General features: G+C 59.5%; 84 protein-coding genes and 1 other RNA gene. 30 read left to right on the top strand and 55 right to left on the bottom strand.

The window, feature by feature from the left end; genetic code table 11:
- Window positions 1–517 precede the first annotated feature (517 nt).
- The 18 genes from lpxC to rsmI form a co-directional block, all read right to left on the bottom strand.
- The gene (gene lpxC, locus BMY73_RS16795) at window positions 518–1,429 is read right to left on the bottom strand and encodes a UDP-3-O-acyl-N-acetylglucosamine deacetylase (RefSeq protein WP_062384183.1); all 912 of its coding nucleotides are present in this window, start codon (window positions 1,427–1,429) and stop codon (window positions 518–520) included.
- A gap of 112 nt (window positions 1,430–1,541) precedes the next feature.
- Complete coding sequence (ftsZ, locus tag BMY73_RS16790) at window positions 1,542–2,732, bottom strand: cell division protein FtsZ (RefSeq protein WP_062384185.1); 1,191 nt, start codon at window positions 2,730–2,732, stop codon at window positions 1,542–1,544.
- 63 nt (window positions 2,733–2,795) lie between these two features.
- Window positions 2,796–4,055, bottom strand: coding sequence for a cell division protein FtsA (ftsA, locus tag BMY73_RS16785; RefSeq protein ID WP_062384188.1), 1,260 nt, complete (start codon window positions 4,053–4,055; stop codon window positions 2,796–2,798).
- 15 nt (window positions 4,056–4,070) lie between these two features.
- On the bottom strand, window positions 4,071–4,940 hold the full coding sequence (locus BMY73_RS16780; protein ID WP_062384191.1) for a cell division protein FtsQ/DivIB: 870 nt from the start codon (window positions 4,938–4,940) through the stop codon (window positions 4,071–4,073).
- A gap of 3 nt (window positions 4,941–4,943) precedes the next feature.
- A complete protein-coding gene (locus BMY73_RS16775) occupies window positions 4,944–5,903 on the bottom strand; it encodes a D-alanine--D-alanine ligase (RefSeq protein ID WP_092408463.1) in 960 nt (319 codons plus the stop codon).
- Window positions 5,900–7,360, bottom strand: a complete 1,461-nt coding sequence (gene murC, locus BMY73_RS16770) for a UDP-N-acetylmuramate--L-alanine ligase (protein ID WP_062384197.1) — start codon at window positions 7,358–7,360, stop codon at window positions 5,900–5,902. The genes BMY73_RS16775 and murC overlap by 4 nt, the downstream gene beginning before the upstream one ends.
- Window positions 7,353–8,426 (bottom strand): undecaprenyldiphospho-muramoylpentapeptide beta-N-acetylglucosaminyltransferase, encoded by a 1,074-nt coding sequence (gene murG / locus BMY73_RS16765; protein WP_092408461.1) that lies wholly within the window; start codon window positions 8,424–8,426, stop codon window positions 7,353–7,355. The genes murC and murG overlap by 8 nt, the downstream gene beginning before the upstream one ends.
- Window positions 8,413–9,630 carry a putative lipid II flippase FtsW gene (ftsW, locus tag BMY73_RS16760; protein WP_062384204.1) on the bottom strand — a complete coding sequence of 406 codons (1,218 nt, stop codon included), beginning with the start codon at window positions 9,628–9,630 and terminating at the stop codon, window positions 8,413–8,415. Before ftsW ends, murG begins: the two co-directional genes overlap by 14 nt.
- Window positions 9,627–10,973 carry a UDP-N-acetylmuramoyl-L-alanine--D-glutamate ligase gene (gene murD / locus BMY73_RS16755; protein ID WP_092408459.1) on the bottom strand — a complete coding sequence of 449 codons (1,347 nt, stop codon included), beginning with the start codon at window positions 10,971–10,973 and terminating at the stop codon, window positions 9,627–9,629. The genes ftsW and murD overlap by 4 nt, the downstream gene beginning before the upstream one ends.
- 6 nt (window positions 10,974–10,979) lie before the next feature.
- A complete protein-coding gene (gene mraY, locus BMY73_RS16750; protein WP_062384209.1) occupies window positions 10,980–12,062 on the bottom strand; it encodes a phospho-N-acetylmuramoyl-pentapeptide-transferase in 1,083 nt (360 codons plus the stop codon).
- Window positions 12,062–13,447 (bottom strand): UDP-N-acetylmuramoyl-tripeptide--D-alanyl-D-alanine ligase, encoded by a 1,386-nt coding sequence (gene murF, locus BMY73_RS16745; protein ID WP_092408457.1) that lies wholly within the window; start codon window positions 13,445–13,447, stop codon window positions 12,062–12,064. Before murF ends, mraY begins: the two co-directional genes overlap by 1 nt.
- Window positions 13,440–14,903 carry a UDP-N-acetylmuramoyl-L-alanyl-D-glutamate--2,6-diaminopimelate ligase gene (locus BMY73_RS16740; RefSeq protein ID WP_092408455.1) on the bottom strand — a complete coding sequence of 488 codons (1,464 nt, stop codon included), beginning with the start codon at window positions 14,901–14,903 and terminating at the stop codon, window positions 13,440–13,442. Before BMY73_RS16740 ends, murF begins: the two co-directional genes overlap by 8 nt.
- Window positions 14,903–16,651 carry a peptidoglycan D,D-transpeptidase FtsI family protein gene (locus tag BMY73_RS16735; protein WP_062384218.1) on the bottom strand — a complete coding sequence of 583 codons (1,749 nt, stop codon included), beginning with the start codon at window positions 16,649–16,651 and terminating at the stop codon, window positions 14,903–14,905. Before BMY73_RS16735 ends, BMY73_RS16740 begins: the two co-directional genes overlap by 1 nt.
- On the bottom strand, window positions 16,648–16,941 hold the full coding sequence (ftsL, locus tag BMY73_RS16730) for a cell division protein FtsL (RefSeq protein WP_092408453.1): 294 nt from the start codon (window positions 16,939–16,941) through the stop codon (window positions 16,648–16,650). The genes BMY73_RS16735 and ftsL overlap by 4 nt, the downstream gene beginning before the upstream one ends.
- Window positions 16,938–17,879, bottom strand: coding sequence for a 16S rRNA (cytosine(1402)-N(4))-methyltransferase RsmH (gene rsmH, locus BMY73_RS16725; RefSeq protein WP_092408451.1), 942 nt, complete (start codon window positions 17,877–17,879; stop codon window positions 16,938–16,940). The genes ftsL and rsmH overlap by 4 nt, the downstream gene beginning before the upstream one ends.
- Before the next feature lie 2 nt (window positions 17,880–17,881).
- Window positions 17,882–18,337: a division/cell wall cluster transcriptional repressor MraZ gene (mraZ, locus tag BMY73_RS16720; protein WP_092408449.1), complete on the bottom strand. Its 456-nt coding sequence runs from the start codon at window positions 18,335–18,337 to the stop codon at window positions 17,882–17,884.
- A gap of 306 nt (window positions 18,338–18,643) precedes the next feature.
- Window positions 18,644–19,001, bottom strand: an RNA gene (gene rnpB / locus BMY73_RS16715) — RNase P RNA component class A.
- 87 nt (window positions 19,002–19,088) lie between these two features.
- Window positions 19,089–19,994 carry a 16S rRNA (cytidine(1402)-2'-O)-methyltransferase gene (gene rsmI / locus BMY73_RS16710; RefSeq protein ID WP_092408447.1) on the bottom strand — a complete coding sequence of 302 codons (906 nt, stop codon included), beginning with the start codon at window positions 19,992–19,994 and terminating at the stop codon, window positions 19,089–19,091.
- 221 nt (window positions 19,995–20,215) lie between these two features.
- Between rsmI and BMY73_RS16705 the strand changes: the two genes are divergently transcribed.
- The 4 genes from BMY73_RS16705 to BMY73_RS16690 all read left to right on the top strand — a co-directional run bounded on the left by BMY73_RS16705 (window position 20,216) and on the right by BMY73_RS16690 (window position 23,730).
- Complete coding sequence (locus BMY73_RS16705) at window positions 20,216–22,030, top strand: penicillin-binding protein activator (RefSeq protein ID WP_092408445.1); 1,815 nt, start codon at window positions 20,216–20,218, stop codon at window positions 22,028–22,030.
- The gene (locus tag BMY73_RS16700; RefSeq protein ID WP_082060882.1) at window positions 22,027–22,401 is read left to right on the top strand and encodes a YraN family protein; all 375 of its coding nucleotides are present in this window, start codon (window positions 22,027–22,029) and stop codon (window positions 22,399–22,401) included. Before BMY73_RS16705 ends, BMY73_RS16700 begins: the two co-directional genes overlap by 4 nt.
- A gap of 160 nt (window positions 22,402–22,561) precedes the next feature.
- Window positions 22,562–23,155, top strand: a complete 594-nt coding sequence (locus tag BMY73_RS16695) for a phosphoheptose isomerase (protein ID WP_092408443.1) — start codon at window positions 22,562–22,564, stop codon at window positions 23,153–23,155.
- On the top strand, window positions 23,152–23,730 hold the full coding sequence (locus tag BMY73_RS16690; protein WP_062384235.1) for a BON domain-containing protein: 579 nt from the start codon (window positions 23,152–23,154) through the stop codon (window positions 23,728–23,730). Before BMY73_RS16695 ends, BMY73_RS16690 begins: the two co-directional genes overlap by 4 nt.
- 93 nt (window positions 23,731–23,823) lie before the next feature.
- Here BMY73_RS16690 and BMY73_RS16685 read toward each other — a convergent pair whose 3' ends face one another.
- The 7 genes from BMY73_RS16685 to rplM all read right to left on the bottom strand — a co-directional run bounded on the left by BMY73_RS16685 (window position 23,824) and on the right by rplM (window position 28,788).
- Window positions 23,824–24,237 carry a ClpXP protease specificity-enhancing factor gene (locus tag BMY73_RS16685; RefSeq protein ID WP_062384238.1) on the bottom strand — a complete coding sequence of 138 codons (414 nt, stop codon included), beginning with the start codon at window positions 24,235–24,237 and terminating at the stop codon, window positions 23,824–23,826.
- Window positions 24,238–24,255: 18 nt separating this feature from the next.
- Window positions 24,256–24,873 carry a glutathione S-transferase N-terminal domain-containing protein gene (locus BMY73_RS16680; protein WP_062384241.1) on the bottom strand — a complete coding sequence of 206 codons (618 nt, stop codon included), beginning with the start codon at window positions 24,871–24,873 and terminating at the stop codon, window positions 24,256–24,258.
- A gap of 229 nt (window positions 24,874–25,102) precedes the next feature.
- On the bottom strand, window positions 25,103–25,885 hold the full coding sequence (locus BMY73_RS16675; RefSeq protein ID WP_092408441.1) for a cytochrome c1: 783 nt from the start codon (window positions 25,883–25,885) through the stop codon (window positions 25,103–25,105).
- Complete coding sequence (locus tag BMY73_RS16670; protein WP_062384246.1) at window positions 25,885–27,096, bottom strand: cytochrome b; 1,212 nt, start codon at window positions 27,094–27,096, stop codon at window positions 25,885–25,887. The genes BMY73_RS16675 and BMY73_RS16670 overlap by 1 nt, the downstream gene beginning before the upstream one ends.
- Entirely contained in the window at window positions 27,096–27,689 is a 594-nt protein-coding gene (gene petA, locus BMY73_RS16665) for a ubiquinol-cytochrome c reductase iron-sulfur subunit (protein ID WP_092408439.1), read from the bottom strand. The genes BMY73_RS16670 and petA overlap by 1 nt, the downstream gene beginning before the upstream one ends.
- A 263-nt stretch (window positions 27,690–27,952) precedes the next feature.
- Window positions 27,953–28,345, bottom strand: a complete 393-nt coding sequence (gene rpsI, locus BMY73_RS16660) for a 30S ribosomal protein S9 (RefSeq protein WP_062384252.1) — start codon at window positions 28,343–28,345, stop codon at window positions 27,953–27,955.
- A gap of 14 nt (window positions 28,346–28,359) precedes the next feature.
- Complete coding sequence (gene rplM / locus BMY73_RS16655) at window positions 28,360–28,788, bottom strand: 50S ribosomal protein L13 (RefSeq protein ID WP_062384256.1); 429 nt, start codon at window positions 28,786–28,788, stop codon at window positions 28,360–28,362.
- A 240-nt stretch (window positions 28,789–29,028) separates the two neighbouring features.
- Here rplM and BMY73_RS16650 point away from each other — a divergent pair, with 240 nt between their 5' ends.
- On the top strand, window positions 29,029–30,066 hold the full coding sequence (locus BMY73_RS16650) for an NADP(H)-dependent aldo-keto reductase (protein ID WP_092408437.1): 1,038 nt from the start codon (window positions 29,029–29,031) through the stop codon (window positions 30,064–30,066).
- Window positions 30,067–30,237: 171 nt separating this feature from the next.
- Here the strand turns inward: BMY73_RS16650 and BMY73_RS16645 are convergent, their stop codons facing one another.
- The gene (locus BMY73_RS16645) at window positions 30,238–31,374 is read right to left on the bottom strand and encodes an acyl-CoA dehydrogenase family protein (RefSeq protein ID WP_092408435.1); all 1,137 of its coding nucleotides are present in this window, start codon (window positions 31,372–31,374) and stop codon (window positions 30,238–30,240) included.
- 244 nt (window positions 31,375–31,618) lie between these two features.
- On the opposite strand from BMY73_RS16645, the gene BMY73_RS16640 reads away from it, so the two are divergent.
- Complete coding sequence (locus BMY73_RS16640; RefSeq protein ID WP_175500199.1) at window positions 31,619–32,515, top strand: GlxA family transcriptional regulator; 897 nt, start codon at window positions 31,619–31,621, stop codon at window positions 32,513–32,515.
- A gap of 158 nt (window positions 32,516–32,673) precedes the next feature.
- Here the strand turns inward: BMY73_RS16640 and zapE are convergent, their stop codons facing one another.
- From zapE to BMY73_RS16625, 3 genes are all read right to left on the bottom strand, one after another.
- On the bottom strand, window positions 32,674–33,768 hold the full coding sequence (gene zapE, locus BMY73_RS16635; protein ID WP_092408433.1) for a cell division protein ZapE: 1,095 nt from the start codon (window positions 33,766–33,768) through the stop codon (window positions 32,674–32,676).
- A gap of 66 nt (window positions 33,769–33,834) precedes the next feature.
- On the bottom strand, window positions 33,835–35,184 hold the full coding sequence (locus tag BMY73_RS16630; protein ID WP_092408430.1) for a tryptophan--tRNA ligase: 1,350 nt from the start codon (window positions 35,182–35,184) through the stop codon (window positions 33,835–33,837).
- A gap of 27 nt (window positions 35,185–35,211) precedes the next feature.
- Window positions 35,212–35,841, bottom strand: a complete 630-nt coding sequence (locus BMY73_RS16625; protein ID WP_092408428.1) for an alpha/beta hydrolase — start codon at window positions 35,839–35,841, stop codon at window positions 35,212–35,214.
- A gap of 145 nt (window positions 35,842–35,986) precedes the next feature.
- On the opposite strand from BMY73_RS16625, the gene BMY73_RS16620 reads away from it, so the two are divergent.
- Window positions 35,987–36,424, top strand: coding sequence for a Z-ring associated ZapG family protein (locus tag BMY73_RS16620; protein WP_062384273.1), 438 nt, complete (start codon window positions 35,987–35,989; stop codon window positions 36,422–36,424).
- Window positions 36,425–36,850: 426 nt separating this feature from the next.
- On the opposite strand, the gene cysN is transcribed toward BMY73_RS16620, so the two are convergent.
- The 3 genes from cysN to BMY73_RS16605 all read right to left on the bottom strand — a co-directional run bounded on the left by cysN (window position 36,851) and on the right by BMY73_RS16605 (window position 40,697).
- Window positions 36,851–38,749 (bottom strand): sulfate adenylyltransferase subunit CysN, encoded by a 1,899-nt coding sequence (gene cysN, locus BMY73_RS16615; RefSeq protein WP_062384275.1) that lies wholly within the window; start codon window positions 38,747–38,749, stop codon window positions 36,851–36,853.
- Window positions 38,750–38,872: 123 nt separating this feature from the next.
- Entirely contained in the window at window positions 38,873–39,790 is a 918-nt protein-coding gene (gene cysD, locus BMY73_RS16610; RefSeq protein WP_062384278.1) for a sulfate adenylyltransferase subunit CysD, read from the bottom strand.
- A 148-nt stretch (window positions 39,791–39,938) separates the two neighbouring features.
- Window positions 39,939–40,697 (bottom strand): Nif3-like dinuclear metal center hexameric protein, encoded by a 759-nt coding sequence (locus BMY73_RS16605; RefSeq protein ID WP_092408426.1) that lies wholly within the window; start codon window positions 40,695–40,697, stop codon window positions 39,939–39,941.
- A 101-nt stretch (window positions 40,698–40,798) separates the two neighbouring features.
- Here BMY73_RS16605 and algW point away from each other — a divergent pair, with 101 nt between their 5' ends.
- Entirely contained in the window at window positions 40,799–41,959 is a 1,161-nt protein-coding gene (gene algW, locus BMY73_RS16600; RefSeq protein WP_062384283.1) for a Do family serine endopeptidase AlgW, read from the top strand.
- A gap of 199 nt (window positions 41,960–42,158) precedes the next feature.
- On the opposite strand, the gene hisC is transcribed toward algW, so the two are convergent.
- The 10 genes from hisC to BMY73_RS16550 form a co-directional block, all read right to left on the bottom strand.
- A complete protein-coding gene (hisC, locus tag BMY73_RS16595; RefSeq protein WP_092408424.1) occupies window positions 42,159–43,211 on the bottom strand; it encodes a histidinol-phosphate transaminase in 1,053 nt (350 codons plus the stop codon).
- 2 nt (window positions 43,212–43,213) lie between these two features.
- A complete protein-coding gene (gene hisD, locus BMY73_RS16590; protein ID WP_092408422.1) occupies window positions 43,214–44,542 on the bottom strand; it encodes a histidinol dehydrogenase in 1,329 nt (442 codons plus the stop codon).
- Between the two features lie 144 nt (window positions 44,543–44,686).
- On the bottom strand, window positions 44,687–45,322 hold the full coding sequence (hisG, locus tag BMY73_RS16585) for an ATP phosphoribosyltransferase (RefSeq protein ID WP_062384291.1): 636 nt from the start codon (window positions 45,320–45,322) through the stop codon (window positions 44,687–44,689).
- A 172-nt stretch (window positions 45,323–45,494) separates the two neighbouring features.
- A complete protein-coding gene (gene murA / locus BMY73_RS16580; protein ID WP_092408465.1) occupies window positions 45,495–46,760 on the bottom strand; it encodes a UDP-N-acetylglucosamine 1-carboxyvinyltransferase in 1,266 nt (421 codons plus the stop codon).
- A 23-nt stretch (window positions 46,761–46,783) separates the two neighbouring features.
- Window positions 46,784–47,023 (bottom strand): BolA family protein, encoded by a 240-nt coding sequence (locus BMY73_RS16575; protein ID WP_062384295.1) that lies wholly within the window; start codon window positions 47,021–47,023, stop codon window positions 46,784–46,786.
- 114 nt (window positions 47,024–47,137) lie between these two features.
- Complete coding sequence (locus tag BMY73_RS16570) at window positions 47,138–47,443, bottom strand: STAS domain-containing protein (protein ID WP_062384298.1); 306 nt, start codon at window positions 47,441–47,443, stop codon at window positions 47,138–47,140.
- Window positions 47,440–48,096: an MlaC/ttg2D family ABC transporter substrate-binding protein gene (locus tag BMY73_RS16565; RefSeq protein ID WP_062384301.1), complete on the bottom strand. Its 657-nt coding sequence runs from the start codon at window positions 48,094–48,096 to the stop codon at window positions 47,440–47,442. The genes BMY73_RS16570 and BMY73_RS16565 overlap by 4 nt, the downstream gene beginning before the upstream one ends.
- Before the next feature lie 11 nt (window positions 48,097–48,107).
- Window positions 48,108–48,575, bottom strand: a complete 468-nt coding sequence (gene mlaD / locus BMY73_RS16560) for an outer membrane lipid asymmetry maintenance protein MlaD (protein ID WP_062384303.1) — start codon at window positions 48,573–48,575, stop codon at window positions 48,108–48,110.
- Window positions 48,575–49,372 (bottom strand): lipid asymmetry maintenance ABC transporter permease subunit MlaE, encoded by a 798-nt coding sequence (gene mlaE, locus BMY73_RS16555; RefSeq protein ID WP_062384306.1) that lies wholly within the window; start codon window positions 49,370–49,372, stop codon window positions 48,575–48,577. Before mlaE ends, mlaD begins: the two co-directional genes overlap by 1 nt.
- Entirely contained in the window at window positions 49,372–50,181 is an 810-nt protein-coding gene (locus BMY73_RS16550; RefSeq protein ID WP_062384309.1) for an ATP-binding cassette domain-containing protein, read from the bottom strand. Before BMY73_RS16550 ends, mlaE begins: the two co-directional genes overlap by 1 nt.
- 328 nt (window positions 50,182–50,509) lie before the next feature.
- Between BMY73_RS16550 and BMY73_RS16545 the strand changes: the two genes are divergently transcribed.
- The 11 genes from BMY73_RS16545 (at window position 50,510) to BMY73_RS16495 (ending at window position 59,316) form a co-directional block, all read left to right on the top strand.
- A complete protein-coding gene (locus tag BMY73_RS16545) occupies window positions 50,510–51,484 on the top strand; it encodes a KpsF/GutQ family sugar-phosphate isomerase (RefSeq protein WP_062384312.1) in 975 nt (324 codons plus the stop codon).
- Window positions 51,485–52,018 carry a KdsC family phosphatase gene (locus BMY73_RS16540; RefSeq protein WP_092408420.1) on the top strand — a complete coding sequence of 178 codons (534 nt, stop codon included), beginning with the start codon at window positions 51,485–51,487 and terminating at the stop codon, window positions 52,016–52,018.
- 10 nt (window positions 52,019–52,028) lie between these two features.
- Complete coding sequence (gene lptC, locus BMY73_RS16535; protein ID WP_062384318.1) at window positions 52,029–52,601, top strand: LPS export ABC transporter periplasmic protein LptC; 573 nt, start codon at window positions 52,029–52,031, stop codon at window positions 52,599–52,601.
- Window positions 52,588–53,136: a lipopolysaccharide transport periplasmic protein LptA gene (gene lptA, locus BMY73_RS16530; RefSeq protein ID WP_062384321.1), complete on the top strand. Its 549-nt coding sequence runs from the start codon at window positions 52,588–52,590 to the stop codon at window positions 53,134–53,136. Before lptC ends, lptA begins: the two co-directional genes overlap by 14 nt.
- Window positions 53,136–53,861, top strand: a complete 726-nt coding sequence (gene lptB, locus BMY73_RS16525; RefSeq protein WP_062384324.1) for an LPS export ABC transporter ATP-binding protein — start codon at window positions 53,136–53,138, stop codon at window positions 53,859–53,861. Before lptA ends, lptB begins: the two co-directional genes overlap by 1 nt.
- Window positions 53,862–54,048: 187 nt before the next feature.
- Window positions 54,049–55,542, top strand: a complete 1,494-nt coding sequence (locus BMY73_RS16520) for an RNA polymerase factor sigma-54 (RefSeq protein WP_092408418.1) — start codon at window positions 54,049–54,051, stop codon at window positions 55,540–55,542.
- Between the two features lie 77 nt (window positions 55,543–55,619).
- Window positions 55,620–55,928, top strand: coding sequence for a ribosome hibernation-promoting factor, HPF/YfiA family (gene hpf / locus BMY73_RS16515; RefSeq protein WP_092408416.1), 309 nt, complete (start codon window positions 55,620–55,622; stop codon window positions 55,926–55,928).
- A gap of 12 nt (window positions 55,929–55,940) precedes the next feature.
- Window positions 55,941–56,405 carry a PTS IIA-like nitrogen regulatory protein PtsN gene (gene ptsN, locus BMY73_RS16510; RefSeq protein ID WP_062384332.1) on the top strand — a complete coding sequence of 155 codons (465 nt, stop codon included), beginning with the start codon at window positions 55,941–55,943 and terminating at the stop codon, window positions 56,403–56,405.
- 2 nt (window positions 56,406–56,407) lie between these two features.
- Complete coding sequence (gene rapZ / locus BMY73_RS16505) at window positions 56,408–57,265, top strand: RNase adapter RapZ (RefSeq protein WP_092408413.1); 858 nt, start codon at window positions 56,408–56,410, stop codon at window positions 57,263–57,265.
- Window positions 57,266–57,281: 16 nt separating this feature from the next.
- The gene (locus BMY73_RS16500) at window positions 57,282–57,554 is read left to right on the top strand and encodes an HPr family phosphocarrier protein (RefSeq protein ID WP_062384337.1); all 273 of its coding nucleotides are present in this window, start codon (window positions 57,282–57,284) and stop codon (window positions 57,552–57,554) included.
- A 244-nt stretch (window positions 57,555–57,798) separates the two neighbouring features.
- Window positions 57,799–59,316 (top strand): GGDEF domain-containing protein, encoded by a 1,518-nt coding sequence (locus BMY73_RS16495; RefSeq protein WP_256571193.1) that lies wholly within the window; start codon window positions 57,799–57,801, stop codon window positions 59,314–59,316.
- 67 nt (window positions 59,317–59,383) lie between these two features.
- On the opposite strand, the gene BMY73_RS16490 is transcribed toward BMY73_RS16495, so the two are convergent.
- Window positions 59,384–59,854: a PA2169 family four-helix-bundle protein gene (locus tag BMY73_RS16490; RefSeq protein ID WP_092408409.1), complete on the bottom strand. Its 471-nt coding sequence runs from the start codon at window positions 59,852–59,854 to the stop codon at window positions 59,384–59,386.
- 231 nt (window positions 59,855–60,085) lie between these two features.
- On the opposite strand from BMY73_RS16490, the gene BMY73_RS16485 reads away from it, so the two are divergent.
- Both BMY73_RS16485 and BMY73_RS16480 read left to right on the top strand, forming a co-directional pair.
- Window positions 60,086–60,349, top strand: a complete 264-nt coding sequence (locus BMY73_RS16485) for a DUF3820 family protein (protein WP_062384347.1) — start codon at window positions 60,086–60,088, stop codon at window positions 60,347–60,349.
- A 47-nt stretch (window positions 60,350–60,396) separates the two neighbouring features.
- Window positions 60,397–61,578, top strand: coding sequence for an aminotransferase class V-fold PLP-dependent enzyme (locus BMY73_RS16480; RefSeq protein ID WP_092408408.1), 1,182 nt, complete (start codon window positions 60,397–60,399; stop codon window positions 61,576–61,578).
- Between the two features lie 327 nt (window positions 61,579–61,905).
- On the opposite strand, the gene BMY73_RS16475 is transcribed toward BMY73_RS16480, so the two are convergent.
- The 3 genes from BMY73_RS16475 to zwf are packed head-to-tail and all read right to left on the bottom strand — an operon-like array spanning window position 61,906 to window position 64,773.
- On the bottom strand, window positions 61,906–62,580 hold the full coding sequence (locus tag BMY73_RS16475) for a bifunctional 4-hydroxy-2-oxoglutarate aldolase/2-dehydro-3-deoxy-phosphogluconate aldolase (protein WP_062384353.1): 675 nt from the start codon (window positions 62,578–62,580) through the stop codon (window positions 61,906–61,908).
- Between the two features lie 17 nt (window positions 62,581–62,597).
- Window positions 62,598–63,317: a 6-phosphogluconolactonase gene (gene pgl / locus BMY73_RS16470; RefSeq protein WP_062384356.1), complete on the bottom strand. Its 720-nt coding sequence runs from the start codon at window positions 63,315–63,317 to the stop codon at window positions 62,598–62,600.
- Window positions 63,304–64,773 (bottom strand): glucose-6-phosphate dehydrogenase, encoded by a 1,470-nt coding sequence (gene zwf, locus BMY73_RS16465; protein ID WP_062384359.1) that lies wholly within the window; start codon window positions 64,771–64,773, stop codon window positions 63,304–63,306. Before zwf ends, pgl begins: the two co-directional genes overlap by 14 nt.
- A 231-nt stretch (window positions 64,774–65,004) precedes the next feature.
- Here zwf and BMY73_RS16460 point away from each other — a divergent pair, with 231 nt between their 5' ends.
- Entirely contained in the window at window positions 65,005–65,874 is an 870-nt protein-coding gene (locus BMY73_RS16460) for a MurR/RpiR family transcriptional regulator (protein WP_062384360.1), read from the top strand.
- A 284-nt stretch (window positions 65,875–66,158) separates the two neighbouring features.
- Here BMY73_RS16460 and BMY73_RS16455 read toward each other — a convergent pair whose 3' ends face one another.
- The 9 genes from BMY73_RS16455 to edd form a co-directional block, all read right to left on the bottom strand.
- A complete protein-coding gene (locus BMY73_RS16455) occupies window positions 66,159–67,514 on the bottom strand; it encodes a carbohydrate porin (RefSeq protein ID WP_092408406.1) in 1,356 nt (451 codons plus the stop codon).
- 136 nt (window positions 67,515–67,650) lie between these two features.
- The gene (locus BMY73_RS16450) at window positions 67,651–68,811 is read right to left on the bottom strand and encodes an ABC transporter ATP-binding protein (protein ID WP_092408404.1); all 1,161 of its coding nucleotides are present in this window, start codon (window positions 68,809–68,811) and stop codon (window positions 67,651–67,653) included.
- Between the two features lie 2 nt (window positions 68,812–68,813).
- Window positions 68,814–69,659: a carbohydrate ABC transporter permease gene (locus BMY73_RS16445; protein WP_062384370.1), complete on the bottom strand. Its 846-nt coding sequence runs from the start codon at window positions 69,657–69,659 to the stop codon at window positions 68,814–68,816.
- Window positions 69,652–70,560: a carbohydrate ABC transporter permease gene (locus tag BMY73_RS16440; protein ID WP_062384373.1), complete on the bottom strand. Its 909-nt coding sequence runs from the start codon at window positions 70,558–70,560 to the stop codon at window positions 69,652–69,654. The genes BMY73_RS16445 and BMY73_RS16440 overlap by 8 nt, the downstream gene beginning before the upstream one ends.
- A gap of 150 nt (window positions 70,561–70,710) precedes the next feature.
- Complete coding sequence (locus tag BMY73_RS16435) at window positions 70,711–71,997, bottom strand: ABC transporter substrate-binding protein (protein ID WP_092408402.1); 1,287 nt, start codon at window positions 71,995–71,997, stop codon at window positions 70,711–70,713.
- A 249-nt stretch (window positions 71,998–72,246) separates the two neighbouring features.
- A complete protein-coding gene (locus BMY73_RS16430) occupies window positions 72,247–73,707 on the bottom strand; it encodes an ATP-binding protein (protein WP_062384378.1) in 1,461 nt (486 codons plus the stop codon).
- A gap of 6 nt (window positions 73,708–73,713) precedes the next feature.
- Complete coding sequence (locus tag BMY73_RS16425; RefSeq protein ID WP_062384381.1) at window positions 73,714–74,451, bottom strand: response regulator; 738 nt, start codon at window positions 74,449–74,451, stop codon at window positions 73,714–73,716.
- A 157-nt stretch (window positions 74,452–74,608) separates the two neighbouring features.
- Complete coding sequence (locus BMY73_RS16420) at window positions 74,609–75,562, bottom strand: glucokinase (protein WP_370588171.1); 954 nt, start codon at window positions 75,560–75,562, stop codon at window positions 74,609–74,611.
- A gap of 8 nt (window positions 75,563–75,570) precedes the next feature.
- Entirely contained in the window at window positions 75,571–77,397 is a 1,827-nt protein-coding gene (gene edd, locus BMY73_RS16415; protein ID WP_092408400.1) for a phosphogluconate dehydratase, read from the bottom strand.
- 237 nt (window positions 77,398–77,634) lie between these two features.
- On the opposite strand from edd, the gene gap reads away from it, so the two are divergent.
- The 8 genes from gap to BMY73_RS16375 all read left to right on the top strand — a co-directional run bounded on the left by gap (window position 77,635) and on the right by BMY73_RS16375 (window position 86,619).
- Complete coding sequence (gene gap / locus BMY73_RS16410) at window positions 77,635–78,636, top strand: type I glyceraldehyde-3-phosphate dehydrogenase (protein ID WP_062384389.1); 1,002 nt, start codon at window positions 77,635–77,637, stop codon at window positions 78,634–78,636.
- Window positions 78,637–78,869: 233 nt separating this feature from the next.
- Entirely contained in the window at window positions 78,870–79,385 is a 516-nt protein-coding gene (locus BMY73_RS16405) for an RNA polymerase sigma factor (RefSeq protein WP_092408398.1), read from the top strand.
- A 156-nt stretch (window positions 79,386–79,541) separates the two neighbouring features.
- On the top strand, window positions 79,542–80,447 hold the full coding sequence (locus BMY73_RS16400) for a FecR family protein (protein ID WP_092408396.1): 906 nt from the start codon (window positions 79,542–79,544) through the stop codon (window positions 80,445–80,447).
- 120 nt (window positions 80,448–80,567) lie between these two features.
- Entirely contained in the window at window positions 80,568–83,156 is a 2,589-nt protein-coding gene (locus BMY73_RS16395; RefSeq protein ID WP_092408394.1) for a TonB-dependent receptor, read from the top strand.
- Window positions 83,157–83,387: 231 nt separating this feature from the next.
- Entirely contained in the window at window positions 83,388–83,987 is a 600-nt protein-coding gene (locus BMY73_RS16390; protein ID WP_092408392.1) for a biliverdin-producing heme oxygenase, read from the top strand.
- Window positions 83,988–84,083: 96 nt separating this feature from the next.
- On the top strand, window positions 84,084–84,509 hold the full coding sequence (locus BMY73_RS16385) for a YbaN family protein (protein ID WP_062384403.1): 426 nt from the start codon (window positions 84,084–84,086) through the stop codon (window positions 84,507–84,509).
- 60 nt (window positions 84,510–84,569) lie between these two features.
- A complete protein-coding gene (locus tag BMY73_RS16380) occupies window positions 84,570–84,920 on the top strand; it encodes a DUF5064 family protein (RefSeq protein WP_092408390.1) in 351 nt (116 codons plus the stop codon).
- Window positions 84,921–85,110: 190 nt separating this feature from the next.
- Complete coding sequence (locus tag BMY73_RS16375; RefSeq protein WP_062384409.1) at window positions 85,111–86,619, top strand: sigma-54-dependent transcriptional regulator; 1,509 nt, start codon at window positions 85,111–85,113, stop codon at window positions 86,617–86,619.
- The last annotated feature ends 384 nt before the right edge of the window (window positions 86,620–87,003 follow it).

Genomic DNA, 87,003 nt, shown 5'->3' with positions numbered 1-87,003 from the left:
ATCTGCCGGGAACCGGCAGCAATACCTGTGCATGCGGGGTGTCAGGCACAATTGAGTCGCCTGATTTTGCTACCGCTGCGCGGTAGATCGCGGGACAAGCCACGCTCCTACAGGGACTGTGTCAGCCTGATAGATCTGCTTTTGATTTTGCTTTTCGACATCGATATTCCGGACACCGCAAATCGCGACTTGGGTGCAGGCCAAGCGCAGACGACGCGCAGTGGGCCGAGCGGCATGGATGCCGCGAGAGCGCTGCCAGGACATGGATGTCCGTTCAGCGCGGGCCCACGGAGCGTCGTCGGAGTGCGGGTACCCGACGCAGGAGGGCCAAGCCAGGAGCAGGGCCTTTTTGGTTACTTTTTCGGCTCTTGGAAAAAGTGACCCGCTGTAAGAGCGGAACCCTAAGTCGCCGTTACCAAAAAAACGGATATACACACCCTCTCAACGTAAAAAACAGAGTCCATAAAAAAGGCCACCCGAAGGTGGCCTTAAATATGAAACTGAGAAGAAGAGACTGTTACACCGCCGCAACAGGGCGCATGTACGAGATCGGTGCGGTACTGGCGTCTTCGAAGGTCACGACTTCATAGGCATCGCTTTGTGCAATCAAAGCACGCAGCAGACGATTGTTCAGGCCGTGTCCCGACTTGAAGCCCTGGTACTCGCCGATCAGGCTATTGCCCAGCAGATACAGGTCACCGATGGCATCCAGGATCTTGTGCTTGACGAATTCGTCCTCATAACGCAGGCCGTCTTCGTTCAGCACACCGTCCTTGTCCACGACGATTGCGTTTTCAACGCTGCCGCCCAGAGCAAGGTTGTGCTTGCGCAGATACTCGATGTCTTTCATGAAACCGAAAGTACGCGCACGGCTCACTTCTTTTACGAAGGAGGTGCTGGAAAAGTCGACACATGCGGTTTGCGTGCGATTCTTCAGGTACGGGTGGTCGAAATCTATCTCGAAGCCCACCTTGAAACCTTCGAACGGCACGAACTTCGCAAATTTGCCATCTTCTTCAACGCAGACTTCTTTCAAAATCCGGATGAATTTCTTCGGTGCGTCCTGTTCTTCCAGGCCAGCCGATTGAATCAGGAATACGAAGGGACCTGCGCTGCCGTCCATGATTGGAACTTCGGAGGCAGAGAGTTCAACGTAGGCGTTATCGATGCCAAGGCCAGCCATGGCCGACAGCAAGTGTTCAACCGTATCGACCTTCACATCACCGTTGAACAGCGTTGTGGAAAGCGTGGTGTCGCCAACATTCAACGCGTGCGCGTTGATCTGAACGACCGGCTCGAGGTCGGTACGGAAAAACACAATGCCAGCGTTCACAGGTGCAGGTTTGAGGGTCAGGTAAACCTTTTCCCCCGAGTGCAGGCCGATACCTGTGGCACGGATAATATTCTTCAGGGTGCGTTGTTTAATCATGGCATTGGCCGCTTCAGCGCATATCGCGAATTAGTATCAACAAAGGCTGGCGATGATAGCAGACCTCGCCTTTGCTGAACACCAATCACCCTTATACCCCTGATAGAACTCATCAATCAGCCTGACGACGCAGGAAAGCTGGAATATCCAGGTAATCCAGATCGTCTTGCGGATTCATTTTTGCCGCGGCTGTCGCGCCAGCGTGAGCCTGATTGCGCATCACGGTAGGACGGTCCAGATCGCGATAATTCACCGAAGGCTGCTCCTGACGGACTGCCTGCTGCTGCACGGGTGCGGCTTGAGCGGTCTGCATGGTGTTGTCGATGACCTTCACAGGTTTCTCGATTTTTGCGCCCAGGCCGGTGGCAACCACGGTGACGTGCAACTCGTCGCGCATGTCCGGATCGATAACGGTACCGACCTTGACCATCGCGTGCTCGGAGGCGAACGCTTCGATGATGCTACCCACGTCCGAGTACTCACCCAGGGACAGGTCAGGACCGGCAGTGATGTTGACCAGAATGCCGCGGGCACCCTGCAGGTTCACGTCTTCGAGCAGCGGGTTGCGAATCGCAGCTTCAGTGGCTTCACGCGCACGGTTAGGACCGCTTGCAGCACCGGTACCCATCATCGCCATGCCCATTTCGGACATCACGGTACGTACGTCAGCGAAGTCGACGTTGATCATGCCTGGACGCTTGATGATGTCGGAGATACCGCGAACGGCACCGGCCAGTACATCGTCAGCCTTGGCGAAAGCTGACAGCAGGCTGGCGTCTTTGCCCAGGATGGTCAGCAGCTTCTCGTTGGGGATGGTGATCAACGAGTCGACGCTTTCGGACAGCGCGCGGATGCCTTCGTCGGCGATCTGCATGCGCTTGCGACCTTCGAACGGGAACGGACGGGTGACCACCGCAACGGTCAGAATGCCCATTTCCTTCGCCACTTCGGCGATGATTGGCGCAGCACCGGTACCGGTACCGCCACCCATGCCGGTGGTGATGAAGACCATGTTGGTGCCCTGCAGAACTTCCGCAATGCGCTCACGATCTTCCAGTGCGGCCTGACGACCGACTTCAGGGTTCGCACCTGCGCCCAGGCCCTTGGTGACACCGGTACCCAGTTGCAGAATGGTCCGCGCACCGATGTTTTTCAGTGCTTGAGCATCGGTGTTGGCGCAGATGAACTCGACGCCTTCGATGTTGCTCTTGACCATGTGATTGACTGCGTTGCCGCCGCCACCGCCAACGCCGATAACTTTAATTACCGGGCTTTGTGGGATGTTGTCTACGAGCTCGAACATGTTCCCTCTCCTTCAGTTCTCTAGTTTTATGTCGCCTGTTGCCTGCCTACCACTTTTTGAATCTTAGAAATTCCCCTGAACCCAGCGTTTGAGACGCTCAAACACCGGTGGTTTAGGTTCATCGCTATAACTGCTACCGGAGCCGGAAAGGCCGGACAGCGAGATGCCGTCAGACTGCTTTTGCAGTCCGTACAGCAACAGGCCGACGCCGGTGGAGTAGATCGGGTTGCGAACGACGTCCGCGAGCCCTTTGACACTGTGCGGAACGCCCAGGCGAACCGGCATGTGGAAGATCTCTTCCGCCAGCTCCACCGCGCCTTCCATTTTCGACGTACCACCGGTCAACACGATGCCGGCCGGGATCAGGTCTTCGTAGCCGCTGCGACGCAGTTCGGCCTGGATCAGCGTGAACAGCTCGTCGTAACGAGGCTCGACCACTTCAGCCAGCGCCTGGCGCGACAGCTCACGAGGTGGACGGTCGCCCACGCTCGGTACTTTGATGGTTTCACCGGCACCGGCCAGCTTGGCCAGGGCGCAGGCGTAACGGATCTTGATTTCTTCGGCGTACTGGGTCGGTGTGCGCAACGCCATGGCGATGTCGTTGGTCACCTGATCGCCAGCAATCGGGATCACGGCCGTGTGCCGGATGGCGCCTTCGGTGAAGATCGCGATGTCGGTGGTGCCGCCGCCGATATCCACCAGGCAGACGCCCAGCTCTTTCTCGTCGTCGGTCAGCACCGAGTAGGCCGAAGCCAGTTGCTCAAGAATGATGTCGTCGACTTCCAGACCGCAGCGACGCACGCATTTCTCGATGTTCTGTGCAGCATTGACCGCACAGGTCACGACGTGAACCTTCGCTTCCAGACGCACGCCCGACATGCCCAGCGGCTCACGAACGCCTTCCTGGTTATCGATGACGTAATCCTGCGGCAGGGTGTGCAGCACGCGCTGGTCGGCCGGAATCGCCACGGCCTGAGCGGCGTCGAGGACGCGCTCAAGGTCGGCGGAGCTGACTTCGCGGTCACGGATCGCCACGATGCCGTGGGAGTTCAGGCTACGAATGTGATTGCCAGCGACACCGACGAACGCCGAGTGAATGCGGCAGCCCGCCATCAGCTGCGCTTCTTCCACCGCGCGCTGGATCGACTGCACGGTGGACTCGATGTTCACCACCACGCCCTTCTTCAGGCCACGTGAAGGGTGGGTGCCGATACCGACGATTTCCAGCGTGCCATCAGCCGCGACTTCGCCTACCAGCGCCACCACCTTGGAGGTGCCGATATCCAATCCGACGATCATTTTGCCGCTTTGCACGTTTGCCATGGGTCCTGCCTCTTATCAATTCTTCGCGACGGCGGGTTTGTCCGTCGTTGGCGCTGGCGCCTGCTCACGCCAACCGACGGCAAGGCCGTTGTTGTAACGCAGGTCGACTCGCGCAATGTTCGTGATCTGTTCTTTCAGCGTTTTTTCGTAGATGGCGATAAAGCGGCGCATCTTCTCAACCAGATTGCCTCGTCCCAGCAACAGCTCCAGGCCGGGGCCCGCACTGCCTGCGCCGGTGGTCAGAAACCAGCTGCCTCGCTCACGCAATTCCAGGCGAGCGATGGAGAAGCCCAGCGGGCGCAACATCTGACTCAGAACCTGGTATTGCTGCATCACCTGCTGTTGAGCCCGTTGAGGCCCGAACAACTGCGGAAGGTGTTCGTAGTTGGCCAGTTCACGCGGCGTGAAGGCCTGACCCTGGTTGTTCAGCAGCGCCTGGTCACCCCAACGCGCAACCGGTAATTGTTCTTCCAGGCGAATCACCACCTGATCGGGCCATACGCGGCGAACTTCGGCGTGCGCAATCCACGGCATCTGCTCCAGCTCCGTGCGCATGCCAGCCAGGTCGACGTTGAAGAAGCTCGTCGCGACGTACGGAGCGATACGCTGCTGCACCGCCTGCTGGCTGATGTAGCTCAGGTCGCCCTGAACGTTGATCCGCGAAATCGGGCGGTCGGCGTACGGCAGCAGACGCTGGGCCGCTTCATACGTGCCGAACCCGAGCACTACCAACAACACCGGCCACATCAGGCTGCGCAGGAAACCGAAATTCGGCTTGGGCAAGCGTGACGACAATGGTTCACGGGCCACCATCCGGCTGGCGCCGCGAGGCACGGGCTTGCGGCTCGGAGAAGATTGCTGATGACGTAGCGTCGCGCCGTGCATGATCTACCCTCGCACCTGGACACTGTCGGCCAGAATCGCCAACACCAACTGTTTGAAATCGAGCCCCGCTGCTTTCGCGGCCATGGGCACCAGGCTGTGATCGGTCATGCCGGGCACGGTGTTGACTTCCAGCAGCCAGAACTTGCCATCGGCATCCTGCATCACGTCCGTGCGTGCCCAGCCGGCAATGCCGACGGCTTCACACGCCCGCGCTGTCAGCGCCTTGAGTTCCTGTTCTTGGGTTGCACTCAGGCCACATGGAATCCGGTACTGGGTATCGGAAGCCAGGTACTTGGCGTCGTAATCGTAAAAGCTGTGGGGAGTCCCAAGGCCGATGGGCGGCAATACTTGCCCGCGCAGAGAAGCGACGGTGAACTCCGGACCTTGAATCCATTGTTCGACCAACACTTGCGAATCGTAGGTACTGGCGGCATTCCAGGCGGCGATCAATTCGTCGACGCTGGTCACCTTGGCCATACCGATACTGGAACCTTCATGTGCGGGTTTGACGATCAAAGGAAAGCCCAGTTCCGTCGCCGCCAAAATACAATCCGACTCACTGCCAAGGACCGCGTGACGCGGGGTCGGAAGTCCCAGGCTCTGCCAGACCTGCTTGGTGCGCAGCTTGTCCATCGCCAGCGCCGAAGCGAGCACGCCGCTGCCGGTGTACGGGATTTCCAGGCACTCCAGCAGACCCTGCATGGTGCCGTCTTCGCCGCCACGGCCATGCAGCACAATGAATGCGCGATCTATCTTTTCACTGACCAGCCGCTGCAGAAAATCATCGCCCACGTCGATGCCAAACGCATTGACGCCCGCGCTCAGCAGTGCCTCAAGCACCGCATGACCGGATTTCAGGGAAACCTCCCGCTCCGCACTCTTGCCACCGAAGAGCACGGCAACGCGACCGAAGCTTGTCGGCTCCAGTGTCGAGAGCAGGGAGATTTGCGCGGCGGCTGTCATTTCAGCTTACCTTCGGTTGAGGCCACGATGGCACCCGTGAACAACGGGCTCTTGAGCAACTGCGGCGCGAGACCGCCGATATCACCTGCGCCCTGACAGAGCAGGATGTCGCCGGCACGCAGCAGCGGCTTGACCAGCGGAGCCAGTTCGACGCCACGCTCGATGTAGATCGGGTCGAGCTGTCCTCGCTGACGGATGCTGTGCGCCAACTGACGGCTGTCAGCGCCCGGGATCGGCTCTTCGCCCGCCGGATAGACTTCCATCAACAGCAGGACGTTGGCGTCGTTGAGCACCTGCACGAAATCGTCGTACAGATCACGGGTACGGCTATAACGGTGTGGCTGATAGACCATGACCAGACGACGGTCCGGCCAGCCGCCACGCACGGCGTTGATCACCGCAGCGACTTCGCGCGGATGGTGACCGTAGTCGTCGACCAGCATGACGCTGCCACCTTCGACCGGAAGTTCGCCATACACCTGAAAGCGACGACCCACGCCCTGGAAGCCCGACAGTCCCTGCACGATGGCCTCGTCAGCGATGCCTTCGTCGGTCGCGATGGCGATCGTGGCCAGCGAGTTGAGCACGTTGTGATTGCCCGGCATGTTCACCGATACGTCCAGCGGTTCGTGCTCGCGACGCAGCACGGTGAAATGCGTGCGCATGCCTTCTTGACGCACGTTGATGGCGCGCACGTCAGCCTCTTCGTTGAAGCCATAGGTCACGACCGGACGCTTGACCGACGGCAGAATGTCGCGCACCACCGGATCATCGGTACACACCACCGCCAACCCGTAGAACGGCAGGTTGTGCAGGAACTCGACGAAGGTTTTCTTCAGTTTGTTGAAGTCACCTTCGTAGGTCGCCATGTGATCGGCGTCGATGTTGGTGACGACGGCCACCAGCGGCTGCAGGTGCAGGAAACTGGCGTCGCTTTCATCGGCTTCAGCGATCAGGTAACGGCTGGTGCCGAGCTGAGCGTTGGTGCCGGCGGCGTTCAAGCGACCGCCGATCACAAACGTCGGGTCCAGGCCGCCGGCCGCGAACACCGATGCGATCAGGCTGGTAGTGGTGGTTTTGCCGTGCGTACCGGCGACCGCGATGCCATGACGATAGCGCATCAGCTCAGCCAGCATTTCGGCGCGCGGCACCACCGGAATCCGACGTTCGAGTGCAGTCGCAACTTCCGGGTTGGAGGTGTTCACAGCGCTGGAAACCACCAGCACGTCTGCCGTTGACGCGTTCTCCGCGCGGTGGCCGATGAAAATCTGTGCACCAAAGGATTCGAGACGCTCGGTCACAGGCGATGCCTTCAGGTCGGAACCGGACACGTTGTAGCCCAGGTTCAACAACACTTCGGCGATGCCGCACATGCCCACACCGCCGATGCCGACGAAGTGGATCCGACGGATACGGCGCATCTCCGGCTGAGGCATGGCGCGTTGACTCTCAACCATGGACCACCTCCAGGCAGACGTCGACAACGGTATTGGTGGCATCCGGTTTGGCCAGTTGGCGAGCCGTATTGGCCATGCGTTTCAATTGTTCGGGTTGCATCAAAACCTCTTTCAGGCGAGCCGCCATCTCGGCAGCGCCAGTTGTCGCTTGCGGCATCACGAAGGCGGCGCCTTCACGAGCCAGATATTCGGCATTGCGCGACTGGTGATCGTCGATCGCGTGGGGCAACGGCACCAGCAACGACGGCAAGCCAGCAGCTGCCAGTTCACTGATGGTCAGCGCGCCTGCGCGGCACACCACCAGATCCGCCCAGCCATAGGCTTGGGCCATGTCCTTGATGAACGGAGCGACCTGCGCCTCGACGCCCGCCGCGCGATAACGCTCGGTGGTGACTTCATCGTGATGCTTGCCCGCCTGATGGAAGACCTCAGGGCGTATGTCCACAGGCACTTGCGCGAGCGCTTCCGGCAGCAGTTTGTTCAGCGGCTCAGCGCCAAGGCTTCCGCCCAGTACCAGCAGACGCGGCTTGCGTCCCGCCAGCGCCTGACGCGGGGTTTCGAAAAACAGTTCGGCACGGACCGGATTACCGGTGGTGCGGCGCTTGGCCGACGCTGCGAACGTCTGAGGAAATGCCTCGCACACACGGCTGGCAAACGACGCCAGGCTACGGTTGGCAGTACCGGCGACCGCGTTCTGCTCATGAATGATCAACGGCACGCCCGCCAGTTTCGCGGCCAGACCGCCAGGGCCTGTGACATAACCACCAAACCCGACCACACACACCGGCTTCAGCTCCCGCATGATTTTGCGCGCCTGAAACAGCGATTTGATCAACATGAACGGCGCCTTGAGCAAGGACAGACGGCCCTTGCCACGCAACCCGGTGGCGTTGATCACATGCAGCTTGAGGCCAGCGGCAGGCACCAGTTCGTTCTCGATACCGCGCGGCGTACCCAGCCAGTGCACGGTATAACCACGCGCCTGGAATTCGCGCGCGCAGGCCAGTGCCGGGAACACATGTCCGCCGGTACCACCGGCCATGATCAGCACATTACCGACGGCCATGGGTGGGCTCCTCGGCAAAATCGCTTTCGCTGAATTCAGCTTCTTCGCTGCCCATGTTGTTGCGCGATTCCCACTCGATGCGCAGCAACAGCCCCAGACTGGCGCAGCAAATGATCAGCGAGCTGCCGCCGTAACTGAGGAACGGCAGGGTCAAGCCTTTGGTTGGCAGTAGACCGACGTTCACGCCAATGTTGATCAGGAACTGACCGATCCACAGGAACGCCAGACCATAGGCGGTGTAAGCGGCAAAGAACTGTTTGGCGCGCTCGGCCCACATGCCGATGTACATCGCGCGAATACTCACGAAGACGAACAGCGCCACCGTGGCCAACGATCCGACGACGCCCAGTTCTTCGGCCAGTACCGAGAACACGAAGTCGGTGTGCGCCTCCGGCAGATAGAACTGTTTCTGCACGCTGTTGCCCAGACCGACACCGAACCATTCGCCGCGACCAAAGGCGATCAGCGCCTGCGTCAACTGGTAGCCCGAACCGAACTGGTCGGACCACGGGTCGGTAAAGGTGATCAGACGCGCCATCCGGTAAGGCTGCGCCTGAACCAGCACGAACACGGCGGCCACGGCGAGCGCCACCATGAGGGCAAAACGGAACAGGCCGACGCCACCGAGGAACAGCATCGCGGCGGCGGCGCCCATCATCACGACAGTGGCACCGAAGTCGGGCTCCATCAGCAGCAGCCCGGCCATGGGCAACAACACGATGAACGGCTTGAAGAACCCCATCCAGCTCTCGCGCACTTCCTGCTGACGGCGAATCAGATAGCCTGCGAGGAAGATCACCACGAAGACTTTTGCGATCTCCGAGGGCTGCACGTTGAACATGCCGAAGCCGATCCAGCGCATCGAACCGTTCACCTCACGCCCGATCCCGGGCACGATCACCATGACCAGCAGACCGAAGGCGCCAATCAGCATCAGCCAGCCCAGCCGCTGCCAGGTGGCGACAGGCACCATCATGGTCGCGATGCAGGCGCCCAGGCCCAGCACCAGATAGATCAGGTGACGGGTCATCATGTACAGCGCGTTGCCAGATTGCACCGCGGCCACTTCCGACGACGCGGACGTGATCATCACAAGGCCAAGACCGAGCAACGCCAGGCAGCCAGCGAGCATCGGGAAATCGACGTCCACACCACGACCGCTGATGATCGGCGACGGATAAGGCTTGATCACACCAAAAATCATGACAAGTCCCTCACGGCCTGGGCGAACAGGCGTCCGCGCTCTTCGAAATTCTTGAACATATCCAGGCTTGCGCAGGCTGGCGACAGCAATACGGCGTCCCCTTGCTGCGCCGATTCGGCGGCACGTTGCACAGCTTCTTCCAATGTTTTGACGCGTATCAAAGGCACCGAATCGCCGAAGGTTCCGGCGAGCAGTTCAGCGTCGCGCCCCAGCAGGACAACGGCACGGCAATGGGTGGCGACCGGGACTTTGAGCGCAGAAAAATCCGCTCCCTTGCCATCACCACCCGCAATCAACACCAGCTTGCCGCTGATGTCCGTTCCCAAGCCCTCGATGGCTGCCAGCGCAGCACCGACGTTGGTCGCTTTGGAATCGTCGTAATAACTAACGCCCTTGAGCTCGCGAACCCACTGGCAGCGATGCACCAGGCCAGCGAACGAACGCAGGCTGGACAGCATCGCGTCGAACGGCAGCCCGACGGCATGACCAAGCGCCAATGCAGCCAGCGCGTTGGCCTGGTTATGGGCGCCACGGATTTTCAACTCACGGACCGGCATCAGGTTGTCGAACTGGAACGCCAGGTACTTCTCGCCGTTCTCTTCTCGCAGACCGAAGCCGTTGATGTCAGGTGTGTTCAGACCAAAGGTCCAGCAAGGCACCCCTTCGCCGATCAATGGTCGCGACAGGGCGTCCTGACGATTGACCACCACCTGACGCGCACCACGGAAAATCCGGTGCTTGGCCAGGTGGTACGCCGGCAGTCCGCTGTAGCGGTCCATATGGTCTTCGCTGACATTGAGCACGGTGGCGACTTCGGCGCCCAGTTGATCAGTGGTTTCCAGCTGGAAACTCGACAGCTCCATCACATACAGCTCGACATCGTGACTGAGCAGGTCCAGCGCCGGCGTTCCGAGATTTCCGCCAACGGCCACACGCTTACCGGCCGCTGCGGCCATCTCACCCACCAGCGTGGTCACGGTACTTTTCGCGTTGGAGCCGCTGATAGCAACGATGGGTGCCTTGGCATTGCGCGCGAACAGCTCGATATCGCCCGACAGTTTCACGCCACGCGCGGCGGCCTGTTGCAATGCCGGTGTCGCCAGCGCCAGACCGGGACTCACATATAATTCGTCGGCGCGGCAGAGAAACTCGACGTCCAGCTCGCCACAACGCACTTCCACCTGCGGGTAGTCACGACGCAGGGTCGCCAGCTCAGGTGGGTTCTCACGGGTATCCGCTACCGCAAACGCCACGCCCCGATTCGCCAGGAAGCGAACCAGGGACATGCCGCTCTTGCCGAGACCGACAACGATGCGGAAGTGAGAAGAAGCGATCAGCGACACTCTGTTCTACCTCAGTTTCAACGTGGCAAGGCCGATCAGCACGAGAATCACCGTGATGATCCAGAAACGGACGATCACGCGAGGCTCGGGCCAGCCTTTGAGTTCAAAGTGGTGATGGATCGGTGCCATGCGGAAAACGCGGCGGCCGGTCAATTTAAACGATGCAACCTGAATGACGACTGACAGGGTTTCCATCACGAACACGCCGCCCATTATGAACAGAACGATTTCCTGACGAACGATCACCGCGATGGTGCCCAGTGCTGCGCCCAGCGCCAGCGCACCGACGTCGCCCATGAAGACCTGGGCCGGATACGTGTTGAACCAGAGAAAGCCCAGGCCCGCACCGATTAACGCGCCGCAGAACACAATCAGTTCACCTGCGCCCGGAACGTAGGGAATCAGCAGGTACTCGGCGAATTTCACGTTACCGGACAGGTAGCAGAAAATGCCCAGCGCGCCGCCGACCATCACCGTCGGCAGGATCGCCAGACCGTCCAGGCCATCGGTCAGGTTCACGGCGTTGCTGGAGCCGACGATCACGAAGTACGTCAGGACGACGAAGCCGATGCCCAATGGAATGCTGAAATCCTTGAGCATCGGAATCAGCAGCGTGGTCTCCACCGGCGTTTGCGCGGTCATATAAAGGAAGATCGCAGCGCCCAGGCCGAACACCGACTGCCAGAAGTACTTCCAGCGGCTTGGCAGGCCCTTCGAGTTCTTTTCGATCACCTTGCGGTAGTCGTCCACCCAGCCGATGCCACCAAACAACAGGGTCACGATGAGTACGACCCAGACGTAACGGTTGGTTAGGTCCGCCCACAGCAGGGTACTGATGCCGATAGCCGACAGAATCAGTGCGCCGCCCATGGTCGGGGTGCCGGATTTGGACAGGTGCGATTGAGGGCCGTCGTTACGGACCGATTGGCCGATCTGCTTGTTCTGCAGGGCACGGATCATCCAGGGACCGAGGCAGAGCGACAATGACAGTGCGGTGAGCACGCCAAGGATCCCGCGCAGGGTCAGGTACTGGAAGACCGCGAAGCCTTTGTAGAACTGTTGCAGATACTCGGCCAGCAGCAGCAGCATTAATGTTTCTCCGCCTTCAAGGGGTAAGTCTCAGATCCGCATAGCGCTGCCACGACGTTTTCCATCGCGGCACTGCGAGAACCTTTGATCAAAAGGGTTGTGTTTTTATCTTGCTCGGCGCGTAGCGCTTCGATCAGGTCGGCCTGATTGGCAAAATGGCGCGCATCCTGCCCGAAAGCCTTGACGGCATGGGCCATCAGGGGACCAACGGCATACAGGGCGTCGACCTTGCCGGCGGCGTACGCACCCACGTCACGGTGGCCCTGCTCCGCCCAGTCACCCAATTCGCCGATATCGCCCAGCACCAGCACGGTACGGCCTGCGAAGCCAGCGAGAATATCGGTGGCTGCCGCCACGGAACTCGGGTTGGCGTTGTAGGTGTCGTCGATAACGCGAATACCGTTGGTCGCTAGCTGCGCAACAGTGCGCCCTTTGACCGGCTGAACATCGTTGAGGCCGGTCACGATGCCCGGCAGAGACACGTCCAGCGCGTACGCAGCAGCGGCCGCGGCTAACGCGTTTGCAACGTTGTGCGCACCGAGCAGATTCAGTTGAACCTGCGCCGAGCCACTTGGGCCATTCAGCGTGAAGGCCGGGCAACCGCGGGCGTCGATGCCCAGATCGGAGGCATAAAAGTCGGCCTGGGCGTTGCCACGGGAAAAACTCAACACCTTGCGACCGGCCGCGCGGGCCACCCATATGTCGAAGGCCTTGTCGTCGAGATTCAACACCGCAACGCCGCGGGTATCGAGACCTTCGATGATTTCGCCTTTGGCTTCGACGATCTTCTCTGGCCCGCCGAACTCACCGACGTGCGCGGTCCCGGCGTTGGTCAGTACCACGACATGAGGTTTGGTCAGACTGACGGTGAAGGCGATTTCGCCGATCCGCGAGGCGCCCAGTTCAATGACCGCCGCGTCGAACGCGGGAGACAGTTCAAGCAGCGTCAGCGGAACACCCAGTTCGTTGTTCAGGTTGCCGCGAGTTGCCAGCACCGGACCACGCGTACGCAGAATACTCGCGAGCATTTCCTTGACCGTGGTTTTACCGCTGGAGCCAGTGATGGCAGCCACCGGTTTGTCTATAAACGCATTACGGTTCATCGCGCCCAATTGCGCGAGCGCCTTGCGCGTGTCGCCCACGATCAGTTGGGGCAACGAACTGCCTTGAATCTCGCGCTCGACCAACGCCCCCACCGCACCTTTCGCGGCGACCTGATCCAGATAATCGTGACCGTCAAAACGCGGGCCGGTGAGCGCGACGAACAACTGCCCCGGATTGATGGCCCGGCTGTCGATGCTGACGCCGGTAAAGCTGCAATCCTCGCCTACCCGACGCGCGTCGAGCGGCAGCACCAGTTCGCTGAACGAAAGTGGCTTAAGCATGTGCAGCCTCCCATGCGTCCAGTGCCTTGGCGGCTTCTTCAAGATCGGAAAACGGATGGCGCTGGCCGTCGATTTCCTGGTAATCCTCGTGCCCCTTGCCAGCCAATACGATCACGTCGGCGGCTTGAGCCTGAGCGATGATTTGCGCGATGGCCTGACCACGACCGGCGACGAACGCGACGTTTTCTACGGCACTGAAGCCCGCCCGAATGTCATCGAAGATGCGTATCGGGTTTTCGGTTCTCGGGTTGTCGTCGGTGACCAGGACCTTGTCGGCCAGACGCTCCACCACTTCGGCCATCAACGGACGCTTGCCGCGATCGCGATCACCACCGCAACCGAACAGACAGGTCAGTTGGCCCTTGGCATGCGGGCGCAGTGCAGCGAGGACTTTTTCCAGGGCATCCGGCGTGTGGGCGTAATCAACGACCACCAAAGGTCGCGACCCTCCGCCAAGACGCTGCATGCGCCCTACCGGGCCTTCGAGGCTCGGCAACACGTTGAGAATGTCGTCCAGCGGATAATCGAGGCCCATCAGCGCACCGACTGCAGCCAGTACGTTACTCAGGTTGAAGCGACCCAGCAGACCGCTGCGCAGGACGTGATCGCCTTGTGGCGTCACAAGCGTGGCGCGCACGCCGTCGTCATCGAAATGCGCATCACGGCAGAACAGATAGGCGCTGCTGTCTTCCAGGCTGTACGTAATCAAGCGCGAGGCATGGGGGGCGGCAGCCAGTTGGCGACCGAACGCGTCGTCAAGGTTGATCACGCGGCAACGCAGGTCATCCCAGGCAAACAGCTTGGCCTTGGCGGCGCCATAGGCTTCCATCGTCCCGTGGTAATCCAGATGATCACGGGACAGGTTGGTCATGACCGCGACGTCGAATGCCAACGCCGTCACCCGCCCCTGATCCAGACCGTGCGATGAAACCTCCATCGCGATGGCTCTGGCACCCGCTTTTTTCAGGTCATAGATCGTGGACTGTACGGAAATCGGGTCGGGCGTGGTGTGGATACCACTCTTCAAATCGCTATAGAAGCCTGTCCCCAAGGTGCCGATCAGGCCGCAGTGCTGACCCAGTTTGTCCAGTGCCTGTGCAATCAGTTGAGTGACGCTGGTCTTGCCATTGGTGCCGGTCACGCCGACCAGATTCATGCTGCGACTCGGGTCGCCGTAGAAACGGCCCGCGATGTCGGACAGTTGCGCAGCCAGCCCTTTCACCGGAATCATCGGGATATCGGTGATCGGAAGCACCTTGGCACCTTCGACTTCATAGGCGACAGCCGCAGCACCATGAGCGATGGCGTCGGTGATGTGATCGCGCCCGTCGACTTTCAGACCCGGAATCGCCAGGAACAGATCGCCCGGACGGACTTTTCGGCTGTCCAGCGTCAGTTCGCGAATCAACAGGTCACGATCGCTCTGGGAAAAAATCTTGCTCAAGTTAAAGGACATCAGCCGCGCCCTCCCTTGACTGGAGCAACGACCGGAGCGGCATTGGCTTGCTGTTCAGGTGGAATCGGCGCGAGGTTGTCCGGGCGTACGTTCATCAAACGCAACGTGCCGGACATGACTTTGCTGAAAACGGGCGCGGAAACCAGACCACCGAAGTAGCCGCCTTTGCTCGGTTCGTCGATCACCACCACGATGGCATAGCGCGGATTGCTCATCGGGCCGAAGCCTGCGAACAACGAGCGATAGGAATTCTCCGCGTACCCCTTGGTGCCGACGGAGGTCTTACGCGCGGTACCCGATTTGCCAGCGACGTGATAAGACGGCACGCGCGCTCGATAAACGCCACGCGGGTCTTCGATCACCTGTTGCAGCATGCCTTGCAGGGTTTTTGCGGTCGCTTCCGGAATCGCCTGGGTCGACTCCGCAGGCTTGTCGGTTTTCAGGATGGTCAGCGGGACGAGCTTGCCGTTGTTCGCCAGCGCCGAGTACGCGTGCACCAGTTGCAAAGCGGTGACGGAAAGGCCGTAGCCGTACGACAGGGTCGCGGTTTCGGCCTTGCGCCATTCACGGTAGTTCGGCAGGTTGCCCACGCGCTCGCCCGGGAAGCCCAGGCCGGTGTACTGACCGAGGCCGACTCGCTGCATGGCCCGAAAAATCGCTTCGCCGCCCACGTCGAACGCCACTTTGCTCATGCCGACGTTACTGGAGTTGATCAGGATGCCGGTCAGATCGAGGATCGGGCCTTCGGTTTTGGTCACGTCACGAATGGTGTATTTGCCGATTTGCAGCGTGCCCGGATAAACCTCGACCTTGTCGGTAGGCTTCCAGCGCCCGCTTTCGAGGGCAGCCGTCATCGAGATCGGCTTCATGGTCGAACCTGGTTCGAACACGTCGATGATCGCGCGGTTACGCATGGCGGCCGGCACCATGGTACGGCGGTTGTTCGGGTTGTAGGTCGGCTGGTTGACCATCGCCAGCACTTCACCGGTCTTCACGTCCATGATCACCAGGCTGCCGGCCTTCGCATCGTTTTCCTGAATCGCGTTACGCAGTTCACGGGTCGCCAGGTATTGCAGGCGCAGATCAATAGACAAAGCCAAGGTCTTCCCGGCCTTGGCGTTTTTCTTCACTTGCAGGTCTTTGATCAACCTGCCGCGCCGGTCCTTGATGACCTGCCGTTTCCCCGGCACCCCTGCAAGCCAGTCGTCATACGCAAGTTCGACACCCTCACGACCGTGGTCGTCGAGGTCGGTGAATCCCACCATGTGTGCCGTGACATCGCCCGCCGGATAGAAACGACGGAACTCTTCCTTGCCATAAACGCCCGGTACTTTCAGATCAAGCACAGACTGACCCTGCTCCGGGGTAAGCCCGCGAACCAGATAGATGAACTCTTTGGTGGACTGCTCGTTCAGGCGATCGGCGAGCGCCTTCGGGTCCTGACCCAATGCCTGCGCCAACAAGCCCCACTTGCTCTTGTCGGCCTGCATTTCGGACGGGTTCGCCCAGATCGTGGTCACTGGCGTGCTCACGGCCAACGGCTCGCCGTTACGGTCGGTGATCAGGCCCCGGTGAGCCGGAATGGAAACAGTGCGCAGGCTGCGCGCGTCGCCTTGTTCGATGAGGAACCGATGATCGATGACCTGCAGGTCGACGATGCGATAGCAAATAGCCAAAACCATGATCGACAAGAGCCCGACCACGACGCGGAACCGCCAGGGATAAAGTGCCCCTTCGAGCTTCATCATGGCGACACCATCCGGATATCGGCGGCGTTCGGGATACGCATTTTCAGCTGATCGGTCGCCAGTGCCTCGATACGGCTGTGCGCCGTCCAGGTGCTTTGCTCCAGAATCAACCGTCCCCACTCGGCCTGCGCCTTGTCACGCACGCTAAGCTCGGCGTACAGCGAGTTGAGCAACTGACGATTCCAGTGAGCACTGTAGGAAACGGCAATCGCCGACACGAGGACGGCAATGAACAGCAGCAGCATAAAGAAGCTGCCGGCCGGCAACGGCTTGAAGAAACCGCGGCTCACCGTAGCTTCTCCGCAACACGCATGACAGCACTGCGCGACCTTGGATTGACGCGGGTTTCATCGTCGGAGGCAAATTGCGCCTTGCCGATGATCTTGATGCGCGGCTCGAATGCTTGATGGCGGATTGGCAGGTTGCGCGGCATGTTGTCTGCCTCGCCCTTGACCAACTTGCGCATGAACAGCTTGACGATGCGGTCTTCGAGCGAATGGAAGCTTATGACTACCAGACGTCCGCCGACCTCAAGGTTCTCCAGGGCGGCATCAAGGCCGGCTTCCAGATCACCCAATTCGTTATTGACGTGGATACGCAGTCCCTGGAATGCGCGAGTTGCCGGGTTCTTGCCTTTTTCCCACGCCGGGTTGGCGACTTTCAGGACTTCAGCGAGGTCAGCAGTGCGTTCGAACGGCTGCGTATCGCGACGGGCGACCACCGCACCGGCCATGCGCCGGGCAAAACGCTCTTCGCCGTATTCTTTGAAGACCCGGGCGATTTCTTCGGCGGATGCCGTATTGACGAACTCGGCGGCACTGATCCCGCGAGAGGGGTCCATGCGCATGTCCAGCGGGCCATCATTCATGAAGCTGAAGCCGCGCTCGGGATCATCCAGTTGTGGCGAGGAAACGCCGAGGTCCAGCAGCACGCCGCTGACTTTTCCTGCCAGGCCGCGTGCCAGAGCTTCGGAGCCGAGTTCGGCAAAGCTGCGCTGCACAATGACAAAGCGGCCGTCTTCGGCCGCCAGCGCTTGCCCTGTGGCAATCGCTTGAGGATCTTTATCGAATCCGAGAAGCCGACCGTCCGGCCCCAGGTTCTGCAATATGAGGCGGCTGTGTCCGCCTCGCCCGAACGTGCCATCCAGATAGCAGCCATCGGCGCGCACCGCGAGAGCCTCGACGGCTTCTTCGAGCAGTACGGTGATGTGGGTAAAGCCGCTATTCATAGTCACAGGATCAAATCACGCAGTTCATCAGGCATCGCGCCCGGTTTTTGAATGGCCGCAAGGTCCGCATTAGCAAGTGCGTTCCAGGCGTCCTCATCCCACAGTTGAAACTTGTTCAGCTGGCCTACCAGCATCACGCGCTTGTCGAGCTTGGCGTACTCACGCAACCGTGGCGGCACCAGAAAACGCCCGCTCCCATCAAGCTCGAGATCCACGGCATTACCGATCAACAGTCGCTGCAGACGACGGTTTTCCTCGCGAAATGTGGCGAGCTCACGCAATTTGGCTTCGATCAGCTCCCATTCCGGAAGTGGATAGATGCACAAGCATGGATCGACGGTATCGATGGTCACGATCAGTTGCCCGGCGCTACGCGAATCCAGCTCGTCACGGTACCGGCTCGGCATAGCGAGACGGCCCTTTGCATCGAGATTGATTGCGTTTGCACCACGGAACACAGGCGCTTTCTCCGAATATTATCTTTTTGCGCTCAAAAAACCCACTTCACGCCACTTTCCGCCACTTGCGCACACTATAGGAATGCGCCCACCACACCGTCAAGGCAACTTCTTAAGGAAAACCCTTACAGGACGGAGATTTAGGAGGGGAAATGCAGGAGTTTTAAAAAATTTCGGAGCGGTCCTACAGATAAATCCGAATCAACTCAGAACGCTAACGTTTGAAGTTAAAGTGATTTATGAGGTTTAAGATTTTTTCGGTATTACGAGGAGGTTCTGCGGGAGAAAAACAGAGGAGGGAAAAAGGTGGAGAGTCGATCTGTAAGCCGGGTTCTGTCGAGGACAGTCATTCCTCTACGATGGCCATCACTGGACATCTTTAGCAACCTACCCGGTTCCAGCGCGGGCCACGCCTTGGAACCCTATTTGGTCTTGCTCCGAGTGGGGTTTACCTAGCCACGAACTGTTGCCAGACGTGCGGTGCGCTCTTACCGCACCTTTTCACCCTTACCGGCACCGAAGTGCTTAGGCGGTTATTTTCTGTGGCACTTTCCGTAGGCTCACGCCCCCCAGGCGTTACCTGGCACTCCGCCCTATGGAGCCCGGACTTTCCTCCCCCCTTCATTGCGGAACAATGAAAGGCAGCGACTGTCCAATCGACTCTCCGCCGCCAAGGTTAATGGCAGGGAGGCACAAGAACAAGCTTTAATAAGCCCCTGCGACTTTTGTATGACGGGCTGACGGGGTTCGGTCACTCGCCTTTCTGCTTGTCCAGAGCGACCTGGTACAGCAGATTCTTGCGCACCCCGGTGATCTCCGCAGCCAGCGCAGCCGCACGTTTGAGCGGCATTTCCTGCAACAGCAGATCCAGTACGCGTCGAGCCTCGGCTCCGATAACGTCTTCGCCCTCCGGCGTGCTCCAACCGGCCACCAACACCACACATTCTCCACGCTGCTGATTGCTGTCCCCTTCGACAAAGGCACGCAGCTCCCCCAAGGGCAATCCCTTGAGCGTTTCGAACGTCTTGGTCAGTTCCCTCCCCAAGACCGCGGGACGGTCAGCACCGAAAATGTCTTCCAGATCCTGCAGGCATTCCAGAATCCGGTGCGGCGCTTCATAGAAAATCACGGTGCGCGGTTCTTCTTTCAGCAATTCCAGGCGCGCTTTGCGCCCGACCGACTTTGCAGGCAGAAACCCTTCGAAAATGAATCGATCGGAAGGCAGCCCCGCAGCCGACAGCGCCGCGATCAGTGCACAGGCGCCGGGAACCGGAATCACCTGGATACCGGCCGCACGCGCCTGGCGCACCAGGTGATAGCCGGGATCGGAAATCAACGGCGTACCCGCATCCGAGATCAGCGCCACATTATCGCCCGCCAGCAGACGCGCGATGAACCGGCTCCCCTCATCCCGCTCGTTATGCTCGTGACAGGCGGCCAACGGCGTCGCTATGCCGAAATGTTGCATCAGGCGTAAGGAATGCCGGGTATCTTCAGCGGCAATCAAGGCCACCTCGCGCAACACCTTCAAGGCACGCACGCTCATGTCATCCAGGTTGCCGATTGGCGTGGCCACCACATAAAGCGAGCCTGTAGTGGAATTCAAAGCACCCGGAGCAGTCAAAGCGCACACCTCATGTTCGGTAAAAGCCTGCATTGTACAGGTTCACGCGAGTCTCACAGGGAGATTGAAAATGCACGGACACTTGCGCACACACCCTTCAATGATCGCCGCCCGACAGGTAATCCGACTGACCGAAGCCCTCATTTACGCTTCGAGACGACCTATATCGCTGCTTTAACGCCTACGACATCGCGCCCCGGCCAGTGCTTGGGTACAATTCCACGCTAATTTGCTCGAGAATCAGGAACATATACATGATCGCTTGCCTGCGGCTGTTCTCTGCCCTCTGCCTGGCTGCCTTGTTGGCCGCTTGTGCCGGTTCGCCCTCCTCCAGTCTTGGCGAATTGCCACGCACCCCTGACGCCAGCATCGAGCAGTTGCTCGAACAAGCCGCTGCGGCCAAGTCGCCCGATCAGGCGGCATTGCTCCGACTGACCGCTGCCGACCTGGCCGCACGCCAGAACAATCCGGGGCGCGCGGCCAGCATTCTTGAGCAAGTCCAGATGGATCAGCTCAAGACCGACAAACAAATCTACGCCAGCACCCTGTCCGCCGAGCTCGCACTGGGCCGCAGCCAGCCAAAAGCTGCATTGACCGCGCTCAACCACCCCAGCATGCAGCACCTGGGAGAGATGCCGGTCGATCTGCAGACCCGCGCCCACACCGTTCGCGCCCGGGCACTGGAAGCCGACGGTCAGACACTTGCAGCCGCCAGCGAACGCGTGTTCATGGGGCCCCTCCTTCAAGGCGATGCCCTGACGGCCAACAACGATGCCATCTGGACACTGGTTGCCGCGCTACCACCTGAGCAGTTGCAGGGCACGAGCAACGACGACATGGGCGGCTGGTTGAGTCTGGCCCGCGCGGTCAAAGGCGCGGGGACTCTGGAGCAACAACAGGCGGCCATCGATAACTGGAAAGCGCAAAACCCGCAGCACCCCGCTGCGCGCCAACTGCCGACCCCGCTGGCGCAGTTGCGCGACCTCAAGAGCGTGCCGCTCACTAAAATCGCTCTGCTGCTGCCTCAGGAAGGCCCGCTCGCCTCTGTCGCCCGCGCCCTGCGTGACGGCTTCATGGCGGCCCACTATCAGGCACAACAGGCCGGCCAGAACCCACCCGCCATTGAAGTGTTCGACAGCTCACGCGTGACGTCGATGGACGCGTTCTATGCCCAGGCCAAAGCGGCCGGCGCGCAAATGGTAGTGGGCCCGCTTGAAAAACCGTTGGTCAAACAGCTGAGCACTCATCAACAACTGCCCATCACCACACTGGCGCTGAATTACAGCGACGTCACCGCACATGGCCCGGCCGAGTTGTTCCAGTTTGGTCTGGCCGCCGAAGACGAAGCTCGCGAAGTCGCACGCCGCGCCTGGGCAGATGGCAAGCGCAGCGCAGTGGCCATGGTGCCGAAAGGCGAATGGGGTGATCGCGTACTCGACGCGTTCCGTCAAAGCTGGCAGGCCAAAGGCGGCACTTTCCTCGGCGTCGAACGTATCGATCAGCCCGTAGCCCTGGCCCAGCAGGTCGCCGACCTGTTCCAGCTGCGCAACAGCGAAGGTCGCGCACAACGCCTGCAAAGCACCACCGGTGCGCAGATGGCCGCTCAGCCGAGCCGCCGTCAGGACGTGGACTTCATGTTCCTCGCCGCGACGCCGCAACAGGCCCAGCAGATCAGACCGACCATGGTCTTCCAGTACGCAGGCGACGTGCCGGTGTATGCCACCTCGCACTTGTTCACCAATAGCGGCGACCAGGCGATGTACAACGACCTGGCGGGCGTACGCTTCTGTGAAACCCCCTGGCTGCTGAATGCCGCCGATCCGTTGCGCCAGCAGGTCACCACTCAGTGGCCGCAAGCGGGCGGCAGTCTGGGTCGCCTTTACGCCATGGGTATCGACGCCTACCGCCTGGCGCCTCGCCTGACGCAGTTGAAAACCTTGCCTGACAGCCGCATCGACGGCCTGTCGGGTAGCCTGTCCATCGGCCCGGGTCAACGCATCGAGCGTCAGCTGCCGTGGGCACAGTTCGTCGACGGCAAGGTCCAGCGCCTGCCGGACACCGCCCCTTGATCCCAGGCAACACGCGTCGAACCGCAGGGCAAGAGGCCGAAGCCTATGCCCTGCGACACCTGCTGGCACACGGCTTACAACTGATTACGCAGAATTGGTCATGCAAACGCGGCGAGCTTGATCTGGTCATGCTCGACGGCGATACAGTAGTATTCGTCGAAGTTCGCTATCGGCGACACGCTGGATGGGGTGGCGCGCTGGAAAGCGTCGATTTTCGCAAGCAGGAAAAGCTTACCCTGGCCGCACAATGGTTCCTGCAACGCGAGTCGAAATGGGCAGACGCGCCTTGCCGTTTCGACGTCGTCGCCATCAATGGCGATCCGGGTAACGGCCCTGCGTTGAACTGGCTGCAGAATGCCTTCGACAGCTGAGAACGCTGCTGATTGCCACCTGCACCGGCAAGCTCGCCGATACACAAAACCACACCGTTTTTTTGCTCTTTGCTTTGCGGGCTGCACAGTCTTGTGCCGGGAAGCCGATGACGCGCTCAGACGTCGCCCCGACCAGCCGCCCCTATTAAGGTTTTCATAGATGGACATGCAATCCCGAATTCGCCAGCTTTTTCAGGCCAGCATTGATACCAAGCAACAGGCGATGGACGTTCTTGCACCCTACATCGAGCAAGCCAGCCAGGTGATGGTCAACGCCCTGCTCAACGAGGGCAAAATGCTTGCGTGTGGCAACGGCGGCTCGGCCGGCGACGCACAGCACTTTTCCTCCGAGCTGCTCAACCGTTTCGAGCGTGAGCGACCGAGTCTGCCCGCCATCGCGCTGACCACAGATACCTCGACCATCACCTCGATCGCCAACGACTACAGCTACAACGAGATCTTTTCCAAACAGATCCGCGCGCTGGGCCAACCCGGCGATGTATTGCTGGCGATCTCCACCAGCGGCAACTCGGCCAACATTATCCAGGCCATCCAGGCCGCACATGACCGGGAAATGATTGTCGTAGCACTGACCGGCCGCGATGGGGGGGACGTCGCATCGCTGCTGCTGCCCGAAGACGTCGAAATCCGCGTCCCGGCCAAAGTCACCGCACGTATTCAGGAAGTCCACCTGCTGGCGATCCACTGTCTCTGCGACTTGATCGACAGCCAACTGTTCGGGAGTGAAGAATGATATCCAAACGTCTCAGCCTGCTGGCCCTGACGCTCTGCCTGGGCATCAGCGGATGCAGCTCGGTGATCAACGCCAGCCGTGAAGCCCCGATCGACGACGATCGCGGCACACGCACCTTCGGTAGCAAGATCGACGATTCGCTGATCGAAACCAAGGTTGCCGTGAATATCGACAAGGCCAGCCCTGATCTGGAGAACAACTCGCACATCGTCGTGACCAGCTTCAACGGCGTGGTCTTGCTGGCCGGTCAGACGCCGCGAGCAGACCTCAAGCAACTGGCCGAACAGACTGCCAGCCAGGTGCAGAAGGTCAAGAAGGTCAATAACGAACTGCAGGTCATTGCCCCTTCCTCAATGCTGGCTCGCAGCAACGATGCCTGGCTGACCAGCAAGATCAAGACCGAGATGCTGACGGACAGCGCCATTCCCGGCTCGCGCATCAAGGTCGTGACCGAGAACGGCATCGTTTACCTCATGGGCTTGCTCACTCAGGCCGAAGCCAACCGCGCGACCAACCTGGTCCAGGGTGTGTCCGGCGTGCAGAAAATCGTGAAATTGTTCGAGTACATCGACTAAGTATCAACGGGGCATGGGCGCCCTACCGTCACAACCGATATCCAATAAAAAGGCGATCCCGAGGGATCGCCTTTTTATTTACAACGCAGCCAACTACTTGACCACTTTCAGACTCGGCCGGCCGCTTGGGCGCGGCGGCTCGTCATCCGGTGGCGGTGTGTCGTCATCCACGTCCAGATCTTCATCGTCATCCACGGCCGGCTCCAGATCGAAGACCATACCCTGGCCGTTTTCACGGGCATAAATACCCATTACCGCGGCCACCGGAACGTAAAGGCTGTGGGGAACGCCGCCAAAGCGACCTTCGAAGCTCACTGCATCGTTATCCATGTGCAGATGACGTACTGCGCTTGGCGAAATGTTGAGGACGATCTGCCCGTCATTGGCAAAACCTTGCGGGACTTGCACCGCCGGGTATTCGGCATTGACCAGAATGTGCGGCGTGCAATCGTTATCCACGATCCACTCATACAGAGCGCGGATCAGATAGGGGCGACTGGAGTTCATCGAACGGTTCCTTAAGCCTTAGCGCATATCGCGTTCGGCAGCAGACAGACTTGCCTGAAATGCCTCACGCGCAAACTGGCGCTCCATATAATCAAGCAGCGGCTTGGCAGGCCGCGGCAACTCGATACCCAGAATCGGCAGGCGCCAGAGTATGGGCAATAGACAGCAGTCGACCAGACTTTGCTCGTCACTGAGGAAAAATGGTTTTTCCGCGAACAGTGGCGACACGCCGGTCAGACTTTCGCGCAACTCCTTGCGCGCCTGAACACGAGCAGCCTCTTTGCTGCGCGGGTCCAGAATCAGATCCACCAAACCGCACCAGTCACGCTGGATCCTGTGGATCAGCAGCCGGCTGTTGGCGCGTGCTACAGGGTATACCGGCAGTAAAGGCGGATGAGGATACCGCTCATCCAGGTATTCCATGACAACCGTAGACTCGTACAACGCCAGGTCACGATCGACCAGCGTCGGCAAGCTGCCGTACGGATTCACCTCGATCAGTTTCGCCGGATGGCGACCCTCTGCAACATCGATGATCTCGGCGCTGACACCTTTCTCGGCGAGCACAATGCGCACGCGATGGGAATAGTGGTCGGCGGGGTCGGAGTAACAGGCCAACCGGTTGGTCACGCCCATGGCGGTCCTCCTCGCTTGTTAAATATTCAGAAGCAGAAAAAACGAACGCGCCCTGAAGGCGCCTTCGGCAACATCCACAATGAGCGGGTGTTCGTCGCGGGCGACAAGATAGCTCATTTACTCAAAGTAAATTCTGCAATCTTTCGCCCGCCACTATACCCGCTCTGCGGTCATTACCCGAACGAGGCTCTCCAGAGCGCGTTGCGTCTGCAGCCGAAACACCCTCCCGTCAGTGCACATCCTTCCAGTATTCGCGCTTGAGCAGGTACGCGAAGATGAACAGGACCGCCAGGTACAACAGCACATAGGTGCCGATGCGCTGGTGTTGCAGCTTGACCGGGTTCGCCGAATACGCGAGAAAGGTCACCAGGTTTTTGATCTTTTCGTCGAACTGCTCTTCGGTAAGCGTTCCGGTCTTGGGCACGATCGTCAGTTGATCACAGGCTTCATGGGTGAGCGGCGCGCCGGTCAGAGGGTCGTATTGCTTCTTGTCGCCCTCGACCACCTGCACTTGCTTGCATCCGATGACCTGACGGCCCTGCAGACCGACGAGCACATTAGGCATACCCACATTGGGGAACACCTTGTTGTTCACGCCCCACGGCCGCGCAGGGTCCTCGTAGAACGAGCGCAGATAGCCGTACAGCCAGTCCGTCCCGCGGACCCGTGCCACCAGGGTCAGATCAGGCGGCGCCGCGCCGAACCAGGTCTTGGCATCGGCCGGCTGCATGCCGACAACCATGTGATCGCCAATCTTGGCGCCCGTGAACACCAGATTGTCCAGCATCAACTCGTGAGGAATGCCAAGGTCATCGGCGACCCGTTCGTAGCGCTGGAATTTGGCGCTGTGGCAGCCCATGCAATAGTTCACGAAGGTCCGCGCACCGTCCTGCATGGCAACCTTGTCGGAAACATCGATATCGACACTTTCCAGTTCCGGCCCACCGTGCTCGGCGGCGAACGACAACACAGGCAAGGCAGCGAGCATAAAAACAGCCAATAGCTTTTTCATTAGCCAGTCACCCTTTCCGGAACCGGTTTTGTCTTCTCCATGCGCGTGTAAAACGGCATCAGGATGAAGTAGGCGAAGTACACGAACGTACACACCTGTGACAACAGTGCGCGCCCTGGACTGGGCGGAAGAACCCCCAGAATCCCGAGAATCACGAAAGCCACACAAAACAGCAGCAACCAGATCCGGCTGAGCCAGCCCTTGTAACGCATCGACCTGACCGGACTTCGATCAAGCCACGGCAAGACGAACAGCACCGCGATCGCCGCGCCCATGGCCATGACCCCCATGAGCTTGTCCGGAATCGCCCGCAAGATCGCGTAGAACGGCGTGAAGTACCAGACCGGCGCGATATGCTCGGGCGTCTTGAACGCGTTGGCCTGTTCGAAGTTTGGTTTCTCCAGGAAGTACCCGCCCATTTCCGGAAAGAAGAACACGATCGAGCAGAAGATGAAGAGGAACACCACCACCCCGACGATATCCTTCACCGTGTAATACGGGTGAAAGGCGATGCCGTCGAGCGGCTTGCCGTTTTCGTCCTTGTACTTCTTGATGTCGATGCCATCCGGGTTGTTGGAACCCACTTCGTGCAGTGCCAGCACGTGCAGCACCACCAGCCCGAGAATCACGATGGGCAACGCGACCACATGAAGGGCGAAGAAGCGGTTCAGGGTGATGCCCGAGATCAGGTAGTCACCCCGAATCCACTGGGTAAGGTCATTGCCGATGACCGGAATCGCACCGAACAGCGAGATGATCACCTGAGCGCCCCAGTACGACATCTGGCCCCATGGCAGCAGATACCCCATGAAGGCCTCGGCCATCAGCGCCAGGTAAATCAACATACCGAAGATCCACACCAGCTCCCGGGGCTTCTGATAGGAGCCATAGAGCAGCCCACGGAACATGTGCAGGTAGACGACGATGAAGAACGCCGACGCGCCTGTGGAGTGCAAAAGGCGCAGGATCGAGCCGTATTCGACATCGCGCATGATGTACTCGACGGACGCGAACGCCTCCTCCGCCGAGGGCGTATAACTCATCGTCAACCAGATGCCGGTCACGATCTGATTCACTAGCACCAATAGCGCCAGCGAGCCGAAAAAGTAGAAGAAGTTGAAATTCTTGGGCGCGTAATACTTGCTGAGGTGATCTTCCCACATGGAGGTTGCAGGGAAGCGCGCATCGATCCAGTCCATGAATTTGCTCATTACGCTTTCTCCTGATCGACGCCAATGACGATGATTGAGTCCGACTCGTAGGAATGCGGTGGCACTGGCAGATTCAGGGGTGCAGGTTGCGCTTTGTAAACGCGCCCAGCCAGGTCGTAATGAGAGCCGTGACAAGGACAGAAGTAGCCGCCAACCCAGTCTTTACCGAGGTCAGCGGGCGCGACCTCGGGACGGAAGGTGGGAGAGCAGCCCAGATGAGTACAGATCCCGATCAGCAACAGCGTCTCGGGCTTGATCGACCGAACCACCGGGTCAACGTAGGCAGGTTGAGTGGAGTTCTTTGATTCAGGATCGGAAAGCTGGGCGGTGATCTTGCCCAGGTTCGTGAGGATTTCCGGGGTGCGGTGAACGATGAAGACCGGCTGACCACGCCATTCGGCGATCATTTGCTGCCCCGGCTCGATCTTGCTGATATTCACTTTTACGGGTGCGCCAGCCGCTTTGGCTTTGGCACTGGGAAACCATGACCCCACGAACGGGACCGCAGCCCCCACCGCTCCTGCAGCGCCGACCACAGACGTGGCCGCGACGAGGAAGCGACGCCGGCCTGCATTCACGCCGTCATTGCTCATTCCGTCCTCTCCCATCAGCTTTTAGAGGCCCGCTTGGTCAGGCTTCTCTTTGAATTATTTTTCTAGCTGTCAAAAAATCCTGCCGAATGGTAATGACAAAACCCTAGCAGTCGCAAGGACATTACCGTTTGGCGAAAACGGGGAGGCCTTATAAAACGGGGCATCCACGGATGAGTCGCGTCGTCACAACCAATAATAGACGCCCATAAAAAAACGCCCAGTTCCAAGAGGAAACTGAGCGTTCTTTTTGAACGAAAAGCGAATTAACGCTTCGAGTACTGCGGACGCTTACGCGCTTTACGCAGACCGACTTTCTTACGTTCAACTTCGCGAGCATCGCGAGTGACGTAGCCTGCTTTGCGCAGAGCGCTACGCAGCGTTTCGTCGTATTGCATCAGAGCGCGGGTGATACCGTGGCGGATTGCGCCAGCTTGACCACTCACACCACCGCCGATGACAGTGACGTAGATGTCGAATTTTTCGACAGTCTCGGTCAGTTCCAGTGGCTGACGAACTACCATGCGGGCAGTTTCGCGACCGAAGAACGTGTCCAGGGAGCGGTTGTTGATGGAGATGTTACCGGTGCCCGGACGCAGGAAAACGCGTGCGGTTGCGGTCTTGCGACGGCCAGTGCCGTAATTTTGAGTCGCCGACATAATGAACTATTCCGTTAAAACTTCAGTTCTTGGGGCTGCTGAGCAGTATGAGGGTGTGCAGCGCCCGCATAGACTTTCAGCTTACGATACATGTCGCGACCCAGCGGGTTCTTAGGCAGCATGCCTTTGACCGCGGTCTCGATCACGCGCTCAGGAGCTTTGGCGATCAGCTTTTCAAAGTTGATCGACTTGATCCCGCCCGGGAAACCGGAGTGAGAGTAGTAGATCTTGTCGGACGTTTTGGCACCCGTAACACGGATTTGCTCAGCGTTGATCACGACGATGTAGTCGCCAGTGTCGACGTGCGGAGTGTATTCCGGCTTGTGCTTGCCACGCAGACGGCTCGCGATTTCGGTGGCCAGACGACCCAGGGTCTGGCCAGCAGCGTCGACGACGAACCAGTCGCGCTTTACTGTTTCCGGTTTAGCGGTAAAAGTTTTCATTCTTTATAGCCTCAAAGGCCGCCCTGAAAAATAGACGGCGGAGCATACTCATTAGTACGGTCTTTGACAAGTCAAAGGCCGCCGGGCACGAACGCTATAGGGGGCTCGGGTCAGCGCGTTCGATCGCAGCGGAGTCTTGTGTCGCGGGGCATCACTCCCACGACAAAGAGACGCGGAATTATGCAGATTGCGAAAAAAATTTCAACCTGCTTTTATGGCTCTTTTAAACAGGAGAGCCAGATGGACTATCGCAAACTGGGCAGAACCGACCTCAAAGTCAGCGCAATCTGCCTCGGCACGATGACCTGGGGCGAGCAAAACAGCGAGTCCGAGGCCTTCGCTCAGATCGAACGCGCCAAAGCGGCGGGCATCAATTTCATGGACACGGCCGAGATGTACCCGGTCCCGCCCAAGAAAGAAACCTACGCCAGCACCGAGACCATCATCGGCAACTGGTTCAAAAAGAACGGCGACCGCGCCGACTGGATTCTCGCCAGCAAAATCGCCGGCCCCGGCAACGGCATCGATTACATCCGTGACGGCCAGCCGAAATTCAACCGCGACCATATCGTCGCCGCCGTGGATGCCAGCCTGAAGCGCCTGCAGACCGACTACCTCGACCTGTACCAACTGCACTGGCCGGAGCGCGGCACCAACTTCTTCGGCAAGTTGGGTTATACCCACAGCGACGCGACGTTCACCCCGCTACTGGAAGTGCTTGAGGCGCTGGACGAACAGGTCAAGGCAGGCAAGATCCGTCACGTCGGGCTGTCCAACGAAACGCCGTGGGGCACCATGAAGTTTCTGGCTGAGTCCGACGCTCACGGGCTGACACGTCCGGTGTCGATCCAGAACCCGTACAACTTGCTCAACCGCAGCTTCGAAGTCGGTCTGGCGGAAATCGCGATCCGCGAAGAATGCGGCCTGCTGGCCTATTCACCGATGGCCTTCGGCATGCTGTCGGGCAAGTACGCTGACGGCGCGCGTCCGGCAAAAGGTCGCCTGAGCCTTTACAGCCGCTTCACCCGCTACTTCAACCCGCAATCAGAAGCCGCCTGCGCCCGTTATGTCGCACTGGCCCGTGAACACGGTCTGGACCCGGCACAAATGGCGCTGGCGTTCGTTACCAGTCGCCCATTCGTGACCAGCAACATCATCGGCGCGACCACGCTGGAACAACTGGAGAGCAATCTGGACAGCTTCAACCTGGTGCTCTCGGAAGAGGTCCTGGCGGGCATTGAGGCGATTCACAAGGATCAGCCCAATCCTGCGCCTTAACCTCTGACATACACCCCCTGTAGGAGCGCGGCTTGTCCCGCGATCTGCCGGGAACCGGCAGCAAATCCGACGAATGCAGCCTCGCAGAAACACCGCATTTACCGTATTTGCGACGGGTTCCCCGCCGATCGCGGGACAAGCCGCGCTCCTACAACGATTGAGCCACTACGCCTACAACGATCGCGCGATGATCTCCTTCATGATTTCGTTGGTCCCTGCATAAATCCGCTGCACCCGCGCATCCGCCCACGCCCGCGCAATCGGGTATTCCCACATGAAGCCGTAACCACCATGCAATTGCACGCACTCGTCCAGCACCTTGCACTGCAGGTCGGTGGACCAGTACTTGGCCATCGCGGCGGTCGGTACATCGAGCTTGCCCTCCAGATGCAATGCCAGACACTGATCGATGAACGTGCGGCCGATCTGCACTTCGGTGGCGATCTCAGCCAGTTTGAAGCGCGTATTCTGGAAATCAGCGATGGCTTGTCCAAATGCCTTGCGCTCACGCGTGTAGGCCAATGTCCATTGCAACGCCGCCTCGGCCGACGCAAGGGCGCCAATGGCCACGGTAAGACGTTCCTGCGGCAACTCCTGCATCAGGTAGGCGAATCCCATCCCCGCCTGCCCCAGCAGGTTTTCCTTGGGCACTCTTACGTCCTGAAAGAACAATTCCGACGTGTCCTGGGCCTTCATGCCGACTTTTTCCAGACGCTTGCCCTTCTCGAAACCCGGCGTTCCCGCCTCGACAAGGAAGAGACTCGTACCTTTGGCCCCCGCCTTGGGGTCGGTCTTGGCCACCACGATCACCAGATCCGCGAGAAACCCGTTGGTGATGAACGTCTTGGAGCCGTTGATCACGTACTCGTCACCCTCCAGCACGGCTGTCGTTTTGACGCCCTGAAGATCGGAGCCCGCTCCAGGCTCGGTCATCGCGATGGCCGTCACCAGCTCCCCCGACACCATTTTCGGCAAGTACTTCTGCTTCAGGGCCTCGCTGCCGTAATGCAGGATATAGGGAGCAACGATGTCCGAATGCAGGGAAAATCCGATGCCCGTCAGACCCAACCGGTAGATTTCTTCGATCACCACCGTGGTGTACAGGAAGTCCGCCGCCATGCCGCCGTATTCCTCCGGCAGGTGCGAACACAACATCCCCTGCTCCCCCGCCTTGTTCCAGAGCGCACGGTCGACATGCCCCTGCTTTTCCCATCGCGCATGAAACGGTGCGGCTTCCTGTTCGAGAAACTTGCGGACGCTGTCACGGAAAAGCTCGTGCTCGGAGCTGAAAAGCGTTCTTGGAAGCATGGGGCACCTTGGGCTGGAGGGAGGGTCGGACAATCGCTGTCAGAGCGTATGCCGGGCCGGATGACGACGACACTGGACACATCCGACAAAAAATAAGACGATCACGCCGTTGCTTGACCACTTTCCCATATAAGAACAACAGATTATGTCTATTCAACACTCCGCGCCGTTGCGGCGCGTCAGCATTCTCGCGATCGACGGAATTTTCGCTTCCACCCTCACCCAGGCCAAAGACTTCTTTCATCTGGCCAGCCTGCGTTACGGCAAACAGTTGGGCCAGGGCTTGAAGCCTGCGTTCGAAACCCGACTGGTCAGCCCGGACGGCCAACAGGTGCGCAGTTTCAGCGAGGTCGTGTTGCCGGTCGACGGCACGCTGGAAAACGCCGACATCATCATCCTTCCGACCTTCGTCGAGAACTTCGACACCCTGCGTGCGCGCTATCCGCAGATTCTGCCCTGGTTGCGCGAACAGCACGCCCGAGGCGCGGTCTTGTGCGGCGAAGCCAGCGGCGTGTTCTGGCTGGCCGAGGCCGGTCTGCTCGATGGCAAGGAAGCGACCACCTACTGGCGCTTCTTCAACGAGTTCGCCGAACGCTTCCCGAAGGTGCTGCTTAACCAGGAAAAACACCTGACCGATGCCGACAACCTGTATTGCGCGGGCGGCACGATCTCGGCGTGCGATCTTTATATCTACCTGATCGAGCGCTTCTGCGGCGCCAATGTGGCGCAGACCGTTGCGCGAGACATCCTGTACGAAGTCCAGCGCAGCTACGCGCCGGGCCGCATGGGGTTCGGCGGGCAGAAGCTGCACCAGGACGTGATCATCCTGCAGATCCAGCACTGGCTCGAAGAGCACTTCGCCGACAAATTCCGCTTCGAGGACGTGGCGCGCGAACACGGCATGAGCATTCGCAATTTCATGCGCCGCTTCCAGACCGCGACGGGCGACAAGCCCCTGCATTACCTGCAACGTCTGCGTATCGAAACCGCCAAGGGCCTGTTGTCGGGGTCACGCAAAAGCATCAAGACCATCAGCTACGAAGTCGGCTACGACGATGCCAGCTTCTTTGCCCGACTGTTCCGGCAACACACCGACCTGTCACCAAATCAATACCGCCAGCAGTTTCAGCAGGCGGCCTGAAACAAAAAGCCCTGCAGCGATGCAGGGCTTTTTTTGCGAAACGTGATGGTAGGAGCCGGCTTGCTGGCGAATGCGGTGAGTCTGCACCGGATCCGGCGACTGACACTCCGCGTTCGCCACCGTCGTAACCTCCGGCAGCTCTCACAGGTATTGCGGTGTCAGGGCTTATGCGCGCGGGACAGGAATTCGTGGGACTGCATTTCCAGCAGACGACTCAACGTGCGCTGGAACTCGAAGTTCAGGCGGCCGCCGGTGTACAGGTCCTTCAGTTCGACTTCCGCCGAGATGATCAACTTGACGTTGCGGTCGTAGAACTCGTCGACCATGTTGATGAAGCGACGGGCGATGTCGTCGGTGGTGACGCTCATCTGCTCGACGCCGCTGAGCAACACGGCGTGGAAGATCTTGCCGAGTTCGATGTAGTCGTTCTGGCTACGTGGACCGTCGCACAGCTCGCGGAAATCGAACCAGGCCACGTCGTCGCACGTGCGAATCGCCTTGATCTGACGGTTCTCGATGATCAGCACATCGTTTTCCACCGCTTTGGTGCACTCAGGGGTCAGCGCGCGGAAGCTCTTGCGCATGCTCTCCTGGGCCGCTTCGTTGAGCGGGAAATGGAACAGTTCAGCCTGCTCCAGGTGACGCAAGCGGTAATCCACCCCGCTGTCGACGTTGACGATGTCCGTGTTCTGTTTGATCAGCGCAATGGCGGGCAAGAAGCGTGCGCGCTGCAGACCGTCCTTGTACAGACCGTCCGGCACGATGTTCGAGGTTGCCACCAGCGTCACGCCGTTCTTGAACAGCTCTTCCATCAGCGTGCCGAGGATCATGGCGTCGGTGATGTCGGACACAAAGAATTCATCGAAGCAGATAACCCGGGCTTCACGCGCGAACTGCCTGGCAATCAGGGTCAGCGGGTTCTTCTCCCCCTTGAGGTTCTTCATTTCTTCATGCACACGCTTCATGAAGCGGTGGAAGTGGGTGCGCATCTTGTCTTGAAAAGGAAGCGCCTCGAAGAACGTATCGACCAGGTAAGTCTTGCCACGGCCGACGCCTCCCCAGAAATACAGGCCTTTGATCACCGTGACTTCTTTCTTGCCGAACAGCTTGCCTAACAGGCCAGGCTTGCTCTCGTGGGCAGCGACCAGATCGTCATACAGACGCTGGAGATGACGCACAGCGTTTTCCTGAGCGGCGTCGTGGAAGAATTCAGGTTTCTTGAGGTCGTTCTGATAGCTTTCTAGGGGGGTCATAGTCGTTACGTTAGCTAGGTAGCAAAAACGGGCCGCCACTGTAGCGATGGCCCGTTGCAATGGCAATTAATCCTGTTGCGGCGCCAAGGCCAGTTTCAGGCGCTCGACGGCAGCATCGCGGGCAGCGGCATCGGCGAACGTCGGACTGTCAGCAACACAGGCGCCTTCCAGCCATACGGTGAAGGCGTCACCTTCCGTCCGAATGTCCAGATCATCGCCTTGCTGCAGTTGCCTGGTCACCGCGCCAGCCGTCTTGCCGTCGGCGAAAGAGCGCGACAGCAGCAATTGCTCGCCATCGGCCGCCAGCAACCGGAAACGGAAGCTGCCGTCTTCTTCGCGGAAACTCACGAAGCGCGCACCTTTACTGGCCTTCTTCTTGGGGGCCGCGACGGTTTGCGTGGTTTCGCGGAACGACCTCAGGCCGACCGCTTCACGCAGCTCACCCAGAAACGGCGTCGCGATACGACGAGCTTTCTGTGCACCAGCCTGCAGGATGTCCTCCAGATCGGCTGGACGCTCAATCAGACGATGGTAGTTCTCGCGTGCCTCACCCAACTCACTGTCCAGCAACTGGAACAGGCGTTGCTTGGCGTCGCCCCAGCCCAGCCCCTGAAGCAGATCGGTACGGAATTCATGGCTTTGTTCCGGGGTCGCGAAGGCCTGATACAGAGTGAACAGGTGCGAGTTGTCCGGGTCCTTGGCCTCGCCGGGCAGACGCGAGTCGGTGACGATGCGCGAAATCGCGTCCTTCATCTCCTTGGCGCTGCTGAACAACGGGATGGTGTTGTCGTAGCTCTTCGACATCTTGCGGCCGTCAAGGCCTGGCAACGTCGCCACGCTCTCTTCGATCAGCGCTTCAGGCATCACGAAGAATTCCTTGCCCTTGCCGAACAGGTGGTTGAAACGCTGGCCGATGTCACGGGCCATCTCGACGTGCTGAATCTGGTCGCGCCCGACAGGCACCTGGTGGGCGTTGAACATCAGGATGTCAGCGGCCATCAGCACCGGGTAGCTGAACAGGCCCATGGTGATACCGGCGTCCGGGTCTTCACCGGCTTCGACGTTCTTGTCGACCGACGCTTTGTAGGCGTGGGCGCGATTGAGCAGGCCTTTGCCGGCGACGCAGGTCAACAGCCAGGTCAGTTCAGGGATTTCCGGGATGTCGGACTGGCGATAGAAGGTCACGCGATCGACATCGAGGCCGGCGGCCAGCCAGGTCGCGGCGATTTCCAGACGCGAGCGCTGAATGCGAAGCGGGTCATCGCATTTGATCAGGGCGTGATAGTCGGCCAAAAAGTAGAACGAGTCGGCATCGCTCTGGCGGCTGGCAACGATGGCCGGGCGAATGGCGCCCGCGTAGTTGCCCAAGTGTGGCGTACCGGTGGTGGTAATACCGGTCAGGATACGAGTGGTCATGGCTAGTCGCTTATTTGGGTGCTGCGATCAGTTCGAAAGGCGCGGCAGGACCAGATCCTTGAGGTCGGTCAGCTTGCCGTGGAAAAAGTGTCCGCATTCTGCCACTTTCAGCAGCTCATGGGGGCGCGACAGTGCGTCAGACCAGGCATAGACGAGTTGTGGGTCGACCACTTCGTCGGTTTCAGGCTGAATCACGGTCAAAGGGCCCTTCTGTGGCAGCGTGCTCGGATCGGCGATACGCATGACCGCGGGCGCGACCATGAACAGGTGACCCAATGTTTCGCCTTTGGCTTCGAGACGCCCGCCCAGCGTGGCCGCAACGAATCCACCGAAGGAAAATCCGAACAAGGTCATTGGCAGATCCGGGTGTTTTTCCCGCAGCCACGACGCAGCGGCTTGCGCATCATCGACCTCGCCTTGCCCCATGTCCGAGCTGCCGGCACTGGCGCCAACGCCACGATAATTGAAACGCAGGGTGATGTACCCGGCGTCGCGCGCCGTGCGTTGCAAGGTCGAGATCACTTTATTGAGCATCGTGCCGCCCTGAACCGGGTTAGGATGGCATATCAGCGCCACGCCCTTGGCCCCCTCCGGGTCAAGGTACAGGGCTTCGAGTTGGCCCACGGGGCCGTCGATGAATACAGGGGTTTCACGCATGAGCAAGAATGAACTCCGTGACCTTCAATTGGGTCGACTCGTCTAGCTGATTGTCTGTGGCTGGCATGTCGGCGACGCGTCGCCGCTATACAGCGCAGGTTCGAGCCGTTAACGTAAAGCAAAGCCGTTTATAGAGGAAGGACTCGTGGATTACTCGCTCTTAGTTTGGTTGCTGCCGACTATTGCCCTGATCGCCGGTGTAGTCATCGGTTTCTTCGTGGCGCGTGCGCTGCCCAATGCCGCGCCTAACAGCACTCAGCGCCAGCTGGATGACGTTCAGGAGCGTTTCGACACGTATCAGAACGAGGTGATCACTCACTTCAACAGCACGGCTAATCTGGTGCAGAAGCTGTCCCAAAGCTATCAGGATGTACAAGAACACCTCGCCGAGGGCGCCAACCGTCTGGCCACCGACGACTTGACCCGCCAACGCCTGCTTGCCGCCCTGCACCCGGATGCGCTTCAGGCACCCCGCGACCGTCTGACGCCACCGCGTACGGCCGCCGAGCCACCACGGGACTACGCGCCAAAAATGCCGAACACCCCTGGCATGCTGGATGAGCACTACGGCTTGAAGAAGTAAGCAGAAATACATCGAAAAGCCCGCCCCTGAGGTGATCAGGGGCGGGCTTTTTTGTGGGCTGGAGCAAAGGACCAATGCTGATCGTGCCCACGCTCGGCGTGGGTATGTAGCCTAGGACGCTACGCGTGCGCTGCATTCGGACGCAGAGCGTCCCGGGCGGCGTTACCACGCGGAGCGTGGGAACGATCGGCAACGATCAACCGTCGTAACCTGCGGCAAGAGCCCCTGATCGTGCCCACGCTCCGCGTGGGTATGTAGCCTAGGACGCTCCGCGTGCGCTGCATTCGGACGCTGAGCGTCCCGGGCGGCGTGCCCACGCGGAGCGTGGGTACGATCGGCAACTTCCAGCAGCTCCCACAGTGAACCGGATCGGGTGGAACAAAAAACCCGCCGTTACGGGCGGGTTTCTTGTGAGCCAAACGGGGCTTAGATGGCGCCGCGAGCCCGCAGCAGGTCCAGCACTTGCTTGACGCTTTCTTCCACGTTCAACGTCTGGGTGTCGATCACGAGATCGGCGTCCAGTGGCACGTCGTACGGGAAGGACTCGCCAGGGATGTTGTCCTTGTCGGCAGCGTACAGACCTTGGGGGTCGCGTTCGCGGCAAACCTGAGGAGACGCCTGGACGTAGACGGTGATCAGTCGATCCTCTCCAATCAACGCCTTGGCGTTCTGACGTCCTGCCGCATCAGGGGCAACGAACGCAGCCAGGGTCAGCAGGCCTGCTTCGTTGAACTGTCGCGCCACGTGCGCGGCACGACGCCAGTTCTCGGTGCGACCGGCGCGATCGTGTGGCAGGCCCTTGTTCAGGTCGTGACGCAGATTCTGACCATCGAGGACGAATACCGCCCGGCCCATGTCGAACAGTCTGCGCTCAACGGCGTAAGCCAGCGTGCTCTTGCCTGCGCCCGACAGCCCGCTGAACAGCACGGTCGCCGGCTTCTGGCCGAAACGCTGAGCCCGCTCCTCGACCGACACATGCGCCAGCGCGCCGTGGTGATGACCCGCGCCAGCCACTGTCGGCTTGGCGATGATCATGCCCGCCGCGACGGTGCCGTTGGTCAACCGGTCGATCACGATGAACGCACCCGTGGTGCGATTGACGTCGTAGCCGTCCAGCGCGATAGGCGCATCGAGGGCGACTTTCACCCGGCCGATCTCGTTCAACTGCAGGGCACTGGCAGGCCCCTCTTCCAGCGTGTTCACGTCGACGCGGTGAGTGATGCTGGCAATCGAGCCCGGCACGTAGGACGTGGCGCGCTTGATGTCGTATTTCTTGCCCGGCAGCATCGGCTCTTCAGCCATCCAGACCAGCATGGCGTCGAAGGAGTCCGCTACCTGAGGAACGTTGTCGGCATGAACCAACAGGTCACCCCGGGAAATGTCGATCTCGTCTTCCATGGTCAGCGTGACAGCCTGGCCCGGACCTGCGTGCTCCAGTTCCCCCTCGAAGGTGACAATGGATTTCACGCGGCTGCTCTTGCCCGACGGCAAGACCACCACTTCGTCGCCCTTGCGCACGACACCGCTGGCCAGCGTTCCCGCGAAACCACGGAAGTTGAGGTTCGGGCGGTTGACGTACTGCACCGGGAAGCGCAGGTCATCGAAGTTGCGGTCGTTGGCAATCTCGACGGTTTCAAGGATTTCCATCAGCGACTTGCCGGTGTACCAAGGCGAACGCTCGCTCTTGTTCACGACGTTATCGCCCTTGAGCGCCGACATCGGAACGAATTCCATGGTGGTCGGTTTCAGGGCAATACGGTCGGCAAACGCCAGGTAATCAGCCTTGATCTGCTCGAAGATTTTCTCGTCGAAGCCATTGAGGTCCATCTTGTTGATGGCGACCACGATGTGCTTGATGCCCAGCAACGAGGCGATGTAACTGTGACGACGGGTCTGGGTCTGCACGCCGTAACGGGCGTCGACCAGGATGATCGCCAGGTCACAGGTGGACGCACCGGTGGCCATGTTGCGGGTGTACTGCTCATGGCCTGGGGTGTCGGCAATGATGAATTTGCGCTTGGCGGTCGAAAAGTAGCGATACGCGACATCAATGGTGATGCCCTGCTCGCGCTCGGCCTGAAGACCGTCCACCAGCAGCGCCAGATCGACGTCATCGCCAGTCGTGCCGGACTTCTTGGAATCACGGGTGATGGCTTCCAGGTGATCTTCATAAATCATCTTGGAATCGTGCAGCAGACGCCCGATCAACGTGCTCTTGCCGTCGTCGACGTTGCCACAGGTCAGGAAACGCAGCATTTCCTTGCGTTCATGCTGGCCCAGATAGGCGAGGATGTCCTCGCTGATCAAATCAGATTGGTGGCTCATTGGGTTCAAGCTCCGAGCTGTAAGCCTCAAGCAGCAAGCTTGTCGGCGTACAGCTAGTCAAAATTCTTCCGATTCAAGTGAGCTTCAGCGCTTGGCTTCAAGCTTCCAACTTGTTGCTTACCGCTAGAAGTAGCCTTGGCGCTTCTTATCTTCCATGGAGCCCGCACCATCGTGATCGATGACGCGGCCTTGGCGCTCGGAAGTTCGCGTCAGAAGCATTTCCTGAATGATGTCCGTCAGGGTCTCGGCTTCCGACTCGACGGCGCCCGTCAACGGGTAGCAGCCGAGGGTGCGGAAACGGACCTTCTTCTTGACGATCCGCGCCTTTTCCTCGTCGGTAAGGTGCTCGAGGATGCGATCGTCGTCGATCATGATCAGGGTGCCGTTCTTCTCGATGACTTCACGTTCGGCCGCGAAATACAGCGGGACGATCGGGATACCTTCGAGATAGATGTACTGCCAGATGTCCAGCTCGGTCCAGTTGGACAGCGGGAATACGCGGATCGACTCGCCCTTGTTGACGTTGCCGTTGTAGACGTTCCACAGCTCCGGGCGCTGGTTTTTGGGGTCCCAGCGGTGCTTGCTGTCGCGGAAGGAATAAACACGCTCTTTGGCGCGGGACTTCTCTTCGTCGCGGCGGGCGCCACCGAACGCGGCGTCGAAACCGTGTTTGTCCAGTGCCTGTTTCAGGCCCTGGGTTTTCATGATGTCCGTGTGCTTGGAGCTGCCGTGGGTGAACGGGTTGATGTCCTGTGCCACGCCTTCCGGGTTGATGTGGGTGATCAGCTCAAGGCCCATCTCCTCGACCATCTTGTCGCGGAAGCGATACATCTCCTGAAACTTCCACCGCGTGTCGACGTGCATCACCGGGAACGGCAGTTTGCCCGGGAAAAAAGCCTTGCGCGCCAAGTGCAGCATCACGGCGGAGTCCTTGCCGATCGAGTACAGCATCACCGGGTTATCGAACTCGGCGGCGACCTCGCGGATGATGTGGATGCTTTCCGCCTCCAGCTGTTTCAGATGCGTCAGTTTGTCGACCATGGTTACTCACGGGATAACGTACTTTATGGAGAGCCTGCGGGCTCTATCGAGCGAGGCACTTTATCATGAGCCCTGATTCTAATCAGCGACCCAGCTAGATCGAAACGGTATAACCATATAGCTCAGTCTTTGGACCTTCACCCGATCATCAGATAGGGTTCGGGCAATCGATGAACAGGTGCTCCAGCGCAAAGCGCCGCGCCAGATAATCACCCAATGCCTGCACGCCGTAGCGCTCGGTTGCGTGATGACCGGCCGCAATGAAGCTGATGTCGTTCTCCCGGGCACTGTGGAAGGTCTGTTCAGAGGCCTCGCCGCTGAGGTACAGATCGACGCCAGCCAGCACCGCCTGATCAATGTAGCCCTGCCCGCCTCCCGTACACCAACCCACCCGACGAACCATCTCGCTGCCCTCGATGAGCAACGGCTCGCGGCCCAGCGCCGTCTGCACCCGGTGCGCAAAGTCGCGGGGCGTCACGGGCTCGGACAATGACCCGACCAGCCCGACAATCCGTGGGTTGTCAGGGTCCAGCGGACCTTCAACCGTGATGTCCAGTTGTCGCGCCAGTTGCGCGTTGTTACCGACCTCCGGGTGCAGGTCCAGCGGCAAGTGATAGGCCAGCAGGCTGATGTCGTGCTTGAGCAGCGTTTTCAGTCGCCGCTGCTTCATCCCGGTAATGCAGGCGTTTTCGCCTTTCCAAAAATAGCCGTGGTGTACCAGAATCAGGTCGGCATCGGCCTCGACCGCCGCGTCCAGCAACGCCTGGCTTGCCGTGACGCCAGACACGATGCGCGTTACTTGCGGCCGGCCTTCGACCTGCAGACCGTTGGGGCAGTAATCCTGCACGCGCGCACTGCCCAGATAGCGGTCCGCTTCTTCGACCAGGGTGCTCAGAGAAACAGCCATAAAAGTCTCCTAAATATGCAGTTCAGACCGTCCCGGTCCTCGTATAATGCCCGCCATTATGGCGCAGGTACGCTGCGTATTTACCTTCAGGACCTTGTTCAATGTTCAAAGCGCTGCGTTTTCTCGGCTGGCCATTGCTCGCTGGTGTGCTTATCGCTTTACTGATTATCCAGCGCTACCCGCAGTGGGTCGGCCTGCCCAGCCAGGACGTCAACCTGCAGCAAGCCCCTCAAACGGCCTTTATCCAGCAGGGTCCGGTGTCCTACGCTGACGCCGTGAGCAGCGCTGCACCCGCAGTGGCCAACCTGTACACGACCAAGATGGTCAACAACAAACCCAATCATCCACTGTTCGAAGACCCTCAGTTCCGTCGCTTCTTCGGTGACAACCTGCCGAAACAGCGTCGCATGGAATCGAGCCTGGGTTCTGCGGTGATCATGAGCCCGGAAGGCTATCTGCTGACCAACAACCATGTGACGTCCGGCGCGGACCAGATTGTCGTGGCGCTCAAGGACGGCCGTGAAACCATTGCCCGCGTCATTGGCAGCGATCCTGAAACGGATCTCGCCGTACTGAAGATCGACCTGAAAAACCTGCCGTCCATTACCCTTGGCAGCTCCGACAGCATCCGTATCGGCGACGTTGCACTGGCCATCGGTAACCCGTTCGGTGTCGGGCAAACCGTGACCATGGGCATCATCAGCGCGACCGGGCGTAACCAGCTGGGCCTCAACACCTACGAGGATTTCATTCAGACCGACGCCGCGATCAACCCCGGCAACTCGGGCGGTGCGCTGGTCGATGCCAACGGCAACCTGACCGGCATCAACACGGCGATCTTCTCCAAATCCGGCGGCTCCCAGGGCATCGGTTTTGCGATCCCGACCAAACTGGCGCTTGAGGTCATGAAGTCGATCATCGAGCACGGCCAGGTGATTCGTGGCTGGCTGGGCATCGAAGTGCAGCCACTGACGCAAGAGCTCGCCGAGTCGTTTGGCCTGAAAGATCGTCCGGGCATCGTGGTGGCCGGGATCTTCCGCGACGGTCCGGCGCAAAAGGCCGGGCTGCAATTGGGTGATGTCATCCTGAGCATCAACGGCGAGCCTGCCGGCGACGGACGCAAGTCGATGAACCAGGTCGCGCGCACCAAGCCGTCCGAGAAGATCGCTATTCAGGTCATGCGTAACGGCAAGGAATTGAAGTTGATGGCGGAAGTGGGGCTGCGTCCGCCGCAGACGCCGGCGCCTGCACCGGCGGATTGATTTCGCGATGCGGGAGTCACGGATGACCGCAGTAAGACATAAGACCTGGACACCCCCAGAAATTCTTGGGGCAGTCCAGACCTGTGGGAGCGAGCTTGCTCGCGAATTCGATGAGCCAGTCACCGTTGCAGTGACTGAAACGACGCTTTCGCGAGCAAGCTCGCTCCCACAGAGATTCGCAGTACCGCGCTAACTCTTTTTACAGCTCACCCAACGCATCCACCAGCGCTTGATTCTGCTCTGGCGTGCCGATGGTGATGCGCAGGAATTGCGCGATGCGTTCCTGTTTGAAGTGACGCACGATCACGCCTTGCTCACGCAGCTTGGCCGCAAGGCCGGCAGCATCGTGTTTCGGGTGACGGGCAAAGATGAAGTTGGCGGCAGACGGAAGCACTTCAAACCCCTTGTTCTCCAGTTGCCCGGTCAGCTTTTCACGGCTGTCGATCACCCGGTTGCAGGTGGTCTCGAAGTATTCGCGATCATCGAATGCGGCGGCAGCGCCAACAATGGCCATGCGATCCAGAGGGTAGGAGTTGAAGCTGTTCTTCACACGCTCCAGCGCTTCGATCAGGTCAGGATGCCCCACCGCCAGACCGACACGCAGTCCCGCCAATGAACGGGACTTGGACAGCGTCTGGGTGACCAGCAGGTTCGGGTACCGATCCACCAGACCGATAGCCGTTTTGCCACCGAAGTCGATGTACGCCTCGTCGACGATCACCACGGAGTCCGGGTTGGCCTTGAGAATCTGCTCCACCGCCTCCAGCGCCAGCAGGCAGCCGGTTGGGGCATTGGGGTTCGGAAAGATTATCCCGCCGTTCGGGCGGTTGTAATCCTCGACGCGAATCTGAAACTGCTCATCCAGCGGGACCGCTTCGAACTCGACCCCGTACAGTCCGCAATACACCGGATAAAAGCTGTAGCTGATGTCCGGGAACAGCAACGGTTTGTCGTGCCTGAAAAACGCGTTGTAAGCGTGGGCCAGGACCTCGTCTGATCCATTACCGAGAAACACCCGATTGGACTCGACACCGTAATAGCGAGCCACCGCCTGCTTGAGCAGGTCACTGTTCGGATCGGGGTACAGGCGCAGGTTGTCGTTCACCTCCGCGCGCATCGCCTCGATGGCTTTCGGCGACGGCCCGTACGGGTTTTCGTTGGTGTTCAGTTTCACCAGCTTGGTCAGCTTGGGTTGTTCGCCCGGCACGTAAGGCACGAGGTCACGGACAAAAGGACTCCAGAACTTGCTCATGCTTACTTGTCTTCCTGTTCGTTGTCGACGATTCGGTATTCAGCACTGCGTGCGTGGGCCGTCAGCGACTCGCCGCGCGCCAGCACCGAAGCGGTCTTGCCGAGCTCGGACGCGCCCTCTTCTGAGCAGAAAATGATCGAGGAACGCTTCTGGAAATCGTAGACCCCCAGCGGCGAGGAGAAACGCGCCGTGCCCGATGTCGGCAGCACGTGGTTCGGGCCCGCGCAATAATCGCCCAAAGCTTCGGAAGTGTGACGGCCCATGAAGATAGCGCCGGCGTGACGAATCTGCGGCAGCCAGGCTTGCGGATCGGCGACGGACAGCTCCAGATGTTCTGGCGCGATGCGGTTGGCGACCTCGATGGCCTGATTCATGTCAGCCACTTTGATCAACGCGCCACGGCCATTGATCGAGGTGTTGATGATCTCGGCACGCTCCATGGTCGGCATCAACCTGACGATGCTCGCGGCCACCTTGTCCAGGAACTCGGCGTCAGGGCTGACCAGAATCGCCTGGGCGTCTTCGTCGTGTTCGGCCTGGGAGAACAGGTCCATGGCGATCCAGTCCGGATCGGTCTGGCCATCGCACACCACGAGGATTTCCGAGGGACCGGCAATCATGTCGATGCCGACCTGACCAAACACGTGACGCTTGGCGGTGGCGACATAGATATTGCCAGGGCCGACGACCTTGTCGACCTGCGGAACGCTTTCCGTGCCGTAAGCCAGCGCGGCAACGGCCTGAGCGCCACCGATGGTGAACACGCGGTCGACCCCGGCAATGCAGGCGGCGGCCAGCACCAGTTCGTTGAGTTCACCGCGCGGGGTGGGGACGACCATGACCACTTCGCTCACGCCCGCCACCTTGGCAGGGATCGCGTTCATCAGGACGGACGACGGGTATGACGCCTTGCCGCCTGGAACGTACAAACCGGCGCGATCCAGCGGCGTCACCTTCTGGCCCAGCACCGTGCCGTCGGCTTCGGTGTAGCTCCAGGAGTCCTGTTTTTGCCGTTCGTGGTAGCTGCGTACGCGATCAGCCGCTTTTTCCAGCGCCTGACGCTGCGCCGGGGTGATGCGGGTCAGTGCGAGTTCGAGACGCGCACGCGGCAGAATCAGGTCCGCCATCGACGCCACCTGCAGGCCGTCGAAGCGCTGGGTGTATTCCACCAGCGCCGCGTCGCCGCGCTCGCGCACGTTCTTGATGATGTCCAGCACACGCTGATTGACCGAGTCGTCAGACACACTTTCCCAGCTCAGCAGATGAGCCAGATGTCGTGCGAAATCCGGATCAGCAGCGTCGAGTCGGCGAATGGTGTTGGAAGTGGTCATAGCGTGGGCCTCAATGATTGGCGTTTTCTCAGATGCCTGGAAAGCAGGGAGCCTAAGCTACCAAGCCATCCGCGCAGGCACCTGAGAAATTTGGCTATGACACGGATAGCTGAGCGCGACATTGTTCAATATCGCGCGAAACAGTCAACCGCGATGTCGCGACTCCACAGCTGTGCGCAAGGTGTCGATCAGCGACTGGATGCGTGCGTGCTGCATCTTCATCGAGGCTTTGTTAACGACCAGACGCGAGCTGATGTGAGCAATCAGTTCCTGTGGCTCGAGCCCGTTGGCACGCAGCGTATTGCCGGTGTCGACGACATCGATGATCTTGTCCGCCAGCCCCACCAGCGGCGCGAGCTCCATGGAGCCGTACAGCTTGATGATGTCGACCTGACGACCCTGCTCGGCGTAATAACGCTTGGCAACGTTGACGAACTTGGTGGCCACGCGCAGGCGGCCTTTAGGCTCGGCGGCACCGACGGCGCCCGCCGTCATCAGCTTGCATTTGGCAATCTGCAGGTCGAGCGGCTCGTACAAGCCCTGACCGCCGTATTCCATCAGAACATCTTTGCCCGCAACGCCAAGGTCTGCCGCGCCATGCTCGACATACGTCGGGACATCGGTCGCACGGACGATCAGCAGGCGAACGTCGTCCTGCGTCGTCGGAATGATCAGCTTGCGGCTCTTGTCCGGATTCTCGGTCGGCACGATGCCCGCAGCAGCGAGAAGCGGCAAGGTGTCGTCAAGGATTCGGCCCTTGGACAGTGCGATGGTCAACATGGGAAACGTCAGTCCTTAATCAGCAAGCGCGTGTCGGGTCGCAATCGGCGCCCGGCAACCTTTGAGTCGATACGTCAGGACTCAAAGTGAAAAGAATCAAAAGGTCATACCTTCAATCAGCCGCTTCGCCGCCTGCGCCAACGCGGCACAGACAGCGAAACGCCAAGGACTGCTAGCCCGGCACGCGACGGATCTTCGCGCCCAGCATCTGCAGTTTTTCTTCGATGCACTCGTAACCACGGTCGATGTGGTAGATACGGTCGATCAGCGTGTCGCCTTCTGCGATCAGCGCCGAAATCACCAGACTGGCCGAAGCGCGCAGGTCGGTCGCCATGACAGGCGCGCCTTTGAGCTTCGCGCAGCCGGTCACGATCGCCGTGTTGCCTTCGACCTGGATCTGCGCGCCCATGCGGTGCATTTCATACACGTGCATGAAGCGGTTTTCGAAGATGGTTTCGATCACTGCGCCAGTGCCTTCGGCAATGGCATTCAGCGAAATGAATTGAGCCTGCATGTCGGTCGGGAAAGCCGGGTACGGCGCGGTACGCACGTTGACCGCTTTCGGACGCTTGCCGTGCATGTTCAGCTCGATCCAGTCGTCACCGGTGGTGATTTCCGCACCGGCTTCACGCAACTTCTCCAGCACAGCTTCCAGAATCGTCGGATCCGTGTCCTTGAGCTTGACACGGCCGCCGGTGGCCGCAGCGGCAACCAGATAGGTGCCGGTTTCGATACGATCAGGCATGACCTTGTAGGTCGCCGAATGCAGACGCTTGACCCCATCGATGGTGATGGTATCGGTACCGGCGCCGGACACTTTCGCACCCATGGCGTTAAGGAAATTCGCCAGGTCGACGACTTCAGGCTCACGCGCGGCGTTCTGCAGGACGCTGCGACCGTTGGCCAGTGCGGCAGCCATCATGATGTTCTCGGTACCGGTCACACTGACGGTATCGAAGAAGAAATGCGCACCGCGCAAGCCGCCTTCAGGCGCCTTGGCCTTGATGTAGCCGCCTTCGACGTCGATGACCGCGCCCATGGCCTCAAGGCCACGAATGTGCAGATCAACCGGACGCGAACCAATGGCACAACCGCCAGGCAGCGCCACTTCGGCCTCGCCGAAACGGGCAACCATCGGACCCAGCACCAGGATCGACGCACGCATGGTTTTCACCAGCTCGTACGGCGCAACCAGCGTCTTGATGGTGCGAGGGTCGATTTCGACGCTGAGCTTCTCGTCGATGATCGGCTCGATACCCATGCGACCGAACAGCTCGATCATGGTGGTGATGTCGTGCAGGTGCGGCAGATTGGCGACGGTCACGGGACCGTCAGCCAGCAACGTGGCTGCGAGAATCGGCAGGGCGGAGTTCTTCGCCCCGGAAATGCGGATTTCGCCATCAAGACGAATGCCGCCAGTAATAATCAGTTTGTCCATTAGAATCTCGACGCCAATTTGGCTCAGGTGCGCTCGGCCCATGCAGCGCGGCTGAAAAATTTCATGGTGACCGCATGGATGCTGCCGTCGGCGATCCATGGGTTCAAATGCGTGTAGATCTGCTGCTGGCGCTTGACCGGACTTAGTGTAGCCAGTTCGTCGCTGATCACGTTCAGCTGGAAGTTGCAGCCTTCGCCTTCAACTTCGACCTGGATTTCTGGCAGCTTACCTTCAAGGAAGCTTTTAACTTCTACGGCCTGCATGCTTAACCTCAATCGGCGCCCTACGCGCGCGGGTCGGCCATCATACAAAAAAGCCCTCTCGTTGCGAACCCTACTTTGTAGGAGCCGGACGAGGGGCTTGATCGAGGACGGCAATCAATGTTGTTCGAACAGGTCCGTCAGACCGGATACCTGTGCAATTTCTCGCATGTCTTCGGGCAGCGCGCGAACGCTCACCGACTTGCCTGCCGCCTGGGCGTCACGCATGAAACCCAGCAACAGGGCCAGACCCACGCTGCTGGACTTCTCGACGGCCGAGCAGTCCAGTACCAGCGAGGGCGCATCACTGGCCTTGATCAGGTCGGCGCCCTGCTCGCGCAGCGCAGGCCCGGTGCGGTAATCCAGCACGCCAAACAGCTTCAGTTCGCCGCCGCCGACTGCGGTGATGCACGCCTCACTCATTTAACGACCTTGTCAGGCGAGTTTTCGGTGGCGTCCTTGGCTTTGGCCACTTCACCGGCCCAACCATCGATGGTCTTGTCCAGGTTGTTGCCATTACGCTGCATCGCGTCAGCGAACTGATCGCGGAACAGCTTGCCAATGTTGATACCGTTGATGATCACGTTACGGACCTTCCACTCGTTGTTGATCTTCACGAGAGTGTAGGAAACCGGGTACACGGCGCCGTTGTTACCCTTGACCGACATGTCGACGGAGGTGCGATCGGCACCTTCTTCCTTGGCCGGGGAAACGGTAATGCCCTGGTTGTTGTATTCCAGCAGCGCGTTGCCATAGAACTGGATCAGGCTGCGCTTGAAGTTTTCCTGGAAGCGCTGCATCTGGGCAGGCGTGGCGTTGCGCGAATACTTGACGGTCATGATGCTCTTGGAGATACCGTCAGCATCGATGACAGGACCGACGATGCCATTGAGCGCATCGTAGAAAGCCTGCGGATTGTTCTTGTAGCTTTCTTTGTTGGCGGACAGATCAGCCAGCAATTGCTTGGTGGTGCTGTCCACCAGGTCATGAGCGGACGACGTCGTCGCTGCCGCGTTCGCGAACAGTGGCAGAGCAGCCAGCAGCACCAGAAGGCCACGGCGCAGAATCGAGATCATGAAAAAACTCCTCATTTGGCGTCTTTACCCACGGAATTAAGCAGGAATTTACCGATCAGGTCCTCAAGTACCAGCGACGACTGGGTGTCATGGATCGTGCTGCCATCCTTCAACAACTTGTCATCGCCCCCGACGCTGATACCGACGTATTTCTCGCCCAGCAAGCCGGCGGTCAGGATGGAAGCCGTGGAGTCGGACGGCAGGTTGTTCACCCGTTTGTCCACTTCCATGGTCACACGGCCCATGAAGGTATCGTGGTCCAGATCGATTGCAGTGACCTTGCCGATGGTTACACCGGCCATGGTCACTTTCGCTCTGACAGTCAAACCGGCGATATTGTCGAAATTTGCATAAAGTTTATAACTGTCGTTCGTGGTGCTGGCGCTCAGACCGCTGACCCGCAGGGCGAGCAAGAGCAAAGCCAGGATCCCGGCCAGCAGGAACAGGCCGACACCGGTTTCGAGGGAGCGGTTTTGCATCAGAAGTCTCCAAACATCAAGGCGGTCAAAATAAAGTCCAGGCCCAATACGGCCAAAGAGGCATAAACCACGGTCTTGGTCGTGGCGCGACTGATCCCTTCTGAAGTGGGCTCGCAGTCATAGCCTTGAAACACGGCAATCCAGGTGACCACAAAAGCGAAGACGACGCTCTTGATCACACCGTTGATGACATCGTTTGGAAAAGACACGCTGCTTTGCATGTTGGCCCAGAAGGAACCTTCATAGACGCCAAGCCAGTCGACCGCCACCCACGAGCCACCCCAGATACCGACAACACTGAAGATGATCGCCAGCACCGGTAGCGAGATAAACCCGGCCCACAGGCGAGGAGCAACGATATATTTCAGCGGATCGACACCAATCATTTCCAGACTGGACAACTGTTCGGTGGATTTCATGTTGCCGATTTCCGCGGTCAGGGCCGAACCTGCACGCCCTGCGAACAGCAAAGCGGTGACCACCGGCCCCAACTCGCGCAACAGCGTGAGGGCAACCATTTGCCCGACCGCCTGTTCAGAACCGTACTTGGCAAGGATGCTGAATCCTTGAAGCGCCAGGACCATCCCGATAAACACACCGGAGACGACGATGATTGCCAGCGACATGACGCCCACCGAATAAAGCTGACGCACCAACAACTGGAACCCGCCGCCAATTCCGCCTCGCCCCAGCAAGGCATGAACCAGAAAAATGCCCGAACGCCCCAGTACCGCAACAGTATCGATCGCGGAGCGCCCCATCAGGCGAACACGATCCATCAATGACTTTCTGCGCATCAGCGCTTCCCCAAAAGATCTTCGCGATAATCCGGTGCCGGATAGTGAAAAGGCACGGGGCCGTCTGGATCCCCCGTCATGAACTGACGAATGCGCGGATTATCCGACTGCATCAATTCCTGCGGTGTTCCCTGCCCCAGCACCTGACCGTCGCCCACCACATAGAGGTAGTCGGCGATGCTGGCGGTTTCCGCCAGGTCATGGGAAACGACAACACTGGTGATACCCAGCGCGTCGTTGAGCAAACGGATCAGCCGCACCAGAACGCCCATCGCGATCGGGTCTTGCCCCACGAAGGGTTCGTCGTACATGAGGATCTGCGGATCCAGCGCAATCGCCCGCGCCAGCGCCACACGGCGTTTCATGCCACCGGACAGTTCATCCGGCATCAATTCGACAGCGCCACGCAAACCCACCGCCTGCAATTTGAGCAGGACGATGTCACGGATCATGTCTTCAGGCAGTTTGGTATGGACCCGCAGCGGAAACGCCACGTTTTCGAAAACGTCGAGGTCGGTAAACAGCGCACCGCTCTGAAACAGGACACCCATCTGCTTGCGAGCATCGAAAAGATCACTGCGCGACAGCTCGGGCAGATTCTGGCCATTGACCCAGACCTCGCCCCCATTGGGGCGCAATTGTGCCCCCATCAGGCGCAGCAACGTGGTCTTGCCACTGCCTGATGGCCCCATGATGCCGGTGACTTTGCCCCGAGGGATGCGGATGTCGACATTATTGAAGATGCTGCGCGTACCGCGTTTGAAGGACACACCCTTCAACTCGATCGCGTAGGCGTTTTCGGCACTCATCTAAACTCCTTGCGATGCAGCCTGTCACTCTCAGATGCCGCGTCCTTGAGGAACGACACACTGTCTGGAGGGGCCGAACAAGCGGCGAACTATAACACCGCTCTCCGACGCCGCCAAAGCTCCCGCACGGCAAGTCGTGAACAGAGCGATATATTTAGCGAAGAAAGGAAAATTCCTGCATTGCCCGTGGCCTGTTTTGGGCAACGCCTGAAGGACGCCCCCGTCACTCGGCACACCGCTATAAACAAACAGCTGCGATGAAGCGTGAGGGTTTTCAACATTGTCGTTATAATCCCCGCCTTTTCACCAGACTGACCTTATTTTTGACATGACCAACGCCCGCGACCTGATTCAATCGGCTCAATGCACCATCCGCCTTGAAATAGAAGCCGTGGAAGGCCTGCTCGCGCATATCGACGCAGACTTCGTCAGTGCCTGCGAAATGATTCTGGCAAGCAAGGGCCGCGTGGTCGTGGTGGGCATGGGCAAATCAGGACACATCGGCAAAAAGATCGCGGCGACGCTGGCCAGTACGGGCACCCCTGCTTTCTTTGTCCATCCAGCCGAAGCCAGCCATGGCGATATGGGCATGATCACCAGCGCCGACATCATTCTGGCGCTGTCCAACTCGGGCACCACTTCCGAGATCGTGACCCTGCTGCCACTGATCAAGCGCCTGGGCATCAAATTGATCAGCCTGACCGGCAACCCCGAGTCCACGCTGGCCAAAGCCGCAGACGTCAAACTCAATGCCCGAGTGGAAAAAGAAGCCTGCCCGCTGAACCTTGCGCCCACATCGTCGACGACTGCAGCCCTGGTCATGGGGGACGCACTGGCCGTTGCGCTGCTCGATGCGCGCGGTTTTACCGCCGAGGACTTTGCGTTCTCCCATCCAGGTGGCGCGCTGGGCCGTCGTCTTCTGCTGAAGGTCGAACACGTGATGCACACGGGCGCCGACCTGCCTCAGGTGGCTCGTGGCACGCCGCTCAGAGACTCGCTGATGGAAATGACTCGCAAGGGCCTGGGCATGACGGCCATTACCGAAGCGGACGGGCGCCTCGCCGGTATCTTCACTGACGGTGACCTGCGTCGCACGCTGGACCGCGACGTCGATCTGCGCCAGGCCGTTATCGATGAGGTCATGACCGTGCACGGCAAAACCGTCCGCCCGGAGATGCTCGCCGCTGAGGCGTTGAAAATCATGGAAGACCACAAGATCGGCGCATTGATCGTGGTCGATGAGAACGATCGCCCCATCGGCGCGTTCAACCTTCAAGACCTTCTGCGCGCGGGAGTCATGTAAATGAGCGGCGATATGAACGCGCTGATGCAGCGCGGCAAACAGATCAAACTGGCCGTCTTCGATGTCGACGGTGTACTGACCGATGGTCGGCTGTATTTCCTGGAAGACGGCAGCGAGTTCAAGACATTTAACACGCTGGATGGCCAGGGCATCAAAATGCTGATCAACTCCGGCGTCGTCACGGCAATCATCAGCGGTCGTAAAACCCCCGTCGTCGAGCGCCGCGCCAAAAACCTGGGCATCGCACACCTGTATCAGGGACGTGAAGATAAACTGGTCGTACTCGACGAGCTGCTGCAGCAACTCGATCTAAGCTATGAGCAGGTTGCCTACCTCGGGGATGATTTACCCGATTTGCCGGTCATACGCCGAGTGGGTCTGGGAATGGCCGTCGCCAACGCAGCGGGCTTTGTCCGTCAACATGCCCACGGCACCACGCAGGCCAAAGGCGGTGAAGGTGCCGCGCGAGAATTCTGCGAGCTGATCCTGAGCGCTCAGGGCAACCTCGAAGCGGCTCATGCCGCCTACTTATAGAAGTGCATTTATGCTGAGCAAACGATTTCGTACCTTTCTGATCTTCGGTGTGCTGGGGTTGCTCCTGGCGGCGGCCGGCTATTGGAACATCAGCCCTGAAAGCTTCATGGACCAACCCAAGCCCGCCGTGGACGAAAGCGCCATCGACTACTATGCGACCAACGCACACAGCATTCAGTACCTGCCCGATGGCTCGATGCAATACGATATGACCGCAGACAAGGTCGAGCACCTGAAGGCCACCGACGTGACCCTCATGACAACGCCGGTCCTGCAGATGTTTCGTGGCTCGGAGTTCCCCTGGCATGTCCAGAGCACGCGCGCCGAAGTGTCTCCGGGCGGGGATCACGTCGAGCTGATCGACAACGTTCGCATCAACCGTACCGACGAAAAGAACCGAACCACGGTCATCACCAGCACTCGCATGACTGTCTTCCCCCAGAAGCAATATGCGGAAACCGCGCAACCCGTTAGAATCGACGGCTTTAACGGTGTGAGCACGGGTACGGGTATGAAAGCCTATCTAAAAGAAAGCAGGATACACCTGCTATCGAACGCAAGAGGACAGTATGAGGCTCCTTAAAACCCTCCCTATTTTGCTCGGTCTGGGCGCAGCACTGGGAAGCGTGAGCGCCTGGGCTCTGCCGAACGATCAGGATCAGCCTATCCGCATTCAGGCCGACGATGCCCAGTTGGACGACAAGCAAGGCATCGCCACCTATACCGGCAACGTGATCATTACCCAAGGCTCGATGAAGGTCACCGGCAACAAGGTGACCATGACTCGCACAGCCGCAGGCGATATCGACGTCGTGACCTCGGTGGGCAACCTGGCCTACTTCGAGCAGTTGCAGACGGCCGGTGATACCAAGCCCGTTCAGGGATGGGGTGTCACCATTCAGTATCATGCACCGCAGAACCGTATCGTGCTGATCGACAGGGCCAAGGTGGTCGACAAGGACAGCAACGTGACTCAGGGTGAGAAAATCGTCTACGACACCGTCCGTAAACTGGCGAGTGCCGGCCGAGCCACTGGAAGCAAGGTCACCGAATCGCGCCCTCGCGTTGACATGGTGATCCAGCCGAAAAAGAAAACCGACCAGCAGAAGGCCCAGTAATGGCAACGCTGAAAGCCCAACACCTGGCCAAGGCTTACAAAAGCCGCCAGGTCGTGCGAGACGTCAGCCTGTCCATCGACAGCGGCCAGATCGTCGGTCTACTGGGCCCTAACGGCGCCGGCAAGACCACATGCTTCTACATGATCGTAGGCCTTGTCCAGGCCGATCAGGGTCGCGTGCTGATCGACGAGCTTGACGTCAGCCACCAACCGATGCACGGACGCGCTCGCGCCGGTATCGGCTATTTGCCTCAAGAAGCCTCGATCTTCCGCAAGCTGTCGGTAGCGGACAACATCATGGCGATACTTGAGACTCGCAAGGAACTTGACCGCGCCGGACGCCGCAAGGAGCTGGAAAGCCTGCTGCAGGAATTCCATATCACACACATCCGCGACAACCTCGGCATGAGCCTGTCGGGTGGTGAGCGTCGTCGTGTGGAGATCGCCCGCGCACTGGCCACCGCGCCGAAGTTCATCCTGCTCGACGAACCCTTCGCTGGCGTCGACCCGATCTCCGTGGGCGACATCAAGCAGATCATCTACCATCTCAAGGCAAAGGGTATCGGCGTTTTGATCACGGACCACAACGTCCGCGAAACCCTCGACATCTGCGAAACGGCCTACATCGTCAACGACGGGCAACTGATCGCGGAAGGCGACGCTGAAACCATCCTGGCCAACCAGTTGGTCAAAGAAGTGTACCTCGGCCACGAGTTCCGCCTGTAATCGGGCGATGACTGCGGGGTTGGCTGGCGATCGCAACAGGCTTCACCGCCAACCTCGTTTTAATTGTCATCACACCCTAGGCAAACAGTCCGGTTTCGGGCATATAATTTGCTTAAGTTGGCGCCCAGGCGCTCTAGTAGTGGATGGCGCCCCTGTGCGCCGGCGAATAAGGTGTTAAGCCCCTGTCATGAAACCTTCGCTAGTCTTGAGAATGGGCCAGCAGCTGACGATGACACCGCAGCTGCAACAGGCCATCCGCTTACTCCAACTGTCGACGCTGGATCTCCAACAGGAAATCCAGGAAGCGCTGGAGTCCAACCCCATGCTCGAGCGCCAGGAAGAGGGCGATGACTTCGATAACGTCGACCCCATGGCCGACAACATCGAACAAAAGCCCAACCCGGACGTTCAGGAACCGACGTATCAGGAATCCGCGCCCACCGTCGACAATCTGGAAGACGGCGAATGGAGCGAGCGTATTCCCAACGAACTGCCTGTCGACACGGCCTGGGAAGACATTTACCAGACCAGCGCCAGCAGCCTGCCCAGCAACGATGACGACGAATGGGATTTCACCACGCGCACGTCTGCCGGTGAGAGCCTGCAAAGCCATCTGCTCTGGCAGTTGAATCTGGCGCCGATGTCCGACACCGATCGCCTGATCGCGGTCACGCTGATCGACTGCATCAACAATCAAGGCTACCTCGACGAGTCCCTCGAAGAGCTATTGGACGCTTTCGATCCAGAGCTCGATATCGAACTGGACGAGATCGAGGCCGTTCTGCACCGCATTCAGCAGTTCGAACCCGCCGGCATCGGCGCTCGAAACCTCAGCGAATGCCTGCTGCTGCAACTGCGCCAGCTACCCCCCAAGACCAAATGGCTTGCTGAAGCTCAACGCCTGGTTAGCGATTACATTGACCTGTTGGGCAGCCGTGACTACGCGCAACTGATGCGCCGCATGAAGCTCAAGGAAGATGACCTGCGCCAGGTGATCGAACTGGTGCAAAGCCTGAACCCGCGTCCGGGCTCCCAGATCGAATCCACAGAAGCCGAATACGTCGTGCCGGACGTGATCGTGCGCAAGGACAACGAACGCTGGCTGGTCGAACTCAATCAGGAAGCCGTGCCGCGCCTGCGCGTCAATCCGCAGTACGCCGGCTTCGTGCGCCGCGCCGACACCAGCGCCGACAACACCTTCATGCGCAACCAGTTGCAGGAAGCGCGCTGGTTCATCAAAAGCCTGCAGAGCCGTAACGAAACCCTGATGAAGGTCGCGACCCAGATCGTGGAGCATCAGCGTGGTTTCCTCGAGTACGGCGACGAGGCGATGAAACCGCTGGTATTGCACGACATCGCCGAAGCGGTCGGCATGCATGAATCGACGATCTCGCGCGTGACCACGCAAAAGTTCATGCACACCCCACGCGGCATCTACGAACTGAAATATTTCTTTTCCAGCCACGTCAGCACCTCGGAAGGCGGCGAATGCTCGTCTACCGCCATCCGCGCGATCATCAAAAAACTGGTTGCCGCGGAAAATCAGAAAAAGCCGTTGAGTGACAGCAAGATCGCTGGTTTACTGGAGGCACAAGGCATTCAAGTGGCCCGTCGCACAGTCGCCAAATACCGCGAGTCTCTAGGGATAGCGCCTTCCAGCGAACGCAAGCGACTGATGTAAGGGACACAGGCCACAGCGTTCCAGTGGCAGGCACCCAAGCCTGCCCCTTAATGCACTGGCAACGAAGGAGAAGCTGTATGCAAGTCAACATCAGTGGACACCAACTGGAAGTGACCAAGCCCCTGCGCGAGTACATCGAGCTGAAGCTGAAAAAGCTCGAAGGGCACTTTGACAAGATTACCAACGTGCAGGTGACGATGGCCGTCGAGAAACTCAAGCAGAAGATCGAGGCCACCCTGCATATCCACGGTGGAGAGGTGGTTGCCAACGCCGAGCATGATGACATGTACGCGGCAATCGACCTGCTCGCTGACAAGCTAGACAGACAATTGCTCAAGCATAAGGAAAAGCAGCAAAGCATCCTCAAAGGTGCGGCCGCTCGCTGACACTCCCCATCCATGATCCGACTTGAAAACATTCTGACCCCTGGCCGTTCACTCGTGAACGTGCCAGGCGGCAGCAAAAAAGCCGTCCTCGAAGAGATTGCCAAATTGATTGGGCAGCAGGTGCCCGAATTCGAATGGCAATCCGTCTACGAAAGCCTCATTGCCCGCGAGAAGCTGGGCTCTACCGGCTTCGGTAACGGAATCGCAATCCCCCACTGTCGACTCAAAGGCTGCACGTCTCCGGTCAGCGCAGTGCTGCACCTGGAAAAACCGGTCGACTTCGATGCCATCGACGGCGCTCCGGTCGACCTGCTGTTCGTGTTGCTGGTCCCGGAAGCCGCCACCGATGCGCACCTCGAACTGCTTCGCCAGATCGCCAGCATGCTCGACCGCGCCGATGTGCGCGCCAGCCTGCGTAACGCGAAGAGCAGTGACGAGCTGTACGACGTCGTGCTTCACGTACAGAACGGCCACTGATCATGCGCATGATCATCGTCAGCGGCCGCTCAGGCTCCGGCAAGAGCACGGCCCTCGATGTTCTGGAAGACAGCGGTTTTTACTGCGTCGATAACCTGCCCGCAGGCCTGCTGCCCGAGCTCGCCGAACGCGCATTGATCAACACGGAGCTGGCCGAACCTCTGCTGGCGGTGTCTATTGACGCTCGCAACCTGCCCAGTCACCTGACCCGCTTCCCGCGAATGCTCGAAGAAGTTCGCGATCGACATATCCAGTGCGACGTTCTGTTTCTGGATGCCGACGAGGCAACGCTGCTCAAGCGCTTCTCCGAAACCCGCCGTCGTCACCCGCTGAGCAATGCCACGCGCTCGCTGGCCGAAGCCATCCGTGACGAGAAAACCCTGCTCGGGCCGATCATCGATCTCGCCGACCTGACCATCGACACGACTCACCTGAATCTCTATCAACTGCGCGATACGCTCAAGTTGCGGCTTCTGAACAAGCCTGAACCGGGTACCGCGTTCCTGATCGAATCGTTTGGCTTCAAACGCGGCATGCCGGTGGATGCGGACCTGGTGTTCGATGTCCGCTGCCTGCCTAACCCGTACTGGAAACCTGAGCTGCGCGAGCAGTCCGGGCTCGACCAGCCGGTAGCCGAGTACCTGGCCGCGCAGCCGGATGTCGAGGAAATGTTCCAGGACATCTCTTCATATCTGACCAAATGGCTGCCACGGTTCGCCGCCAGCAATCGCGCCTATGTCACCATTGCCATCGGCTGTACCGGCGGCCACCACCGCTCCGTCTACCTGACCGAACGACTGGGTCAGTCCCTGCAACAGACGCTCAAGAATGTTCAGGTCCGCCACCGCGACCTAAGCTGAAAGGATCCCCATCGCGATGCCCGCTCACCAGATCACCATCATCAACAAGCTCGGTCTGCACGCCCGCGCTGCCGCAAAGTTCGTTGGCGTCGCCGGAAAATATCCCTGCCAGATCAGGGTCGGCCGCAGCCCCGACAGCATGGTCGACGGCAAGAGCATAATGGCGGTCATGATGCTGGCGGCCGGAAAAGGTACCGAGATTCATCTGTCGACGGAGGGTGATGAGGAACAGGCCGCGCTTGATGGCCTCATCGAACTCATCAACAACAAGTTTGACGAGGGCGAATGACCGCCCTCTTCACTTTGGCTCGCCGTCGCACTTCCCCTCCCGATCTCTCATCGATCCCCTGAAATTCCTGCACCTCGGGCGGCCGTAACAGACTTGATCAATCGCCGGGATGGATCTTTAATTCATCGCCTTGGATACGCCCTTCGCGAACTCATCATCCCTGTGCATGGATAAGCCTCACTGCAATGCTGCCAACCCTGCCGCGCGGACGGGATTAACGATTACATCTCCACAGAGCTGATCGATGACACTGTCTCGCGCACAGACGCTTCCACCCTCCCGATCGCGCTCGGAAAAAATGTTGACGTCCGGCAGCTTGCTGGCAGTGGTGGCGATTCTGGCGATCGTCACGTCGCAGTTGATCCGAGAATACGGCAACGCCACCGACTCCGCCGTGCGCGCTGCCAATAACGTGGTGCGGTTGATCAATGCCGATGTGCAGCGCAGTGCCGACCTGTATGACACATCACTTCTAGGCATGATCTCAACGTGGCAGCAACCGGAGGTGCTGTCTATTTCACCCGCGTTGCGCCAGCAAGTGATGTTCGATCGCTCCACTGCAGCCCCGTACAAGGGTGATCTGGTCGTCCTGGATGCAACGGGGAAAATCGTGGCCGATTCGGTTTCCGTGATACCGCGTGACGATAATTTTTCCGATCTCGCCAGCTTCGCCAGGCACCGGGAGGATCCGTCCCTGGCGCTTCACGTCGACGGCCCTTTCAAAGCGCGCTGGGGCTTCAAGGACTGGCGCATCAGTTTCAGCCGGCGCATCCCTTCCACCGATGGCCGGTTTGTCGGCGTTGTGGTGGCCTCGATGCGTCTGGCCTACTTTCACCGCCTGTTTCGAGGACTGGACGTCGGGCAAAAAGGAACCATCAACCTGATCACGGCAGACGGCATCATGCTGGCACGAGAACCCGAGCAGACCCTGCGTACCTATATTGGCCAGGATTTCAGCCAGCTCCCTAATTTTCAGCGCATTCTCAGAGCGGCCAATGGCAGCTTCACCGCCGTGTCGGAGCTCGATGGTCAGCGGCGGATGTATACGTTTTCGAGAGTAGGCGACTTGCCATTGATCGTCGTGATCGCACAGTCGCAGGACGAGGTGTACGCACTCTGGAGGCAGAATGCGTTGCTGGTGACCGGGGCGACCGGCCTGCTGTGCCTGGGCATTCTCTGGCTATCTTGGCTGCTGAGCAAACAGCTAAAGCTCAGGCATCTCGCCGAACGGGAACTGAGCGAGCTCGCGGCAACCGATGGGCTGACAGGGCTGGCCAACAGGCGTCGGCTGGATATGGTCTTCAAGCAGGAATGGGCGCGCAGCATCCGTTCGGACAAGCCGATCTCGGTGCTCATGATCGACGTCGATCATTTCAAGGCGTTCAATGATCGACACGGCCATGACGGTGGTGACATTGCGTTGCGCACGGTTGCGAAAACGCTGGAAGCCAGCATTCGTCGTCCCGGTGACGTCGCTGCCCGTTACGGCGGTGAGGAGTTCCTGGTGGTACTGCCGGAAACCGATCTGCCGGGCGCCGCATTGCTTGCAGAACAGATCAGACAGGCGATCGAAGCGTTACCGCCGCTGAATCCGGGTGGCCATTCCATTACTGTCAGCATCGGTGTCGCGTGCGCACAGCCAAGGGGTGAAAACCAACGGACCGAGCTGTTCAGTGAGGCGGACCAGGCGCTTTACGAAGCTAAACGTAAAGGCCGAAATCGCGTCGAATGCGGTGCGCAAGTACACACCGCATTTCCCTGAGCAGGGACATTAACCCAGGCATAAAAAAACGCCAGACAGGCTGGCGTTTTTTCAGGAAGCCGACGAATCAGCTAGCGCGGCGCACGGAATCACGTAGCGCTTTCACTTTATCGTGGTTCGCCTGCACACCTGTCAGCTGACGCTGAATCAGGCTGGTGACATTGACAGGCAGATTCTTCTCGACCGCCTTCTGCGAAGCTTCCTTGTAGGCTTTCAGCGCATGGTCTTCGCCGCGCTCTACTTCGTTGAGCACTGCCTCATCGCTTTTGCCGGTCACGGCGGCTTTCAGTTCCACCCAGAGACGGTGCAGACCACCGGTTGCACTGGAGGAGTCATCCGGGTCACCGCCCAGCGCGCGGACTTCGGTCTGAAGCTCGGCCACAGCGGACTTGCACTCAGACGAACGCGAAAGGAAGTACGCCTTGATTTCAGGGTTCTTGATATCTTCAGCGGCAGTGTGAAAGCCTTTCTCGCCGTCAATGCTGGTCTCGATCAAATCGTTGAGTACCGAGATCGCTTCTTTGTTGATATCTGTCATTTTGCAGTTCCTTTCTGGCAGGTTAATCGAATAGGTGAGGTCACTTCACTCGATGCAATAACTGTTGCAGTGCCCGTGCCAGTTCTCCAAACAAATAAAAACCCTTTATTTTCAATAACTTGTTTTTATCAAGAGACACCCTTACCACGCTTTCTGCATGATCTGTACATTGGCCTGCATGCAGAATGCACGTATCGTTCAAGTTCACTGAACACGACCAACGGCGGCACCATGAATCCCGAGAAACTCAAACTGTTGGTGACGCGCGAGATGCCCTACGGCAAATACAAAGGGCGCCTGCTCGCCGACTTGCCGGGCGATTACCTGAACTGGTTCGCGCGTAAAGGTTTCCCGGCCGGAGAGCTGGGCAGCTTGCTGGCGCTGATGCACGAGGTCGATCACAACGGCCTGTCGAGCCTGCTGGATCCGCTGAGAACCCGCCCTCGCGAACCGTTGCGTGAAAGCCCGTTGAAAACACCTATTCGCTTTACCTGACGTTTCTTCCCAAAGAGGGCCAGATGACCAGTGTTCAATCTGCAGGAATGGAGGCGGCCATCGAGCGCGCCCGCGACGAATCTTTCTGGCGAGACGTCGCCCGCCAATACGACGTGGAGCCGGGCCCGATCAACTTTGAGCACGGCTATTTCGGGCGCATGACCCGCGAGGTATTGAACACCTACGAACAGCATCTGGCGTACGTCAACCGCAGCAACTCCGTGTACGTTCGCCAGCGCTTCGACACCCAGGACAGCGAACTGATTCGAGCCGATCTGGCGGCGCTGCTGGGTGTGTCGACTGAAGAGGTCGCACTCACCCGTTGTGCGTCGGAGTCGCTGCAATCGCTGATACGCAACTACAACGGTCTGAAGCCTGGGGACCAAGTATTGATCAGCGATCTGGATTACAACAGCGTGCAGACCGCCATGCGCTGGCTAGAAAAAACACGTGGCGTGGACGTCATAGAAATCAGCCACGCCCACCCTGCCAGTTATGAATCGTTGCTGAAAACCTATCGCGACGCCTTCGCGGCCCACCCACGCCTTAAACTGATGGCGCTGACCCATGTCACCCACCGCACGGGACTGGTGATGCCGGTACAGGCGATTGCAAAAGCCGCGGCTGAACATGGCATCGATGTGATCCTCGACGGCGCTCATGCGCTGGGTCAGCTGGATTTCAATCTGGCGGAGCTGGACGTGGCTTTTGCCGGCTTCAATTTGCAGAAATGGATGGGCGCGCCCCTGAGCCTGGGCTTCATCCATGTCAGGAAAGAAAGGCTGTCTGCCATCGATCCCGACATGGGCGACAGACGCTACCCCGCGGATGACATCCTGGGCCTTGTGCCCTACGGCACGCCGAATATTCCGGCGCTGATGACGCTGACCAAAGTCTTTGAAGAGCACCGCGCGATGGGCGGGTCGGCCGTGAAAGGCGCACGGCTCGCGTACCTGCGGGACCTGTGGGTCCGCGAAGCGCGAACGATGGAGGGCATTGAAGTGCTCACGCCGGATGATCCGCGTCTCTATTGCGGCATCACCTCGTTTCGCTTCAGGCAACATCACGACCAGGGGCTCATGACGCAGAGACTGCTGGATGAACACGGGATTTTTGCCGTTGACAGGCATGGCTCGGCATGTGGCCCGTGCATTCGCATCACGCCCGGTTTTATCACCTCAGTCGATGATGTCGAACATCTGACAAGGGCTTTGCGCGCGCTGGCATGACGGCCGAGAGGCGCCGGTCAGCGGGCAAAAAAAAGCGGCGCCCCCGGATGGAGGTGCCGCCAAAGAGCTTCATGGAAAAGCGAACTACAAAGGAAGTGCAAAGATACGCGTCCGGACTGACCCGACTGCGGTACATATTTATAGCCCTCGAAAAAAGAGCAAAAAAAACGGCGCCCCCGACCAAGGAGCACCGTCAAATAGCCATGCAACAACGACTTCTGTAGCGGCGCCCCAGCGCGCTGAATCCATCATCTGGCGATGATTAAATCAGCTCCTTCATGAACCGGAGCTGTCGAAGATCAATCTTGGGGCGTACGAATCATTCAATCAGTCGAACAGCGCGATCGCTTCGGCCGTGGCATCGGTGATACGGCCCCAATCGCCGCTCTTCACCCAGGCGTTGTCGATCATCCAGGTACCGCCCACGCACATCACGTTGGGCTGTGCCATGTAGCTCTTCAGGTTAGCGGCACTGACGCCGCCCGTCGGGCAAAAACGGACTTCCGGAAAAGGGCCGCCCAGCGCTTTGATCGCACCGACGCCGCCGCTGATTTCAGCCGGAAACAGCTTGAAGCGGCGGTAGCCCAGCGCATAACCGATCATGATCTCTGACGCGCTGCTGATGCCTGGCAGCAAAGGCAATTCGCTCTGCGCCCCTGCTTCCAGCAAGTCTTGCGTGCTGCCCGGTGTGACGATGAACTGCGAACCGGCTTCTTCGGCAGCCTTGAGCATGTGGCGGTCGAGAATGGTGCCGGCGCCGACACACAGTTCAGGACGCGCATCGCGCAGGATGCGAATGGCCTTGAGCCCGAATTCGGAACGCAGAGTAATTTCCAGCGCGTTCAGGCCGCCTGCCGCCAGCGCATCGGCCAGCGGCAGCACGTCCTGTTCGCGTGCAATGGTGATGACCGGCAGAATCTTTGCTTTTTTGCAGAGTTCGTCGATCTGGGCAATCTTGCTCGCCATGCTATTCATCGGCTGTTTCACGTGGGTATTTTCCATGGCGGCTGATCCTTTGCTTATGGGCACCAGTAGATCTCTAAAGACGGGTTAAGGAATGCACGCACCGGCATTTCGGCGAGGTCATCGCCCGCCAGCGCCTTGCGCAGGGTTTCCAGCTTCGCCTGCCCGGACACGGACAGGATCGGTGTCGTGGCCGACGCCAACAGCGAACGCGTCATCGTCAGACGCTGATGAGGGATGCTCGGCGCAAGCATGGGCAGGCAGCGACGTGTACTGTCCGGGTCCAGCGCTTCGGCAAGGTTAGGGCTATTGGGAAACAGTGAGGCCGTATGACCATCGTCGCCCATGCCCAATACGAGCACATCGATCTTCGGCAGCTCTTTGAGTGCTTCGTCGGTGGCGGCGGCGGCTTCGTCCAGGGTGTTGGTTGGACGGTACAGGCTGAAGAAGCCTGCCTCGGCCGCCGGCCCTTGAAAAAGATAACGCTTGAGCAAACCGGCATTGCTGTCGGCGTGCTCGGTCGGAACCCAGCGCTCATCGGCCAGACTGATGCAGACCTTCGACCACTCGATCGGCTTCTGCGCCAGGGCCTGAAAGAATGCCACGGGGCTTTTGCCCCCCGACACCACCAGCGTAGCGACGCCGTGCGGATTATGGGCAATGGCCGCCGACAGCCGCTCGGCCACGTGATCGGCCAGCGCATTGGCCAGCCCTTCGGGGTTGTCGAATTCGTTGGTTTTCAGACCCGCCGGAAATTCAAGTTCACATATCGCCATACCAGGACCTCCCGTCACGAGTAATGAGCGCAATGGAACTCATTGGCCCCCAAGAGCCGGCGGCGTAAGGCTTGGGCGCGTCGCCCGCCTTCTTCCAGCCAGCAATCAGTTGGTCGCACCATTGCCACGCATACTCGATCTCATCTTTGCGGACAAACAGGTTTTGATTGCCGCGCATGACCTCCAACAACAACCGCTCATAAGCGTCCGGAATACGGGCGCTGCGGTAAGCGTCGGAGAAGCTCAGTTGCAAGGGGTTGCTGCGCAGTTGCATGCCTTTGTCCAGCCCCTGATCCTTGGTCATCACTTGCAGCGAAATGCCTTCATCGGGCTGCAGACGAATGATCAGGCGGTTGCTGATCTGCATCCGTTGTTCCGGCGCGAAGATGTAGTGAGGCGGCTCCTTGAAATGGATCACGATCTGCGACAGCTTCTGCGGCATGCGTTTGCCGGTACGCAGATAGAACGGAACCCCCGCCCAGCGCCAGTTGCGGATATCGGCACGAATGGCAACGAACGTTTCGGTGTCGCTCTGGGTGTTGGAGTTTTCCTCTTCCAGGTAACCGGGGACCGGTTTGCCTTCGCTGTAACCGGCAATGTACTGGCCGCGAACCACCTGGGTCGCGAGGCGTTCCGGGGTGAAGGGTGCGAGCGCCTTGAGCACCTTTACCTTTTCATCACGAATGCTGTCGGCGGACAGGTCGCTGGGCGGGTCCATCGCAATCAGGCACAGCAGCTGCAGCAAGTGGTTCTGAATCATGTCGCGCAACTGACCGGCCTGGTCGAAATACCCCCAACGGCCCTCGATGCCGACTTTCTCCGCCACCGTAATCTCGACGTGGGAGATGTAGTTCTGGTTCCACTGGGTTTCGAACAGGCTGTTGGCAAACCGCAGCGCAATGAGGTTCTGGACGGTGTCTTTGCCCAGATAATGGTCGATCCGGTAAACACGGTTTTCCGGAAAGAACTTCGCCACGGCATCGTTGACCCTCTGCGAAGACGCCAGGTCATGACCGATCGGTTTCTCCAGCACCGCTCGCGTGCGGTCGGCCAGCCCCACCCGCGCAAGGTTTTCGCAAATCCCGCCGTAGACCGAGGCTGGCGTGGCGAAGTAGGCGATCATGGTCTGCGCATCGCCCACCGCTTCAGCGAGCGCGACGTAGTCATCGCCCCTGAGGAAATCCACGTGCAGGTAGCTCAGGCGCGCCTGAAAACGCTCCACGTGTTCACTCTCGAGCTGAATCTCCGGGACGAAGCGACGCAGGTTTTTATCGATGTAAGCCAGATGCTCCTCGGGCGTACCCGGCTCACGGGCCAAGGCGAGGATACGGGTCTCGGCATGCAGGAGTCCGGCACGGTCCAGCTGATACAACGCGGGAAACAGTTTGCGCACCGCCAGGTCGCCCAAGGCGCCGAACAAGGCAAATGTGCACGGTTCAACCGTAATCGAGAGCATAATGTTGGTTCTTTTATCAAGTTAGGCTACAAATACCTTTTTTAAAGGCGTTACTCAAGGCCAAATGTAGTAATAACCACAACATTCCTTTCAAAACCACATTACAGTGGTGATCACCACAGGCCCTCAGTACGATAGGCCACCTTTGCTACAGGCTAAAGGCCCTGATGCATACCTTTTTAATAATGGCCCTCAGATCAGCCTGTTGCAGCTTCACGAGAAGGACTTTGAATGGACCGCGTACGCAATCTTCTGGAGCAGATCCAGAGCCGTCTTGAAGAATTGAACAAGGCCGAGCGCAAGGTCGCCGAGGTGATCCTGACCAACCCTCAACAGGCCACGCGCTTCAGCATTGCCGCACTGGCACAGGCCGCCAAGGTCAGTGAACCTACCGTCAATCGCTTTTGCCGCTCGTTCGATGTCAGTGGCTATCCCGAGCTCAAGCTGCAACTGGCGCAGAGCCTGGCCAGCGGCGCGGCTTATGTCAGTCGCGCGGTTGAAGCCGATGACAATCCGGAAGCGTACACGCGCAAGATCTTCGCCAGCGCCATCGCCTCGCTGGACAGCGTCTGCCAGGTGCTCGACCCGAACCTGATCAGCAAAGCCGTCGACCTGTTGATTCAAGCGCGACAGATCCACTTTTTTGGCCTGGGCGCTTCGGCCCCGGTGGCCCTGGACGCGCAGCACAAATTCTTCCGTTTCAATCTGGCGGTCACGGCCCATGCCGATGTATTGATGCAACGCATGCTGGCGTCGGTCGCGCACACCGGTGAGTTGTTCGTGATCATCTCCTACACCGGCCGGACACGGGAACTGGTGGAGGTGGCGCGCATTGCACGGGAGAACGGCGCCTCGGTACTGGGGCTCACCGCCGCGGACTCACCGCTGGCCAAGGCCAGTACGCTGAGCCTGAACATCCCGCTGCCGGAAGACACCGACATCTATATGCCCATGACCTCGCGCATCATTCAGCTGACGGTGCTGGATGTCCTTGCCACCGGCATGACCCTGCGCCGCGGCGTCGATTTCCAGCCGCACCTGCGCAAGATCAAGGAGAGCCTGAATGCCAGCCGGTATCCGGCGGATGATGAGTTGAGTTGAGTTGAGGCGGGGGTTGGGTTGGGATTTGTTTTGAGCCCTTAAGGGTTCGCTTGGGACGGATTACTCTGAGCCCTTCGGGCCTGTTCGCGAGCAAGCTCGCTCCCACATCGTTTGCAACGTGCCGCATTCTGACAGACCGAGCGCACCGCTTTTAAAGCAAAAAACAAAGCCGCACAAAAAAACGGGCAGCCAGGCTGCCCGTAAAGCACACACGACCCTGGATCGTTTGTGAAGCACATCAGAGAGCGATGTGCGGAGGAGCGGTCCGCACAACGGTGTAGCGTTTAGAACTTGGATTGAATCTTGATACCGGCAACCAGTGCGTTCTGGACTTCGTCCACACCGCCCGGGCTCTTCACGTACTGCAGGTTGGGACGCACGGTCAGCCAGTCGGTGACGTGCACGCCGTAGTAGATTTCCGAGTTGTATTCGGTCTTCTGGATAGGCAGGAAGTTCGGGTTGTCGTAGTCGTCGATACCGTTGACGGCGTTGACCAGGCGACGGTTGTCCTGAGCATCGTCGTTCACGTGGATACGGGCGACACCGATACCGATGTCATCCTTCGGACGCGCATCGAACGGGCCTTTGTAGACGAAACCGATCTGCTGATAGTTATCGACGAAGTTGGTCGCTTTGTCATGCACAGTGGCGTTGGCAAAGATGCTCAGACCACGAGAGCTGTCGCCGTTGTGGCTGGTCAGCTGTTGCTGAGCCACGACCCACCAGCCGTGCTTGTCCTTGTGGGACTTGAAGTCACCGCCAGCAATGGCTTGAGGCTGACCGTTCTCGTTTTCGTACAGGTCATCGGCGCTCGGGCTGCTGACGTAGTAACCCAGACGGTATTCGCCTGGCAGCGAGTTGACGGTTGGCGACCACACGACTTCAACGGGAACCACGGTGCCTTTGGCGCCGCTGCCACTGAGCTTGAAGCTGTTGCCGGTTTCCAGATAGGAAGGGTTCTGCTCGTAGACACCAATCTGGGCAAAGACTTCAGGCGTGATGTTGTACTTCACGCGCAAGGCCCACTGACTGACAGGCCAGTTGTACCAGGTGTTCACATAGTTACCGACTTGCGAGCCGCAGAACGACAGGTTCTGGAAATCGCACGGGAAGCTGTTGAAGTCCTCGCCTTCACCGAAACGACCCACCTTGACGTCCAGAGCACCGTCAAAGTACTTCTGCTTGACCCACATCTGCGTCAGTCGCCAGGTCTGACCACGGCCCCAGACTTCTTGCGAGGAACTGAGCGTACCGGCACGTGGGTCACCGATACGGTCGTTGGAAATGTTGTTACCGCTACGCTCGGTGATTGCCAGCTTGAATTCCGCATCATGCCAACCGAGGATTTTTTGCAGGTCCATCTGCACACCGAACGCGAACTGGTCGCTGTAGCGGCCGGTCCTGTCGTCGTTGTAACCGCCATTGAGGTTGGAAGCCGCCTCGCCTACATATTCGATAGGGAAGTCATAACCCTTGTCGTACAGCTCTTGGCGAAGACCGCCCCAGTCGCCGGTAAGGTGTTCGCTGGCTTTGAAAGGCTCCATTGCAGAGGCCGTTCCGGACAGCGACAGCGCACTCAGTACCGATAAACCACCGATCAGCTGAAACTGGTTAAGCGATTTGCCTTTTACCTTCTTCATCCCTTAAATCCTCGTTTTATTGTTATTAGCTCTAAACAGCGTTGTAACCACTTGCTTCGTGTGCCTGACGGGCCTGTTTTACGGCAGAAATCAGCCCGTCAGATGTGCTCATTGACGCAGTGCACTGCGTGCGGGATCAGTTGCGGTTGAGCCGCGTGACGTTCCCCATGCTTTCAGCGGCCTGCGACTTTCCCAAGGCACCCATACGTTCGCCGGTCTTGGCGTCGAACAGCAACACCTTGCTCGGATCGAACTGCAGGGTCAGGGTTTCACCCACCGCTGGCGCGACATCCGGCGCCAGACGGCAACAAACCTTGCTCTCGTTCAACGTAACGAATACTAGCGTGTCAGGCCCCGTCGGCTCGGTCACCTGCACTTCAGCACGAATCGTCGGCATTCCTGCAAGGTCACCGGACGCCAGCACGATCTGTTCCGGGCGCAGACCCAGAATCACCTCACGGTCCTCGAGCCCTGCGTCGCTCATGTTCATCGGCAATTCGCAACGTGCCTGACCGCTGTCCAGCAAAGCGACCAGACGTCCCTCTTTGCGTTGCAGACGCAGCGGAATGAAGTTCATCGGCGGCGAACCGATGAAGCTGGCGACGAACAGGTTCGCCGGATCGTTGTAGATCTGTTTCGGCGTGCCGAACTGTTGAATGATGCCGTCCTTCATGACCGCGACTTTGTCGCCCAGGGTCATGGCCTCGATCTGATCGTGCGTCACGTAAACCGTGGTGGTTTTGAGGCGCTGATGCATCAGTTTCATTTCAGTGCGCATCTCGACGCGCAGCTTGGCGTCGAGGTTGGACAGAGGTTCGTCGAACAGGTAGATCTTCGGACGACGTGCCAGGGCCCGGCCCATGGCCACGCGCTGCTGCTGACCACCGGACAGCTGACCCGGCTTGCGATTGAGCAGGTGCTCGATCTGCAGCAGCTTGGCAACGCGCGCGACTTCTTCATCGATGGCCGACTGGCTCATCTTGCGAATCTTGAGGCCGAATTCGATGTTCTCGCGCACGCTCATGGTCGGGTACAGCGCATAGGACTGGAACACCATGGCAATGTCGCGATCCTTCGGACTCATCCCGCTGACGTCCTGATCACCGATCATGATCGCGCCGCCCGTGATGTTTTCCAGACCCGCGATGCAGTTCATCAGGGTTGACTTACCGCAGCCCGAAGGGCCGACCAGAATCAGGAACTCGCCATCCTTGATCGACAGTTCGATGTTCTTCAGGGTGTCGGGCAGCCCTGTCCCGTAGGTCTTGTTTACATTGCGAAGCTCAAGCGTTGCCATGATTACCCCTTGACTGCGCCGGCTGTCAGCCCGCGCACGAAATACTTGCCTGCGACCACATAGACCAGCAGGGTCGGCAGACCCGCGATCATCGCCGCCGCCATGTCCACGTTGTATTCCTTGACGCCCGTACTGGTGTTGACCAGGTTGTTCAGCGCCACGGTGATGGGTTGCGAATCGCCGCTGGAAAACACCACACCGAACAGGAAGTCGTTCCAGATCTGCGTGAACTGCCAGATCAGGCAGACCATGATGATCGGGGTCGACATTGGCAGAATGATCCGCCGAAAAATGGTGAAGAAACCGGCACCGTCCAGACGTGCAGCCTTGACCAGCGCATCGGGAATGCTGACGTAGTAGTTACGGAAGAACAGCGTAGTGAACGCCAGGCCGTAAACCACGTGGACGAACACCAGACCGGTCGTGGTGCTGGCCAGTCCCATCTTGCCGAGCGTGAACGACGCTGGCAGCAGGACGGTCTGGAACGGCAGGAAGCAGCCGAACAGCAACAGGCCGAAGAACATCTGCGAGCCACGGAAGCGCCACATCGACAGCACGTAGCCGTTCAACGCACCGATCGCGGTGGAGATCAGCACCGCCGGAACGGTGATCATGATCGAGTTCCAGAAATAGCCCTTCACCGTGGCCCAGGCCTTGATCCAGCCAATGCCGGTGACTTCGGTCGGCCAGCTCAGCAGGTTGCCGCTGCCGATGTCTTCGGGCGATTTGAAACTGGTCAGCAGCATCACCACCAGCGGAATCAGGTAGATCAGCACCGCGCCGATGAGCACGGCGTAGATCGCGATCCGGCTCAGGCTGATGGAAGGTTTGGCGGCGAGACTAGTCATTGCGCTTGGTCCTCAGCTCGGAATACAGGTAAGGCACGAGGATGGCGAGAATCGCACCGAGCATCAGAATCGCACTGGCCGAGCCCATACCCATCTGGCCACGGCTGAAGGTGAACGAATACATGAACATCGCGGGGAGGTCCGACGAGTAGCCCGGACCGCCAGCGGTCATGGCCGCGACCAGGTCGAAACTCTTGATCGCAATGTGCGCCAGGATCATCACCGCACTGAAGAACACCGGACGCAGGCTGGGCAGCACCACCTTCCAGTAGATCTTCGGCATGCTGGCGCCATCGATTTGCGCGGCACGGATAATCGACTGATCCACGCCACGCAGGCCCGCCAGGAACATCGCCATGATGAAGCCCGAGGCCTGCCAGACGGCAGCGATCACCAGGCAATACACGACGCGATCAGGGTCGATCAGCCAGTCGAGACGGAAGCCTTCCCAGCCCCAGTCACGCAGCAGTTTGTCCAGGCCCATGCCCGGGTTGAGCAGCCATTTCCAGGCCGTACCGGTGACGATCATCGAGAGCGCCATCGGGTACAGGTAAACGGTGCGGATAAAACCTTCGCGACGAATGCGCTGATCGAGAAACACGGCCAGCATCACACCGACGACCAGACTGATGCCGATGAACATGCCACCGAACACGGCCAGGTTCTTGCTCGCGACCCACCAGCGGTCGTTGTCGAACAGGCGCGCGTATTGCGCCAACCCTACGAACTTGTAGGACGGCAGGAAAGTCGAGTTGGTGAACGACAGAACGAACGTCCACAGGATATAGCCGTAGAAGCCCACCAATACGATGAACATGCTGGGCGCCAGCACCAGTTTGGGTAGCCAGCGCTGCAGTGCATCGAACGGCGAGGCTTTGCTGAACACAGCAACAGAACTCATGGTGAAATCCAGTACAGAAAAATGAAGAGTGCAAAAACGCCGCCTCCTGTGGGGGTGAGCTTGCTCGCGAATACGGTGTGTCAGGCGCAGGTGCATTCACTGACGTAACGCTTTCGCGAGCAAGCTCACTCCTACCGGTAAACCGCGTTGTTATTGGGCAGCCTTGACCGCAGCACCCAGCTTCTTCGCCGCATCGGCCGGATCGGCTTTCGGGTCGTTGATGAAATTGGTCACGACATCAAAGAACGCGCCTTGAACGGCCAGCGTGGTCGCCATGTTGTGCGCCATGCTTGGCTGCAGGCCGCCTGTCTTGGCGTCCGCCAGGAAGTCCTTGGCAGCGGTCTGGGCGCAGGAGTCGAAACCGTACTTGCCCATGTCGGCGAGCATGTCGTTACGCACCGGGATCGAACCCTTGTTGATGCTGAACACCTTCTGGAAGTTTTCACCCAGCACGATTTTGGCGAGGTCCTGCTGACCGGCAGCCGTGCCCGCATCTTTCTGCTTGAACACGGCGAGGGAGTCGATGTTGTAGGTGAACGCCTTGTCGGTGCCCGGGAAGGCCACGCATTCGTAGTCCTTGCCAGCGATTTTCTTGGCGGCGGTCCATTCGGACTTGGCCCAGTCACCCATGATCTGCATGCCGGCTTTGCCGTTGATGACCTTGGCCGCTTCCAGGTTCCAGTCCTGGCCCTTGCCGTCGGGATCCATGTAGGTGGCGACTTTCTTCAGCTCAGTGAGCGACTTGACCATTTCCGGGCCGGTCAGCGCGCCATTGTCCAGATCGACCAGCGCCTTTTTGTAACCGTCAGCACCCATCACGGACAGTACGACAGCTTCGAAGACCGTGCTGTCCTGCCAAGGCTGACCACCGTGAGCCAGGGCAATGAAGCCGGCTTTCTTGAGCTTGTCGCCCGCTGCGTAGAATTCTTCGAGGGTGGTCGGGTTCTTTTTGATACCGGCTTTCTTGAAGACTTCGGGGTTGATCCACAGCCAGTTCACGCGGTGGATGTTCACCGGTACGGCCACGTAATCACCGTCGTACTTCACGGTATCGGAGACTTTCTTGTCCAGCAGGCTGTCCCACTTTTCCTGCTTGGCAACGTCTTTCAAGACGTCGGTGTCGAGCAGGCCGGTGGAGGCCCATTCCTGAATGTCCGGACCTTTGATCTGGGCGACAGCTGGCGGGTTGCCAGCCACAGCGCGGCTCTTGAGAACAGTCATGGCAGTGGAACCGCCACCGCCGGCGACAGCGCCGTCTTTCCAGGTGAAACCGTCTTTTTCAACTTGGGCCTTAAGCACATCGACAGCCGCTTTTTCGCCACCGGACGTCCACCAGTGGACAACTTCGACAGTGCCTTTGGAATCAGCGGCCATAGCGCTCAGAGGGAACAACGAGGCGAGAGAAACGAGTGCTGCGAGACGGGAAATCGAATTCATCTATTTGACCTTATTGTTGTTATGCATGAGCAAGTCTTGGTGCTTGCGCTGCATGGATTCTAATCAACGGGTTAGCGCGGACGGTAACGAAGGGATGCGCGAGTGTCACTGAATGGTTACATTCGAAAACCATCGGGGATCAACCAGTAGGCGTGCTTGCCCGCGATGGCGGTGGATCAATAACGCCGATACCAACTGACACACTGCAATCGGGGGCAAGCGCGCTCCTGCGATGACCGGGTTCGGCGCTCACTCCACCCCGCGCGGGAGATACAGCGTTACTCGCAAACCACCCTCGCGCAGGTTCTGAAGGGTCACTTCGCCGCCGTGACTGTGAGCGATGTTGCGGGCAATCCCGAGACCGAGGCCGTAGCCCTGCTGATGTTTGCCCGCCAGGCGGAAATGAGGCTCGAAGACTTGCTCGAGCCGTTGTTCAGGCACGCCCGGCCCTTCGTCTTCGACGTGCAGAATGAACGCCTCGGCATCGTCTTCGACGTACAGGTGCGCCTTGTCGCCGTACTTGATGGCGTTGTCGATCAGGTTGCCCATGCAACGCCTCAACGCCAGCGGCTTGCCGTAGAACATCGACATGGCCCTGCCCTTCACTGTCACGCGACCGCCCCCGTTAGGGCCCAGGTAGGGTTCGATCAGGCAATCAAGCGCGTGGTTGAGGTCCACCGGTTCGATGTTTTCGTGAATGTCGGTGTCCTTCACGCATTGCAAAGCGCCTTTGACCAGCAGTTCCAGCTCGTCGAGATCGCGGGTGAACTTGACCTGCATTTCCTCGTCTTCCAGCAGCTCGACACGCAAGCGCAAACGCGTAATGGGAGTGCGCAGGTCGTGGGAAATCGCGCTGAACAACTGACCGCGTTCGGTCAGGTAGCGGCTGATGCGATCGCGCATGGTATTGAACGCGCGCGTCACTTCGATGACTTCGCTACCGCCACCCTCCACAACCGGCTCGACATCGGCGCCCAGCGACAGGTCCCGCGCCGCGCGCGCCAGCCGCTTGAGCGGGCCGCTTTGCCAGTGCACCAGCAAACCGATGAACACCAGCAGAAAAATGCTCGTCAGGCCGATGAACCAGACCTGCTGCGACGGCAGCCCCTCCTCTTCGAGCATGGTGTACGGTTCGGGCAACAGCGACGCGATGTACAGCCATTCCCCCGGCGACAGTTCGATCTGGGTCACCAGGACAGGCGGATTCACCGGCTCCAGTGTCAACGCGTAATGGGCCCATGAACGTGGCAGCTCGTCGAGCTTCAGGCCGCTGTTGAAGATGCGCAGGTCTTCCGGGCGCACGAAGCGCACCAGGATGTCCGGGTCAGCGCCGAGATTCTGCCGCAGGACCTGAGCGACCACGTTGATGACCGCCGACTTGCGCACGGTCGGTTCCAGCACCTGCATGTCCAGCGGACGATCGTTGAGCGACACGAAGAAACGCGTGCCGCCCATGCTGCGCAATTGATCGAGCACCAGTGGGCGGAAGGCAACGGGCAGAGACCGGAAATAACTGACGCTCGCCGCCATGGAAAAGCCCAGGCTGCGGGCACTGGTGATCAGCCCTTCCATCTGCGTGGCACGCAGTTGGGAAAGCCAGATCAGGCTGGACAGGGTTTGCGCCAGCAGCACGGCCAGCAGGGTCAAGAGCAGCATGCGCCCCAGCAGCGAGCGCGGTACGGGCAGACGACGCTTTTTCTCGGTCACCATCGGCAATCAGTAGCCGTTGCTGGCTTGCGGCAGCACGTTGGCCGCCAGCAGATAACCACTGCCTCGCACGGTGCGAATCAATCGCGGCGCCTTGCCGGTGTCGCGCAAACGCTGACGCAGGCGACTCACGGCCATGTCGACGATGCGTTCCAGCGGCATCAGCTCACGACCCCGCGTGGCGTTACCGATGGTGTCGCGGTCGAGAATCTGCTGTGGATTGTCGAGAAACAACTTGAGCAGCGCAAAGTCAGCGCCGGAAAGGATGACCTCTTCACCGTCGTTGTGGAACAGCCGGTGGCTGACCATGTCCAGACGCCACTCATCGAAGACCAGCACTTCGCCTCCGGCGCGCTCCTGCCCGAACTGGGCGCGGCGCAGCAAGGCCTTGATACGCGCCTGGAGTTCGCGAGGGCTGAAGGGTTTGGCCATGTAGTCGTCGGCCCCGAGCTCCAGGCCAATGACCCGGTCTGCCTCGTCGGAGCTGGCGGTGAGCATGATGATGGGGACGTGAGGCTGACGCGGGTGCTGCCGGACCCAGCGGCACAGGCTGAAGCCGTCTTCATCGGGCAGCATGACGTCGAGAATCAGCAGGTCGCTCGGTTCGTCATTGAACGCCTGACGAAACTGCGCACCGTCGCCGACGGTACGCACCTGAAAGCCAGATCGGCTCAGGTAGGCTTGCAGCAATTCACGAATCTCCTGGTCATCGTCGACCACCAGAATCGATTTACTGACAGCGTTCACTTTGGTCGTCCTTGTAAGCACTGAAATTGTTGTTATGGGCACAGATAACACAGTGTAGGAGCGCGCTTGCCCGCGATGCGCAAGTCCAGACGCCACATCGGTGACTGAAAGATCGCCATCGCGGGCAAGCGCGCTCCTACAGGTACGGTGGCAGCACTCAGCCTTGAGCCAACAGCGCCTGATCCAACGCCACACCGGCGCCCATCAAGCCCGGGTACTCGGCCGTCACCAGCCACACCGGCACGTCCTTGAAGTAATCCTTCATCAAGCCCTTTTCTGCAAGCGCCCTGTTGAAGCCGCTTTTCTTGAAGAACTCGACGAAGCGCGGAATGACCCCGCCCGCGATGTACACACCGCCTCGGCCGCCGACGGTCAACACGTTGTTGCCTGCCACCCGACCGAGGAACACACAGAATTGTTCGAGCACGGCACTCGCCACCGGATCACCCTGAATCGCCGCCGAGGTAATGGCGGCCGGTGATTTCAGCACCGGCTCAATTTGATCCAGCGCACAACTGACCTGATACAGCAGCAACAGACCTGCACCGCTCAAAATGGTTTCGGCACTCACATGCTCATGCTCGGCCATCAGCCGCAGCCACAGCATGGCTTCACGTGGAGTACCAATCGGCAGGTCGACATGGCCGCCCTCACCCGGCACGGCCGTCCAGTGGCTTTCACCGGTGCGGATCAACGTGCCGACACCCAGCCCGGTGCCAGGCCCGATCACCACGCGCGCGCCTTTGGGATCGCCCTTGCCATGACGGACCGTTGTGTACTCATCGTCACGCAGTCGGGTCATGCCCAGTGCCATGGCGGTGAAGTCGTTGACCATGATCAGGTTGTCGATCTTGAGCGCCGAGCAAAATGCCTGACGGTTGATTTTCCAGTGGCTGTTAGTGAAGTGAAAATCATCACCGGTCACAGGCCCCGCAACCGCCAGACAGATCGAGCTGACATCGCCCAACTGCAACTCCAGGTCCTGCAGGTAAATCAGCAAGGCCTTCTCGGGACTCGCGTAATCGACCGTCGGGAACACCCGGATCGAATGCAGCTGGTCGTCTTCCCAAATGGCAAAACGAGCATTCGTGCCGCCGATATCACCCACCATCGCCAATGTCACTTGAGCGTCTCCAGATTCGAAGTAAAGGCGCTGGCGCCCTTCTCTGCCGAGCTGAAGGCCATGCGCATGAAACCGAACAGCTCGCGACCGGTGCCCACGTTATGGGACAGGCGGCCAATTGCCGGCTCTCTGGCGGCCAATTCTGCCGGTTCGACCAGAACTTGCAATGTTCCTTTCACACCATCGACCCGAATGAGGTCCCCATCACGCACAAGTGCCAATGGGCCACCATCGGAGGCTTCGGGACACACATGGATCGCCGCCGGGATTTTTCCCGAAGCGCCGGACATCCGGCCGTCGGTGATCAGCGCGACCTTGAAGCCGCGATCCTGCAGCACGCCCAGGAATGGCGTCATCTTGTGCAGTTCTGGCATGCCGTTGGATCGCGGCCCCTGGAAACGCATGACCGCGACGAAGTCACACTCCAGCTCGCCAGCCTTGAATGCGTCGGCCAAATCCTGCTGATCTTCGAACACCTTGGCGGGGGCCTCGACGATCTGATGCTCCAGCGCAACGGCCGACACTTTCATGACGCCGCGCCCCAGATTGCCCTCCATCACGCGCAAACCGCCTTCCGGCGAGAACGGACGGGCGATGGGGCGAAGAATGTTTTCGTCCAGGCTTTCGCTCGGGCCGTCGCGCCAGACCAGCTTGCCCTCATCGAGGAACGGCTCTTGGGTGTAACGACGCAGACCACGACCGACCACGGTGTTGACGTCTTCGTGCAACAGCCCGGCGTCGAGCAGTTCGCGGATCAGGAACGACATGCCGCCCGCCGCCTGGAAGTGGTTGATGTCGGCTTTGCCGTTCGGGTAGACGTGGGTCAGGGTCGGCACGACCTCGGACAGATCCGCCATGTCCTGCCAGGTCAATTGAATGCCCGCACATTGGGCGATGGCCGGCATGTGCAGCGTGTGGTTGGTGGAACCACCCGTCGCGTGCAGGGCAACAATCGAGTTGACCAGCGAACGCTCGTCCACAATCTCACCCAGTGGAATGAATTCGCCGCTCTGTCTGGTCAGACGCGTGACCTGATAGGCGGCCTCGCGGGTCAGCGCATCGCGCAGCGGTGTGTACGGATTGACAAAGGAGGCACCCGGCAAGTGCAGCCCCATGACTTCCATCAACAGTTGGTTGGTGTTCGCCGTGCCATAGAAGGTGCAGGTGCCCGGACCGTGATAGGACTTCATTTCCGAGTCCAGCAACTCTTCACGCGTGGCCTTGCCTTCGGCGTAACGCTGACGCACGTCGGCTTTTTCCTTGTTGGAAATGCCCGACACCATCGGACCGCCCGGGACGAAGATCGTCGGCAGGTGACCAAACCGCAGGGACCCCATCAACAGGCCCGGCACGATCTTGTCGCAGATGCCCAGCATCAGTGCCGCGTCGAACATGTTGTGGGACAGCGCGACCGCCGTTGCCATCGCAATGACTTCTCGACTGGCGATACTCAGTTCCATGCCCGGCTCGCCTTGGGTCACGCCGTCGCACATGGCTGGCACGCCGCCCGCGAACTGACCGACCGAGCCGATTTCGCGCAGCGCCTTTTTGATCTGTTCCGGGAAGTGCTCGTAAGGCTGATGCGCCGACAGCATGTCGTTGTACGAAGACACGATGGCCACGTTGGCCGCGTTCATCATGCGCAGACTGTTTTTGTCTTCGGTGCCACAGGCCGCGACGCCGTGCGCAAAGTTCGCGCATTGCAGCTTGCCGCGCATGGGACCATCGCTCGCCGCGCCCCGGATCAATTGCAGATAGCGCTGACGGGTTTCACGGCTGCGAGCAATCAGCCGTTCGGTTACCTCAAGGACGCGGGGATGCATTGTCATGAACTCCAGGCTAGCGGATGTGGTCACCCGTTCAGGCGCTTACAAAAACCGTCGTGAAATCATGCCCCCAATGAAACGCTTCAGCAAAGGCTTTGATTTTCAGACAGTTGTGGTGGCTTTACGGGTTTCTATTTGTAGATAAAACAAAATACTGCCACTAAAAAGGCTTGTTTTCTATTTTTATGAGAATAATCTTGTAATTCCAACAACAAATTCACTGAGGACGGGTGTATGACTCTCCGCATCGCAATCAATGGTTTTGGCCGGATCGGCCGCAACGTCCTACGCGCACTCTATACCCAAGGCTACCGTCAGGACCTGCAGGTCGTCGCCATCAACGACTTGGGCGACAGCGAGATCAACGCCCACCTTCTCAAGTACGACACGGTTCATGGCCCCTTCGACGGCACCGTGGAGCACGACAACGAAAGCCTGACCGTCAATGGTGACCGTATTTCGGTCAGCGCCATCCGCAACCCGGCCGAGCTGCCCTGGAAGTCCGCAAACATTGACGTCGTGTTCGAATGCACCGGTCTGTTCACCGACCGCACCAAGGCGGCGGCCCACATCACGGCGGGTGCCAAGAAGGTCATCATTTCCGCTCCGGCAAAAGGCGCCGACGCCACCGTGGTCTACGGCGTCAACCACGATGTGCTGCGTCAGTCGCACCAGGTGATCTCCAACGCATCGTGCACCACCAACTGTCTGGCCCCTGTGGCGCAGGTACTGAACCGCGAGCTGGGCATCGAAAGCGGCCTGATGACCACAATCCATGCCTACACCAACGACCAGAACCTGATCGATGTCTACCACACCGATCCGTATCGCGCGCGTTCGGCGACACAGTCGATGATCCCAAGCAAAACCGGCGCGGCCGAAGCCGTGGGCCTGGTGCTGCCTGAACTGGCTGGCAAGCTGACCGGCATGGCCGTGCGCGTCCCGGTGATCAATGTCTCGCTGGTCGACCTGACCATTCAGCTGAAACGCGATGCAACGGCCGATGAAGTCAACGCCATCATGAAAGAAGCTGCCCAACACTCGAAGATTCTGGGCTACAACGCCCTGCCGCTGGTGTCCCACGACTTCAACCACAACCCGCTGTCGTCGATCTTCGACGCCAACCACACCAAAGTCAGCGGTCGCCTGCTGAAGGTGCTGGCCTGGTATGACAACGAGTGGGGTTTCTCGAATCGCATGCTCGATAACTGCCTGGCCCTGATGAACGCCGAGTAAATCAAAGCGTCGGGTGACTGTGGGAGCGAGCTTGCTCGCGAAGGCTGAAGTCGAGTCATAGCAAATGTGCAGGATGTTCCGGCCTCTTCGTCCGGATGCGGCGCAGAGCAAGCTCGCTCCCACAGTAGACAGCCTCGCCGTACCTGCCTTTACATTTGCTTTGCAACTTTCTGCCTTGCCAATAACGCAGATGATAAGCATTATCATCCACTGTTTTTTGGTCGGGTATCCTTGTGAGTCAGTCTCACTTCAATGCTGTTTTTCTCGCACGAAGAACCATCCTGCTGCGCACGCTGCAGCGCATGGTCCGCAACCCCAGTACCGCAGAAGATCTGCTGCAGGAAACCTACCTGCGCGTGACCCGCGCGCTGGGTGAACGCGCGATCGCTCATCTAGAACCTTTCGTTTTCAGGACTGCACGCAATCTGGCGCTGGATCACTTGCGGGCCCACCGGCTCCATTCGCGCACCATCGTCGACGATGCGCCTATCGCCGATGTCAACAACGTGGTTGCACCCCTCCCTGCGCTGGAGGATGTCGCCCATGCCGACCGCCTGCTCGAAGGCCTGAGCGCCCGCCTGGAAAAGCTCACGCCCAGGCAGCAGAAAATCTTTACCTTGAGTCGGCTTCAAGGTGCGAGCTATCTGGAGATCGCCGAGCAGTTGGGCGTTTCGGCCAGTACCGTGCAAAAGGAACTCAAGCTGATCATGACGATTTGCGTCAGTGTCGCAGCCCGACTTGAACGCTAATGAGAGCGGCTTGATTCATCCCCATCAGAAACCCGGCGGCCGGTGCGATTGATAGCGCTAAACTTGCGCCCCAAACCGTGTACCCGAGGACGCTCCTTGACGGACTCTCAATCACCTGGCCCGGACCAGGCGGCCGACGTGCCGGATGACCGAGCCATGGATCAGGCCCTGAACTGGCTGATCGAACTGGACGGTGCCGACCCGCAACGGCAAGCCCGCTTTCAGGAGTGGCTGGCGGCCGCCCCTGCCCACGGAGAAGCGTTCGCCAGGGCCGAGGCGGTCTGGAATTCTCAGCCGGTGCTGGAAGCGGCCGTTCAACTGGCTGCGCCCAAAAAGCCCTCGACGCTGCGCCGCCTACGCCCGCATTGGGTGCCATTGGCCACTGCGGCGGCGCTGCTGCTGGGATTATTCAACTTCAGCGATCTATCGTTGCGAATGAAAGCGGACCACTTGACCGTCGCCGGAGAACGCCAGCGGCTCGAGCTTTCGGACGGATTGAAGGTGCTGCTCAACACCCGATCCGCGTTCTCCAGCGAACTGGACGACCGTCATCGTGTCGCCCGTCTATATCAAGGTGAAGCCTTCTTCGACGTCCCGACCGCCAAAGGATTGCCGCTGGAAGTCGAAGCCGGTCCGGTGCGCATGAGCGCCAGCAGCACGGCGTTCGCCGTCCGCTACCTGAACGGCGTGACGCAGATTCAGGTCGAGCGGGGCGCAGTGAATGTGCAGGCGACTCAAGGTCACTCTCAATTCAGCCTCGGCGTCGGGGACAGCCTGCGGGTCGGGCCCGACGGCGTCAGCCATCGAGAAAAGACTGACTCGAACAAGGATCTGGCCTGGGTTCGGGGACGATTGATCTTCGATAACTGCCCGATGAGCGAAGTGCTGGCCGAACTGCGCCGCTACTACCCGGGCTGGATCATCAACACCAATACCCGACTGGATCAGGTCGCCGTGACCGGCAATTACCGCCTGGACAACCCGATCGACGTTGTGCGCTCGCTGGCTCACATCACCTCCGCACGCCTGCACGAACTGCCTGCGCTGGTGATTTTGAACTGAGCGAAATTATTTTTACGCGATAGCCGTTCCTCGTACGTCTCGTTATAGCCAATGCAAGTGATTCTTATTTGAATCTTTAAGCACACACTATAACGACCCGCACGACAGGGAGCGCTATCGATGCCGTTCACGTTCACCCCCGCCACGTCCACTTCGACAGCACCAGCACGTCAGTTCGCTTTTTCACTGCTGACCGTCGCAGTATTCGCCGCTGGTTTTTACAGCGGGCCAGCCATCGCCGCCGAACAACCGGCACGCGTTGCGGGCAGCTACCCGTTCTCGATCAAGCAGCAACCGCTGGTGGCGGCGCTGAACGAATTCAGCAAGATCACGGGCTGGCAGGTCGGCATGGCGTCGGGCCTGGCGCAGAACGTGACGTCGCCCGGCGTCAGCGGCACGATGTCCGCAGAAAAAGCGCTGGATCGCCTGCTCGCGGGCAGCAACCTGAACTACCGCAAACTCGGCAATAACAACGTCGCGCTGGAAAAACGCAGCAACTCTGGCGCTTTGGCACTGGAACAAGTGACGGTCAGCGCAACGCGTCAGGCGCAATCAGTGGACTCGGTGCCCAGCACCGTCACCGTGCACGACCGAACGGACCTGGACCGACAAAACGTCAACACCATTCGTGATCTGGTGCGCTATGAACCCGGTGTTTCCGTGGGCGGCGCGGGTCAACGTGCGGGCACCAGCGGCTACAACATTCGCGGCATCGACGGCGACCGGATTCTCACGCAAGTCGACGGCGTCGAAGTGCCGGACAACTATTTTTCCGGCCCCTACGCTAATACTCATCGCAACTACGTCGATCCGGAGATCATCAAACGCGTCGAAATCCTGCGCGGCCCCGCGTCGGCTTTGTATGGCAGCAGCGCCATCGGTGGTGCGGTCAGCTACTACACGCTCGACCCGGAAGACATCATCAAGCCTGGCAAAGACGTCGGTGCTCGTCTGAAAACCGGTTACAGCTCGGCGGACGACAGCTGGTTGAACTCAGCGACCGTCGCAGGCCGTGAAGGCGATTTCGACGGTCTGTTGCACGTCAGTCAGCGTAATGGCCGGGAAACGGAATCCTATGGCGAGCATGGCGGCACCGGCCTGAGCCGCACCGCCGCCAATCCGGAACACGTTCGTGCGACCAACGTGCTGGCCAAGCTGGGCTGGAACTATGGCGACAACGATCGTCTGGCGTTCACCTACGAGAAGTACAAGGACGACACGCATACCAACCAGAAAAGCGCAGTGGGCGGGCCATTCACAAGCGGCCGCGGATTCGGTTTTTATCGGGGACGCGAAGGCAACGACGTCATCACCCGTGAGCGCTTCGGCCTGGAAAATACCTTCGCGCTGGAAAGCCTGCTGGTCGACAACGTCAATTGGAGTCTGAATTACCAGATCGCCAAAACCGACCAGAACACCATCGAGCGCTATGTGCCGGGCAGCCGGGATGTCTGGCGCACGCGTGACACGACCTACAAAGAGCGCCAGTGGATCTTCGACGCCCAACTGGACAAGGCTTTCAGCATCGCCGACACCGAGCATCTGCTGACCTACGGCACCACGATCAAGCAACAGAAAGTCACCGGCGAACGCAGCGGCACCGCCACATGCGCCGCCGTACTCGGCACCTGCCGCACCATCGGAGCGACCAGCCCGACTGCGTCCGACAGCCTGGCGCCGAACAGCGACTTCCCGGACCCGACGATCAACACCTACGCGCTGTTCGCCCAGGATCAGATCCAATGGGGCGACTGGACCTTCTTGCCGGGTGCGCGGTACGACTACACCACACTCAATCCGCACGCCACCGACGAATTCCTGCGCGCCGTCAGCCTGACCAGCAAGAACCAGTTCAACGACAAAGAGAAGAAATGGCATCGCCTGTCGCCCAAGCTGGGTGTGACGTACGCGATCAACGACGCCTACACCTGGTACGGCCAATACGCCGAAGGCTTCCGCACGCCGAGCGCGAAAGCACTGTATGGCCGCTTCGAGAACCGCAATACCGGCTACATCGTCGAACCGAACCCTGAGCTCGAACCTGAGAAGAGCAAGAGCTACGAAACCGGGTTCCGTGGTCGCTTCGACGAGGGCTCGTTCGACGTGGCGGTGTTCTACAACAAATACCGCGACTTCATTAATGAAGACGCCATTCAACCGGCCACATCGACCCAGGCCGTGTTCCAGTCCAACAACATCAAGCACGCCACGATCAAAGGTGTGGAGCTTAAAGGTCGCCTGAACCTGGACAACTTTGGGGCACCGGAAGGCCTCTACACCCAAGGCTCGTTGGCCTACCTGTATGGCCGCAATGACGACACCGGCCAGCCGATCAACAGCGTCAACCCGCTGACCGGCGTGTTCGGTCTGGGTTATGACCAGGACCACTACGGCGGTTTGCTGAGCTGGACCCTGGTCAAGCGCAAGACCCGGGTGGACGACACCAACTTCCATGCGCCGGACGGTTCGTCGACCCCATTCAAGACACCCGGCTTCGGTCTGCTGGACCTGACCGGTTTCTACAAAGTGACCGACGACGTGACGGTCAGCGGCGGCCTGTACAACCTGGCCGACAAGAAATACTGGCTGTGGGATGACGTGCGCGGCTACGACGGCGTCGGCGAAGCCGGCGTGACCGCACCCGCCAATCTGGACCGCCTGACCCAACCGGGCCGCAACGTCGCGATCAATCTGGTGTGGAATATCTGACTGAAATGAAAGCCCCCCTTTGTAGGAGCGTGGCTTGTCCCGCGATCTGCCGGGAACCGGCAGCGAAACCTGAGCACGCGGTGGTTCAGCACTGACGGGGCACAGGAGTTACGACTGCTTCGCAGCCGATCGCGGGACAAGCCACGCTCCTACAGGGGTACGGTTCATTTTTTACGCTCAAACGGCGCTCACTCGTCTCGTTAACAAACGCCTCTTTTCCAAGGAAGACACATGTCCCACGCCCCGATTCGTCGCTCCCAGCGTCTGAACCAGATCACCCACGCCCCGCATGAGCAACTGGACAAGGCAGTCAAGGCCAACGCGCCGTTCGAAACACTGCCCCGTTACACCCGTTTCCTGAGCGCGCAATACCTGTTTCAGCAAGAGCTCAAAGCGCTGTACACCGATCCGCAATTGATCGAACTGATCCCCGACCTGCCCGAACGGTGCCGTGCGGAGCAGGCCAAGACCGATCTGAATGACCTGGAGTCACCGATTCCCGGCCCTGTCGCCGGTTCGGTCAATAACCCTTCGCTCGCCGAAGCCTTGGGCTGGCTGTTCGTGTCGGAAGGCTCGAAACTGGGCGCGGCGTTCCTGATCAAACGTGCCGCGGCGTTGAACCTCAGTGAAACCTTCGGCGCCCGTCATCTGGGCGAACCCGCCGGCGGTCGGGCCGAGGGCTGGAAGCGCTTCATCCGGATCCTCGACGACCTGCCGTTCAACGAGGAGCAGGAGCGGCAGATCGACGCAGGTGCCGTCGCCGCGTTCGAGCGTTTCAACGTGCTGCTGGAGCATGCCTATACGTCGGCTGCCGAACCTCAGCCCGCCTGAGCACACGCCTTTTGCGCCCGGCGCTGTTAAGCTGGGCGCCTTTTCGAGGGGAGTATTCCCTCGACGCACTTCTTGACCCGGCAGCACCCGAGACTCATGACCCGTACTCCCCAAGGCAGCAAACTGTCCCGCATTCTGTTTGGCATCCTGGCCTACGTCAGCCTCGCCATCGGCATCATCGCGATTTTCATTCCAGGGCTGCCCACCACCGAATTCATCCTGCTGGCCGCATGGGCCGCGACCAAAAGCTCACCGCGCTTGAGTGCCTGGCTGGAAAACCACCGCCTGTTCGGCCCCATGCTGAGCAACTGGCGCAACGGCAAGCTCATCGCCCGCAGCGCTAAAATCAGCGCGACCGTCACGATGCTGATTTGCGCAGCCATGATGCTGGTATTGCTCAAGCACAACTGGTGGATCTACTTCGCGGTGGCCGGCATGGTGCTGGTCAACCTGTGGATATGGTCACGACCGGAGCCTGCGGCACGAGACGTAGAATGCACGGACTCGTCCGGCCAGCGCTGAACCCCGGCAGGGGTAAACGGTCTGCTCCTTACCGTCATTGATTTCTGAAGGAGCAGTCACATGTTCGAGCCAGGTCATTTGCACGTCGCCCACCCCGCCTTGCAGCCCGACGATGTCAGTTACGACATTCATGTCCACTATGAAGTCAGCCAGACCGACTCGGGCGCCGGCATGCACTTCACGATGGACGGCGAAATCAACGGCAAGCCTTTCAACGAAACCTTCGACCTTCCCAAGGACCTGGCTTACAACTTCGCCAGTGAAGCCTCACGTATCGCCGAAAAACATGGCCTGCCCAAAGACACCGACCTCCATTCAATGGACGGACAGTACGACGCCATGTTCGAAGACATTCGCCACCAACTCGATATGAAATCCGGCGATGCGGTGAAGCCGGAGCATTTGGAGTGATTCTCACGGTCCTGTAGGAGCGCGCTTGCCCGCGATTGCAGAATGTCTGTCGATGAATTTGTTGCAGGCATACCGCAATCGTCCGATGCGGCCCAGAGCAAGCGCGCTCCTACAATGCGGCGCTCAAAGAAGCCAACGCCATTTACTGGCATAATCGCCCCCGTCTTTCGCCTGAACCTCTCCGCACCCCATGCGCATCCACGTTACGTTCATCGACCGCGTCGGCATCACCCAGGAAGTTCTGGCGATCCTTGGCGGGCGGAATCTGAACCTCGATGCCGTGGAAATGGTGCCACCCAACGTCTACATCGACGCGCCGACCCTCAGCCACGACGTCCTCGAAGAACTCAAGGACCGGCTGTTTCGCGTGCGCGGCGTGGAAGCGATCACCGTGGTCGACATCCTTCCCGGTCAGCGCCGTCACCTCCAACTGGATGCCTTGCTCGCCGCCATGACCGATCCGGTACTGGCGCTGGACAGTGCAGGCCATGTCCTGCTGGCCAACCCGGCGCTGGTCGCGTTGTACGGCCGAGAACCGGCGGGCGAATCTGTTGGCGAGCTGTTTTCCGACCCTGCCCTGCACGCCGCGTTGCTGGAAAACGGCTTTCGGCTCCCCCTGCGCGAGGTCACGCTGAACGGTGAAGCCTTGCTGCTGGATGCCACGCCGATCACTGACGCCGGCGCCCTGCTGACGCTATACCTGCCCAGTCGCATCGGCGAACGGCTTTCGGCGCTGCACCACGATCACGCCGAGGGCTTCGATGCCCTGCTGGGCGACTCCGCACCGATCCGCACGCTTAAAGCCCGCGCTCAGCGGGTCGCCGCGCTCGATGCGCCCTTGCTGATCCAGGGCGAAACCGGCACCGGTAAAGAACTGGTCGCTCGCGCCTGTCATGCCGTCAGCGCTCGTAACGGCGCACCGTTTCTGGCACTGAACTGCGCGGCACTGCCGGAAAACCTCGCGGAAAGCGAACTCTTCGGCTATGCGCCCGGTGCCTTTACCGGCGCGCAACGGGGCGGCAAGCCCGGTCTGATGGAGCTCGCCAACCAGGGCACGGTGTTTCTAGACGAGATCGGCGAAATGTCGCCGTACCTCCAGGCCAAGCTGCTGCGCTTTCTGAACGACGGCAGTTTCCGTCGCGTCGGCGGCGACAAGGAAGTGAAGGTCAATGTGCGCATCCTCAGCGCGACCCACCGCAATCTGGAAAAGATGGTCGCCGAAGGCACCTTCCGTGAGGACCTGTTCTATCGCCTGAATGTGTTGAACCTGGAAGTCCCGCCGCTGCGAGAGCGCGGGCAGGACATTCTGTTGCTGGCGCGCTATTTCATGGAGCAAGCCTGCACCCAGATTCAGCGCCCGGTGTGTCGCCTCGCGCCAGGCACTTACCCTGCCCTGCTCGGCAACCGCTGGCCGGGCAACGTGCGACAACTGCAGAACGTGATCTTTCGCGCAGCGGCGATTTGCGAGAGCTCTCTGGTGGACATTGGCGACCTCGACATCGCGGGCACCTCGGTGGCACGAGAAAACGATGGCGAAATCGAAAGCCTGGAAGCTGCCGTCGAAGACTTCGAGAAATCGCTACTGGAAAAGCTCTACAGCCACTACCCCTCGACCCGCCAACTTGCCGCCCGCTTGCAGACGTCTCACACGGCCATTGCCCATCGGCTGCGCAAGTACGGGATTTCCGGCAAAGCCTGAAGCACCGCTACTGTGTAGGAGCGCGCTTGCCCGCGATCTGGCGCGCAGCGGCAGCAAAATCAGGCGACCCGGTTATGCCTGACACTCCGCATGCACCGGCCTTGCGATCCCGGCAGATCGCGGTGGGTGGGTTTGTTGGGTTCGCTGGGTTCGTTGGGTTTGGCATTGGGAGGGTGGGCAGATCCATTTTCTCGGGTGGCGCCGATTCACTTTTCCGCCCCTCCGGCGGGTCACTTTTGAAAAGGCACCAAAAGTAACCAAAAGTGCCCGGCTCCTGGTTGGGCCCTCGTTCCTCGGGTACCCGCACTCCGACGACGCTCCGTGGGCCCGCGCCGAACGGACATCCATGTCCTGACGGCGCTCTCGCGGCATCCATGCCGCTCG

The sequence above is a fragment of the Pseudomonas sp. NFACC02 genome (assembly GCF_900110765.1).
In the GTDB taxonomy this organism is placed as follows: domain Bacteria; phylum Pseudomonadota; class Gammaproteobacteria; order Pseudomonadales; family Pseudomonadaceae; genus Aquipseudomonas.
Note: the sequence above shows the minus strand (reverse complement) of the source record. Positions and strands in the feature narration are given on the sequence as shown.

Bases quoted from the DNA above. Each gene is read 5' to 3' on its own strand.
- zapE (WP_092408433.1), bottom strand. From the start codon at position 33,768: ATGACCCCCCTAGAAAGCTATCAGAACGACCTCAAGAAACCTGAATTC.
- ftsW (WP_062384204.1), bottom strand. From the start codon at position 9,630: ATGATTTTTGGTGTGATCAAGCCTTATCCGTCGCCGATCATCAGCGGT.
- BMY73_RS16395 (WP_092408394.1), top strand. From the start codon at position 80,568: ATGCCGTTCACGTTCACCCCCGCCACGTCCACTTCGACAGCACCAGCA.
- BMY73_RS16625 (WP_092408428.1), bottom strand. From the start codon at position 35,841: ATGCGTGAAACCCCTGTATTCATCGACGGCCCCGTGGGCCAACTCGAA.
- BMY73_RS16455 (WP_092408406.1), bottom strand. From the start codon at position 67,514: ATGAAGAAGGTAAAAGGCAAATCGCTTAACCAGTTTCAGCTGATCGGT.
- BMY73_RS16735 (WP_062384218.1), bottom strand. From the start codon at position 16,651: ATGATGAAGCTCGAAGGGGCACTTTATCCCTGGCGGTTCCGCGTCGTG.
- pgl (WP_062384356.1), bottom strand. From the start codon at position 63,317: ATGGCGATATGTGAACTTGAATTTCCGGCGGGTCTGAAAACCAACGAA.
- BMY73_RS16775 (WP_092408463.1), bottom strand. From the start codon at position 5,903: ATGACAGCCGCCGCGCAAATCTCCCTGCTCTCGACACTGGAGCCGACA.
- hisC (WP_092408424.1), bottom strand. From the start codon at position 43,211: ATGAGCAAGTTCTGGAGTCCTTTTGTCCGTGACCTCGTGCCTTACGTG.
- BMY73_RS16420 (WP_370588171.1), bottom strand. From the start codon at position 75,562: ATGGTGGGTGATATCGGCGGCACGAATGCTCGTTTTGCCATTTGGGAA.
- gap (WP_062384389.1), top strand. From the start codon at position 77,635: ATGACTCTCCGCATCGCAATCAATGGTTTTGGCCGGATCGGCCGCAAC.
- BMY73_RS16485 (WP_062384347.1), top strand. From the start codon at position 60,086: ATGAATCCCGAGAAACTCAAACTGTTGGTGACGCGCGAGATGCCCTAC.
- lptB (WP_062384324.1), top strand. From the start codon at position 53,136: ATGGCAACGCTGAAAGCCCAACACCTGGCCAAGGCTTACAAAAGCCGC.
- BMY73_RS16480 (WP_092408408.1), top strand. From the start codon at position 60,397: ATGGAGGCGGCCATCGAGCGCGCCCGCGACGAATCTTTCTGGCGAGAC.
- BMY73_RS16390 (WP_092408392.1), top strand. From the start codon at position 83,388: ATGTCCCACGCCCCGATTCGTCGCTCCCAGCGTCTGAACCAGATCACC.
- BMY73_RS16440 (WP_062384373.1), bottom strand. From the start codon at position 70,560: ATGAGTTCTGTTGCTGTGTTCAGCAAAGCCTCGCCGTTCGATGCACTG.
- cysN (WP_062384275.1), bottom strand. From the start codon at position 38,749: ATGAGCCACCAATCTGATTTGATCAGCGAGGACATCCTCGCCTATCTG.
- mlaD (WP_062384303.1), bottom strand. From the start codon at position 48,575: ATGCAAAACCGCTCCCTCGAAACCGGTGTCGGCCTGTTCCTGCTGGCC.
- BMY73_RS16475 (WP_062384353.1), bottom strand. From the start codon at position 62,580: ATGGAAAATACCCACGTGAAACAGCCGATGAATAGCATGGCGAGCAAG.
- BMY73_RS16675 (WP_092408441.1), bottom strand. From the start codon at position 25,885: ATGAAAAAGCTATTGGCTGTTTTTATGCTCGCTGCCTTGCCTGTGTTG.
- BMY73_RS16740 (WP_092408455.1), bottom strand. From the start codon at position 14,903: ATGTCCTTTAACTTGAGCAAGATTTTTTCCCAGAGCGATCGTGACCTG.
- BMY73_RS16450 (WP_092408404.1), bottom strand. From the start codon at position 68,811: ATGGCAACGCTTGAGCTTCGCAATGTAAACAAGACCTACGGGACAGGG.
- BMY73_RS16650 (WP_092408437.1), top strand. From the start codon at position 29,029: ATGGACTATCGCAAACTGGGCAGAACCGACCTCAAAGTCAGCGCAATC.
- murG (WP_092408461.1), bottom strand. From the start codon at position 8,426: ATGGCCGTCGGTAATGTGCTGATCATGGCCGGTGGTACCGGCGGACAT.
- BMY73_RS16570 (WP_062384298.1), bottom strand. From the start codon at position 47,443: ATGAGTGAGGCGTGCATCACCGCAGTCGGCGGCGGCGAACTGAAGCTG.
- lptC (WP_062384318.1), top strand. From the start codon at position 52,029: ATGCTGAGCAAACGATTTCGTACCTTTCTGATCTTCGGTGTGCTGGGG.
- edd (WP_092408400.1), bottom strand. From the start codon at position 77,397: ATGCATCCCCGCGTCCTTGAGGTAACCGAACGGCTGATTGCTCGCAGC.
- ptsN (WP_062384332.1), top strand. From the start codon at position 55,941: ATGATCCGACTTGAAAACATTCTGACCCCTGGCCGTTCACTCGTGAAC.
- mraY (WP_062384209.1), bottom strand. From the start codon at position 12,062: ATGCTGCTGCTGCTGGCCGAGTATCTGCAACAGTTCTACAAAGGCTTC.
- cysD (WP_062384278.1), bottom strand. From the start codon at position 39,790: ATGGTCGACAAACTGACGCATCTGAAACAGCTGGAGGCGGAAAGCATC.
- rapZ (WP_092408413.1), top strand. From the start codon at position 56,408: ATGCGCATGATCATCGTCAGCGGCCGCTCAGGCTCCGGCAAGAGCACG.
- BMY73_RS16645 (WP_092408435.1), bottom strand. From the start codon at position 31,374: ATGCTTCCAAGAACGCTTTTCAGCTCCGAGCACGAGCTTTTCCGTGAC.
- zwf (WP_062384359.1), bottom strand. From the start codon at position 64,773: ATGCTCTCGATTACGGTTGAACCGTGCACATTTGCCTTGTTCGGCGCC.
- hpf (WP_092408416.1), top strand. From the start codon at position 55,620: ATGCAAGTCAACATCAGTGGACACCAACTGGAAGTGACCAAGCCCCTG.
- ftsZ (WP_062384185.1), bottom strand. From the start codon at position 2,732: ATGTTCGAGCTCGTAGACAACATCCCACAAAGCCCGGTAATTAAAGTT.
- BMY73_RS16565 (WP_062384301.1), bottom strand. From the start codon at position 48,096: ATGATCTCGATTCTGCGCCGTGGCCTTCTGGTGCTGCTGGCTGCTCTG.
- BMY73_RS16380 (WP_092408390.1), top strand. From the start codon at position 84,570: ATGTTCGAGCCAGGTCATTTGCACGTCGCCCACCCCGCCTTGCAGCCC.
- lpxC (WP_062384183.1), bottom strand. From the start codon at position 1,429: ATGATTAAACAACGCACCCTGAAGAATATTATCCGTGCCACAGGTATC.
- BMY73_RS16575 (WP_062384295.1), bottom strand. From the start codon at position 47,023: ATGCAGGCCGTAGAAGTTAAAAGCTTCCTTGAAGGTAAGCTGCCAGAA.
- BMY73_RS16695 (WP_092408443.1), top strand. From the start codon at position 22,562: ATGGACATGCAATCCCGAATTCGCCAGCTTTTTCAGGCCAGCATTGAT.
- murF (WP_092408457.1), bottom strand. From the start codon at position 13,447: ATGCTTAAGCCACTTTCGTTCAGCGAACTGGTGCTGCCGCTCGACGCG.
- BMY73_RS16385 (WP_062384403.1), top strand. From the start codon at position 84,084: ATGACCCGTACTCCCCAAGGCAGCAAACTGTCCCGCATTCTGTTTGGC.
- BMY73_RS16550 (WP_062384309.1), bottom strand. From the start codon at position 50,181: ATGAGTGCCGAAAACGCCTACGCGATCGAGTTGAAGGGTGTGTCCTTC.
- BMY73_RS16670 (WP_062384246.1), bottom strand. From the start codon at position 27,096: ATGAGCAAATTCATGGACTGGATCGATGCGCGCTTCCCTGCAACCTCC.
- BMY73_RS16375 (WP_062384409.1), top strand. From the start codon at position 85,111: ATGCGCATCCACGTTACGTTCATCGACCGCGTCGGCATCACCCAGGAA.
- BMY73_RS16430 (WP_062384378.1), bottom strand. From the start codon at position 73,707: ATGGTGACCGAGAAAAAGCGTCGTCTGCCCGTACCGCGCTCGCTGCTG.
- BMY73_RS16500 (WP_062384337.1), top strand. From the start codon at position 57,282: ATGCCCGCTCACCAGATCACCATCATCAACAAGCTCGGTCTGCACGCC.
- BMY73_RS16400 (WP_092408396.1), top strand. From the start codon at position 79,542: ATGGATCAGGCCCTGAACTGGCTGATCGAACTGGACGGTGCCGACCCG.
- BMY73_RS16435 (WP_092408402.1), bottom strand. From the start codon at position 71,997: ATGAATTCGATTTCCCGTCTCGCAGCACTCGTTTCTCTCGCCTCGTTG.
- hisD (WP_092408422.1), bottom strand. From the start codon at position 44,542: ATGACCACTTCCAACACCATTCGCCGACTCGACGCTGCTGATCCGGAT.
- BMY73_RS16780 (WP_062384191.1), bottom strand. From the start codon at position 4,940: ATGCACGGCGCGACGCTACGTCATCAGCAATCTTCTCCGAGCCGCAAG.
- BMY73_RS16460 (WP_062384360.1), top strand. From the start codon at position 65,005: ATGGACCGCGTACGCAATCTTCTGGAGCAGATCCAGAGCCGTCTTGAA.
- BMY73_RS16680 (WP_062384241.1), bottom strand. From the start codon at position 24,873: ATGGGCGTGACCAACCGGTTGGCCTGTTACTCCGACCCCGCCGACCAC.
- algW (WP_062384283.1), top strand. From the start codon at position 40,799: ATGTTCAAAGCGCTGCGTTTTCTCGGCTGGCCATTGCTCGCTGGTGTG.
- BMY73_RS16540 (WP_092408420.1), top strand. From the start codon at position 51,485: ATGAGCGGCGATATGAACGCGCTGATGCAGCGCGGCAAACAGATCAAA.
- BMY73_RS16685 (WP_062384238.1), bottom strand. From the start codon at position 24,237: ATGAACTCCAGTCGCCCCTATCTGATCCGCGCTCTGTATGAGTGGATC.
- BMY73_RS16605 (WP_092408426.1), bottom strand. From the start codon at position 40,697: ATGGCTGTTTCTCTGAGCACCCTGGTCGAAGAAGCGGACCGCTATCTG.
- hisG (WP_062384291.1), bottom strand. From the start codon at position 45,322: ATGTTGACCATCGCACTGTCCAAGGGCCGAATCCTTGACGACACCTTG.
- rpsI (WP_062384252.1), bottom strand. From the start codon at position 28,345: ATGTCGGCGACTCAAAATTACGGCACTGGCCGTCGCAAGACCGCAACC.
- rplM (WP_062384256.1), bottom strand. From the start codon at position 28,788: ATGAAAACTTTTACCGCTAAACCGGAAACAGTAAAGCGCGACTGGTTC.
- rsmH (WP_092408451.1), bottom strand. From the start codon at position 17,879: ATGAATAGCGGCTTTACCCACATCACCGTACTGCTCGAAGAAGCCGTC.
- BMY73_RS16490 (WP_092408409.1), bottom strand. From the start codon at position 59,854: ATGACAGATATCAACAAAGAAGCGATCTCGGTACTCAACGATTTGATC.
- BMY73_RS16545 (WP_062384312.1), top strand. From the start codon at position 50,510: ATGACCAACGCCCGCGACCTGATTCAATCGGCTCAATGCACCATCCGC.
- lptA (WP_062384321.1), top strand. From the start codon at position 52,588: ATGAGGCTCCTTAAAACCCTCCCTATTTTGCTCGGTCTGGGCGCAGCA.
- rsmI (WP_092408447.1), bottom strand. From the start codon at position 19,994: ATGCAGGCTTTTACCGAACATGAGGTGTGCGCTTTGACTGCTCCGGGT.
- murA (WP_092408465.1), bottom strand. From the start codon at position 46,760: ATGGACAAACTGATTATTACTGGCGGCATTCGTCTTGATGGCGAAATC.
- murC (WP_062384197.1), bottom strand. From the start codon at position 7,360: ATGGTTGAGAGTCAACGCGCCATGCCTCAGCCGGAGATGCGCCGTATC.
- BMY73_RS16690 (WP_062384235.1), top strand. From the start codon at position 23,152: ATGATATCCAAACGTCTCAGCCTGCTGGCCCTGACGCTCTGCCTGGGC.
- BMY73_RS16495 (WP_256571193.1), top strand. From the start codon at position 57,799: ATGACACTGTCTCGCGCACAGACGCTTCCACCCTCCCGATCGCGCTCG.
- BMY73_RS16630 (WP_092408430.1), bottom strand. From the start codon at position 35,184: ATGACCACTCGTATCCTGACCGGTATTACCACCACCGGTACGCCACAC.
- mlaE (WP_062384306.1), bottom strand. From the start codon at position 49,372: ATGCGCAGAAAGTCATTGATGGATCGTGTTCGCCTGATGGGGCGCTCC.
- BMY73_RS16705 (WP_092408445.1), top strand. From the start codon at position 20,216: ATGATCGCTTGCCTGCGGCTGTTCTCTGCCCTCTGCCTGGCTGCCTTG.
- petA (WP_092408439.1), bottom strand. From the start codon at position 27,689: ATGAGCAATGACGGCGTGAATGCAGGCCGGCGTCGCTTCCTCGTCGCG.
- BMY73_RS16445 (WP_062384370.1), bottom strand. From the start codon at position 69,659: ATGACTAGTCTCGCCGCCAAACCTTCCATCAGCCTGAGCCGGATCGCG.
- ftsA (WP_062384188.1), bottom strand. From the start codon at position 4,055: ATGGCAAACGTGCAAAGCGGCAAAATGATCGTCGGATTGGATATCGGC.
- BMY73_RS16520 (WP_092408418.1), top strand. From the start codon at position 54,049: ATGAAACCTTCGCTAGTCTTGAGAATGGGCCAGCAGCTGACGATGACA.